Origin of the sequence: Winogradskyella vincentii, assembly GCF_020166345.1 — a bacterium.
In the GTDB taxonomy this organism is placed as follows: Bacteria; Bacteroidota; Bacteroidia; order Flavobacteriales; family Flavobacteriaceae; genus Winogradskyella; species Winogradskyella vincentii.
The window spans coordinates 346,028-461,370 of the sequence record NZ_JAIUJS010000002.1 but is presented as its reverse complement, the minus strand read 5'-3'; the positions used below and the strand labels follow the sequence as shown (position 1 = coordinate 461,370).

Genomic DNA, 115,343 nt, shown 5'->3' with positions numbered 1-115,343 from the left:
GAAGCAAACTAATCTATTGACCTGAAAAGGCAATTAAACAGAAGCACCCTCCCGTACAGTTCGGCATTGGGTGCTTTTTTTATTTCATATATTGTAAATTCAAATCAATGATTTAAACATGAAATATTTAGTTTTTGCCTCAGTATTTTTTTTAACTACACTGGTTTATTCTCAAGAATTAATGGCCAATCAAATATTAGATAATGCTATTAAATATCATGATCCAAATAATAAGTGGAGCACTTTTAAAGGAGATTTTACAGTTGTAATGACAACACCAAATAATTCAGATCGTACAAGTGAGATTAAAATAAATCTACAACAAGAATTTTTTAGTGTAAATGCTCATCGTGATACGGTGACAACATTCTATAGTATTGACAAAGGCATCTGTAAAATGAAGTATAATGGTAAAGTATTAGATAGTATACAAGCAAAAGATAAAAACCTCAGCTGCGAAAGAGCAGAACTTTATAAAAACTACTACACCTATTTATACGGTTTACCCATGAAACTAAAAGATCCTGGAACCAATCTCGACAATACTGTTGAAAAGAAATCTTTTAAGGGTAAGGACTATTTAGTTTTAAAAGTTTCTTATGATGAAAGTGTTGGAAGTGATGTTTGGTATTTCTATTTTAACCCAAGGACCTATGCAATGGAAATATATCAGTTCTATAAAACCGATAAAAATGGAAAAGTAAAATTTGATTCTGGAGAATATATTCTGTTATCTGAAGAAGCTACTGTAAATGATATTAAAATGCCAAAAATTAGAGCTTGGTATTATAATAAAGATGATAAATATTTAGGTACAGATACTTTAATAAATAACTAAAAAAGCACCTCTTTATTAGAGGTGCTTTTTATTATTCAGGTTTATCAATTTTTAATTTACCCTTCACAGCTCGTACATTCTTTCTTTTGCTTAAACTTCTGTGCTGCATTCATACTGTGCTGGTAATACAAGGATTTAACACCTAACTGCCATGCAGTAACATAAATCTTATTGATATCCTTAACAGGCATATCTGGGTGTACCATAATATTTAATGACTGCCCCTGATCAATATGATTTTGTCTGTTTGCCGCCTGATAAATAAGTGTCATTTGGTCTATTTCAGAATAGGTTTTAAAAACATCCTTTTCAAGATCTGTTAGTCCTTCTAAATGTTGAACTGATCCATCATAATCACGGATACTTCTCCAAACATCACTTGTGTTCATCCCTTTTTCTTCTAACAGCGCAACTAGATAAGGGTTTTTAATTGTAGTCTTTATTTTCGCAATATCCTTAACATAGCAATTAGACCAAATTGGCTCAATACCCTGAGATACCTGACCTAAGATAAATGCAGATGATGTTGTAGGTGCAACAGCATTTAAAGTAGCATTACGTCTTCCTTTGCCTTTTAATACTTCTGGTTCGCCAAATAATTTCGCTAACTCTTCTGAAGCCTTAACTGATTTATCTTTAATTGTTTTAAAAATTTCACTGTTAAGATTAAATGCTTCCTGACTGTCAAATGGTAACATTTTTGATTGTAACAATGAATGCCATCCTAAAGCTCCCATTCCTAAAGCTCTATTTTCTCTAGCGAAATTATAGGCCTTCTCCATAAACATGAACGTCTGCTGGTCATCACGATCTGGTGAATCTCTATAAACTTCAAGCTTTGTTACAAATTCTTCTAAAACAGCATCTAAGAAGTAGATCATTGTTTCAACAGCATCTGTATTTTTCCACTTATCGTAATGTAATAAGTTAATAGAAGATAATACGCATACAAAAGACCATCTATCATTTGTTGGTAGCATAATTTCTGAACACAAGTTACTTGCGTAGATTTCATGCTTATTTTCTTGATAAACCTTAGGTGCATTATTGTTTGCATTATCTCTGAAGAAAATGTACGGATAACCTATTTCACCTCTTCTCTGTAATACTTTAGCCCAAATAGCTCTTTTGTCAGTGTCTCCATCGATCATTTCTTGCATCCATTGATTACTAACAGTAACACCATGTGTTAACTCTTGTATAGGATTACCTTCGGTACCGATTTCTAAAAATTCGTGTATATCATTATGTTCAATTGGTAGGTATGGGGAAAAACGACCGCGACGTACAGATCCTTGGCTAACAACATCAACCATTTTTTCAAAAAGTTGCATAATGTGAACCGCACCAGATGACTCTCCGTTGTTTTTTACTGGTGCTCCTCTATGACGAAGTTTACCAAAGTAACCTGAAGTACCTCCTCCTAGCTTAGACATCATACCAACTTCTGATTGCGTGTAGAGAATATCTCCCATGTCATCAGAAATATGAGACCCAAAACAACTGATAGGTAAACCTCGCTTTTTACCAAAATTAGACCACACTGGTGATGCTAGGGAATAAAAGCCTTCAGCCATATAGCCGTAAAACTTATCTGCAAAACCATCAATTTTTAAAATTCTTTCTGCATTATCAGCTATTTCTCTAATTCTTGCTTCAGGTGTAGTACCTTCTGTTAAATATCCCGATGATAAAAATTGACGGCTATGTTCTGTTAACCATTTTATTTCGGGCTCAGATTTAGCCTCTTTTATGGCTTCTTTTCTGGCTTTAATTAATTCATCGTGAGGTGAGGTTGTTGTAGTTTGAGGGTTTGCTACGTTGTTCTCCAGTTCTAAGTTAGTTTTGTCGTTCATGGTTTAAAATAAGTCGTCGCTTGTTATACTTTTAGTTCTTTTGCTATAATTGATAGAGCGTTTCACAAAGAAGTCTCCGTGTTTAGTACCAATGATTTCATCATCAAACCATTCGGTTTGTTCTAGTAAGGTCTCATCGATATCGAACACTTTATCAATTCCTATGCTTTGAAGAGAATTATTAAATCTGTTCTTTATAAATTCATTTATTACATTCTTTGGAAGGAAGTCTAATTCTCCTGCTTCAAATATCCAATCGATGATTCTACTTTCAGAATCAAAAGCTTCTTCGCACATTACCCTTACAATAGTGTTATATTCTTCACCGAACCAAGTTGGATTCTCATCCTTAATAATTTTGATAATATCTATACCAAAATCACCATGAATTTGCTCCTCTTTAGAGGTAGCTTCAACAACATTAGAAATACCTTTTAGCATATTCTTATGTTTATTAAAAGCCATAATGATTAAGAACTGCGAGAATAGAGACACGTGTTCTATAAAGAGTGAAAACAATAAAATTGATTCTGCATATTCTTTATTATCCTCACTTTTAGCATTCTTTAATGCAGTCTCTAAATAATGTACACGACGCATTATTACAGGATTCTTCTTTAATCTTTTAAACTCGTTATTAAGACCGAGTATTTCTAATAAATGAGAATAGGCGTCATGATGGCGTACCTCACTCTCAGCAAATGTTGCTCCCACAGATCCTATTTCTGGTTTAGGCATTTTGTGGTATATATCGCCCCAAAACGATTTAACTGCTACCTCAATTTGAGAAATAGCCAACATTGTGTTTTTAATGGCATTTTGCTCTACTATAGTAAGTCTAGTTTTAAAGTCTTGGATATCGCTAGTGAAATTAAACTCAGAATGAATCCAATATGAATGTCTAATGGCATCAACATAATCGTTTAATGCAGGATACTCATATGGCTTTAAATTTATACGTTTTTCAAAAATATTAGTCTTTCTATTTCTTGCTTGTTCGTCTCTATATAATATGTACGCTTTTGCAACATCATGGAAAGCGCTATCCATTAGTTTGTCTTCAACCAGATCTTGTACTTCTTCAACCGTTGGTACATACTTATAATCGTTTCTCTTTCTTTCTAATAATGCTTGTAACACATTTATAGAAATTTCATTAGCGTCTTGTTTAGTGCCATTACCAACAGACATCATTGCTTTTTCAATAGCATTGGAAATTTTATTTAATACAAACGGACTTGTTTCATAATCTCTTTTGATAATTTCCTTGATTTCCAGTTGTTTGGTTTCCATAGTTTGTTCTTAAATTTTGAGGCTAAAAGACCTGCGGAATAAATTCATAATTATCCCTAATTCAATTAGCAAATGCCGTAAAATGTGTTTAATATTTCCCTAAATGAGGGACAAATGGGGTCTGAAATTTTCAAAAACAGAGATCTTTTGATTTTAGGCTCAAAAAACCGCTATTAAAATCCATTTTTTACTTAACCCTTAACAAAGATTGAGAATTGTCTTTAAAATTAAAAGACAAACTAATAAACGTTGTCAACAAGTTTTTAACAAACTTTAAGAATGCCCATAAACAAAGGAATTTTTAATTTTTTGATATAAATAACTGACTATCAGTAATATATAAAAATTTTGTTCAATTATATATTGTAAGTATTATCCTGTTAAATATTAAGCTAGGGTATATGTTTAAAGGCACTTAAAGATTCGAGAATACCAAAGAAAGATTGAACAAGGTTTAGAGTTAAAAACTTAAACAAAAATCATTTTTCGTTTTTTTCAGAAGCAATTTTTTCCAATTTCTCATACCAATCCTTACCAAATTTTCTAATTAATGCCTCTTTAACAAATTTGTAAATAGGAACCTGCAATTCCTTACCCAATGAACAAGCATCGTCGCAGATTTCCCATCTATCATAATTCACCGCTGTAAATTCTGAATACTCTCTTGTTCTTATGGGATAGAGATGGCAAGACACTGGTTTTTTCCAATCGATTGCACCTTGATTATATGCTACCTCTATACCACACATAGCTGTTTTATTATCATCAAAGACGACATAAGCACAATCTTCACCATCAATCAAAGGTGTTTCATAATCACCAAACTCTGTAATAATTGATTTTCCTTGTGTTTCAATAGCGTCTATACCTTCTTTTCTCAAAAAGGGTTTAACCTTTGGGTAGATATCTTCAAGGATCTTTACTTCATTTTTATCTAACGGAGCACCAGCATCGCCAGCTATACAACAAGCACCTTTGCACGCTGAAAGATTACAGACAAAATCGTTCTCAATTATTTCTTCTGAAACTATTGCTTTTCCCAATTGAAACATAGGGCAAAAATAAATAAACTTTACTGTTATTTCATATTGTAAATCTGTAATTAAATCGCACCTTTGCGGCGAAATTTAAAAACTAAGACATGCAACTTAATTTTAAAGAAATAATCACTGCCTTTATGGTGTTATTTGCTGTAATAGATATTATTGGCAATATTCCTATAATTATTGACTTGCGCAAAAAGGTTGGGCATATTCAAAGTGAAAAAGCTTCGCTAATTGCTGGTGTAATAATGATTGTATTTTTATTCTTAGGGAAAAGCCTTTTAAGTGTAATTGGAGTAGATGTAAATTCTTTTGCAGTAGCTGGTGCTTTGGTAATCTTTTTTATTGCACTAGAAATGGTTTTAGGTATTACGCTATATAAAGATGAAGAGCATAATGCATTGACAGCTTCTGTTTTCCCGTTGGCATTTCCACTTATTGCTGGCCCTGGAAGTCTTACAACCTTATTGTCCTTGCGTGCAGAATTTGAGATTCAAAATATAATTGTTGCCGTAATTTGCAATGTTATATTTATATATATAGTTCTTAAAACCTCAGCTAAAATAGAACGATTAATAGGCACTAACGGAATTAACATAATAAGAAAAGTTTTTGGTGTAATTTTGCTTGCAATTGCCGTGAAGCTATTCGCAACAAATATTAAAGTCTTATTTGTTTAACCTAATTGCATAATTTATGAAGGTATTTACCTTAATACTAACCGTTTTCGCTGTAGCAATAATCATTTTTAATGCTACTAAAATTAATTTAGACGCACCCTTTGAAGGAGACAGTTACATTGCTATATTGACTATTATTGCTGGGTTATGTGCAGTGATATTACTTCAAATTTTACGCATATCAAAAAAAATTGAGGCACTTCAAAAAAAGCGAAAATGAGTTTTGACGTATTGATTGTTGGAGCTGGTGCGGCAGGTATGTCGTGTGCACTGGTATTGGGATCTGCCAAAAACAAACCATTCGCAATTGACAAAAAAATTGGAATTGTTGCACATCAAAAAACTTCTCATTTACAAAATGCGTTATTTAATAATGTACTTGGGTTACAGCAAGGCACTCTGGGAAGTGACATATTAAAACAAGGGAAGGCGCAATTAAAATCTAACTACCCACATGTTATACAAATTGACAATGAAAAGGTGACTTCAATAGAAGAAACTGATCAGGGTTTTAAAATAAATACCAATAAAACTTCATATAATTCAAAGCTTGTGGTGGTTACAGTTGGATACACAAGTTTAATTACTATTAAAGGACTTGAAGATTACATTGAGCCACATCCAAGAGCGAATACAGAGAAAAATAGGATTTGGCTTAATAATAAAGATCATAAAGTCAAGGATAATTTATATGTGGCTGGTACATTAGCTGGTTGGCGTAGCCAGTTTTCAATTGCTTGTGGCAGTGGAGCACAAGTAGCAACAGACATATTAACACTCTGGAATGACGGAAAGCATACCAAAGTACACGATAAGGTTACTGTCTAAAATTAGGATATTCAGTACTTAATAGAATTACTTCCTGCACCATTTTATCATCTCTATTAATCACTTCGTCATAAGCGTTATCATCAAATAATTGACGTGCCAAAGTAGCTTTGATGAGTCGTTTTATTTCGTCTCTATATGCAACAAAAGTAACGTTTGAATCTTCTTTAAAGTTAACATAGTCCTTAAAGCGTAAGGCCATTTCATCGCTTACTTCAAAATTATTAATGAAATCATATTTAGTTAAATCTTGATATTTACTTCGATCCTTATCTAATTCTTCAAAAACAAAAAATCCAAATAAACCTCTACGACGCATATAATTGATCATTTCATTATCAAATGCAGTATCAACAGGGACAAAAATATCTGGAATTATACCTCCACCTCCATAAACAACTTTACCTTTTGGAGTTGTAAATTTTAATGAATCATCAACTTTAATATTATCCGAATCTGCAAGCTCACCAGTTCTTAGTCTTTTAAAATAATCCCTGAAATAGGTTTGGTTTTGTCCATTTTCATATGGGCGCTGTATAGAGCGACCGGTTGGTGTATAATATCTAGAAACTGTTAATCTCACTGCACTACCATCTCCAAGGGCCATTTCTCTCTGAACCAATCCTTTTCCATAAGAACGTCGCCCAACGATTATGCCTTTATCATTATCTTGTAAAGCACCAGCAATAACTTCACTGGCTGAAGCTGAATTCTCATTAATTAAAATATAGATTTCATTGTTTTCAAAATCACCACGTTTTGACGCATAGGTTCTTTCTTCCCTACCTTTTTTATCTCGAGTATAAACTATGAGTTTTTTATCTTCCAAAAACTCATCGGCAATTTGTTCTGCAATGCCCAAAAACCCTCCAGGATTATCTCTTAGGTCTAATACTAACTTGGTTGCACCTTGGTCTTGAAGCTCATCCAATCCTTTTTTAAATTCCTTATAGGTTGACTCAGCAAAACGATTAATTTTTATATAACCTAACTCATCGGTTAGCATATAAGATGCATCAACGCTCTTAATTGGTATATCCTTTCTTTGGATGTCAAACTCTAATAAGTCTTTTTCGCCCTTGCGAAAAACGGTTAGTCTTACATTTGTATCCTTATCTCCTTTAAGTTTATTTGTAATTATTTCATTGGTAATGGTACGACCATATATTGTATCGCCATCTGCCATTAAGATCCTGTCTCCACTAAGTATACCCGCTTTTTCACTTGGACCTCCTTCTGTTGGTTTTACTACGGCTATGGTATCATTGTAGGCATAAAAATTAATTCCTATCCCAACAAAATCACCCTTCATATTTTCAGTAATTCTTTGTAAATCTTTTTCAGGTATATAGGTGGAATGTGGATCTAGATTATCTAAAATTCCATTGACAGTGACATCAACTATACTATCGGTATTAATATCATCAACATACTCGTAGTCAATGTAATCTATCAATCGATTAAGCTTGTCCTTTTTGCTATTGGTAGTAAAAAGTCGGTCTGAAGTATCCGTGAAGTTTAATTTTCCTCCAATGACTACACCTGTTGCTATAGCAACACCAATTATTAACGGTATGTATTTATTCTTTGTTGACATTATGCTTCTAAGTCACCTATAAACTCTAATTCTACTCCTGCTTTTTTCAAGAATTGTAATCCTGAATCATCTTTATAGCCTTGATGATAAACCACTCTAACAATACCAGCTTGATGAATAAGCTTGCTACATTCTTTGCAAGGCGAAAGCGTTATATATAATGTTGCCCCTTTACAAGACTGCGTTGATGAAGCCACTTTTAATATCGCGTTGGCCTCTGCATGCAAAACATACCACTTGGTATATCCTTCATCATCTTCACAATAATTTTCAAAACCAGTTGGTGTACCATTGTACCCATCAGAGATAATCATTCTATCCTTAACTATAATAGCACCAACCTGCTTTCGCTCACAATGGGATAACTTTCCCCATTCCTTTGCAATTCGCAAATAAGCTTTGTCGTACCGTCTCTGTTTTGTTTTTGACATTAATGATTTTTATTGCACAAACGTACAATGTTAATAACGAAGATAAAAGTATACTATTTTAAAAACAATGTGCTAGGAGTTAAAGTTTTACCAAACTTTGAGTGCTAGTTCAATAGATCACTGCCAAGAATCATTGGAATTACCAAACCAACTACAACAGCAGATAATACCATAACCCAGTCTCTTTTTGAAAACCTAAAAATGGTCTGAAACAGGAAACCTAAAAATAAAACGACAAAAACTATTATTATCTGGGCGATTTCAATACCAAGAGCAAATTCTATTAAAAGCTCTAATTTGTTTTCAGACTGACCTGCAAACATTTTAAATTCCCTTGCGAAGCCCAGTCCGTGAATTAGACCAAAAAATAAGGTGGCAAAAAATAACAAACTTAATTTGCTAGACTTTTCTTTTTTTCCAGCAGTGAAGACATTATAAAGAGCAGCAATTAAAATGGTAACTGGTATTAAGAATTCAACCAACTTTCCGTTTACGCTCACTACACCATAAGCCGCCAAAACCAAGGACAAGGTATGGCCTAAAGTAAACATAGAAACGAGAATTAAAACGCGTTTCCAATCTTTAAAAACATAAGGAACAGCTAAAACCATTAAAAAAAGTACATGGTCGTAGCCATTTGGGTCAAGTACATGATTAATGCCATACTGAACATTAAACCAAAAATTTTCTAACATAATTATTTCGTTTGGGATAGGTCAAAGTTACAATATTAATAAAATACTTCATTTATAAAATAAAGTGAATAAAATTTGGTAATTCCTTAATTGTTTTCGAATATTGCTCTTCAAAGTTCAAATAACTTACTGAAATGTTATTAAGAAAGGTGGAGGGATTAGACCCATTGAAGCCTTAGCAACCCTTAGACTTACTAAGAAGGTGCTAAATTCTACTTGGAAACGCAAGTCATTTTTTGCTAATCCGGATAGATAACACAAGCCTAATTACTTAGCTGTAATTACCATATTCTTTATAACATTTTTCGATTAAGTACACTATTAAGTGGCATTTGACCTTGACTTAATTATTTAAAGGATTGAAAAATGAGCGCTAAGCATATAGAAACTGAAGCCATCCGGACTCAAATAGATCGTTCTCAATTTTTAGAACACTCTAATCCATTGTATCTAACATCTAGTTATGTTTTTGAAGATGCAGAAGATATGCGAGCATCTTTTGCTGATGAGAAAGAACGAAATATTTATAGTAGATACTCTAACCCTAACAACTCAGAATTTGTTGAAAAAATATGTAAAATGGAAGGTGCAGAGCAAGGTTATGCATTTGCTTCTGGAATGTCAGCGGTTTTCTCAACATTCGCAGCACTATTAAATTCTGATGATCATATAGTTTCATCACAAAGTATATTTGGTTCAACACAAACATTTTTCGATAATATTCTTCCAAAATGGAATATCTCAACTACCTATTTCAAAATAGATGAAGTAGATAAAATTGAACATCTAATTCAACCAAATACTAAAGTGATATATGCTGAAAGCCCAACAAACCCAGCAGTAGATATATTGGATTTAAAACGTTTGGCTCAGATTGCAAAAAATCACAATCTCATTTTTATCGTCGATAATTGTTTCGCAACACCTTATTTACAGCAGCCAATAAAATATGGTGCTGATTTGGTAATTCATTCAGCAACAAAATTAATAGACGGTCAAGGCAGGGTTTTAGGAGGAGTAACAGTAGGCTCAGCAGAATTAATTCAAAAAATTTATCTCTTCGCAAGAAATACTGGTCCAGCTTTATCTCCATTTAACGCTTGGATTCTGTCCAAAAGTTTAGAGACTTTACCAGTGAGAGTAGAAAAACACTGTGAAAACGCGTTAAAAGTGGCCACATTTTTAGAATCCCACAGTAATGTCAATTTTGTAAAATATCCTTTTTTAAAATCGCATCCACAATTTGAATTAGCCAAACAACAAATGAAGCTTGGAGGCAATGTCGTTGCTTTTGAGGTAAAAGGAGGAGTGGATGCTGGAAGACGATTTCTTAATTCAATAAAGTTATTATCGCTTTCAGCCAATTTAGGTGACACCAGAAGTATAGTAACACATCCTGCATCAACAACACATGCTAAACTATCTGAGGAAGACCGTTTACAAACAGGGATAACAGGTGGTTTGGTTCGAGTTTCTGTAGGATTAGAGCACGTAGAAGATATTATCAACGATTTAAGTCAAGCATTAGAACAATAAATAGATTATGTATAACATCCAAACAGAAATCCAAAAGCGAATTTTAGTCCTTGATGGCGCCATGGGAACCATGCTTCAGCAATATAATTTCTCTGAGAAAGACTTTAGAGGAGAACGTTTCAAGGACTACCCAACGCCTTTAAAAGGTAATAATGATTTACTTTCACTTACACAGCCCAAAGCTATAACAGAAGTTCACGCAAAGTATTTTGAAGCTGGTGCAGATATTGTAGAAACTAACACTTTTTCAGGTACCACCATAGCGATGGCAGACTATGATATGGAAGATCTAGTCTACGAACTGAATTATGAATCTGCTAAAATTGCAAAAGAAGTCGCTGATAAATTTACCAATGATAACCCTGAAAAACCACGATTTGTAGCCGGTAGCATTGGGCCAACAAACAAAACAGCAAGTTTATCACCAGATGTTAACCGCCCAGAATATAGAGCCATTACATTTAATGAATTACGAATTGCTTATAAGCAACAAGTCGAAGCCTTGATTGATGGAGGTGTAGATTTACTTTTAGTAGAAACCATTTTCGATACATTAAACGCCAAAGCTGCTTTGTTTGCTATTGAAGAAGTGAAAGAAGAACGAAATATTAATATCCCAATAATGGTTTCTGGAACAATAACTGATGCTTCAGGCAGAACTTTATCAGGTCAAACCGTAGAAGCATTTTTAACTTCAATATCACATGTTCCATTATTAAGTGTTGGTTTTAACTGCGCATTGGGTGCAGAACAATTAAAGCCTTATTTACAACGCTTATCCAATGAAACAGAGTTTTATACATCTGCTCATCCCAACGCTGGTTTACCGAATGCCTTTGGAGAATATGATGAATCACCTAAACAGATGCAAGGCTATATTGAAGACTACCTCAAAGATGGTCTTGTTAATATCATTGGAGGATGCTGTGGTACAAGTCCTGATCATATTAAAGCAATTGCAGAGGTTGCCAATAACTATAAACCAAGATTAATTGAAGAATTAGTATAATGGCAGATAGTGACTGTAAAAAATATTTAACCTTATCTGGACTAGAACCATTAGTTGTTACTCCAGAAAGCAACTTCATTAACGTCGGAGAAAGAACCAATGTTACTGGATCTCGAAAATTTCTTCGGCTAATAAAAGAGGAAAAATATAATGAAGCGTTAGAGGTGGCAAGACATCAAGTAGAAGGTGGAGCTCAAATTCTAGATGTAAATATGGATGAAGGGATGTTAGATGGTGTCTATGCCATGACTACTTTTTTAAATTTGATCGCATCAGAACCTGATATTTCTCGAATCCCAATTATGATTGATAGCTCTAAGTGGGAAATCATTGAAGCTGGATTACAAGTTGTACAAGGAAAATGTGTTGTAAATTCAATAAGTCTAAAGGAAGGAGAAGACGAATTCAAAAGACAAGCAAAACTCATTAAACGTTACGGAGCAGCAGTCATTGTTATGGCATTCGATGAAACTGGCCAGGCAGACAATTATAATAGACGAATAGAGATTTGTAAACGTTCTTATGATATTCTCGTCAATGAAGTAAATTTCCCTCCACAAGACATAATTTTCGATCCAAATATTTTTCCTGTAGCAACAGGTATGGAGGAGCATCGTAGAAATGCACTCGATTTCTTCGAAGCAACTAAATGGATTAGAGAGAACTTACCTTATGCTAATGTTTCAGGTGGCGTAAGCAATGTTTCGTTTTCTTTTAGAGGAAACAATGTTGTTAGAGAAGCTATGCATTCTTCATTTTTATTTAATGCCATAAAAAATGGAATGAACCTAGGTATCGTTAACCCAACAATGCTTGAAGTTTATGACGAAATTGACAAAGACTTATTAGAGCGAGTTGAAGATGTTTTATTTGATAGACGTAACGATGCCACTGAACGCCTATTAGATTTTGCTGAATCAGTTAAGGGACAAAAAAAAGAACAGGAAAACACTGTGCAAGAATGGAGAAATGACTCCTTGCAGGATAGGATTACACATGCTTTGGTTAAAGGCATTGATACATTTATTATTGAAGACGTTGAAGAAGCCAGATTACAATCTAACAAACCAATTGAAGTTATTGAAGGGCATTTAATGATTGGAATGAATGTAGTAGGAGACCTCTTTGGAAGCGGTAAAATGTTTTTGCCTCAAGTGGTAAAATCAGCAAGAGTAATGAAAAAAGCAGTGGCCTATTTACAACCTTTTATTGAAGCTGAAAAAGATGGAAAACAAGAGTTTGCAGGTCGCATATTAATGGCAACCGTAAAAGGAGATGTACATGATATTGGTAAGAATATAGTAAGTGTGGTTTTGGGTTGTAATAATTATGAGATAATTGATCTTGGGGTTATGGTGCCTCCAGAAAAGATAATAGAAACAGCAAAAAAAGAGAATGTCGACATTATAGGTTTAAGTGGATTAATAACACCTTCGCTAGATGAGATGGTTTATGTTTCTAAGGCCTTAGAAAAAGAACAATTAGACATTCCTCTAATTATAGGCGGAGCAACAACCTCTAGAGCGCATTCAGCAGTAAAAATTGCACCAAATTATAGCAATACTGTTGTGCACATTAATGATGCTTCACGAGCTGTTACTGTAGTAGGAAATCTGCTTCAAAAGGATAATAAAATCTATAAAAATCAAATTCGTGAAGAATATGATTTGTTTAGAGAACAATTCTTAAAACGTGGAAAGAAGAAATCCTATTTATCAATTGAAGAAGCTCGAAATAATAAGTTTAAAGTCAATTGGGAAACTACTGAAATCGTAAAACCAAAGTCCTTGGGAATTCAGGTCATCAAAGATTTCGATATTACAAAACTTAAAGATTTTATCGATTGGTCACCATTTTTTAGAAGTTGGGATTTACATGGAAAATTTCCGGATATTTTAGAAGATAAAATCGTAGGTAAACAAGCCACTGAATTGTTTGCTGATGCCCAAGTATTACTAAAGCGAATCTTTGATGAAAAACTTTTAAAAGCAAAAGCCATATTTGGGTTGTTTGAGGCTAATTCAGTTAATGGCGACGATATAGAAATTAAAGACGCATCGGGAAATGTTTTGGATACGTTTTTAACCCTACGTCAGCAATCAAAAAAATCAGAAGGAAAACCTAACATAGCACTAGCTGATTTTATTGTACCTAAAGCCTCAAATGAAGCAGATTATATAGGTTGCTTTTGCGTTAGTACAGGGTTTGGTACGGACGAACTGGCTACTAAGTTCGAAGCAGAACACGATGATTATAATTCTATAATGATTAAAGCATTGGCAGATCGTTTAGCTGAAGCCTTTGCAGAATATTTGCATAAAGAAGTAAGAACCAATCATTGGAATTACGCAGAGAATGAAAACCTATCAAACGAAGAACTAATTAAAGAAAATTATAAGGGGATTCGTCCGGCGCCAGGATATCCTGCCTGCCCAGATCATTTAGAAAAAAATACCATTTGGAAACTATTAAATGTCGAAGAAAACATTGGTGTAAAACTTACAGATAGTCTTGCGATGTGGCCAGCTGCGAGTGTCAGTGGTTATTACTTTGCTAATCCAGAAGCTAAATATTTTGGGTTAGGAAAAATAACCCATGATCAAGTTGAAGATTATAGTAAGCGTAGAGGGATAACAATAGAAGAAGCCAAAAAATGGTTAAACCCAAACATTGCTAATTAATATGAAAGTAACAGAACATATAAAAAACGCTAACGGTAAAACACAATTTTCATTTGAAATATTACCACCTTTAAAAGGACAACATATACAATCCATCTTTGACAATATTGATCCTTTAATGGAGTTTAAACCACCTTTTATTGATGTCACTTATCATAGAGAGGAATATGTATATAAAGAAGTTGAGAATGGTTTACTTAAAAAGCAAATCGTTAAGAAACGACCTGGTACAGTTGGTATTTGCGCCGCAATTCAAAATAAATATGGTGTTGATGCCATTCCTCATATTTTATGTGGCGGCTTCACAAAAGAGGACACGGAAAACTTTTTGGTCGATTTAGATTTTTTAGATATCGATAATGTCATGGCATTGCGAGGCGATGCCGTTAAAAGTGAAACCTACTTTAAACCCGAAAAGGAAGGGCATGCCTATGCAAGTGAATTAGTTTCTCAAATTTCAAATTTAAATTCTGGAAAGTATTTAGACGACGAACTTCAAAATACTACTTCAACAAACTTTTGCATTGGTGTTGGCGCATATCCTGAAAAGCATATGGAAGCTCCAAGTTTAGATAGTGATATTCATTTCTTAAAAAAGAAGATAAAAAAAGGAGCCACTTATATTGTAACACAAATGTTTTTTGACAACAAAAAGTATTTTGATTTTGTCCAAAAATGTCGCAAAGAAGGCATAACGGTGCCTATAATACCTGGGTTAAAACCAATTTCAACTAAAAAGCAATTAAATTTAATTCCGCATCGTTTCCATGTTGATTTACCTGAAGCACTTATCATAGACATTGTTAGATGTAAAGACAACAAGGAAGTCAGACAAGTTGGTATTGAGTGGTGCATAGAACAATCAAAAGAGCTTCAAAGAGCTGGCATCCCAGTATTACACTATTATTCCATGGGAAAAAGTGACAATATCAAAGCGGTAGCTTCAGCAGTTTTTTAATTAAAAAAGCCTCAAGTAAAACTTGAAGCTTTTATGTACTCAAGGTGGGAATCGAACCCACACTCCCGAAGGAACTGGATTTTGAATCCAGCGCGTCTACCAATTCCGCCACTTGAGCAAAACAGGACAGCAAAAATAGAAAATATTTCTTCGGAGTCAACAAAAAAGCCCTTGTTTTATACTCCAACCAGTAAATTATTTTCCTAAATTTGGGCTTTGCTAAAAAACCCTTATTAATTAACCCTTTTATTACTCTTTTGATATGCCATTCGCAACCGAAGCCAAAATTTTTACATGCTCACAAAGTAGATATCTTGCAGAAGAAATTGCAAAAGCCTACGGTGTTAAATTAGGTAACGTAATTACCTCAACTTATAGCGATGGCGAATTTCAACCTTCTTATGAGGAATCAATTAGGGGAACTCGAATATTTATCATTGGTTCTACACATCCAGGCCCTGAAAATTTAATGGAAATGTTATTGATGATTGATGCAGCGAAACGTGCATCAGCAAGACATATTACTGCAGTTATGCCATATTTCGGTTGGGCAAGACAAGATAGAAAAGATAAACCTAGAGTACCAATTGCAGCCAAATTGGTTGCTAAAATGTTAGAGGCCGCTGGGGCAACTCGAATCATAACCATGGACTTGCATGCAGACCAAATACAAGGGTTTTTTGAAAAACCGGTGGATCACTTATTTGCATCGACTATATTCTTGCCATATCTAAGAAGTTTAAATTTAGATAACTTAACCATCGCATCTCCTGATATGGGAGGTTCAAAACGAGCTTATACCTATTCAAAAGCATTACAAAGTGATGTAGTAATTTGTTATAAACAACGTGCTAAGGCAAACGTTATTTCCCATATGGAATTAATAGGTGACGTTACAGGAAAAAATGTAGTACTGGTAGATGATATGGTTGATACTGCTGGTACATTAACCAAGGCTGCAGATCTTATGATGGAGCGAGGTGCATTGAGTGTAAGAGCAATCTGTACGCATCCTATTTTATCTGGTAGTGCCTATGAAAGGCTAGAAAATTCAGCTCTTGAAGAACTTATTGTTACCGATTCTATACCTTTAAGAAATGAAAGTAAAAAGTTGAGGGTTTTAACTTGTGCTAACCTGTTTGCAGAGGTAATGAATAACGTTCATAATAATCAATCTATCAGTAATAAATTTGTACTCTAAGCAGATTTAAAGATTACCAATTATCATTTGCCTATTAAACACGGCTCAATTATCTCAAAAAAATGAGGTAATCACTAGTATTTCAACAATATATTCTTAAATTTGCACCCCTTTTTTAAGGGAAATTATTAATAATAACAAACAATTTCAAAAAATGAAATCAATTACAATTAATGGATCTCAAAGAGAAAGCGTAGGCAAAAAGTCAACAAAAGCCTTACGTAATGCTGGTCAGGTTCCTTGCGTAGTATACGGAGGAGACAAGCCATTGCATTTCTCTGCACCAGAATTGGCTTTCTCAAAGTTAGTGTATACTCCAGATGCGCATACTGTTGTGATTGCTCTAGATGGCGGTGAATCGTTTAATGCTGTTATGCAAGACATTCAATTTCACCCAGTAACTGACAGAATTCTACACGTAGATTTCTATCAGATCTTCGAAAACAAAGAAATCACTATGGAAATTCCTGTGAAAACAGTGGGGACTTCTAAAGGTGTTTTAAATGGAGGTAACTTAAGAAGACCTTACCGTAAATTAAGGATTAAGGCTATACCTTCTAAATTACCTGATTTTATCGAAATAGACATTACGCCATTAAAAATTGGAAGTAAATTATATATCCACGAACTGAAAAACGACGATTATAAATTATTACACCCAGACAACACAGTTGTTTGTCAGGTTAGACGTAGTAGATTGGCTGTTGTTGATGAGGAAGAGGAAGAAGAAGAAGGAACTGCTGAAGAAGGAGCAACTACAGATGCACCAGCAACTGAAGCTCCTGCAGCTGAAGCTCAAGAGTAGTTTTTACTTTACTAGATATTTAAAAAGCATTCTTTATGAGAATGCTTTTTTATTTTTGCACAAATACAACTACATGTGGGAGAAAATAAAAATTTGGCTTGGTTTTAGTAAGGAAATTGAAAAAAATGAAGTTGAAACAATGAAAAAGTACTTAATCGTTGGTCTCGGTAACATTGGTGATAAATATGCCAATACAAGACACAATATTGGATTTAAAATATTGGACTTTTTTGCAAAAAAAGAAAGTTTGTCTTTCGAAACTGTAAAGCTTGGTGATATAACCACTTTTAAGCTTAAAGGCCGTACAATTTACTTTTTAAAACCAAGTACTTATATGAACCTTAGTGGTAAGGCTGTTAAATATTGGCTAACAAAGGAAAAAATACCCATGCAAAATTTACTTGTCGTTACTGATGATTTAAATCTTCCTTTTGGTACTCTTAGGTTAAAAACCAAAGGAAGCGATGGTGGACATAATGGATTAAAAGATTTACAAGATAAACTACAGACCACCAAATACAATAGATTTAGATTTGGAATAAGTGATAGTTTCAGCAAAGGCCGACAAGTTGATTATGTATTGGGAGAATGGAATGAAGAAGAAGAGTCTAAACTTGACGAACGATTAAACATTTCCGTAGAACTAATAAAATCATTTGTCCTAGCTGGGGTTAATAATACCATGAATGAATATAATGGGAAATAAATTATTCCCTCGATTTAAATTTAAATCTAAGGAATAGCTCATGTATACCGCTGCTATTATCTGTGATTTCACTTCTTGTTGAACTTTCATAAGCATAACCGACATCTAACCAATCTAAGGCATTTACCATCAATAATCCACCAAATGCAGCATCTGTACGGTATGCAACTCCCACTTCAAATCTATCATTAAACCTAAACGCACCAGTCAAGTCTACGGATATAGGTGAGCCACCTACATATCTTATCATGGTTGATGGCCTAAATTCCGTATTATCGCTTATGGTAAAATTGTAACCACCTGACAAATAAATATGGGCTTCTTGAGTTGCCTGAGTTATTCTTCCTTCCTCCTCATCTATGCGTTTACTGGATAAGATTCGAGGCACAGAAAGTGATATATAATACTTGTGATGAACTAAATAAGCACCTGCACCAAAATTTGGTCTAAACCCACTGTCAATATTTCCCAAAACCGGATCATCTTGAACGCCATAATTATCTAGACCTCCTTTATCTACATCATAAGTACTTCCTCCTGCCTTTAATCCAAGATACAAATTCAACCATCGAGAGAGTTGAAGATTATATGAAAAATCTATATTAAAACTTGTCTGGCTTTCAACAAAAACTTTGTCACTTACCAAGGACAAACCAAGACCAATTTTATCATTCATTTTTCTTGAATAAAAGAAACTTTGTGTTTCAGGTGCACCTTCAATATTAACCCATTGTTTTCTATAATTTGTTGTTAGATGATCACTTTCGTCTGCGCCAGCATTAGCTGGGTTTATCACATTCATTGTATACCTATACAACATATAATTTGGTTCTTGCTGGGCTTGAATTAACTTAATTGAAAAAACTGCAAGTATTATTAAAATATATTTGTAAAATTTCATTGTCTTCAAATTAATTGCTCTTAAAATGATAAGTAAATCCATCCTGTTAAAATCACTGTCCCATCTCCATTTTGATCTACCTGATAATAATAAGAACCTGTTGGTAGGGTATTACCACTATACGTTCCATTCCAATCGTTATTATAACCAACGGTGCTAAACACGTCTTTTCCCCATCTGTTAAACACCTTAATAATAGCACTAGGGTATCTATCTGCATTTATGATAGTCCAGGTATCGTTAATTCCATCACCATTTGGTGTAAGTACATCATAGACAATCATACTGTCACAAGCATCTCCTATTCCATTATTATTAACATCTAATTGATCAGGATTAAAGTCGAACGGACAATTATCTTCTGTATCTAACACTGAATCATTATCGTCATCGTCATCACACGCATCACCAATACCATCCATATCATTATCTAATTGATCTACATTAGGTACAAGTGGGCAGTTATCAGCAGTGTTCAAAATACCATCATTATCAGAATCTTCATCGCACTCGTCTCCAATGCCATCGTTATCAGCATCACCTTGACTAGGGTTTGCAACATCTGCACAATTGTCTTCTGTGTTTAAGACTCCATCACCATCAATATCATCATCACAGACATCACCAATTCCATCGTTATCCAAATCTGCCTGATCTGCATTTGCGATTTCTGGACAATTATCTAATGAATTAAGAATACCATCACCATCAATATCATCAACAATTCGAATGGTAAAGTCAGTTGAATTAATTGCATAAAAAATATTATTGTTCCCTTCAACTTTAACTCTGGCATTAGTTACGTCTGCGCCCAAACTTGGTACGACTATGATTTGAGTACCATCATTTGGTGTGTCTGAAGCCAAATTTATTGGGTAGGTAAATCCACCATCTAAAGAGAGCAATATATTTACTGTAGATGTATTTACAGCACCTGAGTCTGTACCAGCAACATCCCAAGTTATATTTTGGTTAGTTCCTACATCCCACATTTCATTGGTAGTCTGCGAGGTCACTGTAAAAGGTCCAGCATTATTATCTACTGTTATCATCATAGTGTCAAAATCACTTTGTGGTGATTGGCCAGTGCCATTAGCTTCACTTCTATCCCTAACAGTTAATGCAAAATTTAAGGTTCTTGACACGTTAGATACAGTTTCCCATGATGTATTATCTACTGTTTCAACTGGAAATTGTTCAGTTAATTGACCAGAAATTACGCGCTCAATAATTGGCATGTAACGATCTGGCGATGTGCTAGGTGGCCTAGACCTCCATAAAGCTCCAGAGAATTTATCAGGTCCAAAATCACTTGTTGTTGTTACGCCATTGTCTATTTGTTCCCATGTGTAGGTAAGAACATCACCTGTATCAGAGTCTGTAGCATCTCCTTTCAAAACAAATGCTGTCCCAATAGGTATTGTAAAGTTATTGCCTGCATTTGCAACTGGAGGATTATTGCCTATTGCAGTTCCGACCCAACATGTTCTAGACTGTAAATTATTGAGTATTTGCAGTATACTAAAATAATGAAAGTATGGGTCTGAATGGTCTTGTATATCATTTGGTCCAGTAATCCCAGCATAACCCATAATGGTGGTTCCACTGCCTGGTTCTGCATTAACACCTGTGCCTTCACTACTGAACGACCATGTATGATTTGCTCCCATTTGATGTCCGATTTCATGCGGTACATAATCAATATCAAAAAAATCTGACATATACGGCCCACCATCATTATCTAAAAACGAATGCGAAGAAAATCCTGATCCTTTTGCACCATCTACACAAACACATCCTATACAACCAGCATTACCATTGTTACCACCAAAATGAAACAAGTGGCCAACATCATAATTGGCCTCTCCAACAACATTGGTTAATGTATTTTGCAATTCGCTATTAAAATTACCATTGTAAGGGTCTGTTGCCGGATTGGTGAAAATAATTTCGGTACCTGTTACTAAATTGAAAGTAACTGCCATATCAACTTCAAATACTTCATTCGTTCGATTTAAGGTAGATACTACTTGCGCCAAGGCATCTTGAGCTGCATCTCCATTGCCTGCATTTCCATCATCCCAAAACCCAGTATATTCTGCAGTTGTTGAAATTGCAATTCTAAAGGTTCTTAAGGTCTGATCATTTGCATCTCTATTGGTTAAATTGCCTATATCAATAGCGAAAAATTCGTCCAGAGTTGTACAATCAAAATCTTTATTTTTTTCCTTTCTTACATCTTGTGTATAATTAACATATTTCGAACTATCCGTACGCGAAAAGGGTACTGTAAAACTGGTTGGCATATCAGGACTAGAAATCATAGTCTGCAACCCTTGAGGTGTAACACTAAATCGTGCTCTTGTACCTGGGTTTTCTATGCTAAAACCCAAATAGGTTCTAATTTCAGGATATAATTGTGATAACTCTTCTGATAATACAGGTGATTCTACAATTGTGAATCGTTCAAGCTTACCGCTTGCAATAGGCAATTGAACAATTGTTGGAGATTGTGTATTATTTGCACTTCGTAAAGGAGCATTTGCCAATTGGCTCTTTAATTCTTCAAGGTTTAAACTAAATGTTTGATAGTTTTCTTGATTGAGTTGGGGCTTGTCGTCATTGATAAATTCTGTTTCTTTGGTTTCTTCCCAATAACTTTGTTGGGCCAAAACTGAAAATACACATAAAAACATGGATAATGACAAAACAAAATGTAGCTTTGTTTTCATAAGTGTTTGTGTAGAAAATTAAATTTTCTCGAATTTATTATTTTTTAAACAAACGATTATTAGAATATCCGAAAAATTCTAAACCTCATAATTTATATAGATTGACTGTAACAACAGGAAAAGTAACAACAATAGGCACTTTTGATGGTATTCATATTGGGCACCAAAAAATCTTAAACAAAGTAGTTAAGCTTGCTGAAAAACGAGGCTTTACACCTATTGTCTTAACCTTGTTCCCACATCCTAGAATGGTGCTTCAAAAAGACGATTCTATCAAATTACTGAATACAATTGATGAACGAATTGATATTTTAAAATCTTATGGTATAGCAGAGGTCATTGTAAAAGAATTTACTAAAGAATTTGCCAACCTTTCTGCCGAAGAATATGTAAAGGACATTTTAATTGATGAATTAAATACAAAATATATAGTTGTAGGGTATGATCATCATTTTGGGAAAAACAGAAGTGCCAATATTGAAGATCTAAAGGAATATGCAAAAACATACAATTTTGAAATTAAAGAAATTTCGGCCCAAGATATTAAGGATGTTACGGTCAGTTCTACTAAAATTAGAAATGCACTAAATGAAGGTAATGTGTCCTTGTCTAATAGTTATTTAGGCTATAATTATTTTGTAACTGGTCTGGTTGTAAAAGGTAAGGGCTTAGGACGCAAATTGGATTTCCCTACCGCAAATATTCAAATCAAAGAATCGTATAAACTTATACCAAAAGATGGCGTATATGTGGTACAATGTCAATTAGATAATAGGATTGTATTTGGGATGATGAATATTGGTACTAACCCAACAATTAGTGATAAAGGAAGATCTATAGAAGTTCATTTCTTTGATTATAACGAGGATTTGTATAATCAGAAATTAAAAATCGAATTTTTAAAACGACTGCGAAACGAACAGAAGTTCAAAAATCTTGAAGCCCTCAAATCTCAATTAAGAGAAGACAGAAAAAGTGCCCTAGAATACATTGAAAAAATGAATGAATAAGTTTTTATTTAAGCATATTGATAATTCTGGACTTGTAGTTTTTCGCATTGTATTTGGATTATTGTGTTTCCTGGAATCTGTAGGTGCCGTTTTTACAGGATGGGTAAAACGCACCTTAATTGAACCCGATTTTACGTTTTCATTTATTGGCTTCGAATGGTTGCAACCACTACCTGGTAATTGGATGTATGCTTATTATATAATAATGGGTCTTTTTGGCCTGTTAATAATGGTTGGTTATAAATATAGATTTAGTATGCTAATGTTTGCTATTATGTGGACGGCAACATATTTAATGCAAAAATCAGCTTACAACAATCACTATTATTTATTATTTATATTGAGTTTTCTCATGGTTTTTTTACCAGCACATCGTTATGCTTCAATAGATGCTAAATTGAAACCATCCATTAAACAAATTTCCATGCCTAGTTGGTGTAAATGGGTCTTTGTAATTCAACTTTTTATACTGTACACTTATGCTTCTATCGCAAAACTTTACCCTGATTGGTTAGACACGTCTGTAATTGAATTACTCATGCGAGGTAAAGCTAATTATCCGGTTATTGGAGTACTGCTTCAACAGAAACCAATACACTACTTCATAGCATATGGAGGTATTTTGTTCGATGGTCTCATAATTCCATTATTATTATTTAAACCAACAAGACGAATTGCTTTTTTCGCTTCTATATTTTTTCATCTGTTCAATTCAATTGTTTTTCAAATTGGCATATTTCCTTATCTGTCCTTAGCCTTTAGTTTATTCTTTTTTAGCCCAGAAACAATTAGAGCTCTGTTTTTAAAGAAAAAACCTCTTTATATAGAAAATGAAGTCCCTGTGCCAAAATACGGTAAGGCAATAATCAGTGTCTTTATAATCTATTTTTTAATCCATCTTGCATTGCCATTAAGACATCATTTTTTTCAGGATGATGTACTTTGGACAGAAGAAGGTCATAGATTATCATGGCGAATGATGTTGCGTGCTAAAAGTGGTAAAGCCAGCTATAAAGTTATTGATTCTGAGACCAAAGAAATATGGCCAATTAAATTAGAAGACTATTTGACTAAAAAACAGATGAATGGAGCTAGCACAAAACCTGATATTATCTGGCAGTTTGCTCAAATTCTCAAGGAAGATTTTGCTAAAAAAGGTAAAACTGTTGAAGTATATGCAAGAACCTATATTAGAGTAAATAATCAACCTTCAAAACTTCTCATAGATCCAAATATAGATTTGGCGAAAGAACAATGGTATCACTTCAAACATCATGATTGGATTATGCCCTCAAAATAGGGTCGGTTTTGTTTTTATCTGGTTAAATTCTTATTACATTTGTCTTTCATTTTTTAGCCTTCCCAATGGCATAATTTCAAAGTTACAGATATGTTACAAGTTGCATTTTTAAGAGCTCATAAAGAAGACATAATAAATCGATTGCAAAAACGAAATATTGATGCTTCAGAGATGGTTAATAATGCCATTTTATTTGATGAAGAACGACGAGCTTTACAAACTAAATTAGATAATGTTAAAGCAGAATCTAATAGCATATCAAAAGAAATAGGAATTTTATTCAAATCTGGTGAGGTACAGAAAGCAAATGTTTTAAAAGAGAAGACAACGCAATTAAAGGAAGATACCAAAGAGCTTGAACAAGAATTAAATGCTAAAGTTGAAGCTCTCAACAACTTACTTTATACTATACCAAATGTTCCTAACATTATTGTTCCTTCTGGTAATACAGATGAAGATAATGAAGAAGTGTATAGAGAAGGTGATATACCTACATTATTTGATGGTGCGTTACCACACTGGGAACTAGCAAAGAAATACGACATTATTGATTTTGAGCTTGGTAATAAAATTACTGGTGCCGGTTTCCCTGTATATAAAGGTAAAGGTGCAAAATTACAGCGTGCACTAATTACTTATTTCTTAGATAGGAATACTGAAGCTGGATATACTGAATACCAAGTGCCACATTTAGTAAATGAAGCTTCAGGATTTGGCACAGGTCAATTACCGGATAAAGAGGGGCAAATGTATCATGTAACTGCAGATAATTTATATTTGATCCCTACGGCTGAAGTTCCTGCAACAAACATCTTCAGAAATACAATATTAACTGAGAGTGACCTACCTATAAGTGTTACTGGTTATACGCCTTGCTTTAGGAGAGAAGCTGGCAGTTATGGTGCACATGTTAGAGGTCTTAACCGTTTGCATCAATTTGATAAAGTAGAGATTCTTAGAGTGGAGCACCCTAATAATTCTTACAATGCACTAGACGGTATGGTAGAACATGTTAAGGGCATTTTGAAAGAATTAAAATTACCTTATAGAATATTACGTCTTTGTGGTGGTGATTTAGGATTTACCTCAGCCCTTACTTATGATTTTGAAGTTTTCTCTACTGCTCAAGATCGCTGGTTAGAAATTTCTTCTGTTTCAAATTTTGAAACTTTCCAGGCCAATCGACTAAAATTACGCTTTAAAAACAATGAAGGTAAAAATGAATTATGCCATACATTAAATGGAAGTTCATTGGCACTACCTAGAGTTTTGGCTGGAATCTTAGAAAATTGTCAGACAGAAAATGGTATTAAAATCCCAGAAGTACTAGTACCCTACACAGGTTTCGATATTATTTCATAGCACGAAAAACATCTTCTGAAAGGCATGTAGTGTTAAAAAAATGTGTTTTTAATCGAATTTTTGTGTATTTCTTCGTTTTTTTTATTTATTTTCGTCAAGTTAGTAATCCAAATCGATAACTGACCTAGAAATGAAAAATATAAAACGACTGGTTTTACTCGCGACTTTAGTTGTTATGGTAAGCAAAGTTTTGTTGTAATACTTAAATTATTAATAAAATAATACTTAAGAAACCAAGACAAAGTAACTGAATCATATTTAATAACGAATAATGATTAATAGCACATTTATTTTGCTGGTCAAAATGCCTAAACGTTAAGTTTAGGCATTTTTTTATCATAACATTTACAATATCTGGTTTAGCCATTTGTTATATTTACAAAAAGATTGGCATGCGCAAAGTCCTTTTAACATTAATATTACTTATAGGAGTTCATTTTGGGAATGCTCAAAACAATGAAATTCTAGCAGACAGCTATTATAAAAAAGGAGAGTTTAAAAAAGCCTTAATCATTTACCAAAACCTACTTAAAGAAAAACCATATAGTTATAATTTTATTTTTAAAGTTGTAGATACGCATCAACAACTAGAGCAATTTGATATTGCGGAAGACATCCTTGTGCAAAGGTTAGCTAAAAGAAGAAATCCAACTCTTATTGTAGAACTAGGTTATAATTATCAACTTAGAGATAGTCTGGACAAAGCACAAATACTTTATGACGAAGCTATTGCTTACATAGACGAAAAACCAAATTACATATATAGTATTGCAAGAAAATTTGAAGAGCACTCTCTCTTAGACGAAGCAATAAAAATTTACAACAAGGCAAAGCAACTAACTCCTGATAAAAACTATAATATTCAACTCGCCAGAATATATGGAGATCAAGGTAACGTAGAAAAGATGTTTGAAAACTATATTGAATATATAGACTACAAACCAAATTATCTTAACAACATAAAACGGTCTGTTAGTGATTTTATATCTGAGAACAAGGACAATGAAAATAATGTTTTTTTAAGACGTCAACTCCTAAAAAAATTACAACAAAACCCTAGTCCATATTGGTATGAAATGCTAAGTTGGCTATATGTACAAGAGAAAGCCTATGCTAAATCCTTTATACAGGAAAAAGCTTTATATAAACGAAATCCTGAAAGTTTAGATCGTATTATAGAACTAGCTATCACTGCACTTAACGATAGTGATAATGACACAGCAAAGGATATTTTTAACTACATATTAAAAACTACTTTAGACCCAAGTACAGCTCTTACAGCACATCAGTACATTCTACAAATAGATTCTAAAAATGCGGATAAAAAATCTCTAGATCGGATTGAAGAAAAGTACAAGGAATTATTTCAAATATTTGGGCTTTCTGAGTTAACATTATCACTTCAATTAGCTTATGGTGAATTTCTGGCATTTTATCAAAAAGATACTGACGCTGCGACAAAATTTCTCAGAAAGAGTATGAAATTGAACATAAGTGACTTCCAGGAAGCTACCGTAAAATTATTGCTTGCTGATATACTCGTTTTACAAGAAAAGTTTAACGAGGCACTGATATTTTATTCTCAAATTCAGGCCAATTTAAAGAACAGTACTATCTCTCAAGAGGCACGATTCAAGGTTGCTAAAACAAGTTATTATAAAGGTGATTTTGACTGGGCAGAATCACAGCTTAAAATACTCAAATCATCTACTTCTCAATTAATTGCTAACGATGCTTTAGATCTTAAACTTCTCATTTCTGACAACAAATATGAAGATAGTACTAGAACAGCTTTGAAACTATATGCAAAGGCAGACCTCTATACATTTCAAAATAAAACAGATAAAGCAATCTCTATTTTAGATAAAATTCTCGCAGAACATAAAGGAGAGAGTATAATTGATCAAGCTTTATATCAACAGGCAAAACTTTTTGAGAAAAAGAAGCTTTTTGATAAAGCCGAAGCCAATTATCTTTTAATAATAAAAGATTATAGAGAAGACATTTTAATGGATGATGCCTTGTACCATTTAGCAGAACTTTACAACACATTTCTTGCAAAACCTGAAGATGCCAAAGCTAACTACGAACGAATAATCTTCGAACACGAGGATAGTATTTACTTCATAGACGCAAGGAAGAAATTTAGAATGTTAAGAGGAGACCCTATAAATTAGGGTTATATCACTTACTTTTGCCAAATACTATACTAGAAAACAATTTCAATGATAATTTATAACGTCACTGTAAATATTGATGATTCCGTGCATTTGGAATGGCTAGAGTGGATTAAAGAACATATTCCACAAGTTTTGGCAACTGGTAAGTTTTCTGAAGCTAAACTTACTAAAGTATTGGTTGAAGAAGAAATGGGTGGGCAAACCTATTCAATACAATATAAAGCACACAACAAGGAGGCATTAAAAAAATACTACCTAGAAGATGCAGAAAGATTAAGAAAAGATGGATCTCAAAGGTTTGCAGATAAAATGTTGGCCTTTAGAACTGAATTAGAAATAATAGACGAATATACAGTCAACTTCAATTAAGTTAAAAGTTGTGGCAAATCAAAACCAGGTTAAGGCAAAAAAACATTTAGGACAGCATTTTTTAAAGGATGAAAATATTGCCAAAAAAATTGCTGATTCACTGACATTAAAAGGTTACAAAGATGTTTTAGAGATTGGTCCTGGTATGGGAGTCCTAACAAAATATCTACTTAAAAAAGATATTACAACACATGTCATTGAAATTGATACAGAATCTGTTGAATATTTAAAGAATCATTATATCAATCTAGCTGATAGAATCTACGAGAGAGACTTTTTAAAATATGATTTAAACGAAATTTTTAAAAACAAACCCTTTGCTATCATTGGTAACTTCCCGTACAATATTTCATCACAGATTGTCTTCAAAACATTAGAAATGCGTGATCAAATACCTGAATTTTCAGGTATGTTTCAAAAGGAAGTTGCTCAGCGTATTTGTTCTAACGAAGGCTCCAAAGTATACGGTATACTTTCGGTTTTAACACAGGCTTTCTACGATGCAGAATATTTATTCACTGTACCTCCTACTGTTTTCAATCCACCACCAAAAGTAGATTCTGGAGTCTTACTATTAAGAAGAAAAGACAACTACCACTTGCCTTGCGACGAAAAATTATTTTTCCGTGTTGTTAAAACAGGCTTTCAACAACGCAGAAAAACACTTCGTAACAGTTTAAAAATTTTTAATCTTTCAGATAATTTAAAAGCAAATGCTATCTTTGGGCAACGACCAGAACAATTAGGTGTTTCAGAATTTATTGAACTAACCACCTTAATTGAAAATGACAACAACTAAAACATAAAGTTTTAGTTTTTTATTGAAAATTCTAGTGGAAGAAATTCAAGATAACATACAATTTCAGCTCACTGATGAGCTTATTGAAAACGTTGAGATCCTAGTTGAAAATAATAACGACAAGGAACTTGTTAAGTTGCTCAATGAGTTTCACTACGCTGATATTGCAGAAATTCTTGATGAATTAGATCTTGATGATTCCATTTATGTAATTAAACTTCTAGACTCAGAAACGACTTCAGATATTCTTACTGAGTTAGATGAGGATACAAGAGAAAAAGTTCTAAAGAATCTTTCGGCAAAAGAAATTGCAGAAGAAGTAGAGGAATTAGACACAGATGATGCCGCAGATATCATCGCAGAACTTCCTGAAGAGCGCCAAGAAGAGGTAATCTCTAAAATAGAAGATGAAGAACATAGAGAAGAAATTACCGAGTTATTAAAATACCAAGATGACACTGCTGGAGGTTTAATGGCCAAAGAACTTGTTAAGGTGTATGAAACATGGACTGTTGCAGGTTGTTTAAGACGGATTAGAGGGCAAGCTAAGGAGGTTACACGTGTACACTCTATTTATGTGGTTAATAAGGAGGAAAAATTGATTGGGCGATTGTCCCTTAAAGATTTAATAGTTGCCAAAAACGATCAGAAAATTGCTGATATCGCCAAGGATAATGTAGACTTTGTCAATGTAATTGATGATGTTGAGGACGTTGCAAAGGTAATGGCCAAATATGATCTTGAGGCAATACCTGTTGTTGATGACTCACAAACACTTTTAGGGAGAATTACAATTGATGATATTGTTGATGTCCTTAAGGAAGAAGCAGAAAAAGATTACCAGTTGGCTGCTGGTATTACCCAAGATGTAGATTCTGATGATAGTATTATTGAGTTAACAAGAGCAAGATTACCTTGGTTATTTCTAGGACTTATTGGTGGTGTAGGAGCCTTTGTAATTATGGAGGGATTTCAAGAAGCCTTTAACCAGTATGCAGTGTTGTTTTTCTTTACTCCTCTAATTGCGGCAATGGCTGGAAATGTTGGTGTACAATCTAGTGCAATCATAGTACAGGGTCTTGCAAATGACGATATAAAAGGAAGTATAAACAGAAGACTTTTAAAAGAAATGTCGTTGGCCACGTTAAATGGTATTATTTTAGCCGCATTTTTATTTTTATTTGTTTGGATTTACATTGGTGAAATTGATAAAGCAATTGCAATATCTACCTCACTTGTAGCTGTTATAATTATTGCAGGTTTAATAGGAACCTTTGTACCTTTATTTTTGGACAAAAGAGGTATAGACCCTGCAATTGCAACTGGTCCATTTATTACTACAAGTAATGATATCCTTGGTATTCTTTTATATTTCTGGATCGCAAAATTAATTCTTGGTATATAATTATCTGCTCTTTGTATTTTTGATGTATGAAAGCTATAAACATTAAAGACAAGTTCACAAAATTCAGTAAAAACTGGCATCCGCATCAAATAGCAGTAGTTGATGATATGCAGGTTATTTTAGCCAAATTAAAGGGTGAATTTGTTTGGCATAGTCATGATGATGAAGATGAATTGTTCCAAGTAATTAAAGGCACACTTTATATGCAATTTAGAGATAGAACAGAAGTTGTAAATGAAGGTGAATTTATTGTAGTGCCTAAAGGCGTTGAACACAATCCTTTCACTAAAAACGATGAAGAAGTCCATGTACTTTTATTCGAAAAAATAAACACAGCACATACAGGAAACGTCGTACACGAACGTACACAATCTGAATATCCAAAGATTTGAAAATACTTCATATAGATAGTAACCATAAACTTCTAATAAATCAGCTCAATGATTTAGGCTTTGAAAACATAGAAGATTACACATCCTCAAAAACAGAAGTTGAAGCAATAATTTCAGAATATGATGGTATTATTATCCGCAGTCGATTTACAATTGACAAACCATTTTTAGATGCCGCTTCAAATTTAAAATTTATAGGTCGTGTCGGAGCCGGTTTAGAAAATATAGACTGTGATTATGCCAAAAAAAAAGGTGTTTATCTTATTTCAGCACCAGAAGGAAACAGAAATGCTGTTGGCGAACATACCTTAGGTATGCTATTATCCCTTTTTAACAAACTAAATAAAGCAGATGATGAAGTTAGACAAGGCAAATGGCTTAGAGAGGACAATCGTGGGTTAGAACTCGATGGTAAGATAGTTGGTTTAATTGGATATGGTAATATGGGTAAAGCTTTTGCTAAAAAGCTTAGAGGATTTGATGTTGAAGTTCTTTGCTATGATATAAAAGAAAATGTTGGTGATGAAAATTGTAAACAAGTAACTTTAATAGAACTTCAGGAAAAAGTTGATGTTTTGAGTTTACATACTCCACAGACTCCTCTAACCTTAAATATGGTAGATAGAGAATTTATCAATAACTTTAAAAAGCCCTTTTGGTTAATTAATACTGCACGTGGTAAAAGTGTTGTTACCAAAGATTTAGTTGAGGCCTTAAAAAAAGGTAAAATATTAGGCGCAGGATTGGATGTATTAGAATTTGAAAAAGCCTCTTTTGAAAATTTATTTTCATCAAACAACATCCCAGACGTGTTTCAAGAACTTATAAGTTCTGACAAAGTTTTACTGACGCCACATGTTGCAGGCTGGACAGTTGAGAGTAAAGTTAAACTCGCACAAACCATTGTAGATAAAATCAAAGCTAAATTTTGCTAAATTAGAGGATTACTAAATCAATCTAATTATGCAATATAATGCAGACTCACCAGAGGACTATATATCACAAGTTCCTGAAGATAGACAGAACGCGCTTAAAAAATTACGGAAAACAATAAATGACAACTTACCTAAAGGATTTGAAGAAGGCATTATTTATAAAATGATAGGCTATTATGTGCCTCATTCTGTTTATCCAGACGGTTATCATTGTGACCCAAAGACACCATTGCCATTCATGAGTTTTGCCTCACAAAAAAATTCGGTTAACTTATATCACAGTGGTATTTATGCCAAGAAAGAACTTCACGATTGGTTTGTAAATGAATATCCAAAGCATTCCTCTAGAAAATTAGATATGGGTAAAAGTTGTATCCGATTTAAAAAGGTAGACGAAATCCCGTTTGAACTGATAGGAGAACTAACAAGGAAAATGACATGTGATGAATGGATTGATATTTATGAATCTGCAATAAAGAAATAATGATATGAAAAAAAGAGTAACAGGAATTGGTGGATTGTTTTTTAAAACAAAAGATCCAAAAGCTTCTAAAGATTGGTACAAAAAACATTTGGGATTTAATACTGACGACTATGGATGTACCTTTTGGTGGAAAGATAAAGAGGGTAAGGACTGCTCCACACAATGGAGTCCTTTTAAGGATGACACAAGTTATTTTAATCCATCTGACAAACCTTATATGTTCAACTATCGCGTTGATGATTTAGAAGCATTATTAAAGGTATTAAAAAAAGAAGGTGTAACAATTGTAGGTGATATGGAGACATATGATTATGGGAAGTTTGCTTGGATTTTAGATAATGACAATAATAAAATAGAATTGTGGGAACCAATTGATTCTGCATTTCAATAAACAAATTTCTTTTTTAGTAATTTTAACGGAACTATTAATCATTAAAACAATACAATAATGTCAGACGATAATAAAGATTTAAAGGACGACCTTGACGATATGATAGGTGACGCAAAAGAAAGTGCCAAAAAAGCGGGAGATAAAATAAGCCAAAAAGCAAGTGAAATTGCAGATGATGCAAAAGAATTGGCAGGAGAAGCTAAAGAGAAAGCCGCTGAATTTGCTGATGACGCTAAGGAAGTTTTAAGTGATGGTAAGAATATTGCAATTATAGCTCACCTAACTATAATAGGTTGGGTTATTGCCTTGGTAATGAATAGTAATAACAAAACAGAGATTGGCTCATTCTATATTAGACAAATGCTAGGTTTTTTAATTATTTTATTTGTATCATCATGGGTGCCAATTCTTAATCTAATAGTAATTATAGTTCTTTTTATTGCTTGGTTAATGAGTCTTATAGGTGCATTTGGGGGTGAAAAGAAAACGACCTTCCTATTAGGGAATCAATTTCAGGATTGGTTTAAATCATTATAAACAAAATGAAACCCAGATATTAAATCTGGGTTTTTTATTTATCTAATCCAAAATCTGAAGGTAACGTGTCACCCAATCTTTGACTTCCTAAATAACCCGTGAGATATACACCAATAATCGGAGAATAGTTGCCATAAACATCTATAAAAATGTAGTCGGTCTTCAGTTCCATTGTAGATTGCGATGATTTTTTATAGAGTATATTTATTTTAGATTTTAATCTCAATTCTTTTATACCAGACGTCTTAACTTCTGAGATCCTTATAAAATCCCACTCTTCAACTTTCTTGTTTCTATTATAAATCTGATAACTTTCCTTTTTTAAATCCTCATTGTACAATGCCCTAATAAAATGCTGTACGGACCCCTTATAAACCTTGTTTCTGTTCTTGTTAACTCTCCGCTTTGAACCATTGGTAAGATCTTTATAAAAGGTGGTTCCTAGATATGTTACCGAGTTTAAAATAAAGGTGTTTTCTTCTATATCTACATTTCTATAACTAGCTTCAAAATCAATTATATCAAACTCTATTTGGTACTGTAGTGCTCTATTTTTTACCCTTAGGGGTTCTTCAGAACTTGCATAAAGTGTGTTGTCTTTGCCATCATAGTAGAGTACCAACTTATCTTCATTTAATAATTTACAGGAATTTGCAAATCTAGACGTTCCAAGAAATTCTTTTTTAAACAGTTTTAGCTTTTGCTCTCTTGTTAATTCATCATCAAAATTAACAAAGACTTCATCAAGAGTATTTGTGGCAGCTTCAAGCTCAATTAAGATATTATCCAATCCCCTATAATCTGCAATCAAAACTTTTTGGTAACCTAAATAAGATATAACCAGGTTTGACCTAACAGCATCTGTGTAGTCAATTGAAAACTCACCATTTTCATTTGTAGTAGTACCAATTGTAGTTTGGTCAAAATATATAGAAGCCGTTTCTACAGGCTCTTGAGTAACTTTGTCAATTACCTTTCCTGTAATTGTTTGAGACAATAGAATACTTGGAATAATTAGAAAAAATAGCGTTAATCTATTTGTCATGGTTATCCATGAATTTCCGTTCTAACTCAGCTTGGAATTCCTCCATAACAGGTCTAACAGTACTTTCCGGAAGGTCTGCAATTTTAATATACATAAGACCATCTACTGCATTATTAAAAAGTGGATCTACGTTAAATGCAACTAATTTGGCGTTTTGCTTAATATACTTTTTTAATAGAACAGGAAGCCTTAGTGCTCCAGGTTCAACTTCATCAATTATTTTATCAAATTTATTTAAATCCGCCTCTGTAGAATCAAAAACAAAATCTTTATCTGCATCTTTAAGTTTTACCTTAAATTCTTTCTTAGGATGAACATATTGTGCTACATATGGGTCGTAATAATGAGACTTCATAAATTCAATCATTAAACTTTTAGAAAAGTTTGAAAACTGATTGCTAATACTAACACCACCAATTAAATATTTATGTTCTGGATAACGCAGGGTTGTATGCACTATGCCTTTCCATAACAAAAACAATGGCATAGGTTTTTGTTGGTATTCTTTTATGATAAATGCCCTACCCATTTCAATAGATTGGCTCATCATTTTGTATAACTCCGGCTCAAACCTAAATAAATCCTGAAGATAAAAACCATCTATCCCAAAGCGTTCAAATATCTTTGAACCAAGTCCCATTCTATAGGCACCAGCAATATTATTCTTATCATTATCCCACAGGAACATGTGGTGGTAATAGGTATCAAAAGTATCCAAATCAATAGCCTCGTTTGTGCCCTCACCAACTTCCCTGAAAGTTATCTCTCGCAGTCGTCCAATTTCACGAAGAATATTGGGTATATCTCTAGCTGAAGCTAAATACACCTCATAATTTTTACTTTGCAATAATCTGCAATCATTCTCCCTTAAGAAATTTACTTCATCCATCATAACTCCTGAATCAATAGGTGTTACAATTCGTTTAGGAGGCTTTGGTACCTTAACCGTAGATTTTATATTATCTAATATCTTTGGCTTGTCTTCAAATGTTTTTGAAAGCATGTAGGTCTTTCGTCGTAAAAACTCTGAAAACTCACTTAAACTTTCATGTTCATTTTGATCTTTAACAGAAATTGCCTTTCCCACTCTAACTTTAATCACTCTGCGTTTTTGAGTAAGTAATTCTGAAGGTAACTTCGCTGTTCTTAATGTGTCACTTATTTTTGAAAGTCTATAGAACAATCTACTGTTCTTGGCATGAAAATATATGGGTACAACAGGGACTTCTGCTTTTTGAATGAGCTTCATTGCAGCTTCTTCCCATGGCTTGTCAACTACCAATTTGCCATCTCTGTAAGTTGAAACTTCACCAGCAGGAAAAACACCAAGTGGGCTACCTTCCCTTAAGTGAAGAATGGCATTTTTAAATCCTGAAACACTACTTTTTACATCCTTCCTATCCTCAAATGGGTTGACAGGCATTATATAGGGCTTTAGTGGTTCTATTCTATGTAACAGAAAATTTGCGATAATTTTAAAATCACTGCGTTGCTCTAACATCAATTTTAATAGCAAAATACCATCAATACCACCCAAGGGATGATTAGATATCGTAATAAATGGCCCTTCCTTTGGAAGTCGTTTCAAATCCTCTTCGGGTATTTCAAATTTAATCTGAAATTCATCTAATATACCATCAAGAAACTCGAGCTCACTGAGGTGCTTATTGCGCTTATAAATTCTATTGAGTGTAGAAATTTTAAGGACTTTCATTAAAATCCAACCGAAAAAAGTACCCAAAAAACCATATTTATCGGCATTAATCGCTTTGGCCACTTCCTTAGCAGTCACTAATCCAATTTCGGTTGATTTACCCATAAAACAAATGTAATAACTATTTATTTAGTGACAATTTGAACTGTCTGCTGCGTTAATTGTTTCAATAATACTGTTTTACCGTTTTCTAATTCACTTATCGCATCATTGTTGTAGTGCCTTATTGTATATAAACTCACATTGTCATAGCTTGTTACTTTAAATTTTGCCTTTAAGTGTTTTAAAAGCTTTTCAAGATTATCATAAATATTGTCTATACAAACGGAAAAACTTATGGCAGAATTTTGTATTACATCAACTTTCATTTTATATAGATGTAATAAATTGAATATATCGCTGATATTTTCTTCGACTATATATGAGAAATCTAAAGATGATAACGAAATAAGTGTCTGGTTTTTCTTTACAATAAAACAAGGAATTTCTGGATCTAATGCTTTGCCTTTGCTAACCTTTGTACCATCATCTTTTGGATGTAGAAAGGACTTTACATACAATGGAATTTCTTTTCTTTGTAAAGGTTGTAATGTCTTAGGATGAATTACAGAGGCTCCGTAAAAAGCCAGCTCAATAGCTTCTCTATATGAAATTTGATGCAACAGTTGAGCATTTTCAAAATACCTTGGATCTGCATTTAAAACACCTGGTACATCTTTCCAAATAGTTACACTATTAGCGTTTAAACAATATGCAAAAATTGCTGCGGTGTAATCACTACCTTCCCTACCTAATGTAGTTGTAAAATTATTAGCATCGCTACCCAAAAACCCTTGTGTTATATTCAGTTTTTTAGCATCAAACTTTGACGAAATATTTGCTTGAGTCGTTTCCCAATTTACATTTGCCCTTCTGTAGTAATTATCTGTTTTTATATATTCCCTTACATCGATCCATTGATTTTTTAAACCAATTTCATTTAAATAATGGCTAATTATTGTAGTAGATACAAGTTCACCAAATCCTATGGTTTGATCATATACAAAATTATAGTCTGGCGACTTATTATTTTTAAAGAAAAATGTAAGCTCATCAAACATAGATTTAACTATTTTAAAAACATTATGTCTGTCATTATCAAATAATTCTAAAAGAATTTCATTGTGGTATTTAATTACATCGTGAATTGCACTCTGTAATTCAGGTTTGTTATCAAAATAATTTCTAACAACCAATTCTAAGGCATTAGTAGTTTTGCCCATTGCAGAAACCACAACAAGTGTATTGTCATAGCCTGTTGTATTCAATACTTTTGCAACGTTTCTTACACCTTCTGCGTCCATAACAGAAGCACCACCAAACTTATAAACTCGCATTATAAATTCTTTAAATAATTATCAATAGCTTCTTCATCTAATTGAACAACATCCCAATCTCGCATTATTTTTGCGCCTTTGCTTTCGTAAAATTTAATTGCCGGTTCATTCCAGTCTAAAACTTCCCAACTTACACGTTTTACGTTTAGGCTTTTTGCATATTTCACTACTTCATCTAACAATATTGTACCAAGCCCGAATCCTCTACAAGACTCACTTACGATGAGGTCCTCTAAATGAATAACTTCACCTTTCCATGTTGAATACCTTGGATATACAAGGGCTATGCCTTCAACTTCATTATTAATTTCTACAACAAAACATGTGAATTTTGGGTGTGCACCAAAACCATCATTCTCTAGATCTTTTAAAGTAACCTCAACTGCATCAGGTTCTTTCTCAAAAATTGCCAATTCATTGATGAGTTCTAAAACTCTTGGCATATCTTTTATTGTTGCTAATCTTGGTTGGTACATGCTCATCTTAAAAGAACTCAAATATAATTCAAAACTAACGTTACATAACAATTAATTTAATTTACGAAAACGTTTTAGTTTGTAAAATAATACGATATTTGTGTCAATTAATCAATATAATGCTTCATGTCTCATACTAATCAAACTCTAGGTGAGTTTATTATTGAAAATCAATCCTCTTTTAAATATACTTCTGGAGAACTCTCTAGATTAATAAATTCTATAAGACTAGCTGCTAAAGTGGTTAACCACGAGGTTAATAAAGCAGGTCTTGTTGATATTATAGGTGCAGTTGGTGACACCAATATACAAGGTGAAGATCAGCAGAAATTAGATGTATATGCTAATGAGAAGTTTATCCAAACTATGACAAAGAGAAACATTGTTTGTGGTATTGCAAGTGAAGAGGAGGATGATTTTGTAGCTATAAACAGTCAAGATGAAAACAACCAAAACAAGTATATTGTTTTAATTGACCCTCTAGATGGTTCATCTAATATTGATGTAAACGTTTCTGTAGGAACTATTTTCTCTGTTTACAGGCGTGTAACACCTGTTGGGACTCCTGTAACTATTGAAGACTTTCTTCAAAAAGGGAGTCAGCAAGTTGCCGCTGGCTATGTTATATACGGAACATCAACAATGTTAGTATATACCACTGGAGATGGTGTTAATGGGTTTACCTTAAATCCGGCCATAGGTTCGTTTTATTTATCTCACCCAAATATGCAATTTCCTGAAGATGGTAAAATCTATTCAGTGAATGAGGGTAACTACATACACTTCCCAAAAGGAATTAAAGACTACATAAAATATTGTCAAAAAGAAGAAGGAGACAGACCTTATACTTCCAGATATATTGGTTCTCTAGTATCAGACTTTCATAGAAACATGATTAAAGGTGGAATTTACATGTATCCTAAGAGTTCAAAAAAAATGAATGGTAAATTACGTTTGTTATACGAATGTAACCCAATGGCATTTTTAGCAGAACAAGCCAATGGTAAAGCCAGTGATGGATTTACAAGGATAATGGATATTGAACCGACAGAATTACACGAACGTGTGCCCTTTATTTGTGGAAGCAAAAATATGGTAGAAAAGGCTGAAGAATTTATGCGCAACGCATAAAAAAAGCGAGCTAATAGCTCGCTTTTTAATTAAGTGTATTGATTATTGATTCATATTTTTAATACCATCAATAAATTCGTCTAAACCATGACCTCGGCTAACTAATTCTAATGCTTTATCCGTTATATACTTTACGTTAACAGCATGAAAACCAAGTGCAACACAGAATTTTCTTAATATTTTCTTTTCTTCTTCTTCATGTATTTTATCTACCGCTACCATTCTAGCAAGATCGAATAAACGCTCTAATCTGTGGTCGTAAGATACTGGTGGATTTATAGGATGAGATTCATAATCCTTCATGATTCTTTTGTAATCATGCTCACTGATATTTAATCTGTCTGCTAATCGATCTAGAAATTCTTTTTCCTCTTCCGAGATAACACCATCACTCATAGCAACTCTTACAATAGCTGCAAAATGGTCTTTATTTCGCTTTCTAAATTCGTTATCATATAAATCTGAAATGGACATAAAAATAGGTTTAATAGTCATTAGTTAATGTGGCTACAAATATAATCCTATTCCGAGAATTTATCATTATATAACAGTTCAAAAATTTTATATTTGCACCTTCAAATAAAGGAACTTGAGCAAAGCATTAATTTCCAAAACATATGCAGAGACTTTGCAAGTGCAAAATCTCAGAAATGCTATTGCCCAAACTGAAAATAATACACACCTCAAAGGGTTGGTAGGATCTTCATTTTCATATGTTTTATCCGAAACATTTAGATCTGCTGACAAACCATTTTTATTGATTTTTGATGATAAAGAAGAAGCTGCTTATTTCCTCAACGATTTAGAACAACTTATTAATGATAAAGATGTACTATTTTATCCTGGTAGTTACAGAAGACCTTATCAGATTGAAGAAACAAATAACGCCAATGTATTATTAAGAGCAGAGGTTCTAAACCGTATTAACTCTAGAAGAAAACCTGCCGTAATAGTTACTTATCCTGATGCACTTTTTGAAAAAGTAGTAACCAAAAAAGAACTTGAGAAAAACACCCTTAAAATTTCCGTCGGAAATGAATTGAGTATAGATTTTGTTAACGAAGTGCTTTTTGAATATAAGTTTAAGCGCGTTGATTTTGTGACAGAACCTGGAGAATTTTCCGTAAGAGGTGGTATTGTCGATGTTTTCTCATTTTCTCATGATGAGCCCTACAGGATTGAGTTTTTTGGGGATGAAGTTGACAGTATTAGGACATTTGATGTAGAAACCCAACTCTCCACAGAACGTATTAAAAAGGTTAGTATAATCCCAAATGTTGCTAATAAATTTATTGAAGAGAAACGTGAAAGCTTTCTAAAATATATTTCTTCTAAAACAGTGGTTTTCTCAAAGAATAGCTCACTTTTATTCTCTAGAATTGACGATTTCTACATAAAAGCTGAAGAAGCATTTAAGGAATTATCAAGTGAAATAAAACACGCCTCTCCCTCCGAATTATTCTGTAATTCTGAATTGCTTAAAAGACAATTCTTGGAATATAATTTAGTGGAGTTTGAGTCTTCATCGATTATGGATGGTAAAGTAATAGACTTTAAAACCAAACCTCAACCCGCTTTTAACAAACATTTCAATCTATTAATTGAAGATTTAAACGAAAATCACTCCAATGGAATAGTAAACTATATTGCTTGTGTTAGTGAGCAACAAGCAAAACGATTTCATGACATTTTTGATGATGTTGAAGAGCAGGTTCATTATAAAACCATTGTGATTTCATTGTACCAGGGTTTTATTGATGAGGAACAAAAAATTGCGGTATATACTGATCATCAAATCTTCGATCGCTATCACAAATTCCATTTAAAAAACGGTTATGCAAAAAAGCAGGCTATAACCTTAAAAGAGTTAACCAATTTAGAGGTTGGAGATTATGTAACTCATATTGATCATGGTATCGGTAAGTTTGGCGGTTTGCAAAAAATTATGGTTGAAGGTAAAAAGCAAGAAGCCATAAAATTGGTTTATGGTGAGCGTGATATTCTTTATTTGAGTATTCACTCACTACATAAAATAACCAAGTTTAACGGTAAGGACGGAAAGCCACCTAAAATCTATAAATTAGGTAGTAAAGCTTGGAAAAACCTTAAACAAAAAACCAAATCTCGTGTAAAAGAGATTGCATTTAACCTCATTAAACTATATGCAAAACGAAAACTAAAAAAAGGGTTTCAGTACGCACAGGATAGTTATATGCAACATGAGCTTGAAGCTTCTTTTGTTTATGAAGACACACCAGATCAGACCTCTTCTACAGCAGACATTAAAGCTGATATGGAAAGTGAAAGACCAATGGACCGTTTAGTCTGTGGTGACGTTGGATTTGGTAAAACCGAAGTTGCCATTAGGGCGGCTTTTAAAGCGGTAGATAATGGAAAACAAGTAGCGGTTTTAGTACCTACGACAATTCTAGCTTATCAACATTTCAGAACGTTTACTGAGCGATTAAAAGATTTCCCAGTAACAGTAGATTATGTTAACCGCTTTAGGACAGCAAAGCAAAAAAGAGAGACTCTAGAAGGGTTAGAAAAGGGTAGTATAGATATTATAATAGGGACTCATCAACTCGCAAATAAATCCGTAAAATTCAAAGATTTAGGATTGCTTATTGTTGATGAAGAACAAAAATTTGGCGTCGCAGTAAAAGAAAAACTAAAGACAATTAAGGAAAATGTTGATGTATTAACCCTAACCGCAACACCAATTCCTAGAACACTTCAATTTAGTTTAATGGCAGCGAGAGACTTGTCTGTAATTACAACACCTCCTCCAAATCGTTACCCTATAGAAAGTCATGTTATAAGATTTAATGAGGATACAATTAGAGACGCCATCAGCTATGAAATACAACGTGGTGGTCAAGTCTTTTTTATTCATAATAGAATTGAAAATATAAAAGAGGTTGCTGGTATGATTCAGCGATTAATTCCCGATGCAAAAATCGGTATTGGCCATGGTCAATTAGATGGTAAAAAATTAGAGGAACTAATGTTGGCCTTTATGAATGGCGAATTTGACGTATTAGTTAGCACAACAATTGTTGAAAGTGGTCTAGATGTTCCTAATGCAAATACAATATTTATCAATAACGCCAATAATTTTGGGTTGAGTGACCTTCATCAGATGAGAGGTCGTGTTGGACGCAGCAATAAAAAAGCATTTTGTTATTTCATTACACCAGAGTATACTGCAATGACAACAGATGCAAGAAAACGTATTACCGCTTTAGAGCAGTTTACAGAACTGGGTAGTGGATTCAATATTGCCATGAAAGATCTTGAAATTAGAGGTGCTGGTGATTTGCTAGGAGGTGAACAAAGTGGTTTTATTAATGATATTGGATTTGATACCTATCAAAAGATTTTAAATGAAGCAATTGAGGAATTAAAAGAATCTGAGTTCGCAGATTTATATAAAGATGATGGTAAACCAAAACAATACGTTAAGGATATAACTATCGATACTGATTTTGAATTGCTTTTCCCAGATGATTACGTTAACAACATTACAGAACGGCTTAATCTGTACACCAAGCTCAATGAAATAAAGACAGAAGAAGAACTGCAAAAATTTGAGTCTGAAATTGTTGATAGATTTGGAGAAGTACCAGTGCAGGTATCCGATTTATTTGATAGTGTTCGTTTAAAGTGGGTGGCTGTTAAGTTGGGAATAGAAAAACTGATAATGAAACAAGGTAGACTAATAGGCTATTTTATACAAGATCAGCAAAGTAAATTCTATCAAAGCGATGCTTTTACCAAGGTATTACAGTTTGTTCAATTAAATGCCGGAAAGTGTAAAATGAAAGAGAAAAAAACCAGAAATGGTTTGCGTTTACTTCTCACTTTTGAAAATGTAAAGTCAATAAAACAAGCTTTAGAAACATTATCTAATGTAAATGAGTGATAAAAGCCACATAAATCACTTATTGTGGCTAACAGTAGCCACAATTTTTATTAGTACCTCAGGTGCCCTAGGAAAATTTATTGACTTACCAACTCCAATAATTATTTGGTGGCGATCTGCCTTAGCAGGTGTATTTTTATTACTATTCTGCTTAGCTAAAAAGATTAGTTTAAAGGTTAATAGTGGTCGAGATCGATGGACTTTTTTTTTAGCTTCCATATTTATGGGAGCACATTGGATTACATATTTCTATGCTTTAAAGCTATCTAATGTAGCAATTGGGATGTTGTCATTATTTACTTTCCCTGTGATTATAGCCTTACTAGAACCAATTTTCACAAGAATAAAATTTGATCCAATGCACATTTTACTGGGTATTACTGTGTTAATTGGCGTATATATTCTTGCGCCAGAATTTGACCTTAAAAGTAATCAGCTTCAAGGTATTCTTTTGGGAATTCTCTCAGCAGTTTGTTACTCATTAAGGATTCTTATCTTAAAAACACATGCAACAAACTACAATGGCACCATGTTAATGTTTTACCAAGTAGGAATCCTTGCTATTGTTTTGATGCCTAGTCTTTATTTTTTCGAGGGTTCAAATATAAAGACACAATATCCATATGTATTGCTTCTTGCATTATTAACAACTGCGATAGGTCATACCCTTTTTATAAATAGTCTTAAATACTTTAAAGCCAGTACAGCAAGTATAATTGGGAGTGCACAACCAGTATTTGGAATTATTATAGCTTACTTTTTCTTGAATGAAATACCAACATTACATACATTTGTTGGTGGCTCATTAATACTTGCAACGGTTTTTATTGAAAGTGTTCGCTCTAAAAAGAATTAAAAAACATTATAATTGGCGTAATTATTGAAGCCTTATCGCAGATAACAAATTCACAACATGAAAAAATTAATCCTTGCTTTTATTGTTCTTCCATTCTTGGGTTATTCCCAAAGTGTTTCTGGTACATTTTCACCTTCAAAAGATTTTACATATGCTTTTTTATACAAGGCTTCACCAGAGGGTGCTGATTATGTAAATAGAGGTAAACTTGATAGCCTAGGTCATTTTGAAATACCACTCAATGAAACTGTAACTCCAGGAATATATAAAATTGTATATGCTATTCCACCGGAAGAAAACAATTTTGATTTTATCTATGATGGTAAGGAGTCTGTTGATTTCAACTTTAGTTATGAAAAAGGGGTAGAATTTAAATCTTCTGAAGAAAATAAGCTTTGGAATTCGTATTTAAAAAGTATGGAAATGGTGAATATCACTATTAGTAATTATTACTCAAAAAATATAAAGGACGAGGAAGGATTCAACGCAATTTTCAAAACTTTAAAAGACACACAAAAAGGGTATGAAGATTTAGCGAGTGATAAACTTGTATCTTCTTTCATTCTTGCGAACAGACCTTACATTCCATCGGAATACCAGGATGTGAGTACCTATTCCAATAATTTAAAAAATCATTATCTAAACCAAATAGATTTCAGTAATTATTTATTGCAAAGTTCTTCATTTTTAGTAGACAGAATTACAGCATATGTCTTTAACATGGAGCAAAACCCAAGCAATGACACCTTTAAATCGCATGTAGATGATGTTGCCAAAGCTATTGGAAGTGATAATTCAGAAATTAAAACAACGCTTCTTAAAATATTATGGCAACGGTTTGTAAGTTTAGAAAATCATGAATTGGCCAATTATATTACAGACATGTACTTATTGGAATTGGCAAATACCACAGGCAACATCGTTTTAGCAGAAACTATTACTTCGTATAAAAACACCTCAATTGGCACAAAGGCACCAAATTTTGAAATTAAATCAAAAGATAGCAAATCAGATCTGCATAGTCTTGAAGGTTCCGAGTATTACCTGCTTGTATTTTGGAGCAGCGGCTGTGGTCATTGTTTAAAGGAATTACCAAAAGTAAAAGAACTTGTAACAAACAAATCTAATATTGAAGTAGTTGCCTTTGGTCTCGAAAACGATTCTATTGACTGGACAAAAGAAATAGAGAAATATCCAGATTTTACACATACCATTGGTTTAGGTAAATGGGAAAACCCTATTGTTAAAACTTATGGGATAGCGGCTACACCAATGTATTTTCTCCTCAGTAAGGATAAAATCATAATGTCTAAACCATATGCAATTGAAGACTTAGAAGTCTTATTGAATAACTTGAAATAAAACAGAAAACGCTCAGTAAAACAAAGTGTTTTATCTGAGCGTTTTGAAACTAAATAACCAACCAAAATTTAGCTTCTTGTATTTTCTCTAGGGTTATCTACCTTAGATGTTTTTTGTTTTCTCTTTTTAGGCTTATCTACCTCTTTTGTTACTCTACCTTGAGTATCAGAACTTCTGTAATAAGGTATGTATCCTTTTCCTTCAAACTCATAAATTGTTCCTGAGCTTGGGTGAAGTAACTCAATAGTTCCATCATTGATAACGCTTAGTTCAAAGAATTCATTGTCAAAGAAATCATAATCTAACGTTAAAGTTTTTAGATACATATTTCCTGATACATCTCCAACTCCATACACTCCAGTATAATCCCAGTAAATATTATTTGGGTCGTAAATATTTACATCTTGAGAGCTTCTAAATGTAGAATCATTGCCACCAGACAAAAACTGAATATAGTTCTCATTATCAAACTCATTTAAAGCGCCATAATCGCTAGTGTAAACCTTTTCCCATGCCTCATACTCCTGTAAAAAATAATGGATGTTATCATAGAATATAAAATCATAGTCAAAATTGTTTCTCTGATATCCTCTTAAAAAATAAGACGTATCGTTAAATGGATTATAAAGTTCAATTGTATTGTTATTGATTTGATACACATCAAAACTATCAAATCCGTCAATTATATGATCTACATCTAATATCATATCATATGCCACATAATTTCCGATTGGGACTCCAAAACCATTGCCTTGAACACCAAAATCTACAAGATTATTATTAGCAAAAAGAGTTCCGTTTCTAAACGAAAGTGTAAAAGCAATTTGTAAAAATGGGATTTCACCATAACCTTGAGTTTGATTAATATCAACATACCACAATTCATAAGAATTCAATAATTGATTTAATGATACTCCTGGATTGTTATCCACTATTACTACCTCGTCTGTATAACAGGAAGTAAATAAAGTTGCACTCAATGCAAAACCTAAAAGTAATTTCAATGTCTTCATAATTCAACGGTTTTAAGGTTATTACATTGTTAAATTCAAAACATGTGCCAAAAACTGAAATCACTCATTTTACAATTTGAAAAATTGATTTTCAAATCCTTTAAATCATCGATATTTATTGACTTCGTCTCACTAATAATAACATTAGACTATCCACCAAACTTTCCTTATTTTTGATGCAATTAACAGATGATAATTATATGAGTGAAACAACTAGATATGCTGTTTTTGGTGCAGGAAGTTGGGCTACCGCTATAGTAAAAATGTTATGTGAAAATTTAGATGAGGTTGGTTGGTATATGCGTAGTGCCTATATAAAAGATCACTTAAATAAAGAACAACATAATCCTAGTTATTTAAGTTCTGTGGAGTTTCAATCAGATCAATTGAAGCTAAGTAACGAAATTAACGAAATTGCTGAGTGGGCAGATATTTTAATTTTTGCTATCCCTTCGGCTTTTATGGATTCTGAACTTAAAAAATTAAAAGTAGACATAGGTCAAAAAACGATCGTTTCTGCGGTAAAAGGTATAATCCCTGAATCGGGCTTATTAGTTGGTGAACATTTCCATGATATTTATAATATACCTTTTGAAAATATTGCGGTGATTGCGGGACCATGTCATGCGGAAGAGGTAGCATTAGAGCGGTTATCTTACCTTACAATATCTTGTGCAGATACTAACAAGGCTCAAGCTATTGCTAATAATCTAACAAGCCATTATATCAAAACAAAAATTAGCGATGACATCATAGGTGTAGAATATGCTGTAATGTTAAAGAATATATATGCAATAGCAGCTGGGATAGCTCATGGATTGGGATATGGAGATAATTTTCAAAGTGTTTTAATGAGCAATGCAATACGCGAAATGAAACGTTTTATAAAGAAAATGCACAAAATGAAACGTAATATCAATAATTCAGCATACTTAGGAGATTTATTGGTGACTGGGTATTCTACATTCTCGAGAAATAGAATGTTTGGCAATATGATTGGTAAAGGTTATACGGTTAAATCTGCAATGATGGAAATGAATATGGTGGCAGAGGGTTATTACGCCACAAAAAGTGCAAAATTATTGAATGACAAAAACACAAATAAAACGAGTTTGCCAATTATAAATGCGGTTTATGCAATTTTGTACGAAAACAAAAATCCTAAAAAAGTCTTTAAGAAACTTACCGACCACCTAGATTAAGAGAATCTACTTTACCAAAACTCCTTTTAAATGCATTAATGGAATAGTTTGTAAGGCATTTTGATTAATGGTATTCTTCCTAAACAAATACGTTTTATCAAACATCTGATTTCCTTTAAAAAACGTCACCTTAAACTCATTATTCAATCCTAAAACTGCTTCTTGTAAATATTCAATCTTAGCGTAACTTCTTGCTGGAAGCATCTTCAAAGTGTGACGCATTGGTGGAGTAATCTTTTTATCCGAGTATCCTTTTGATACTATGAGAACTGTATCTAAATCATCGTCACTATCATTAATGATATAGACATTCCAATCCTTAGTTTTATACTCTAAATGCTCCTCTTGAACTACGGCAACAAATACGTTTTTTACTTCTGGGATTTCAATGTCCTTTCTCACAAATTACAATGCTGATTTAAACTGCTCGAGAAAACGAACATCGTTCTCGCTTAACAGACGAATATCACTGATTTGGTGAAGCAATAAAGCAATACGGTCTATTCCCATCCCAAATGCAAAACCAGAATATTCCTTAGAGTCTATACCACAGTTTTCCAAGACATTTGGATCTACCATACCACATCCCATTATTTCTAACCAACCTGTTCCTTTGGTCATTTTATAATCGGTCTCTGTTTCGAGTCCCCAATAAACATCAACCTCAGCACTCGGTTCAGTAAATGGAAAATATGAAGGACGCAATCTAATTTTGGACTTACCAAACATTTCGGTTGTGAAGTATTGAAGTGTTTGTTTTAAGTCTGCAAAACTAACATCTTTATCAATGTATAATCCTTCTACCTGATGGAAAAAACAGTGCGAACGCGCTGATATAGCTTCATTTCTGTACACTCTTCCCGGAGAAATTGTACGAATTGGAGGTTTATTATTTTCCATGTATCGTACCTGAACAGAACTTGTATGTGTACGTAATAAAATATCCGGATCAGTCTGAATAAAAAACGTATCCTGCATGTCTCTTGCCGGATGATATTCAGGTAAATTAAGTGCTGTGAAATTGTGCCAATCGTCTTCTATTTCAGGACCTTCACTTACATTGAATCCTATACGTGAGAATATGTCTATAATCTGATTTTTAACAATCGAAATTGGATGACGAGCACCTAAAGCTATAGGATCACCAGGACGTGATAAATCACCATAAATACCTTTATCTTCATCTTGTTGCTCTAAAGCATCTTTTAGAGCATTTACCTTATCTTCAGCCGTTTTCTTTAGCTGATTTATAGTTTGGCCAAATTCCTTCTTCTGCTCGTTTGCTACGTTTTTAAACTCAGCAAAATATTGTTTTAAAAGCCCTTTAGAACCAAGGTATTTAATTCTAAACGCTTCAACTTCTTCTTTTGACTGAGCAGAAAATGCTTCAGCTTCTGCAATGAGTTCTTTTAACTTATCTATCATTCTCTCCTAATTTCAGATCGCAAATTTAAAAATTCTTAGTCGATATACTCTGTTTCAACAAAATAGTTCACAATAGCCTCCTTCATAAGCACACTTTGTTCACCTGCTTTGAGATGAGGTAGTTGTTCTTTAACCTTATAGTGTGGCCAGCCTTCATCATCAACAAAATCAAACTCATAAAAACCATATGGTGTCAAAAGTTTGCAAATTGCAATATGCATCAAGTCTAACTTGTGGTCTTTTTTATATTCACGATGAATTTGACCGAGTTCTTGAACACCTATTAAATATATAATTGCATCTAAGTCTAAAGTATCACCATCAGCAAATTGTTTTGATAGTTTTTCTACAACTAAATCCCAGCGTTCTTTTAATTGTTCATCTCGTGCCATAATTTATCTACCACTTCTCTCGTTATAAGATTAGCAAAGTTAATTTATATTTGCTTAAACCGCTATAATTATGAGTATCATTGACATTATTTTAGGAGCCTTAATTTTGTTTGGCTTAATCAGAGGAGCTATGAAAGGTCTGTTTGTAGAAATTGCCTCTTTATTAGCACTTGTACTAGGTATTTACGGTGCAATTCATTTTAGTTATTTCGCTGCTGGATTTCTTGAATCTGAGGTAGACTGGAATGAAAAAACCATCAATATTGTTGCTTTTGCCATAACTTTTGTCATTATTGTTTTGGCTATAAGCTTAGCAGGGAAAGCGCTCACTAAATTGGCAGATTTTGCTGCTTTAGGCCTGTTAAATAAATTGCTCGGTGGCGCTTTTGGTGCCCTAAAAATTGGTCTTATTCTCAGTATTCTATTAATCGTTTTTAATAAACTTAATAAAACACTTCCTTTTGTGGATAAGGAAGATCTTGAGGAAAGTGTACTTTACGAACCTGTAAAATCCTTAGCGCCAATGATTTTCCCTACCCTAATAAAAAGTGAATCAGGACAAGAGGAAGCAAGTGAGACTGATGCTTAAAGCATTTCAACCTTACCTGTATGGAGACTATATACACCACCAACTATAGCTATTTCCCCATTGTCTTCCATCTCAGCTAAAATTTGGCTCTTACTTCTTATTCTATCAATTGTCATTCTAACATTATTTGCAACAGTTTTTGCAACAAATTCTTTGTTCGATGAGTTAGCTTCACCTTCCACTTCATCAGCAGATTTCCTTACAGCAGGCATTATATTTTCTAACATTGCTGTAATATTTCCCAATTCTACACCATCACAAGCCGCTTTTACAGCACCACAACTCTCATGACCTAAAACCAAAATCAGTTTGCTACCTGCTACATTGCACGAGTATTCTAAACTTCCTAAAATATCCGTATTTTCAAAATTCCCAGCTACTCTCGCCACGAAAATATCGCCAATAGCTTGATCTAAAACAGTTTCAACAGGTACTCTAGAATCTATACAAGAAAGGACAACAGCTTTTGGATATTGACCGCTAGTTGTTTGATTAACCAAGGAGCCATTATCTGCACCTTCAGGTTTTCCATCAACAAATCTTTGGTTACCATCTAATAAATCTTGTAATACTCCATTTGGTGTAAATGCACTTTGCACATCTTTTGTTATCGCTATATTTTTCATTTTAATTTATATAGTTAATATTTATCTTCTATGTTTATTATAATCCATTCTAGACAAGATTCAAATTCTTCAAAAATATGCTCTTCTGGAATAAAATCTGGAATAATATCTATACGCTCCATCATATATCTCGGTTGTTCTAATAATCCTACAAATAATACTTCAACATTTCTAATTTTAAGATCTTGAATCATATCCTCCATGGCATATAGACCAGATTGATCCATATATTGCATTCTATCTAAGCGCATTATCACAATTGAAGCAGATTCGGGAATCTGTAAAGCAAGTGCCTGAAATTCGCTAGTAGATCCAAAAAATAATGGGCCTTTCAAATGTTTAATGAATACCTCTTCCTTTAGTGCCTGAGGAAAGTTAGTTTCATCTGGCCAATTTTCTTCTCTCAATGATTTTACATCACTTCGTTTTGCTGTAAGATCTCCTATTTTCTTCATAAACATCAAAGACGCTATGACCAAACCTATGCCAACCGCATAAACCAAATTCCAAAACGTTGATAGTAGTAAAACAACAATCATAATTATAACTTCAGAACTCAACCTTAATGGTCCAATCTTTATATCCTTTGGTAAATTAGGTATTGCTCTGAGACCCTTATAATCCATAACTCCAATACCAACCGTTATAAGAATACCTGCTAGTACTGCAGCTGGAATTCTTGATGCCAGTGGGGCCATTGCTAGTAGAATGAAAAACAATAAAACACCCGCTATCATACCTGATAATCTTGTTTTTCCACCAGCATTTATATTAACAACCGTTCTTATCGTTGCTCCTGCACCTGGAATCCCTCCAAAAATTGAGGCGATTGTATTACCAATTCCTTGGCCAATTAATTCCTTATCAGGCTTGTGTTTAGTCTTAGTCATATTATCTGCCACCACACTGGTAAGTAACGAATCTATAGCCCCTAACAATGATAAGGTCAATGCTGTAAAGATATATGGTGATACACTACTAATATTAAAACTTGTGAAAATCTCTAGTCTTGGTAATGGCAATTCTTGTGGTATCGTTGGGATTGGTTTGTAATCTAAATTTCCAATAATCGCTATCGCAGACACAACAATGAGTGCAACTAAAGTACTTGGTATTTTCTTAGTTATTCGTTTAAAGCCATAGATTACAAAAATAGTTCCCAAGGCTAGTATTAACTCGAGCCAATTAATATTACCGAGCGCTCTAGGTAAAAGCTTTAAAGCACCCATAACACTCTTAGACTCTTTAGTAGCAAGGTTTATGGACTCTTTTACAATATCATCTTCTGTAATTTCTTTTGTTTTTTCAATGGTTTTATTGAATTCCTCTAAAACCAAAATACCATCAACAGCTTCATCCTTAATAATCTTTTCTAAGATAACTTCTTCTGCCTCAGGTCTAAACTTGTATACAAATTCATTATCCTGACTTGCATTATATCCTAAAATTGGCAGTAATTGAGTGACTAAGATCATAACACCAATAGCCGTCATAAATCCAGATACCACTGGATATGGTATATAGCGAATATATTTACCAACGCCAATAATACCCAATCCTATCTGCATTAATCCGGCTAATAAAAACACCGTTAAAATTGCTGGTAATGCCTTCTCAACACTACCTCCATAGGTGCCAATTAGGCCCGCAATCACAACCATGCTTAAGGCGGTCATTGGTGCTGTTGGACCAGATATTTGAGTATTTGTACCTCCAAATAGTGCGGCGAAAAAACTAATGAAAATAGCACCGTATAGTCCAGCACTAGGTCCTAAACCAGATTGAACCCCAAATGCTAGAGCAAGAGGTAATGCAACTATCCCAGCAGTAATTCCACCAAAGGCATCGCCTTTTATATTAGAAAAGAAATTTTTCATATGTATTACCTCACTGAGATTTAAGTTAGTAAAATTAATTCACTGTTTTTATTACTTGTTAAACAAATCCACATTATGTTACAAGTATAGAAACATTTACCTTTTTTATAATCTCTTTTATGTTTTTGCTTTTATTAAATTGTTTATTTCTGTTAACGCATAAGAGATTCACCTTACTTTTTGGAATATAACTTGATATATTAGAAATGACATCAGAAGTGTCTTCAAAAACATATTCAATAGTTTTTTTAGACAGGAACTGATCTTTAGTATTTTGATTATCTGAATTCACTCCAATTTTAAATGATTTTAAAGGTAAAGTTGAATATTCAACTAAATCTTCTATCAAACTATCTTTAAGATTAGATTCTTCCTCATTAAAAATACCAATAGATAAATCATGGTCAGGTGTTAAACTACTATTATGAGATGCTACTAACACAGCTCCCTTATGAGACTTTAGCACAAAATCTATAATATTGTCGCCAATAAAACTTAATGTGTTTGACTGTCGTTTACCTAATACAATTATATCTGGTTCAGTCTTTTTAATATACTTCTCAATTTCGTCCTTCACATTACCAAAACTATACTTATAATTCACCTTGGTATTGTGCTTTTCTGATATCGGATCTAATAATTCCTTTATTTTTTTCTTTGTAACCTTGGTATATTCATTAATTTCTCGAACCGCAGATAATTGGCTAGCAGTTTTCACCAACTCTGTTGGTTTTTTAACGTGTAGAAATTCTAAATCACCGTTCACCATTTTAGATAAAGCAATAGCATTGCTCAATATTTTTGGTGTATTAGATTTTAGATCTGAAAGAATTAAAATTTTAAGTTTTCTAGCCATAATTTAATTTTATGCAGTCTTAGGTTTCAATTTAAAAAACTCAACGAAACTCTCTGGATTTTCTACAATCCCTCTATTTGAAACTATTTTTATATCAATATGCCGTTCCTTCGCCTTAACAGCAAAATCATCTAAGATTTCAATAATATCATTATCTAGATAAGTGGTGTTCCTTACATCTAATTCTAAATAAGTATCTCTTGGAAGACTGTATAGCTCTTTTAATATTGCACCCTTGTTAAAGAATGTAACTTCCTCGGCAAATGTCATTTTAATTTTGTGCTTTCCATTACTCTTATCTTCAATATGTAGGAAGTGTGAATTTTGATAACTTTTTATTAAAATAACCACAATACCTATAGCTAATCCCATACCAATTCCCTTCAGCAAATCTGTAAACACAATACCAAGAACTGTAACCGTAAAAGGAATAAATTGCTTCCAACCTAGTTCGTACATTTTAATGAATAAAGAGGGTTTTGCAAGTTTATAACCTACAATTAATAAAACAGCAGCTAACACTGATAACGGAATCATATTCAGTAATCTCGGTATTAACATAACAGAAATAAGCAAAAGAAAACCATGTATAATAGCAGACATTTTACTTCTACCACCAGACTGGATATTTGCAGAACTTCTTACAATTACTTGTGTAATTGGTAAACCACCGATCATACCTGAAATAATGTTTCCTGTACCTTGAGCTAATAACTCACGATTGGTTGGTGTAACGTTTTTATGAGGGTCTAATTTGTCGGTCGCTTCAACACATAATAGGGTCTCTAAACTCGCTACTAAAGCAATAGTGAAAGCAACAATCCATATCTCTGGATTTGTAATTTGTGAAAAATTTGGAAAACTAAACTGCCCTAAAAAGGAATCGACTCCATCTGGCACAGGGACACTGACCAAATGAGATTCACCAATACTCAATGTTGCATGAGATTGTGTTAAAATATAAAAAATTATACCAACTACAACTGCAACTAGTGGTCCTTGTACTATCTGAAAGAACTTCCCTTTTTTAGATAAAACATTTCCCCATAGTATTAAAATTCCCAACGATACAAGTCCAATCAATGCAGAGCCAAGTTTTATATAATTGATAGAATTGAAAATTTCGGAAAATGTGTTTTCTCCGTCAACCTGGATAAAAGCAAAATCACCTTCAGGATCAGCGTCGTATCCAAAGAAATGAGGTATCTGTTTCAATATTATAATTATACCAATTCCTGTAAGCATTCCTTTAATTACAGAGGAAGGAAAATAATAACCAATAATACCTGCTCTTAAGAAGCCAAATATTAATTGAATTATTCCGCCTAAAACTACTGCAAGTAGAAAGTTTTGATAACTGCCCAATGTTGCAATAGCCGCCAAAACGATTGCGGCTAGTCCTGCTGCTGGTCCACTAACTCCAATTTTTGACCCACTTAGGGCACCCACTACAATACCACCTACTATACCTGCAATTAAACCAGAAAATAATGGTGCGCCACTAGCTAATGCAATACCTAAACAAAGAGGTAAAGCGACAAAGAATACGACAATACTCGCAGGTATGTCATTTTTTAAAGTTTTAAACATATTAAAATGCATTATATAACTGCTTTCTGATTTAAACAGTTATGAGATTATTGATAAATAAATAAAGTTGAGACTAAGAATTAAATGATTATTTCGGGAGGTGGTGAAATAATATTAATCAAAGGTTTACTATATAAACCATTTGTAAAATCAATTCTGTCTTTTTCTAAAAGAGAATAATCAGTTTGTTCCACGTTAGTAGACATCGTTTCAATGAGAATTTTAAAGTTTTCACTTTCCTCTTCTTCACCGAGACCATCAAACATGGAAATATCAATAGAATTATCTATTGAAGTAATAATGGTTGGTGCACTTATTATCGAAAGAAATAAAACAACGATAAATAGTGCTGTTAGTTTTTTAAAAATCATAGGTTGCTTACCAACAAATATAATATTTCGTAAGTAGTGAATTGTTAAATAAAGTTAAAATTCATTTAACATTTTAATATCCTGAGACTGTATCCAACCAATTGAGTTATCAGACAGTTGAATTTTTTTCCAATCTTCGTATGTATCTAAGACTTGGATTTTAGTTCCTTCATGAAGTCTAAAAACTTCTTCACTCATTTTATTTGGATCTGCTTTTACCCTAGATTCTTGAGCAAAAACTATAGCAGGATTGTCCTTTTTATCTAATTGTACTTTCTGAAACGCCATGGCAACCGACAAACACGCCACAAATAAACTTGCAACACTAATAATAAACGCCAATCGTTTTCTCGAAGTCGCTTGGGCAAAATGATATAACAAAAATAGTAACACAAACACAAATACACCTATTACAGCAATTATGGCCCAAGTGTCTGCATTTAATGTGGTAACAAAATTCTTTAATATTTTGGCAAAACCAACATCTGGAACCGTATCAATTGCGTCTATTGTCATGTTCCTTGCAAAAGCCAAGTTATTCTTTATTTCTTCATCGTTAGGACTAAGTAATAACGCTTTCTCATAATAATAAACACTTGGTGCAATGTTATTGAGCTTATAGTTTGCATTGGCAAGATTAAAATAAAGCTCTGAAGAATGAACTTCTGATTCTAATATACTCTCATACTTTTCTATTGACTCAGCATATTTACCATCATAATAAAGTGCGTTAGCTTCCTCAAATAGCTGATTGTTTTGGCTGTAACCAAAAAATGAAAAACAAAATATTAATAGTGCAATTGCTCTCATCCTATCTTATTTGTTTGTCTATCGTGGATATTGTTTTAGCGGCTCTATTATAATCACTTTGCATCGTGTCTTGAGTGATAGGTGTATATCTGGCCAACTCACAATTTTCTAATATTGAAATAAATTCCGAAATATTGGTAGAATCAATATTTCGTTGAGATAAAAGAGATTCTATTTTCTCTTTATTAAAATCACTCGTTTCAATATTCAATTTTGCTTTCAAGTAATTATGCAGTGCTTTCTCTAGTGCCACATAAAAGGCCTCTTTGTTATTAAGTGCTTTTTTAGCTTCACTTAAATATTTTCTAGATAATTTATCTGCTTTTCTTATTCTATTACCTTGAATATCTGCATCACGTTTATCCTTATTCCTTCTAATAAAAATTGCAATTGGTATGGCAAAAAACGGTGTGAGTAACAAGGACCAAAAGGCTGTAGATTGAAAAAATGGTGTACGTGTTTTACCAACCCAATTAGACTTTGTTTTTATAAAGGCGAACGTATTTGAATTTGGCCTAACAGGTTGTTTTGTCGCCACAGTTTCAGAACTTTCAGTATTACTAATTGATGCAGTAGGACCCTCTAATACATCTACAACCAATTCATCAGAATTAACCCTTTTATAGCTTTCCGTTTGTAAATCAAAATAGGAAAATGAAATGGTTGGTATAGGATATTTGCCTTTGTATTGCGGAACGATAGTATAGGTGTCTGAAATTGTTCCTTGCATTCCACTTAATCTGGTTCGCACATTCTCTTTATGCTCTGGCTCATATACCTCCAATGAGCTTGGAACAGAAAGTTTTGGTAACTCAAATAACTTTAAGTTTCCTTTACCCGAAACCTCAATTTTAGCCTGCAAAGATTCAGTTGCATTAAGTTGACTTTTAGTTGTGGTTACTTTAAAATTAAAATCCCCAACTGCTCCTTTAAAATCAGCAGGCTTACCTACTTCTGGCAAAGGTTTAACATTAACTGTTCTACTACCCGCAGTAACTGTCTTAGGCACCTTTGTCATTATTGGCCTACCAAAAATATCAGCTCGCCCTGTAGGTACTTCTACTGTTATATCTAAAACAAGTGGTTCTAATTTTAATTTACCTGTTTTCTGAGGATAAAGTACTGTTTTGCGTAATACGACAAATCTATAATCTTCACCCTTATATTGCCCTTTTTGAATATTTAAGCCTTTTATTTCAATATTCTGACTCCAAAAATCATTATATCTTGGATTGTCTTTTTCTCTCCAATTACTAACGCCTGTTTCTGGTGAAACATATAATTTATAAACTACTGTTATGGCTTCATTTAGGTAAGGATCTGTTTTTGAAACTTCCGCTACTAAGTGAATGTTTTGCGCAGCAATGTCAGAAGCACCTGAATTTCCATTAGGAGCATCAACTGCAGCAGTTACATTAATTGTTATGGGAAATGTTTTATAGATTTCTCCTTCAATTTCAATTGTAGCTTGTTTTATAGTAAACTTACCTCGCTTTTTAGGTGCCAAAAAATAACTATATGTTTTGGTATAAGAACGTTTCCCATTTAACCAAGAATTACTCACTGAGGTATTTGGCCCACCAACTACATCAAAATCATTGAAACTAGGTGGGACAAAGTTGTCGCCATCTTTATTCATTTCAAAATCAATCCTAAGACGTTCGTTTACACCAAGTTTCTTCTTACTAACCTTAGCTTCAAACTTAACTTGAGCTGAGACTAATCCAGTGAGAAGGCAAATAAATAATATGGATATGTAATGTTTAACTTTCATAAAGCTTTAAACTCGCTTCTTTTACCAGTCTTTTTCGGTTTTTACTTTTGCTCCTTTTTGCTTTTCTGCATTTATTTTTTGTTGCACTTTTTGCTCTTGGTTTTGCATCGCCTCTAAAATATTTTTTATCTGCTGAGGTGACATTTGTCCAGGCTTTGGTTTTGGTTTTTGGTTTTTGTCCTTATCATCTTTTCCATCATCTTGCTTATCATCTTTCGGTTTTCCGTTTTCATCTTCTTCTTTATCACCATCCTTTTTATCCTTATCGCCTTCGTCCTTATTGTCTTGATTTTCTTTATTCTCGTCTTGCTTCTTTTCTTCCTCTTCTTTATCCTTTTCTTGTTCCTTGTCCTTATCTTCTTTATTATCTTCTCCACCACCAACTTTTTGTTGCTCTGCGCATTCCTTGGCTAAAGCGAAGTTGTATCTGGTTTCTTCATCTGTAGGATTATTACGTAGTGCATTTTTAAAAGCTTCAACAGCCTCTTTGCACTGTTCATTTTGCATTAAAATATTCCCAATATTATGAAATGCTCTATGTTTTTCGTCTTTTGTCTTTGCATTATTAGCCGCTTCTTGGCTTCTAAATAATGCTTCATTAAAGCTTCCTTTTTTATAATAAGAATGTGCCAAATTATATGCACCAGCCGCCTTATTTGGCGATTCAGATATTGCTTTTCTATACTCCATTTCTGCTTCAACATAATTGTCCTCACCAAGCAACTCGTTTCCTTTATAAACTAAATTAGTAGCATTTTTTTCTGCCTCTATTTGCGCTTTTGTCTTTTCCTGACAAAAACCCATAAAGGTTATTAATGATACTATAATTGTTAAACTAAACTTCATTTTTACTGATTCTTATTTTAAATTTAGCAAACCCTTTTAATTGTGTGCGTTAAAGAATAATTAAAAATTTTCATTGAAAAGGTTTAATTTCTTTAACCATTCTGTTTTCCTTTCTAAAAGGAATATGTCAATAAAAAACAAAAGGATACCAAGACCTAAGAACCATTGAAACTGGTCTTTAAAATCTGCAATTTGTTTTGATTCAAATTCCTTCTTATCCATTTTGTCTAATAGATCCTTTATAGAATCTACAACTTCCGAAGTATTACTTCCATTAATATATAAACCGTTGGTTTCTTCGGCAATTTCCCTTAGCGTCGTTTCATCTAATCTGGTAATCACCGTTTCACCATTTTGATCTTTTTTATAATTTAATACTACACCATTTCTTTTAATAGGGATTGGACCTCCTTTTGCATCACCCACACCTATTGTAAGAATTCTAATCCCTTCATCATTAGCTTCTTCAGCAATATCTACGGCCTCTCCTTCATGATCTTCACCATCTGATATTATTATTAATATCCTATTGGTTTGTTCTTCATCATCGTAATACGTTTTTGCTAACTGAATTGCTTCATGAATTGCCGTTCCTTGAGAGGAAAGCATATCTGTATTCATGTTTTGGAGAAACATTTTTGCCGATGCATAATCCGTTGTGATTGGCAATTGTGGAAAGGCTTTACCGGCGTAAGCAATAATTCCAACACGATCACTTGCCAAGCTATTAATAATCTGAGTTACTAATTGTTTAGATTTCTCTAAACGGTTTGGTGCAATATCTTCTGCTAGCATACTTTTTGAAACGTCAACTGCAAATACAATATCAACACCTTGGCTTCTTACCGTCTCTAGTTTTGTACCAATCTTAGGATTAACCAACGCTAATGATAAACACCCAAATGCACCGCTCAATACCAATACTTTTAAAATTCCCTTGAACAAAGATTGGTTTGGACTTAGCCTTTTGAGCAGGTGGCTGTCTGCGAATCTTTTTTGAGCTGATCGTCTCCAGATCTGCAACATTGCAAACAACAAAATGATCACTGGAATTACCAGTAATGTCCAAAACCATATTTTCTCATCTAGTCTAAACAAAGCTTCTAAATATTGTGTTTCTAAGAATTAGTTCTAATAACAATAATAATCCGGCAAGAAGTACTAAAGGCCTATATTTTTCCTCATAATTATAATACTTCTTTTCTTCTATTTCGGTTTTTTCTAGCTTATTGATTTCATTATAAATTTCAGCCAGTTTTTTATTATTTGTTGCCCTAAAATATTTTCCACCTGTAACATCCGCGATTTCCCTTAGCAAGTCTTCATCAATTTCTACTTGTTGTCTTCCATACCTAAAAGAACCATTAGGGTTAATGGATATTGGTGATAATGCCATCCCGTTTGTTCCTAAACCAATAGTGTATACCTTAATACCATATTCAACAGCTAATTCACTTGCTATTTTGGGATCTATAAAACCAGAGTTGTTGACACCATCTGTCAATAAAATAATAACCTTGCTTTTTGCTCTACTGTCCTTAAGTCTATTTACAGAAGTTGCCAAACCCATACCAATCGCTGTTCCACCCTCTATTATAGTGTTATACTTAATATCTCGCAATGATCTTTGAACAATGGACTTGTCGCTTGTAATAGGTGTTTTTGTATATGCTTCTCCAGCATATTCGACTAAACCAATTCTATCATTTGGTCTACCATCAATAAAATCCGATGCTACTTGTTTTAAGGCTTCTAATCTATTAGGTCTTAAATCTTTTGCCAACATACTTGCAGATACATCTATTGCCATAACAATATCAATACCTCTTGTAGTTTTAGTTCTCGTTGAGACATCAACAGTTCTAGGTCTAGCTAAAGCAGTGATTAATAAACCAAGTGCTATCAAACGAAATACAAAAAGTAAATGTTTAAATTTTGGCCAAAAAGATGATACCGTTTTAAATCCACTTGTACTAGATATTTTTAATTCAGCCGTCTGTTTATTGTACATAAAGGCATACCAAACTATTGCTATTGGGATAAGCAACAGCATCCAGAAAAGTTCTTTATTTAAAAATTCAATGTTCTCAAACATTAGTTGTCTTCTTCTTCAGGTTCATCCGGTTTTAGCTCAATAGAATCGATAATTCGTTGTACCATTTCATCTGCATACTCATCATTATCAGGCCATGTTATAATTATTTGTTGTAAGACATTTTCATTTGAAAAACTAAAAAGTGCATATTCTGCATTAACAACCTTGTTAGTATTAGGAATAACAATGTTAAATGTCCCAAATGTTTTTAGTCCTTCTGCTGCGTTTGGAGTAATAAACTGATCTCGCTTAACTAAAATATCTCTTGCCCCTTTTGATTCGAATCCTTTAATACTTTCTTCCGATACTTTAAATAAATCAAATGTTGGGTTTTCTGTTTCTTTTGTTTGAGGTGTTTGCTTTGGAACGTTTAATGTTGTCGTATTAATTGCGACGCTGAAAATATCTAACATTGTTCCATAGACAAATGTGGTCATACTCATTTGCTCTTTGGCTTCCTCTGGTAATGGAGAATCAACACGTTTTAAAACTCTAGGTGTTTCAATCCAAACCGGTGGAAAACCATAAGCACTTTCTACCCAATTACCTTCTAAAAGCTCTTTACTTTCGTGTCCGATAATCGTGTCTTTTACATATCCAAATCCATATTTAATTCCAAAACCAACAATCGTTGCAATTATTAAAAACAAGGATATGGCAACTGTAATTATAACTTTTCTGCGTTTCTTTTTACGTTCCTGAGCTTCTTTGTATTGTTTGTCTAAAAGTTTTTCTTCCTCAGATGGTTCTGGTAAGCTTGCTTTAACATTGTCTATTTCCTTATCGATAATATCTCTATCCATTTCTGCTAATGCAGTATCTGGTTTAGACTTCGCAAATTTTACTAAATCTGCTCGTTTAAGAATAGATTGAAGGTTATTAATCGTGTCCTTCTTTAAAGGGATTTGATTACCATCTTTTAATAATTGAAGCCTCAATATAAGCTCGTCTGTTGTGCTTTCCATCGCACGATCGTAAACTTTTTCATCTAAATATTTACGTATAATGAGGGTTAGCTCAGAATAATATTTTTTGATTTCTGACTTTAATAAAAACTGGCTTTGGTCCAACTTTCTTATTGCAATTTTAGCACGATCATAGGGTGGCAAAAGTGCTATTTCTTCCTCTTCAGTTAATGGCTTTTTACGCCAAATAAACCAATATAATAAGAAGGCAACTAGTCCGATTAGGAGTAAAGTGATTAACAAATATTTCCACCAATTACCTCCAGTCTTTTCTACTTCAATTATGGGTTTAATATCATACAAACCTTGTTTGGTGGTGTCAACTTCAATAGAATTAACCATTACTTTCAGTGAATCGGTGAAGAATGGTTTGTCTCCTATAATTATTTTTTGACGTGGGATTGTGTATGCGCCAGAATCAAACTGAGTGAGTTTATATATTCTGGATAACAAAACCTTGGCATTGTTTTTTGTTGTATCAATATCTGATGCTTCAACGGCCTCCAAGGGTAAAAATGTCTGCCCTTCTGGAAAAACAACTAAAGCAGAAGAATCTGCTTCTACATTAATTTTGTAATTAATCTGTTCACCAATTCTTATCTGGGTTGTATCAACTTTAGAAGAAACTTGTCCGAATGAAAACGAAGTGAATAGAATCATTAATACAGACAAAACCAATTGCCTTGCCTTGTAATTAGAAAAATTCAATATGTAAACCTTGTATTTCATTGCTTACTTATCCTCTTCTTTTAAAATATCCCAAGAGTTTCTTTACATAACTCTCATCTACTCTACAGTCAATTGTACCTGCTCCAGATTTTGTAAAACTATCTTTAAAGTAATTGACTTTTTCTAAATAAAACTTCTCGTAATTTGATCTCACTTTTTTAGAGGCTGTATTAACTAATAGAAATTCTCCGGTTTCTTCGTCCTCCATCTGTACCATACCTATATTAGGAATTGTTTCCTCATGTTTATCGTATATTCTTATACCAGTAATATCGTGTTTACCTGCTGATATTTTAAGATTGTGCTTGTATTCGTCAGCAATAAAATCAGACAAAACAAATACGATAGCTTTCTTTTTCATCACATTAGATAAAAACTTAAATGCCTGACTAATATTGGTGTTTTTACTTTTTGGATGAAACTCAATTAACTCACGAATAATTCTTAAAACATGTGACCTTCCTTTTTTTGGTGGTATATACAATTCTATGTCATCCGAAAATAAGATGAGGCCAATCTTGTCATTATTTTGAGTCGCTGAAAATGCAAGAGTAGCTGCTATTTCCGTAACGATTTCGTCCTTGAATTGATTTTTAGTTCCGAAAAATTTACTGGCTGAAACATCTGCCATAAGCATCATGGTAAGCTCACGCTCTTCTTCAAATACTTTTACAAAAGGCTCATTATATCGTGCTGTGACATTCCAATCAATATTTCTAACATCATCCCCAAATTGATACTGTCGTACTTCAGAGAAAGTCATACCTCTTCCTTTAAAGGTCGAATGATATTCCCCTCCAAATATATGATCAGACAAACGACGTGTCTTAATCTCTATTTTTCGTACTTTTTTAAGAAGTTCTTTAGTATCCATTTCTCAGTTTACAGTTTACAGACTCAGTTTTCAGTAAGTTTAATTCAGTTTATAATTTGCAATATCAATGCATTTTTACTGAATACTGTGAACTCATTTATGGCACTTCGATTTCATTTACAATTTTATTGATGATATCTTCTGAAGTAACATTTTCTGCCTCAGCTTCATACGTAATACCAATTCTATGACGTAAAACATCATGAACCACAGCACGAACATCTTCAGGAATCACATAACCTCTACGCTTTATAAATGCGTAACATTTAGCTGCAGTTGCTAAATTAATACTACCACGCGGTGATGCTCCAAAAGAAATTAGAGGTTTTAAATCTTCTAGGTTATATTTTTCTGGATAACGTGTCGCAAAAATTATATCAAGTATATATTTTTCAATCTTCTCATCCATATATACCTCTCTTACTGCTTCTTGTGCACTTAAAATTTGTTTTGTTGAAACCACTGGATTCACTTTGTCATAAGTGCCTTTTAAATTAGCTCTAACAATTAATTGTTCTTCATCCAATTTTGGATAGTCAATTACCGTTTTAAGCATAAAACGGTCAACTTGAGCTTCTGGTAAAGGATATGTTCCTTCTTGCTCAACAGGGTTTTGAGTTGCCATTACTAAAAACGGTTTCTCCAAAATAAAAGTTTCATCGCCAATGGTAACCTGCTTCTCCTGCATTGCTTCTAATAATGCCGATTGTACTTTTGCAGGTGCTCTATTGATCTCATCTGCTAGAACAAAATTTGCGAAAATTGGACCTTTCTTTATTGAAAAGTCGTTTTCCTTTATGTTGTATATAAGTGTTCCTATAACATCGGCAGGTAACAAGTCTGGGGTAAACTGAATTCTACTAAAGCTTGCATCTATTGCCTTAGATAGAGTGTTAATTGCCAATGTTTTTGCCAATCCAGGTACACCTTCAAGTAGAATATGTCCTTGACCAAGTAGCCCAATTAACAAACGTTCTATCATATGTTTTTGACCTACAATTACCTTATTCATTTCAAAGGTTAATAGATCTACAAATGCACTCTCTTTTTCAATCTTCTCGTTAATTGATTTTATATCAATTGTACTCGTTTCTTCCATGTTTTAAGGGTTTAAAATCGAAACTATTTAACAATAAATTTTTCGAAGATGCAAAGTGTTAAAATAATTTGTTAGTTGCTGTTAACATTTGGTTAAAAATATTAGTAAAACAAAGGCTTAACACAGATTTAAGGATTATAAAGTTTTCGTTATTTTTATGCTTCAATAAATTGTTTCACTAACACATCTTATATCCATTGAAATATTCTAAAATAATTGCAGGTACAATGACTTGGGGAAATTGGGGCAAGAAAATGTCTAAAAAAGAAATGGGAGCACTAATGCAACATTGCATTTCTCAAGGCATCACAACCTTTGACCATGCCGACATTTACGGTGCCTATACTACAGAAACCGACTTCGGTAATGCACTAAAAAGTTCAGGAATTGTCCGTGAAGATATTCAGTTAATTTCTAAATGTGGAATTCAATACGTATGTGAAAACCGCGACAATAAGGTTAAGCATTACAACTACAGTAAGGATTATATTATTTGGTCTGTTGAAGAATCCTTAAAAAATTTGAATACGGAATATTTGGATTTGTTGTTATTGCATAGACCAAGTCCATTAATGGTTGCCGAAGAAATTGCTGAAGCAATTACCATTCTTAAAAAAAATGGGAAAATTAAAGAATTTGGTGTTTCAAACTTTACGGCATCTCAAATGGATATGGTTGGCCTAAGAATGGATATTGATGTTAACCAAATAGAGTTTTCATTAACTGAGCATTCTGCAATGCATGACGGAACATTAGATTATATGAAAACTTGCGGAATTCTACCTATGGCCTGGTCACCTCTAGGTTCGGTGTTTAGAGAGGATAATGAACAAACCAGACGCATACATAAACAACTTGGTCAATTACTAGATAAATATAACGCTACTGAAGACCAACTTTTATTGGCATGGACCTTAAAACATCCTGCCGGGATTATTCCAGTTGTTGGTACAACCAATAAAGACAGACTTAGACAAGCAATGGAAGCAACGAAAATAAACTTAGAGTTAGAAGATTGGTTTTTAATATTAGTTGCCTGTCAAGGGCATAAAGTTCCATAAAAAATATGAAAAAGACAGCATTAATTACAGGCGCAACCAGTGGAATTGGACGTGCGACAGCACATGTCTTCGCAAAACATGGCATAAATTTAATACTCTGTGGTAGGCGCCAGCACAGACTTGATAGCGTTCAAAAGGCGCTTTCAAGAGAAACTGATGTACACACATTAAATTTCGATGTACGAAGTAGAGAAAAAACGCTTGAAGCTATTTCTTCTTTACCTGACGATTTTAAAACCGTTGACATCTTAATAAATAATGCAGGAAATGCGCATGGTCTTGATCCAATACAAACTGGGAATCTTGACGATTGGGATGCCATGATGGATATAAATGTTAAAGGATTACTATATGTAAGTAAGGCAATAATACCTGGTATGACTGAGCGCCAATCTGGCCACATTATTAATATTGGATCCTCAGCTGGGAAAGAAGTCTATCCTAAAGGTAATGTGTACTGTGCCAGTAAACATGCAGTGTTAGCAATAACTGAGGGTATGAGAATAGATCTTAATCCATTTGGAATTAAAGTAAGTGCCGTTAATCCAGGTTTGGTTGAAACAGAGTTTTCACAAGTTAGATTTAAAGGCGGATCTCAAGCTGATAATGTTTACAAAGGATACAAAGCTTTACAAGCAGATGATATTGCAGAAATAATTCATTTTGCTGTTACTAGGCCGGCTCATGTAAATCTTGCTGATGTACTAGTTTTCCCGACAGCTCAGGCAAATTCTGTTACGTTGAAAAAAACTCAATAATTGCCATGCAATAAACCCTTATGATTAATAAACGCCTTTTAATAAAAAACCTTCTCGCTCATAACGATGAGAATAGTTTTTACGACAAAAAAAGAAAGGTTGATATTAGTTATAAAGAGGGTAAGGCAAAATTTTTAAAACATATCTGTGCACTCTCCAATAGCAACCCAAGAAACAACTCTTACATTGTAATTGGGGTACAAGATGAAGACAATAAAATTATTGGTACTGATTTTTTTGACGACAGTAAAATTCAGAACTTAATTAATGCCTATCTTGATAATCCACCTATTGTTCAATACGAAAATATTCCTTTTCCACATTTACCAGATGATAAGGTAGTTGGGTTAGTTACAATCCGGCCAATTGACCAAATTACGTCGCTTAGAAAAAATATCTGGAAGTATTATGGTGGTTCAGTATTTTTTAGAGATGGAAGTATGAGCATGCCTAAAGTATTTGATATCGAAATAAAGGATGTAAACTCAAAGATTGTTTCTGCTATTGAAAATCATGCCCAAAATAATATTGAATTAACTTTAGATGGTGTTTTTGATTTTTTGAATAAAAGAAAAGATTTTGAACCGCAGTACAAAGTTTTTAAAGAGTACTTTGTTTTGTGTTGGTCTGGCGATAAAAAACAAGTTAAAGAAGAAGTGTTTTTTTCTAGAGTAGATATTGAATTGATTAATGAACAAGTGCGTTTATTTTATTCAGCACTTGATGAAGTCTCAATAACTTTTGACAACCATTCATTCACTATCGTAGAATATGTTAGGCTTGGTCTTCAAAATTCGTTTAAATATTATCAGTTAGAAGAAACAACTATTAGTTTTGATAACAATGCCAATTACACTATAAATGCCAACCTCATTTTTGAACCACCTCAATTCAATAGGAAAGTTCTTCATCATATATATAATACCAACAATACAATTTTAGAAAAACTAGAAAAGGGATTGGTTCTGGGAAATCATGAGATTATAGATCTTGAAAACTTAGCGGCAAGTTATCTTATTTGCTACTTAAACCGTTTTGAAGATGCATTGCCTAAGTTGGAGTATGCAAAACCATATATTAAAAAGTATAGTGACACACTCTATAAATCCTATAAAGAGACCATTAGAATTTTAAGAAAAGTAAGGTATAGTTGATTTAATCGGTGAAAGCTGTGGTTTTAACTATCTTTTCTGCATCTTGTCGATTGTCCGAACATTAAAATTACACGTTATACATTTTTTTTAGCCATTCATCATAATTTTTATTGAGACATAAAATTTATGTGCATCTTTGACTTGCTATTAATCAATTTATATAAACCTTGCAGCAATAGGATGTTATCCTTTTTGAGGCAAGGTTTTTACTTTTTACCTAAATAAAGTTTAATTTGCTAAATGATTTATTGAGTATTCTTCTATCATCAACTTCCAACCAATTATTCAAAATTGTAGCATAAACTTCTCTAAAATCAATTTCATATTTTAGATCTCCATTATCATCTAGATCTTTTAAATTGGCTAATTGATTATAAAAACCCGCACGTTTTAGATTTTCACCAATTACAAAAATATTGTTTGCTGCACCATGGTCTGTACCATCACTGTAATTTTGTTCTACACGTCTTCCAAATTCAGAAAATGTAAGGATAAGGGTATCTTTAAAAGTGTTGTTCCGCTTTAAGTCCTTAACAAAAGCATCGACAGCTTCTGCGTACACCTTGAGTAAATTCTCATGCTTATTGTTCTGAAAAGCATGTGTATCAAAGCCGTTTAATGTGGTGTAATATACGCTAGTATCAATGCCAGAATTTATAAATTGTCCAACTACTTTTAACTGAGATGCCAGACTTGATTTTTTAGGGTAACTCTCAGAAAGTTTTGAATCTAATGTCTTTTCATATAAGTATCTCGCAGATGATTTTGCATCAATCATTGTTTGATACAAATATCCAAGATTATGTTCTGTTAAATGGCTATTGTCATAATGAGATAAAATAGAATTGAAGTCAGATTCTTGCAATGATCTATAAAGTTGCTTGGCTTGCTTTGTCGCAATACCGTTTAATCTTTCTCCTCTTAAGGCTAATGCTAAATCATCGTCAATTTGAATAGCATTATAAGGCTTTCTTCCATAATTATCTAAATATCTGCCTATCCAACCAGACTCCAATATATTTTCGTGATCACTTGCAGTATGCCAAATATCAGTTGAAGTAAAATGAGAACGGCTCGGATTTGGATATCCAACATTGTTAATAATACTCAAATATCCGTCGTCATATAATCTTTTTAAAGGGGCTAAACTCTCATGAAAGCCTATTTCATAATTTAATTTAATGGTATCACTTTTTTTTATTGCGATTTTTGGACGAGCATTATAGTAAATATCATTGTTTATAGGAACAATAGTGTTTAAACCATCATTTCCACCCATAAGATGTATTATAACCAAATTTTTATGACCAAACTTATTTGGAAACGCACCTTCAAAAGCTTTTAAAAAGCTAGGTACAAAAGCCATGGTCGTTGCTAATGCACTGTTTTTAATAAATTTTCTTCTCTTCATCTTAATCTCGTTTATGCCTAGCACATTTGATACTCAGGCAGTGACATTAATTTTACTAAGTTTTTTTTGCTTGGTCGTTTACCGAAACTGGAAATATAGCGTTCTGTACCTCGATTTATATCGCATAATATTAATGTCTCTTTAAGAGTGTTCAATGATAATTTTTTTACACTCTTTCTATAGCTCTTCCAATCAACATATACCGTTAATTTTTCTTGATATTTATTCTTAACAGAAACTATTCTCAAGTTTTTAAGATTGCCTCTATATTGGTAGGTATAACTTTCTTTTTCTAAAATCATAGAAGGTAATTTAATACGCAACATTAAACTATTTGTTGTTATCCAATACTTACCACCTTTCCATCCTGCAACATTTGGCGGAAATAATAAAAACTGATCTAATAAATTCTGTAGTCTAAAGAGTTCGTTGGTTTTAGTAAAATAGACAGGAACCGTGCGCTGAATACCAACAATGAGGTCAATTGGTGACTTTATCTTTGTCCCAATATTTACATCATCATAAAACCAATCTGACATAAAAACGAAACGCATAAGTTTTTCGATATTATAGTTGCCATAAAAAACATCAACCATTTTATCAACATGATTCTGGTTAATATCAGAATTAACAAAGTAACCATAGATTTTTTCGCATACATGTCTTGCACATTGCTTTTGACTCAATATAATATCAATAATATCATCCCCATTAAATCTACCTTCTTCTCCAAAAAATTTCTTTATCCCATTGTCATGCCTCACCTTTATATATCTGAAACTCCCATCATATTTGTAATGGTAACCTGTAAATGCTCTAGCACTCTCTTTAATATCCTTTTCAGTATAATTCCCTTCACCTAGAGTGAATAGCTCTAATAGTTCACGTGCGAAATTTTCATTTGGACTATCTTTTTTGTTTTGATTTAAGTTTAAATACTTAATCATTGATACCTCCTTGGAAATTGCTTTTACGAAATCCCCAAAATTACCCAATGCATGTGTCCTTAATGTGGTATTATATTTTAAAATGTGATTAGTTGCTACGTCCTTGCATACAAAATGATTGGCCCAAAACAGTGTCATACGCTCCCTTAATACCCTAGGTGTTGTTTCTAATCGCTTAAGCCAAATTGTATTTAATATTTTCGTTTCTTCTCTATTTCTAGTTGCAAATTCTCTGCGCTTACTCTTATTATTTTTTAAAAGACTTTGCGGATAAGATTTTAAATATGAAAGGTCTTTTTCTAATGGGACTACGGATTGTGATTCTTTAAACAAATTACCAACCACCTTTTCCTTACTTAGCTCAGACAGTTCAAGCAGTTCTTTAGGTTTTAATCCAAAACCTGCTCGCCAATATAAATGAAGTACGTGTCTTTGTTTCATATTAATATGACCAATTTATGTATCAATAGTTTAAAATACAAAAATTAACAGAACTCTCTGTTACCTTTATATTTAAGAGGCAATATCAATAAAAAAGTCACATCCTTGGATGTGACTTTGTAACTTAATTTTTAATAGAAATACTATAAATCAAACTTAATACCTTGAGCAAGTGGTAGCTCTGTGGTATAGTTTATTGTATTAGTCTGTCTTCTCATGTAGATCTTCCAAGCGTCAGAGCCAGACTCTCGGCCACCACCAGTTTCCTTTTCTCCTCCAAAAGCTCCGCCAATTTCAGCGCCAGAAGTACCAATATTTACATTGGCTATACCACAGTCAGAACCAGCATGTGACAAGAAACGCTCAGCCTCTCTCAAATTATTAGTCATAATTGCGGATGATAATCCCTGAGCAACACCATTTTGAATATCAATAGCGTTTTCAACATCACCAGTATATTTTAATAGATATAAAACAGGTGCAAATGTTTCATGTTGAACAATTTCAAAATCATTTTGAGCTTCTGCAATTGCAGGTTTTACATAACATCCAGATTCATAACCTTCACCCGATAAAACGCCACCTTCAACAACAACTTTTCCACCTTCGTCAATCACCTTTTCTAAAGCGTGTTTATACATTTCTACCGCATCAGTGTCAATCAAAGGTCCAACATGATTATTTTCATCTAATGGATTGCCAATTCGTAATTGTTTATATGCATCTGCAACTGCATTCTTTACCTGTTCATATATAGATTCATGAATAATTAAGCGACGAGTACTAGTACAGCGTTGACCACAAGTACCAACAGCTCCAAAAACAGCACCAATAACAGTCATCTTAATATCTGCATCTGGAGTTACAATGATAGCATTATTCCCTCCTAATTCTAATAATGATTTCCCTAATCTACCAGCAACTTTCTTTGCAACAATTTTACCCATTCGAGTTGAACCGGTTGCAGAAACTAAAGGTACACGTGTATCTTTAGTCATCATTTCACCTACCTTATAGTCTCCATTGATTAAACAAGAAATACCTTCAGGCAAATCATTGTCCTTTAAAACTTCAGCTATTATATTTTGGCAGGCTATACCACAAATTGGTGTTTTTTCGCTTGGTTTCCAAATACAAACATCGCCACAGATCCATGCTAGTGCTGTATTCCATGACCATACAGCAACTGGGAAATTAAACGCAGAAATTATCCCAACAATACCTAATGGATGATATTGCTCATACATTCTATGACCAGGTCTTTCTGAATGCATTGTCAGCCCATGCAACTGTCTAGACAATCCAACGGCAAAATCACAGATGTCAATCATCTCCTGCACCTCACCTAATCCTTCTTGGTAAGATTTACCCATTTCATAAGATACAAGCTTTCCTAAAGCCTCCTTTTTTTCTCTAAGTTTTTCACCAAACTGCCGTACAATTTCACCACGCTGTGGTGCAGGCATTAATCGCCAAGATTTAAAAGCCTTTGTGGCTGAAGTCATGGCCTTCTCATAATCCTCTTTTGTTGTTGATTTTACAGAAGCAATTAATGCTCCATCCACTGGAGAATAGGACTCTATTAATGGCCCATTTGAGAAATTGTTAGACCCTGTTGAAGTTCCTTCATTTATGGCTTTAACACCTAATTGTTTTAAAGCATCATTTATTCCGAAATTGGTAGCAACTGCTTCCATATTGACTTAGTTTTTGTGAATTATTAAATTTTAACGCGAAGTTACTAATAAATTGTCAGTTTTACTTGAAGCAAACCACTTAAAAATGTAACTTTATTGCACTAGAAAAACCAATTCAAAACATGAAAAAATATATTCTTTATTTCCTTACATTAATTGTCTTTTTTAATTGTAAAAACGAACCAATAAATAATAGTAATCTTTCACTTGCAAACAATAGTGAAAAGGCAGGATTTGCCATAATAATTCATGGAGGTGCTGGCACTATTTTGAAAAAGAATATGACACCTGAACGTGAAGCTGAATATAGGGCCATACTAGAGAAGGCTATTAGAGTTGGTCACGATATTCTACAAAATGGAGGTAGTAGTTTAGATGCTGTAGAAAAAACAATCAATGTCATGGAAGATTCTCCTTTATTTAATGCAGGTAAAGGTGCTGTTTTTACAAATGCCGAAACCAACGAATTGGATGCTTCTATTATGGATGGTAGCAACTTAAACGCAGGCGCATCAGCCGGTACAAAAACCGTTAGGAATCCTATTAACCTAGCAAGAGCTGTAATGGAAAAATCAGATCATGTAATGCTTTCAGGGGAAGGCGCAGAAATATTTGCCAAAGAACAAGGATTAACTATTGTTGAACCTGAATATTTCTATACAGAAAGACGATTTAAAGGGCTTAATAGAGTGAAAGAAAAGCAAGCCAAAAAAGAAGAAAATATAGATATGGAATCTGCGTTTATTAATTTTTATGATGAGGACATAAAGAATTCTAAATTTGGTACAGTTGGATGTGTGGCACTAGACAAAAATGGAAATATTGCTGCAGGCACTTCAACTGGAGGAATGACAAACAAACGCTATGGTAGAATTGGAGATGCGCCTATTATAGGTTCTGGAACTTACGCTAATAATGCAACCTGTGGTGTATCTAGTACTGGTTGGGGAGAATACTTTATTCGAGCACAGGTCGCACACGATATTTCTGCATTAATGGAATATAAAAGTCTTAGTCTCCAAGAAGCGGCGAAAATTGTATTAGATAAAGTTAAAAATCTTGGAGGTGATGGAGGAATTGTTGCTCTTGACAAAAACGGTAATATGGTGGCAGAGTTTAATACTGCAGGTATGTACCGAGCTCAAATGAATGATAAAGGTGAACTTTCTATTGGTATTTATGAAAATGAATAGTCATTTATTTTTATTTTACTCAATAAAACTCCTTTGATTAAGGTAAAGGGTTAATTAACTTTAAGAACAATTTAACAACGGCTTAAAATCTAAAAGCTCAAAACAAGGCGTACTTAATTAACAAGAAAGTACCTACCTCTCTTTTTAAGTCGAAGTTTCATTCTAAATCCATCAACCCTATGCAGATCAAAAAGTATTTCGCTTTTGTAGTCCTCTTGACTCTAGCAATTTCGTGCAAAAAAAAGCCCGTAGAAACCGATAATATATTTAAGTTTAGGGATTATATAAGTTATACTACATCAGGTTTGGTTAGTGTTATTGAACCGGTTAAAATAAGCCTAACCGAAGCTGTTGATGGATGGAAAACTAATGAAGAGATAGACACTGATTTAATTGAGCTTCAACCTTATGTACAAGGAAAACTTCAAGCTTTAAATAATCATACAATAATATTTACACCAGATGAACCATTAGAACCATCTACAGAGTATACAGTCAAGGTAAAACTTGCCAAGATTTATAATACTATTCCAAAAGAGTTTGAAGACTATACCTTTCAATTCAAAACCATAACACCAAGTTTCAATATAATTACCAATAACCTTCAATCTTATAGTAAAGAATGGCAATACATTCTTGGTCAAATAAGGTCTGCCGATGTTATTTCATTAAATGATGCTAAAACTTTGGTAAAGGTTTCTCAAAGTAAAAATGAGTTAAAACTTATTTGGAATGAAATTGATGAGTACTCAAAATATTTTGAATTTAGGATTGACAGCATTAAGCGTAACATTGAAGACAGTGAGCTTTCAGTTTCATGGAATGGTAAAGCAATTAAAGCTGAGAACAAAGGGGGAAACACTATTCTCATTCCGGGTAAAAACAATTTTACGGTAGTTGAAACCGAAGTTGTTCAAAATCCTGAACAATATTTGTCAATTAACTTTTCTGATCCTTTAAAACGACAACAAAATTTTGCTGGATTAGTAAACATTCAAGGTGTTCAAAACCCGAAGTATGTTGTAAATGGTAACGTTTTAAAAGTATATCCCAACACAAAATTAGTTGGCGACATTCAAGTTGATGTATTTACTGGTATAAAAAATACAGATGATTTTAAATTAAAGAATCCATTTTCAAGGCAATTAACTTTTGAAGAACTCAAACCACAAGTAAGGCTTATTAGCAATGGTTCCATTTTACCTAATTCCAAAGATTTAAAAATAAATTTTGAAGCTGTTAATCTAAGTAAAATTGATGTAAGGGTTATAAAGATTTTTGAAGATAATGTACTGCAATTTCTTCAAGAAAATAATATGAACAGCAACTATGAAAACTCTATAAAACAAGTTGGTCGTAGAATTGCCAAAGAAACAATCACACTTATTCAAGATGAAGCACAAAGCACTGGAAAATGGAAGGCTTATAGCCTAGATCTAGCAAACTATTTTCAAACAGATCCTGGTGCTATTTATAGAGTTGAGCTCAGCTTTAAACGTAGTTATTCTTTATACGATTGTACTTCAAGTTCAGAAACAACAGAAATTGATGAGGACGATTATTATGACGACTATTATGAAGAGGACGTTTATACCTCACAAGAGTTAACACCAGAAGAAGAGGAATTGCTTGAAGAGCAATACTGGGATAACCTAAACTATAATTACAGAAATTCTAATTATAGATGGCGAGACAGGGAAAATCCTTGTACGGATTCTTACTTTAATTATCAAAATCGTTCTATTGCCTTAAACCTTATTGGGTCTGACTTAGGTGTAATTGCCAAACAAGGGAATGATAATAATTACTTCTTTGCTGTAACCAATATTTTAAATACAAACCCTGTTTCAAATGCAAATATTACCCTTTATAACTATCAACAGCAAAAATTGGTTGAGGGCCAGACTAACAGTGAAGGTATTACGAAAATAGAAGCAAAAAAACGTGCCTCATTTGCTGTAATATCAAAAGGAAATAGCACAAGTTATATCAAACTTTTTGATGGTAATTCACTATCACTAAGCAAATTTGATGTCTCTGGAAATAAATTACAGCGTGGCTTAAAAGGATACATATATGGAGAGCGTGGTGTTTGGAGGCCAGGAGATAGTCTTTTCCTAACATTTATATTAAATGATAAGGCTAATAAATTACCTAAAAGGCATCCTATAAAATTGGAGATAACTGACCCTGTTGGTAAACTCGTTTACAGAAAAGTGTCAAAAGATAATCTCAATAATTTCTACGATTTCAAGGTGCCAACCTCATCAGATTATAAAACCGGTAACTACAATGCAAAAATTTCAGTTGGAGGCGCATCATTTTCTAAAGTATTAAAAATTGAAACTGTTAAACCTAATCGATTAAAAATAAAGGTTGACTTTGAGAATGACATTTTATCAAAAGAAGACCCATTAAACGGTACGTTGAATGTAACGTGGTTACATGGCGCACCAGCAAAAAATATAAAAGCTGAAATTAATGGCAAGTTCACCAGTACCAACACTGCTTTTAAAGGATTCAATAATTATATATTCAATGACCCAACACGAAATTTCAATACTGAAGAGTCTAACATTTTTGAAGGTAATTTGGATAGTGAAGGAAATGCTTCTATTGATACAGAATTGAATCTTGGCAATAATGCTCCCGGCATGTTAAATGCACAATTTTTGGTTAGAGCATTTGAAAATGGTGGTGATTTTTCTCTTGATGCATTTACTATGCCATATGCACCTTATGAAACATTTGTTGGTTTAAAATCTCCAAAAGGTAATTATTATGGCTCCTATTTTACTGATGAAAACCACACCTTTGACGTTGCAACAGTAAGTGCTGACGGAAAGGGAATATCTAGAAACAATCTTGAAGTTAAGGTTTATAAAATAGAATGGCGATGGTGGTGGAATTCTTCTTATGATAATTTATCAAGTTATGCTTCAAGTAGTTACCATAGACCTGTTCAAGAGTTTAAAATTAGTACTGATGAAAAAGGTAAGGGCAGTTTCAAACTTAAAATCCCTGAAAATGAAAGAGGGAGATATCTTATAAGGATATTAGATCCTGCAAGTGGTCATGCAACTGGTAGAACAGCATATTTTTATAAAAACTGGTGGTCTAATTCTACTTCAACAGATAAAGAAGCCGCCAAAATGTTGGTCTTCTCAACAGACAAAAAGAACTACAATGTTGGTGAAATTGCAAAGCTTACTTTTCCTTCTGGTTCAGAGGGTAGAGCACTTATAAGTATTGAAAATGGAACTAAAGTTATTAGTCATCAATGGGTAGAAACAAAACCAGGTGAAACCACAATTGATATTCCGGTAACATCTGAAATGGCACCAAATATTTTTGTGAATATTTCTTTATTACAACCACATGCTATTACTTCTAACGACTTACCTATTAGGCTATACGGTGTAATCCCGATGATGGTTGAAAATCCTGAAACAAGATTGGAACCTCAAATCAACATGCCAAATGTTATTAAACCTGAACAAAATTATGAGATAAAGGTTTCTGAAAAAAACAACAAGGCCATGACATATACTATTGCTGTGGTAGAAGATGGCTTACTTGATTTAACTAGATTTAAAACACCTAATGCTTGGAATAGGTTTTATTCTAGAGAGGCATTAGGGGTGAAAACTTGGGATATTTTTGATGATGTTATTGGAGCATATTCTGGGAGTATTGATCAAGTGTTTGCCATAGGAGGTGATGGTAGTGCTACAAAAGGCAAAAACAAAAAAGCAAATCGTTTTAAGCCTGTAGTTACTTATTTAGGTCCTTTTTTATTGGATGCAGGAAAAACCAAAATACATAAACTCGAAATGCCAAATTATGTAGGTTCGGTACGTGCAATGGTAATTGCTGGTAATAATAATTCAGAAGCTTATGGTAGTGCAGAAAAATCTGTGAAAGTTAAAAAGCCATTAATGGTATTGGCAACCCTTCCTCGTAAATTAAGTCCTGGCGAAAAAGTTACCCTTCCAGTTACTGTTTTTGCAATGGAAAGTAAAGTTAAAACTGTAAACCTTCAGCTAAAATTAAGTGATGGCATTACTATAAAAGGTAATAAAACCCAAACTCTAAATTTCGCTAAGCCTGATGAAAAGATGGCCTATTTTGAGCTAGATGTTACTCAAGCCAAAGGGATTAATATTATAGAAGTTATTGCTTCGGGTAATGGTGAAAAATCAACTTATAAAGTAGAAATTGATGTAGAAAACCCTAATCCATATACATCCCGTTTAGTAGATAGAGAATTAAAAGGAATTGGCACAACTGAAATTAAATTTGAAACTTTTGGTGTTCCCAGAACAAATTCAGCTACAGTAGAATTCTCTACACTACCACCAATGGATTTTACCAAGCGTCTTAATTATCTCATTAGGTATCCTCATGGCTGTGTAGAACAGACGACATCTAGTGTTTTTCCTCAATTATACCTAACAGATATTTTTGACTTAACGGACCAAAAGAGAAGACAAGTTCAAAATAATATAGAAAACGGTATAAAAAGATTAGGTCAATTTCAACAACCAAGTGGTGGAATGAGCTACTGGATTGGTGAAAATTCTGCTAATGATTGGGGCACAAGTTATGCAGGTCATTTTATGATTGAGGCAGAAAACAAAGGATTCATTTTGCCCTTAACTTTTAAAAGTAATTGGATCGCCTATCAAAAACAAGCATCTAGAAATTGGAGGCCAAGTTACAGGTATAATAATGATTTAGCTCAAGCATACCGACTATATACCTTAGCATTAGCGGGTAGTCCAGACTTAGCATCGATGAATCGACTGAGAGAATTTGAAGACCTATCTAATGATGCTAAATGGCGTTTAGCTGCTGCATATGCATTAGCTGGCCAAAAGGAAGCTAGTGAAAGTATTTCTAATGAAGCAAACATAGACTTTGAAAGTAGTAAAGACAATTATTACACTTATGGTTCTGTACACAGAAATAGAGCAATGGCATTAGAAGCCATGTTATTGACAGACAATTCTAAAAAAAATGATATAGCCAAACAAATTGCAAAATCACTTTCTAGTAAAGATTGGATGAGTACCCAAACAACGTCATATAGTTTATTAGCCATGGGTAAAATGATAAAGGAAAATGGTGGTAAAGAATTTAATCTTTCCTATACAATCAATGGTAAATCAGAAACTATATCTGCCAAAAGTGGTGTTGCACAACGAAATATACCAATTGTAGATGGCGAAAACCGTATTAGCATAAATAACACTAAGGAAAATGTCATATATGCAAGGATTATTAACTCTGGCAAATTAAAACTTGGAGAAGAAATTGCTGAACAACGTGGTTTTTCAATTTCAACGGTTTATAAAGATTTAAATGGAAATAAAATTGATGTTAGAAAACTTCAGCAAGGTCAAGACTTTGTTGCTACAATTAGCATAACAAATCAAACAAGTAGCAAAGTAAAGGATGTTGCATTAACACAAATATTTCCTTCTGGTTGGGATATCGTTAATACAAGATTTACAGACTTTGGCGATACAACGCTTAGTCAGGCAAGATACACAGACATAAAAGATGATAGAGTGAATTTTTACTTTGACATGGATCGGAAAGGTAAATATGGCACCATGACATTTAATATAATGTTAAACGCCTCTTATCTCGGTCGCTACTACTTACCAGGAACGCAAGCTGAAGCCATGTATGATAATGATTATCTCGTTAGAAATAAAGGCCAATGGGTTACAATTGATAAATAAACAAATTTCATAAACTAAATAAATCCAGAACAAAACCGCTAATAATGTTCAACACAAAAATTAGAAATTATGAACTTTTTTAAACAAATTTTAGCGCTTGTATTACTTGTTAATGTTTCACTTTTAAATGCACAAGAGCAAGCTTATGTTATTGCGGACAATGGATTATCAATTAGAGAAAAACCAGATGTAAACTCAGAAAAAATTGGTCGACTTAAGTACGGAGAATCCATTGAAATTTCCGAAAATACAGGTGAAAAACTAGTTATTCTAGACAACGGCAAAACTGTATCAGGAAATTGGGTGAAAATTAAAACTAGGACTAAATATGGATATGTCTTTGATGGTTATTTAGCTAAAGAATTGACTAAAAGCATTGAAGCAGATTTTAAAGGATTAAATATTAAAATAAAAGACTTGAAAAGCACGGATGAGTTTAAAGTAAAGTCTTTTTTTGACTCAGATACGGTGTCAGTAGATGTAGAACTTGGAGATTCTCCTGAAGGTAAAACCCTGTTGCTTAAGAATAAAAATTACAAAAGAGTAAGTATCTTTCAGCAATTTGAAAACAGTATTTCAATTACCAATGAAGGACCACATTGCGATCTTACCGAATGGAAACATTATTATTCTAACTGGGAACCAATTGAACAAATTAATCGAGGCACATATAAAACCTTGAAATACAATGAAGAAGACTGGACAAAGTTTATTAATGTTTCTATGGAAGAGTTAAAACAAGAAATTTTGGACTATTGTGGTTCAGACTGGGTTAAACATTTAAAAGATGCTAAATCAATTAAAGATTATCCAATTTCTGTTTCTACAAGTAGAATATTTTTAAAGATATTAATTACGGATTCTGATGATAATATAATAGAAAAAGTCATTGAATTTAGAATCCCAATGGGTTGTTAACAATGAACAAATTTAAACCATATTTTGCTGTAATATTTACTTCTACGAACAACGACAGCATCGAAGGCTATTATGAAATGGCCAAAAAAATGGAATCCTTAGCAAAATCACAAAAGGGATTTCTTGGAATTGATAGTGCAAGAAACGAATTAGGTATTACAGTAAGTTATTGGGAGAGTTTAGACGATATTAAAAATTGGAAGCTAAATTCAGAACACCAATTTGCCCAAAAATTTGGAAAGGAGAAGTGGTACAGCTGGTATAATGTTAGGATATGTAGAGTTGAAAGGGAATATGATTTTAACAAATAAAGTTCTTACCTCTTTAATGTAAAATGCCCTTTAAATTCTTGGTTGTCTATCACTATTCTATACCAATAATCAGAGCTTGGCAATTTATTACCAATGAAAGTTCCATCCCAATTAACATTATTATTCTTTGCGGAGAATAGTAATTTACCAAACCTATTAAAGATATATACTTCCGTAGAATTATAGTAAGGTGCGAGGTTAAAATTAAAAGTGTCATTTTTGCCATCGCCATTAGGTGTAATGAATTTCTGAATGTAAAAATGAATATGTTCAGCAGTAACAACTACTTCACATATGTTTGATTTCACATAAACCGTATATAATCCACTTTCAACAGCACTAAATACATTGCTAATCTGATAATCTTCACCATCTAATGAGTACACGTATTGCCCAGGATTTTGAAGATTAATAATTAGTGAGCTTCCATCTGAAACAACACTTTCTATTATTGGTGTTTCAATTTCAGCAACGTTAAATGTGATTATTTCTGTGAAACAGTTATCAGTCACCTCAACAACATAAGTACCACCACTGTTCACGGTAATAGAAAAAGTGTCTTCTCCACTATCCCATTCATAAGATGGGTTGTCGATTTCTGAGATTGCCTCTAAATCAATTGTTTCTCCTTCACACAGAAATAGAAATTCCTCTCTCAGTACTAAAGGTTGATCCCCAATAATTTCCCATTCGCAAAGATCTTCATTAAAAAATGTACTTTGCCAACAAAGTAGATCCGATGGTTCAACTGGTTCATTCCCAAAAACTTCCCAAGCACATGTTGTATCATTAAATATAGCTACCTCCCAACACTCTAAATTTGTTGGTGCATCTGGTTGATTACCAGAAACCTCCCAAGAACAATCAGCAAAATTAAACGATGCCGTTTCCCAACACTCCAACACAGGTTGATTAGGTTGGTTACCTGTAACTTCCCAGTCACATATTACAGTGTTAAAAGTTGCAGTTTCCCAGCATTCTAAGTTGCTTGGTGATGCTGGTTGTGTCCCTGTAACTTCCCAAGAGCATGTTATATCATTAAATGAGGCTGTTTCCCAACATTGAAGATTTGGTTGAGGAGGTTGTGCCCCTGTGACTTCCCAAGAACAAGTATTATCATTAAATGTTGCGGTTTCCCAACATTCTAAATTAGTCGGTGGTGCTGGCTGCGTGCCTGTGACATCCCAAGAACATGTTGTGTTATTAAACGATGCTGTTTCCCAACATTCAATTGCTGGTTGTGGAGGTTGAGTACCTGTGACATCCCAAGAACATGTAATATTATTGAATGATGCTGTCTCCCAGCATTCTAGACTAGGCTGTACAGGTTGTGTCCCACTTACATCCCAAGAACAAGTTAAGTTATTGAAAGTTGCGGTCTCCCAACATTCAATACTAGGCTGAACTGGTTGAGACCCAGTAATTACCCAATCACATATATTGTCATCAAAAGTTGCCGTTTCCCAACACGCAATAGAAGGTTGAGCTGGTGCTTGAGTAACATTAATCTCATAAACATCTGAAAAAGTAATACAATCAGAATTTGATAAATTGGCTGCGAATTCTGCCACCTTAGCTCTATAAAATGTTGTCGTTGTTAAACCGGTAATGTTTAGAACAGCTGAAGTTTCTCCTACTAAATCTATCCAATTAACTCCATCAGTACTTGATTGCCACTGATAAAAATGAGAACTAAACACAACATTGTCTGGTATGGCAGTAATCGATTGAGAAAATGGAGTCTGTGTGCTACAAATTGAAATAGAATTATCTGTTGTGGTGTCCTCAACGATTATTGAATCACCACAACTCTTAAAAACAATGTCATCAATAGCCAAGTCATTACCACATCCACCTACACCGTTATTTATCATTTTTAATATCACAGCTGTTTGACCAGGTAAAGTTTGAAAAACTAGTCCATATTGCTCCCATGTTGGAGTTACTTGACTAAAAATATTTCCAGTATCTCCACTAGCTAATAAACTTGTATCGGTATCATCCCAAATCTCAAACCTAACATTAACAGGAATACCAGATCCACCACAGCCCGACAATGGTAGGATATTTATTAACCATGAAGAAAATTCATAAGTTGTGTTTTCGCAAAGACCAGCAATAGGAGTTTTGTAAAATTCTCCTGCTGTAAAACTAGCATTAACTATTAGTGCTTTTCCATTGGTGTCACCTGGAGTGTGATCACTAGGTAAATTCCACCCAAATAAAAAGGTACTATTCGCAATTGTATATTGTCCATCTTGCGGGTTACTTTGTCCCCAATAACCATATGTGGTCGTGCCAGCTGGTAATGGAGGTCCATTTGTAACTCCCGTACCAAAAGTTTCTTCAAATATTGGGTCACCAGAATTACCTTGGCAAAAACTTAATTGCGCAAATGCTTCTCTTGTTAGAAAAGAAAAACAAAAAATTATAAGTACTTTAAGATCTAGACTGGACTTTTGCACGTTTAAATATAAAAGAGAATTTAGCTATTGCAAGAAACTTATCGTTAAGATGATCCTAATTCCTTCGTTTGTATAGTATATGTATAGGTTTTTGAGATATATAAGACAAAATAAAGTGAAATCTACAGTCATTTTACTCATGCTTATTGCCTATTATTTCTGTTTGCCTCAACAATTATTTAAAGACCCAACAGCTACCGTTTTAACTAGTAGAACTAATGAACTTTTAGGAGCACGAATTGCAGATGATGGCCAATGGAGATTTCCATCAAATGATAGTATTCCACTAAAATTTAAAACTTGTATTCTACTTTTTGAAGATGAATACTTTTATAAGCACCCGGGTTTTAATCCTATTTCAATTTTAAAAGCGCTTAAACAAAATTTAAGCTCTGGGTCAGTTAAACGAGGTGGAAGTACAATAACACAACAAGTTATTAGACTTTCTCGAAAAGGACAACCAAGAAGTTATTTTGAGAAATTAAAAGAGTTGATTCTGGCAACACGTTTGGAGTTTAGATATTCCAAGGATTACATATTAAATCTTTATGCCAGTAATGCGCCATTTGGAGGTAATGTGGTTGGTATTGAAGCCGCATCATGGCGATATTTTAATCGTGATGTATCAAATTTATCTTGGGCTGAAAGCTCAACTTTAGCCGTGTTACCAAATGCTCCAAGTTTAATCTATCCTGGCAAAAACCAGAAAAGATTATTTGAAAAAAGAAATCGCTTGCTAAAGAAACTATTTGAAAATGGTACAATTGATAAACTTACCTATGAGCTTTCTATTGAAGAAGAGTTGCCTATAAAGCCTTATCCATTACCACAAATAACACCTCATCTCTTGCAAAAAACAGTTAATGAACATAAAGGTAAACGTGCAAAAAGCACAATTAATTTGGGCTTTCAGTCTCAAACTAATGGTATTGTAAGGCAACACTACAATAGATTAAGACAAAATGAAATCCATAATATTTCTGTTTTAATTTTAGATGTAAATTCTCGTGAAGTATTGACTTATGTAGGTAACTCGCCAACAGATAAAGCACATCAAAACTATGTTGACATTATAAATAAACCTAGAAGTACTGGTAGTATTTTAAAACCATTTCTATATGCCTCTATGTTAGATGCTGGTGATTTATTACCTCATACATTAGTTGCTGACGTTCCTACTCAATTTGGTAGTTATCAGCCAGAAAATTTCAATAAATCGTATGATGGTGCAGTACCAGCAAACGAAGCTTTATCGAGGTCCTTGAACGTTCCAGCAGTTAGAATGTTACAAGATTTTGGTCTAGATAGGTTTTATCATTATCTCAAACAACTTAATCTAAAAGACTTAAAATATAATACTAATCATTATGGGTTATCCTTGATTCTAGGAGGAGCTGAAAGCAACCTATGGGATTTATGTAGCAAATACGCATCTATGTCTTCAACCCTAAACCATTTTAATAATAATTCTAGCCAGTATTTCTCAAACGAATTTTGCGAACCTATTTATGTAAAAAACAAAGCTGTTGATTTTGGTCAGTTGCAAAATGAAAAATCAATTTTTGATGCTGCTTCTATATATCTGACTTATGAAAGCATGAAACAGGTTAACCGTCCCGAGGAAGATGAAAGTTGGGAGATTTATGACTCATCACAAGAAATAGCATGGAAAACAGGCACAAGTTTTGGATTTAGGGATGCGTGGGCAATTGGCACCACAAAAGACTATGTCGTAGGTGTTTGGGTTGGTAATGCAGATGGTGAAGGTAGACCAGGATTAGTAGGTGTACAAACTGCGGCTCCAATATTATTTGATGTATTTGATATTCTGCCTAAAAGTGAGTGGTTCACTAAACCGTTTGATGAAATGTTGGAAGTGAAAATTTGTAATAAAAGTGGTTACAGAGCATCGTCAATTTGCGAAGAAACCGAGTTAAGATACATCCAAATAAGTGGTAAAAAAACCAAACCTTGCCCGCATCACAGGTTAGTTCATGTTGATACAAAAGAAAAATACCAGGTTAATTCTTCATGTGAGCCTATAGAAAATATTAAAAACAAACCTTGGTTTGTATTACCGCCATTGCAGGCTTTTTATTACAAGAATAAGAATCCGTTTTATAAACCAATTCCACCCTTTAGAGAAGGTTGTCTTAGCGACTCTGATATTTCAATGGAGTTTATTTATCCTAACCAGCAGTCCACCGTTTTTCTACCAAAAGACTTTAATGGCAAGACGAATGACCTTGTTTTAAAAGTAGCTCATTCAAAACCAGAACTAGAACTCTTTTGGTATGTAGATAATGTTTATGTTGGTAGCACAAAGGAAATTCATTATATGGCAATTTTACCAAATCCAGGTGAGCATACCTTAACTGTTGTAGATGAATTAGGTAATGAGTTAAAGCATAAAATAACGGTTGCAGATTAAAACGATTACTTCTCAAATCCTTATTTTTGTAGTCAATCGAACTAAAAAAATTTATGGAAACCGTTCAGTTTATACATTCATATTGGGCCTATTTAGTATTATTTGTGCTAATAATTGCAACTTTTAATGCATTGTTCAAGTTTTTTGGCAATAAAGAATTTGATGCCAAAGACTTTAGGATTTCGCTTTTTACTTTAATTACAATGCACATACAATTGTTGATTGGCATTGTACTATTTTTCATGAAGGATTACTTTTCAACTATTGAACAAGTTGGTGGCATGGGTGAAGTAATGAAAAATTCAGATTTAAGAAATCTAATAGTTGAGCACCCAACTACTATGATTATTGCAGTGGCTCTTGTTACAATTGGTTATTCAAAACACAAGAAGAAATTAGTGTCTAAACCAAAATTTAAAATGCTAGCTATATTTTACACATTAGCATTAATACTGGTGCTAGCTAAAATACCATGGAACCTTTGGTTCAGTTAAACAAAAAAGCATCTCTAGTTGAGATGCTTTTTTGTTCATATAAATAATGTTATTCCGCTTCTTTAATGAGATAAACATAAACCGGAAAGTGATCACTAAATCCATCGGTGAAACCTCCGTCGGCAAAACTTCTAAAAGGATATCCTTCCCATCGGCCTCTTTTATTAGATAAATAAGATTTATTATAAATACCTGCTTTCCAAAAACGATAAGAGGTATAATCAGTTTCAATAAGAGGTTTTGTAACCATTATTTGATCAAATAAACTCCAAGCATCTCTGTATGCTGTAGTACCATATCCCTTTTCAGTAAACATTTTCTCAAATGGATTATAGATACCTTTTAATGGTACCTTTTTCTTGTCTTTTTTTGCTTTTAAAACTTTTTTTACGCTTTCATTAGTTGGGTCGTCATTAAGATCACCCATAGTTAAAATTTTAGCATAAGGATCTATGGACTGTAACGAATCAATAATTCGTTTGTTCAGTTTGGCTGCACCAACTCTTTTAGACCTACTTCTTGCCTCACCACCACTTCTTGATGGCCAGTGATTTACGATGATGTGAATTAAGTCACCATCTAACTTGCCACTCACTAAAAGCTGATCTCTTGTAAATACACGTTTTCTAGTTAAGTCATCATAAATTAATAATTCATGAGAACTTGATTCTACCGGTTGAAATAATGCCTTCTGGTACAATAATGCAACATCTATACTTCTCCTATCTGGTCCATCAAAATGGATTATACCGTAATCTTTAGAAAGTAAAAGTGGGTCATTAACTAAATCTTCTAAAACCTTACGGTTTTCAATCTCGCATACTCCAATTACAGCTGGAGAGTTGTTTGCCATATCAGTTCCAATATTAGAAATAACGCGAGCCATGTTCTTAACTTTCTTCTTGTAAATTTCAGAACGATTGGCCTTAAGTTCCATTATAGGACTGGCTTCATCATACTTTAGTGGATCATTAATTGTATCAAACAAGTTTTCTAAATTGTAAAAAGCGACAGTATGAATTTTAAAGCGTTTTTCATCTTGTGCATTTACATTAAAAAAGCTTGAGAAAACAATTAAAAGTAGAAGCGTTTTTAGTAATTTCATAGGGTTGTATTAACTTATTGTTATATCGTATACAAATTGCCTGCCAAAATTATATAATAATTATAAATATAGTACATTTGGACGCCTTAAATAGCTATAATTTAATCTAACATAACAATCAATTTAAAATTAGGCATGAAAAAAAGTTTTTTACTATTTCTGTTTGGAATTGCCTTTACATTTTCAAGTTTTTCGCAACAAACTATTGTAAAGGGAAGTGTTCTAGATGGAACTACAGGAGAACCTATTCCTGATGTAACGATTTCTATTGAAGAGACCGGACAAACAACTAAAACAGATGCTAAAGGTGAATTCAGTTTTACTGAAAATGTTCCCCTTGGCGAACAAGTTTTAAAGGTTGAAAAAATAGGCTACCTTACAAAACGTTACCCGATCATTGTAAATGAAGGGCAAACCGTAGACATTAGCGGTATGACTTTAGATTTTGATGCGAGTGACAAAAAGGATCTATTCATTATTTCAATTTCAGATGATAATTTAAATAGTGAAGATGATGGATTAACCGACAACATCTCAGGTTTATTACAAGCCTCTAGGGATGTGTTTCTAAATGCGGCTGCTTTTGATTTCAGTGCAACATTTTTTAGACCACGTGGTTTAGATAATGCCAATGGTAAAGTACTTATCAATGGTGTTGAAATGAACAAGCAGTTTAACGGAAGACCACAATGGGGAAATTGGGGAGGATTAAATGATGTACAGCGTAACCAAGAATTCTCAATGGGTATTTCTGCAAACGACTATACTTTTGGAGATTTAGCAGGTACAAATAATATTATTATGCGTGCTTCTAAATACAGAAGAGGCGGTCGTATTTCTTATGCTTCAGCAAATAGAAGTTATCAGGGAAGAGTAATGGCAAGTTATAGCTCTGGTTTATTAGAAGGCGGATGGTCATACTCAGTTCTTGGATCTAGAAGATTTGGAGAGAATGGTTATATAGATGGCACATTGTATGATGCCAATTCATTCTTTGTTGCAGTAGAAAAACAAATTAATGACAAGCATAGTTTAAACTTTACAGGTATTTATGCAAAAAATAGACGTGGACGTTCAACTGCAATAACTGAAGAAGTTTACAATTTAAAAGGACGCCAATACAATCCATTTTGGGGAGATTTAAACGGTGAGCAACGCAATTCTCGAATGAGAGAAATTAACGAGCCAATATTGATGCTAAATCACTTTTGGGATGTATCGTCCAAGGTTAAGTTAAACACCAATATTGCATACCAATTTGGACGAATTGGAAACACGAGGATAGACAATGGTGGAACAAGGCTTGTTGAGTTTAATGGTGAAGATACTTACATTGGTGGTGCACGAAATACTGATCCAACATATTATCAGAGACTACCAAGTTACTTCCTAAACACAGATGATGCTCCTACGGCTTATGATTATGAACAGGCCTATTTAGCACAACAAGAATTTATTAATAATGGTCAGTTTAATTGGTTAGATGTCTATTCCGCGAACGTTAGCTCTACCGCCAACGGTTATAATGCAATTTATGCATTGCAAGAGGACAGAATTGACGATCAACAATTCACGGCAAATATATTATTAGATGCTGAATTAGCGGAAAACATAAAACTTAATGGTGCTGTAAATTATAGAAGCTTAAAAAGTGAAAACTTTGCTTCTATAAAAGACTTATTTGGTGCAAACGGATATTTAGATGTAGACTTCTTTGCTGAGGAAACAGATCCAAATCAAAACCTAAGTAATTTAGCACAGTCCGATATTAGAAATCCAAACCGAATTGCCGGAGAAGGTGATAGATATAAATATAATTATGAAATAGACGCTAACGTAATAAGTGCTTTTGCACAAGCTCAGTTTAAATACAATAAAATTGACTTTTATGTTGCGGCTAATGTTTCTAGGACAGATTACCAAAGAAACGGATTGTATCAAAACGGATACTTCGCAGATAATTCATTTGGTAAAAGTGAAAAAGCCGAATTTTCAAACTTCGGTTTAAAGGCAGGTGGTACTTATAAATTAAGTGGTAAACATTTAATAGATTTTAATGCTGCATATTTAACAAAAGCACCTTCAATAAGAAACACTTTTGAAAATGCAAGACAAAACAATGAGTTAATTAACGAATTGAATAGTGAGGTAATAACTACCATTGATGCAAGTTATATTTTTAGATCACCAATAGTTAAAGCTCGTATTACAGGTTTCTATTCCACATTTGAAGACGGAACAGATATTGGATTCTACTTTACTGAAGGAAGTTCTGGTGCATTTGTTCAAGAGGTACTGACCAATGTAGATCGCAGACATGTAGGCGGTGAACTTGGTATAGAAGCACAAGTAACACCAACTATTAAATTAAAAGGTGCGGCTTCTGTTGGTCAATACGTTTTTACCAACAATCCTAATATGTACTTGTCTGGTGATGATTTTGAAAATGATCTTTCTTATGGAGATGGTACTGTTGCTTTAGAAAATTATCATGTTGCAGGCGGACCAGAAAGAGCATTCCAAATTGGATTTGAATATAGAGATCCTGATTTTTGGAATATTGGCATTACAGCAAATCATTTTTCAAATGCATATGTGGATGTAAATAACCTTAAAAGATCTGGTAGATTTAATACAAATTTAGATCTTATCACAGAAGATAGATATAGAGAAGGAGGCAATATTTCAGGTTATGGATTTAATGATTATGACCCAATTGTTGCCCGTGAGTTGTTGAAGCAAGAACAATTTGACGATTATATGCTTGTGAACATAATTGGAGGTAAATCATGGAAAGTAGGTGACTATTTCCTAGGATTCTTTGCTACAATAAACAATGTATTTGATCAAGAATATAGAACAGGTGGTTTTGAGCAAGCAAGACGTGTTGATTACAGAAGTCAGATACAAGAACAAACTAATGAAAATGGTCCTGTATTTGGTAATCGCTATTTCTATGGCAACGGAACTACTTATTATTTAAACGTATACGTAAGATTCTAAAAAAATATTAAAACACAATCTTTAACTTTACAAAGACAAAAAAAATGAAAACATTGAAAATAAATAAACTAACGCTTTTACTAATAGGTCTATTAGTGTTTACAGCCTGTGTAGAAGATGATGAATATAACTTGCCTAATTTAACGGTAAATGAGGTAGAGTTTGGGCCTGATGACCAAATGATTGATATTGATGCGGTTCTAGGTTTCTTTAATCAATCTGGCGAAGCATATACCTTTGAAGATAATCCAAATTTTGATGTATATACGTCAGGATATGTTATTTCTAGTGATGAAGGTGGTAACTTTTTCGAAGAATTAGTGCTCCAAGATAAAGCCGAAAATCCAACAGCAGGTGTTGTTGTGCAAATAGATGTTAATCCATTATATACCATTTATGAATTTGGTAGAAAGGTGTACATTAAATTAGACGGCCTAACAATTGCTGAGGACAATGGCGTATTGCAATTAGGAAGAGCTGCTGGAAATGGAATTGACAAAATTGCAGCCGCTCAAAGAGCAGAACATATTATCTTAGATCCTGAGGTTGCTACTATTGTTCCTTTAGATGTAGAAATTAGTGATTTTTCTAATGACCTTGAAAATCTATTTATAAGATTAAATGACATGCAATTTAATCGTAATGATGTATTGGGTGATAATCCACTAACCTTTGCCGCGGAAGACTCAGATGAATTTGATGGTGAGCGTACGATTGAAAGTTGTGCTAATGGAACAACTGTTATTATGAGCACAAGTACATTTTCAGATTTTAAAGGCTTAACATTACCTGCAAATCGTGGTTCTATATCTGCTGTACTAACTAGAGATTTCTTTGATGATTTCTATACCATCGTTGTAAATTCTCCTGAGGATATTGTTTTTGATAATGAAAACCGATGCGATCCAGATTTCTTAGAATGTACTGGTCCTTCTGGTGGAGGTGCCGTTATTTTTGAGGAAGATTTTGAAGGCTTTGGAACTTACGATTCTGAAGGCTGGGATAATATTAATATTAATGGAACTAGTACAGATTGGTTTATCAGTAGCTTTAGTGGTAACTTCTACTCTCGTATTTCAGCATTTAGTTCGGGCAATACCGAAGCTAATGTTTGGTTGGTAACACCAGCTATTGACATGGATTCCACTACAGGTGAAGAAATTTCATTTGATGTTCAATCTAATTTTGATAATGGTACTAACCTTTCGGTTTGGGTTTCTACAGATTATGCAGGTGACCCTACAACCGCAACATGGTCGCTTTTAGATGCAACTATTCCTGTTGGGCCATCAAGTACATTTGGAGATTTTGAATCTGTTGGGCCAGTTAATATTTCATGTGTTGAAGGTACTGCAGTATTTGGTTTCTTTTATGAAGGATCAGATCCAAGTGCTACAACCAGATATCATTTAGATAACATCGTTGTTACCGGTAATTAAAATAAACCATTATAAAATGGATTTAAAACCACATCTTTGTAATTAAAGATGTGGTTTTTAGTTTAATGAGAAATGCTTGATAATTATTACATATCGATCCTACGACATTACAAAGAAAGATTGGGAAGGCGAAGTCTCTCTTTGGCCCTGTTTTATATTAATCTTTTAGAACTTTCTATACTTTTATTATTAGGCACCTTCTTTATGGCCTTTGCTCGTCAAATGAAGTTAATAACCATGTCTTCTTTTAAATTCTGGACCTTATTTCTTTTAGTGAGTATTTTTGTGCTTTTTAAGAATTGGATGCGCTTTAATGGCAAAAAACGGAATGTGCTTAATGCAAAATTTAAGTCTAAGCCAATGTCTATATATTTAATCTGGACATTACCATTTGCTTGCTTAATCTTGGCCTTTGTTCTTTATCAAGTAAAATAAAAATGCCCTCCTAAAAAAAGGAAGGCATTTCAATTATAATGTTAAGGGTTATATTACTTACCCTGTTTTTCTTTGGCACAACATGCTTTGTTGCAATCTTCTTTACAAGCTTTCTTTTCAGCTTCCGTTTTATTGGCACAACATGCTTTGTCGCAGTCTTCTTTACAAGCTTTCTTTTCACCTGCAAAGTTGTCCACCTTTTTCATGTCTTTAACTTTGTAAATATCAGCTACACTTGTAACTGTTTCTTCTAATGACTCTGGTGAAACTTTAGCCTCATCATACTCTACCATAGCTAAACGCTTATCAAAATCTACTTTTGCAGACTTTACGCCTTCCATTTTAGCCATTTTCTTTTCTATGGTCTTTGCACATCCCATAGCGCAGGTCATACCATCAATACCAAACTCTACCTTGGCATAAGTGGCATTTGGATCCAATGTCTCTGAAACCTCTTTTTTGGTAACTTCAACATCAACAGTTTTAACTTCTGGCTGGGCATCGTTCTTACAAGCTGTAATAATAAAAGCCAGAATTAAAACGACAGAAAGATTCTTTAATGTGTTCATAAATTGTAAATCTTAAATTTGCGCTAAATCTAATAAATCTTGTGCTTACTTGGTAAAGAATTAACGATTTTTGTGATTCATTTACCTTGTTTTTGTATGAAAAACCCTAATACCAAGTGGATTTACCTTCTCATCCTGTCAATTATTTGGGGTAGCTCATTTATTTTAATAAAAAAAGCGCTGTTGGGTTTAACAGCATATCAGCTTGGAGCCTTACGAACAATAATCACAGGTCTAATTTTACTTTCTGTGGGTTTCTACAAATTAAAAGAAATACCTAAGGACAAATGGAAATGGCTTTTGATTTCTGGTTTACTAGGCTCGTTTATACCTGCCTTTTTCTTTGCAATTGCAGAGACTGAAATAGATAGTGCAGTAACATCTATTCTCAATTCGCTTGTACCTCTTAATACAATACTATTAGGTTTTGCGGTTTTTAAAATCGCATCAACCAAAAGACAAATTCTTGGAGTAATAATTGGTTTTATTGGTACTGCAATATTGATTTCAAAAGGAGCTGAACTCAATCCCAATCAAAATTACTTGTATGCATTTTTTGTAATAGCATCAACATTGATGTATGCTGCAAATACCAATATTATTAAGCGCTATCTTCAAGATGTAAAACCACTTGCAATAGCTGCTGGAAATTATGTTTTTATAATTATTCCTGCTTTTGTGATTTTGTTATTTACAGATTTCTTTGCTGAAAAAACTTTTAATCACCCTGAGTTTGTACCGTCTTTAATATATGTAACAATACTTTCTCTTTTTGGTACTGCAATAGCAAAGGTGGTGTATAATAAACTAGTACAAATATCAACACCTGTTTTTGCATCTTCAGTCACTTATATTATGCCAATTGTAGCATTAATTTGGGGCATCTTAGATGGGGAAGCCTTTAGCTTTATACAAGGTATGGCTGCAATTTTAATATTAGTTGGGGTTTACTTAGCCCATAAACGAAATAAAGCAAAAGAAAAGCCGAAGTAAAACTTCGGCTTTTCCTTATAATTTAATTAAAGAATTAATCAAAATCCTGGTCTGATACACCTTCGTTAATTTTAACTTCAATAAGTTTAAATTCTATAACCTGACCCATTTGACTTCCAGCTCTAACATTTGGAAATTTCAATCCTTCGTAAGTCTGGTAATCTTTTAACATCGTTTCTTGACTTTGAGTACGACCTTGCATATTAGTTGTTTGAACTTCCTTGACTTTTAAACCACTTTCTACATCGTAATAAAAAGACAGTGAAATTACATCTCCAGAAACATCAACTTTATAAGCATCTTTTCCGTCTACGGCTTCAATACCTGCAAGTTTAACTTTATCTGATGATAGCATGTTAAGTTCTGGGAATAATCCGGCTAAAACGCTCATGTCAGTCGCCATATTTTCTGGCAAAGGATTTTTGTTCATTGTTGCCTTATCCTTTGTCATAATAACTGTCATCATTGGGTTTCCTCCCATTGATAAAACTTGAGACGCCTTTCCATCCAATTTCTTTTCTTCACTGACAATAGTATTACCCATTGCTGATGCTTCATACTTTAGAATTAAAGATGTTGTTTTATCAATAGCCTCTTTTCCTCCAATAGCAGTTAAATAATTATTTAATACAGTTTCTGCTGTTAACCCTTCAGGTAAAACAACTGTTTCTGGTCTATCTGTAGGATTTGCTTCCTTGTCGAAATATTTAACCGGAAGTTTCTTACCGTTCCATTCTATCTTCTCAACGTTTTCTAAAACATCTGCTGCCTTACCAACTAGAACAATTCTAGCTTTATCATCCGCTAAATACTTATCTGCCACACGTTGAACATCTTCTATTGTAACTTTGTCAATATTCGCAATGTAATTTTTGTAAAAATCTTCAGGAAGATTGTTAGTTCTTATTCTAAGAGCACGTCTTGCTGCTACAGCCTTATCTTCTGACTCAAGAATAAAACTACCTAAAAACTTAGCCTTAGCATTTGCTAAAATTTCAGCGTCTACAGGCTCAGTTCTAATACGCTTGATTTCTTTTAAAGTTTCTACTACAGCACTATCTGTAATCTCATTTCTAACTTTCGTTGTTGCTCTGAACGAAGAATTGTAATATCTACCTGTACCTAATGAAGATCTTGCTCCATAGGTATAACCTTTATCTTCCCTAAGATTCATATTTAAATACGAACCAAAAGCACCACCTAAAATATAATTAGTAACCAATGCTGCATGGTAATCCTCATCACTCATTTTTAAGGGTGATACGCTCATAACTGCCAATTCTGTTTGTACTGCATTTGGTACATCTACAAAATTGATTTCTGTAGTTGGTACATCCTCAAATGAAGGATACTCTGGTGTTTCTACACTTCCTTTATCCCAATCCCTAAAATATTTCTTAAGTAATGATTTTGCTTGTTTTTCAGTGATGTCTCCTGAGAATAAGATATAGCCGTTTGATGGCTTAAATCTTTCTTTGTAAAAATTGTTTACATCTTCTAATGTTACATTATTTACGGTTTCTTCGGTAATTATCTCACCTGCCGCATGGTTTTTACCATATAATAATGCGCTTCTTACATTACCAGCAATTGCCGCAGCACTATTCTCTCCAGACTTAATACCTTCTATTAGCTGCTCTTTTTCAAAATCTAATTCCTCTTGTGTGAATTTTGGCTGTAAAGCCGCCTCAGCAAATAAACTGAAAACTTGATCTGTATATTTAGACAGACAAAATCCAAATCCACCATTTGGACTAACGTTCATGCTTGCACCAAGGAAATCAATTTTTTCACTAAAATCATCTTTAGAAGTCAATTGAGTTTCCTTACCCATTAATGCGCTAGTTAGTGACTGAACACCAGCTTTATCACCTTCATAAACAGGTGGATTGTTAAGGTTTAAATTCCAATTTAATGATGGTAGTTTTGAATCTGTAACTACCAATACGGTTAAGCCATTCTTTAATTTAAATTCTTTAGCCTCACCAAGATTAACCTCTGGCATTGGTCCGGATTCAGGAATTTTAGTTCTGTCAATTTGAGCAGTTACGGTAGCTCCCATAAAAACTGCTAAAAGTGTAAATATTATATATTTTTTCATGTTTATAATCTTATTATTTTATTTATCGCTTTCTGGTTCTGAACCTGCTAAATATTTTATTTCAACACGTTGATTAGGATTTAAATATTTGTTGGCAACAGCCATTATGTCCTCACGAGTAATGCTGTTGTAGATATCTAACTCCTTATTGATGCGACTAGCATCGCCTTGTAACATTTGGTATGTTGCAAGCGAGGAAGCGACACCTTCAATACGCGAATTTGCATTAACAAATCTAGTTTCAAATTGATTTTTTAATTTCTGATACTCTTTCTCTGAAATTAATTCGGTTTGAAGTTTTTTAATTTCTTCGTCCATAGTTGCTTTAAGGCTATCCCAGTCTGGCTCACCTTTAATTAAGGCTCCCATAGTATAAGTTCCGTAGTCTTGACTTGCTTGATTAAAAGCTAAAACTTGTAACGCAACTTTATCTTGATCTACCATTCTCTTGTACATTCTAGAACTGTTTCCACCAGTTAATATCGAAGAAATATAGTCTAATACATAAGCATCCTTATCTACAGATTTTGGTGTAATGTATGAGAATATGTACGCTGGTATTTGAATATTAGCATCATACTCCGTTGCATAACGTGTCTCCGTAATTGGATCTTCGACAACAGGCTTTCTAACATTAGCTTCAGCTTTATTTTCTATTGGACCAAAATAGTCCTGGATCATTTTTTTTGTTTCCTCAACATCAATATCACCAGCTACAACCAATGTCGCATTATTTGGATTATAAAATTGTTCGTTAAATGAAATAAACTCATCAAGTTTAGCTGCATTTAAATCATCCATTGAGCCAATTACAGACCTTCCGTACGGATGTTTCTTAAATAAGTGATTGTTTATACCTGTTCTGTAGATAATTTTACCATATGGTGCATTATCTATACGCTGTCTTTTTTCTTCCTTTACAACCTCGTTTTGAGTATCTACGCCAATTTGTTCAATAATTGGGTGAAGCATGCGCTCACTTTCCATCCAAAGACCAATCTCTAATTTATTTGACGGGAAGGTTTCGTAATAGTATGTACGATCTTGAGTAGTGTTTGCATTATTTCTTCCACCATTTGCAGAAACGATATTAAACCATTCTCCTCTTTCGATATTCTCAGTACCTTCAAATAAAAGGTGTTCGAAAAAATGAGCGAATCCTGTTCTTCCCTCTACCTCGTCTTTTGCACCTACTTGATACATCACACCTACAGTTACAATTGGTGCCGCATTTTCCTGATGTAAGATAACATGCAAGCCATTATCTAATTTGTACTCTTCAAATTCGACTTTCTGAGCTGTAGAATATAATCCTACAAACATAAAAAGCGCTAGAGTAAATAAGCTTTTTTTCATTATTTAATGATTTTTAAAATTAAATTGTTTTAGTGTTTGTCTTCGTTTGAGTTGCTTTGTTACACAAAGCCCAACAAAAATAAGGAATCATTTCGCTGCAAATACTAAATAAAATGTGAAAAGTGTAAGAATTAATTGACTTATTTTACGGGAATTAAACACCATCACTTAAAATCCTTCTGAAATCCCCTAAAACGTTTGTAGATTAAGAATTTAGGAGTATATTTGCATCCGCTTTCTGAAAAAGAAAGCTATTTAATTTTTAAACAAAATAATAAAAACGTTACGCTATGTACGCAATTGTAGAGATAGCAGGGCATCAATTCAAAGTTGAAAAAGACCAAAAAGTTTTTGTTAACCGTTTATCTGCTGAAGAAGGAAAGAAAGTATCTTTCGATAATGTTCTTCTAATAGGAAATGGTAACGATGTTACTTTAGGCGCCCCAGCTATAGACGGTGCACAAGTCAGTGCAAAAGTCTTAAAGCACCTTAAAGGTGATAAGGTAATCGTTTTCAAGAAGAAAAGACGTAAAGGTTACCGAGTTAAAAATGGCCACAGACAGTCATTAACAGAAATTGTAATTGAAGGTATTACAGCTTCAGGTGCAAAGAAAGCAGCTCCGAAAAAGGAAACTAAGAAAGCTGAAGTGAAAAAACCTGAACCAAAAGCTAAGGCTGCAGCACCAAAGGCAAAACCTGCTACAAAAAAGGCAACTGGAAAAGCAGATGACTTAAAGAAAATTGAAGGTATTGGACCTAAAATTGCTTCAACACTAGTTGAAGGAGGTATTTCAACTTTCGCTGAATTGGCAAAAGCTAAGCCAGAAGCAATTTCTGAAATCATTGCAGGTGTACGCGGAAACCACGTAACAGACACTTGGCCAGCTCAAGCTAAATTAGCTGCTGACGGAAAGTGGGATGAATTAAAAGCGTTACAAGATAAATTAGATGGTGGTAAGGCTTAATTGCGTTACAACTTAAGTTTAACAATATAAAACCTAAAGACAATGGCTCATAAAAAAGGAGTTGGTAGTTCTAAAAACGGTAGAGAATCAGAATCGAAACGATTAGGTGTTAAGATTTTTGGTGGACAAGCTGCCGTTGCAGGAAATATTCTAGTAAGACAAAGAGGTAACACGCACCATCCAGGTGAAAACGTATACCAAGGAAAAGACCATACTTTACATGCTAAAGTTAATGGTATAGTACAGTTTACTAAAAAGAAAGACAATAAGTCTTATGTTTCAATAGAGCCTTTTCAGGCTTAAGAAACAACTATAAATTATTGAAGACCCTTACTTTTTTTAGTGAGGGTTTTTTATTTACAATATTTCCATTTTTTTAAGCAAAAAGCTTGCATTCATGTTTTGACAAACGCCTTTTTTAAGTTTGTAATCAAAGTGTAATTCGTCATCTATAATCTGAGCATCAAAGAAGTAATTTTTTATTGGTTCTATCTCTGTTTCTATTTCTGTTAGACTTAAATCGTGTGTAGCAATTATTCCGGTAGCTTTAAGTTTAACCAAACGTTCAACAAACTTTTTTGATCCAAGTGCCTTGTCCGTGCTATTGGTTCCTTTTAAAATTTCATCTAAGATTACAAAATAATCGGATTCGTTCTCAATTGTATCTACAATAAACTTTAACCGTGTTAATTCACTAAAAAAGTACGAGCTGTCGTCTTTTAATGAATCCGTTGTGCGCATACTAGTCACTAACTTTATAGGTTTATAGTTAGACTTTTCCGCACATACAGGTAAGCCCACATTTGCCATTACAATATGAAGACCTACTGTTCTTAAAAATGTGCTTTTACCAGCCATATTGGCTCCTGTAACAATAAAGAACTGTTCCTTTAATAGTTCTAAATCACTATCTATCCTTTTCTCAGGGTGTAGTAAAGGATGTCCCAAAGACTTTGAAGAAATGGTGGTTGAATTATTAGTTATAGTTGGATATACAAATTCCTGGTGATTAAAAGCATATGTGCCTAAACTGTTATATTCATCAAAAAAGATAACAACATCAAACCAATCCTCAACCTTACTTGAGTATGTAGTTATCCATTGTTCTATATGATAACTTTGCTTAACATCCCAAAGCAAATAACCATTACCGAAAATCGCAGAAATGAAATTATTTCTATTGTCTAATAAATCCAAGGATTTGGTAAACTTTGTAAAGATTGCAGAAGCTTTAAGTTCATCAACCTTAATTCTTTCTTGTTGTTTTTTAAGTAATACAGATTGAAAATTTTGATTTTCAATTTGATCTAACAATAGTGCATATTGTTTAAAGGTATTCTTTGTTCGTTCAGTATTTTGAGCAAGATTGTTAATTTTCTTTAGGTAACGACCAGTTATTCCTAATCCAATTAGCAACCAGTAACCTGCAAATTCAATAGGTGCTATTTCCAGAACAACTAAACATAAAACTAGCACTGACAGAATACTAAATGATATCGGCAACCAAAAATGAACCCTATTTAAAAAAGGCCTGTAATTTTTTAACCATTTAATAATATCGCCTGCAGAATATTCAACTGAAACACCTTGTGCAATACCTGTATAGTGTTGTCTCCATTCTGGAAGTTTAGCCAATTCTTTAATTGCCTCTTGGCGCAATTGGATGTTATTAATGTCATTGGCCAATAAATTCTGAACAAGTCTATCCTTTGCTTCCGGAATTGTAGTTCTATTAATGTATTGAAAAAACGAACCATTCCCAAACATATCTATATCAAGGCTAAAATGATGTTTAGGATTTTGGTATTTGATTCCGTTTGGTCTATGATAAAAATCTCCAGAGGCAATTCTTAATTCATCTTCATTAATTTTTACCAGTCGATTATATAGTGCTCTTTTATTTTTTAAATCAGTATATTTTGATAATAAGAATAAAAAAATACCTGTCCCTAAAACGCCTATTCCTAGAGCTGACTGCCAATGGTTTTTTAGCAAGTAAATACCTGTAACAGTTAATAAGAATGTTACGACTCTCAAAGTACTAAAAAGACTTAATTTCTTGAATAACTGTTTTGACAAAGTCTTATACTTCCTAATTTGATTTTTATAAAACTCTAGTGCATTCTCCATTTGAAAATTGATAAAAATAAAAATCCCAAGATAAGACATTACCTTGGGATAAAATGTTTAATATACCTGCAACAGCAGGTACTTGTTACCCTTTAAAACTTGCAGCTAGGTATTCTCTATTCATCCTAGCAATATTTTCTAATGATATTCCTTTAGGACACTCTACCTCACACGCACCTGTATTTGTACAGTTTCCAAATCCTTCGTCATCCATTTGCTTAACCATATTCAAAACACGATCTGTTGCCTCAACCTGTCCTTGTGGTAATAATGCAAATTGAGAAACTTTAGCAGATACAAATAACATTGCAGAAGAATTTTTACAGCTTGCAACACAGGCACCACAACCAATACAAGTTGCCGCATCAAATGCTTTATCCGCATTCTCCTTCTCAATTGGAATGGCATTGGCATCTTGGGTATTACCTGAAGTATTAACTGATATAAAACCACCTGCTTGTTGGATACGATCAAAAGAGGTGCGATCAACAATTAAATCTTTAATAACAGGAAAGGCTTTTGCCCTCCAAGGCTCTATATAAATTGTGTCCCCATCCTTAAAGCTTCTCATGTGAAGCTGACAAGCAGTAATTTTAGTCTCAGGACCATGAGCTCTTCCATTGATATAAAGGGAACATGTTCCGCAAATTCCTTCTCTACAATCGTGATCAAATGCAACTGGTTGTTCTCCCTTTTCAATTAACTCCTGATTTAAAACATCTAACATTTCTAAAAAAGACATGTCAGGAGAAATATTACTTATTGGATAATCAACGATTTTTCCTTTATCATTCGCGTCTTTTTGACGCCATATTTTTAATGTTAAATTCATCATAGCTCTTTATTTGTAACTTCTCTCTTTCACTTCTATATTTTCGTATTCTAAGGTTTCTTTATGGTGAACTGCTTCACTAGGTTGCCCTTTATATTCCCAAGCCGAAACATACTGGAATTCTTTTCGTCTCATGGCTTCGCCAGTTTCTGTCTGATATTCATCTCTAAAGTGACCACCAGCAGATTCTTCGCGTTCTAAGGCATCCTTAGCAAATAACTCGCCTAATTCAAGGAAGTCAGCAACACGACCAGCTTTAGCTAATTCTTCATTGTATTCATTCTCTGTTCCAGGAACAAATACATCTTTGTAAAATTCTTCTCTTAGTTCTGCTATTTCCTTAATGGCCTCTTTTAAATCTTTTTCATTTCTTGCCATACCACATTTATTCCACATTATCTTACCAAGACGCTTATGGAAATGGTCTACAGATTTTGTTCCTTCATTATTGATTAATTTATCAATATCTCCTTTAACCTTTTCTTCTGCATCATCAAATTCTTTAGAGTCTGTAGGTATTGGACCAGTTCTAATATCATCAGCTAAGTAATCTCCAATTGTATAAGGTAATACAAAATAACCATCCGCTAGACCTTGCATTAAGGCAGATGCCCCAAGTCTGTTAGCACCATGATCTGAGAAATTTGCTTCACCAATAGCATAAAGACCAGGTACGTTTGTCATTAGGTTGTAATCTACCCATAATCCACCCATTGTGTAATGCACAGCAGGATAAATCATCATAGGTGTTTCATATGGATTTTGATCTACAATTTTCTCATACATCTGGAAAAGGTTACCATATTTATTCTCAACTACCTCTTTTCCAAGTTTTGTAACAACGGCTTTGTCCTCAACATTTAATCCTTTTACAAATGCTTGCTCTTTCCCGTAGCGTTCAATTGCAGATGCAAAATCTAAGTATACAGCTTCACCTGTTTGATTAACTCCATAACCAGCATCACATCGTTCTTTTGCCGCTCGCGAAGCAACATCTCTAGGTACTAAGTTACCAAATGCAGGATAACGTCTTTCTAGGTAGTAATCTCTATCTTCTTCAGCAAGATCAGTTGGTTTTAAACTACCATTTCTTATTGCCTCAACGTCTTTTTTATGTTTTGGTACCCAGATACGTCCATCGTTACGTAAAGATTCTGACATTAAAGTCAATTTAGATTGATGATCACCAGAAACTGGAATACATGTTGGGTGAATTTGAGTATAACAAGGGTTTGCAAAGAAGGCTCCTCGTTTATGTGCTTTCCATGCGGCAGTAACATTACTACCCATAGCATATGTTGAAAGATAGAATGCATTTCCATAACCACCTGTGCCAAGCACAACAGCGTGTGCACTATGTCTCTCTATTTCACCTGTTACAAGGTTACGTGCAATGATACCTCTTGCTTTACCATCTACAATCACAACGTCTAGCATTTCGTGACGCGTATACATCTTTATTTTACCACGACCTATTTGACGGTTCATTGCAGCATAAGCCCCTAAAAGCAATTGCTGTCCCGTTTGCCCTTTTGCATAAAACGTACGCGATACCAATACACCACCAAAAGAGCGATTGTCTAGTAAACCACCATACTCTCTTGCAAATGGTACACCTTGAGCAACACATTGATCAATGATATTCGTAGATACCTCAGCCAATCTATAAACATTAGCTTCACGAGATCTATAATCTCCACCTTTTACAGTGTCATAAAATAATCTGTATGTAGAATCACCATCTCCTTGGTAATTTTTTGCTGCATTAATACCACCTTGTGCCGCAATTGAGTGCGCACGTCTTGGTGAATCTTGAAAACAAAATGCCTTAACGTTATAACCTAATTCTGCAAGGGTTGCCGCTGCTGAACCACCAGCTAATCCAGTCCCTACAATTATCACATCTATTAAACGCTTGTTTGCAGGATTAACCAGGTTGATATCATTTTTATGTTTTGTCCACTTGTCCGCTAATGGACCTTCTGGAATTTTAGAATCTAATTTTGACATAGTGATTTTTTTTAGTGTGTAAAGTGATGGTAAACTGCGATGAAAATAAATAAAGCAGGAATACCAATAGAATAAACCTTACTAAAACCATTTAAACTCTTAACATACTTGTTATTGGCTCCAATTGATTGAAATGCTGAGTTAAATCCGTGCAATAGGTGCAATGCTAATAACACAAATGCTACAACGTAAATACCAACTCTCACTGGGCTTACAAATTTTTCTCTTAACTCTTCATAATATCTGAAACCTGACTCAGCGTTGTTTGGGTCAATTAACCCACTCATGTCGCCTTCAACATACTTTACCGTCATTTCATGTACCCAAAAATCGTACATGTGCAATCCTAAAAAGGCAAGGACTACTACTCCCGTTAGTAGCATGTTTCTTGATACCCAAGTAGAATTGTCTGATGCCGAATTACTGGCATATTTTATACTTCGGGATGACTTGTTTTTTGCTTCTAATATAAAACCCATAACGAAGTGAAAAATCACTCCAATTATTAATATAGGTTGCATCAGTCCTTGTACTAAAGGGTTTGTTCCCATAAAATGGGACATTTCATTAAACAGCTCTTCGCTAAAAACCGAAGTGAAGTTGATGGAAACATGCATTACTAGAAAAATCATGAGGAAGAGTGCCGAAAGTGCCATGGCAAACTTTCTTCCAATCGACGAATTTAGAATTCCGCTCATTGTAGATCTAATCTTTTTGTTAGTTGCACAAAAATACAGTAGAATCCACGTATTAGCAACTGACGTATGTCATAATTATTTATTTAGAATGATTTTAATCTAAAAATCAAAACGAGGATTTACAATTGTATTATATATAGATCCAAAAGAATAACTGAATCCAACATTTACAAAATAATTGTAGCCTGATTGAAGTTGTTGCTGTTGCAAGAGAAGTTCTTCTAGTGAAAGATCGCCACCAGGCAAATTTATCTGGTTTCGAGTAATTGAATAACTACCACTAACATTAAAATTAAATCCCTTGAAAAGTCTTATTCGTGTTCCAACAAAAAAGTTAAGCGCGTATAAACTAGTATCGTTTAAAAATTGATTAAAGGATACTTCTGCATTAAAATTTCCCCATTCTTGATTTATTCGCCCACCAACTTGAACGCCATGTTCCCACAGATATTCTTCTGTCTCATTAAAGAGTGTTCGTTCTATATAGTCATTATATCTTATACCATTTCTGTAAGAAATAGTTAGTTGCTTTTTTGCAGATTCTACATAATTAAAAAAGCTATACTCTAGTGCTGGCCTAAAGGTCCACTGTAGGTCAGTATTATTAAAGGTTGAAGATCCGATAAAACCAAAAAAGCCATAGGACCAATGGTCATTTATACTTAAAATATCACTGACATTAATAGATTTTCTGTCATTGATACCTATAATCTCATCGCCTTCAAATTCAAAAACATTTCGACTTTCGCTAAAACGTGCTCTAAACGAGAATTTATTTTTTTCGGTTACCCTTCTTGCAGATGCATTAAAATTTATATTGCTAAATCTACTTTGCTCTTGTCCATCAAAAAAACCTCCTGCACCTATCTGAAACAACCAATAATTCCATGGATCATCTTCTTTTACTTCTTCTTCATCCTCTGGAGCTGGTACACTCACAGTAACCTCGTCGGTGGTTCCCTTAGCAATCCAAAAACGTACAAGTCCTAATTTTAGGTTTTCAAGGACACGTTGTCTAGTCTCATCTCTGGTCATATTTGCATCAGTAGAAAAAGTAAGTTTATAATTAATAGCTTCAAACTCCTTCTTCCCTATAAACTCAACTTCGTAGCTTCGACCACCACTACCATTTCTTTGTGTGACAAAAAAGACGTGAACATCTCCAAGAAACTGATCTCTTACAAATTGAACATTTCCTAAGTTTTGTCTTAAATATTCATTATCACAAACACGACAATCTAGAAATATACTTAGTTGTTCTGTAATGTTTGTTTGTGCTTTTATATTCTGAAAAGAAATTAAAAAAATAAGTACTACTATAAAACGCTGTAGCATAGATTGATTGATGAATTGATTAGTGATTTTTAAATATCACCATAATACTAAAGGTGAGAAAAGTATTATACTAACTTTAACACCTTTAGAACTATGACTCTAGCTCTTTTGAAGTACTTGTAGAGCCTATTTTATTTCTAAATTGGTTTTTGCATCACCAATTTTTAGTATATACTTTCCTTTTGGCAAGTAGTATTTTCCGTTGCTGGCCTTATTGATATCTATACTGGTGTTTTCTTTCATTAAAGCTTTCCTGCCTTTTTCAGTAATGGCTAAATTATAATGAACGTAGTTGAAGCCTTTATCTGAATTGATTGACAAAATATTTAATTCAGCACCTTTCTCAGATAATACCTTAAGGGTCTTACTACCGGAAGTATTACTATAAAACTGAATCGTTTTTTCAGGCTCAAAAGCGTCTAACCACTTACTCCAAGAGCTTCCCCAACGATTAGATTTACGTACAGGGCTTAAATCGAAAATTGTTATAGAATTGGATTTTAATGTTCCATTCATTTTTTGGAGAGGCGCAATATTTGCCTTATAAATACTACGACCATGCGTACCCAATAATAAATCTTTGGCTTCAGGTTGAACGACAATGTCATGAAAAGCTACATTAGGTAATCCATGAGAAAATATTTCCCAAGAATTCTCCATATCAAAAGATATATATGCTCCATTATCAGTTCCAACATAAAGTAGTTTTTCGTTTTCAGGATCTTCCTTTATCACATTTACTGGTGAAGCAGGAATATTATTGCTAATATCTTTCCAGTTCTGACCATAATCATCACTCATATAAACATATACCTTAAAATCATCCCAACGGTAACCATTTAATGTTACATAAACACGTTCTTTCTTATGCTGAGACGCAACAACTCGACTTACCCAAAGATCCTTTGGAAATGAACTCGAAATATTTGTCCAGCTACTACCTGCATTCTTGGTTACTTGCACTAGACCATCATCTGATCCTGTATATATCAATCCAAATTGATATGGACTCTCACTAATAGAAGTTATAGTACCATAGGCAACATTTCCTTTTTTACCTCCGTTTGTTAAATCATCGCTTATGGCCTCCCAATCGTTACCTTGATTCATAGAACGCATTAATTTATTGCCTCCCAAATACAAAATATCTTGATTGTGCGGAGAAAGCAAAATTGGCGTTTGCCAATTAAATCGGTATGGGTTTTCTCCCAAAGTATGCTTAGGTTGAATATAAGCTCTATCACCTGTCTCTAAATTGAGTCTGAAATAATTTCCAAACTGATAACCTGTATATACAATGTTTGAATTTCTGTTGTCAATTTGCACCTGCATACCATCACCTCCCATAATAGATTCCCATGGATACTGACCACGCTGATGCCAACCTTTATCCTCACGCGCATTATTGGCACCCTTCCAAACCCCATTATCTTGTAAGCCACCATAGACATTATAAGGTTTTTCATTATCAACATTGATGGCATAAAACTGTCCAACTGAAGGCGAGTTGTTTTTTATCCAATTTTCACCATCGTCATATGTAATATTAACACCGCCATCATTTCCATCTATTAAGTGATTTGGATTTTTAGGATTTATCCATAATGCATGGTGGTCTGCATGAACATTTTCTGCACTAATAGAAGACCAAGATTTTCCGCCATCCTTTGATTTAACAATCGGAACTCCGTAAATGTAAATATCATTCTCATTTGTTGGAGAGACATGTATATGACCAAAATAATACCCATAACTAAAGTAAATACCATCTAAATAATCCTCATGAGTTTTCTTCCATGTTTTACCTCCATCTGTGCTTTTATAAACCTCCGCTCCTACAACAGGTGTGTCAAATAACATAGAATTTGCATCTTCAAGATACTTGGCTATATCTATAGGTTTTACATTACCTGAGCGTACCATCTGTTTTACATTTTCTGCTCTATACTTTTCTTGAAAACCATTTGTTTTAAGAAATGTGTTAAGCTTTTTATCATCTAAGGCTAAAAAATCTTCATTTGACATGGTTTTAAAATCTTCTTTGGTTAAACCACGCTTATCAGATTTCTTCTTTTCGTCCGGCCTTCTAAATTGACTATCATGTACAGCGTAAATAATATTATCATTAAAGACAGCAACACCTATTCTACCAACACCTTCACCTGTTGGGAAACCACTATTCTCAGTTGATACTTTAGTCCAAGTTGCTCCAGCATCTGTACTTTTGTAAATGCTAGAATTTGAACCATTTCCTGTAAAATTCCAGGCTTTCCTGTCTTTTGTCCAAGAGGTAGCAAACATAACATTGTAGTTGTTTGGGCTATGTTGTAAATCAATGATTCCACTCATTTCATCCACAAATAATGTTTGTTCCCATGTTTTTCCACCATCTGTAGTTTTATAAACTCCTCTTTGTTTATTAGGAGAATATAAGTGGCCTGTTACTCCTACAGTAACAATATTTGGATCGTCTGGATGAATAAGAATTGGTGCAAAATGGTGCCCATCCATTAAACCTACATTTTCCCATGATTCGCCATTATTAGTTGATTTTAAAAGTCCTATCCCAGCATAAGAAGATCTCGACGCATTATTCTCACCTGTCCCAACATATATGGTTCTTGACGGCCAGTGCACTGCTATATCACCAACGTTTTGAGTATCAGAACTATCGAGGATTGGTGTAAATGTTGTTCCATTATTTGTAGTATGCCAAACACCACCAGAGGCATACCCAACGTAAAATTCTGAGGGCATGTTCGGGTTAACATCCAAATCTACTACACGACCACTCATAATGGTTGGACCAATATTTTTAAATGGCACATTTTTAACTAGTGAGGTGTTTACCATAGCTCTTTTTTGCTTCAGAGCATTTTCTACAATTTCTGCAGAAGTTGCTGGTTGTTGTGCTGTTAAAAAAAGTGTACAAAATATATAGGCGAATGAGAGAAATTTTGAATATGACATGATGATTGGTTTTTAGAGGATGAAAATTAACTAATCTAATATCCTGAACAAAATTTGCTAACAAAGTTTAACAGATTCTTGTACCTTTAGAGTTCTAAATTTTTTGAAAATGAAATACGATTCAATAGACTCTAAACTCTTTATAAAAAACCGCAAAAACTTCGTGGCACAAATGAAGCCAAGTAGTTTAGCGGTGTTCAATTCTAATGATATTTATCCGGTAAGTGCTGACAGTACCTTACCCTTTGCACAACATAGGGATATTTTCTATTTAAGTGGTGTTGACCAAGAGGAAAGTATCTTGGTTTTATTCCCTGATTGTCCTAAAAAAAAGCATCGAGAAATTTTATTCTTAAAAGAAACCAATGACCATATTGCAGTTTGGGAAGGAGAAAAGTTGACTAAAGAAAAGGCATTTGAAACTTCTGGTGTAAAAACGGTGTACTGGCTACAGGACATGGAAAAAATAATGTTTGAATTAATGACGCAATGTGATACAGTATACATTAATACCAATGAACATTATAGAGCCAATGTTGAAACCGAAACCCGTGAGGACCGTTTTACAAATTGGTTAAAAGAGAAATATCCTGCACATTCAGTAGCAAAAAGCAATCCTATTTTACAGCGCTTACGCTCGGTAAAAGATCAGATTGAACTAGACTTAATGCAAAAAGCCTGTGATATTACCGAAAAAGGTTTTAAACGAATTTTAAATTTTGTAAAACCTGGAGTTTGGGAGTATAATATTGAGGCGGAGTATATGCATGAATTTTTGAATAATCGTTCTAAAGGATTTGCTTATACACCAATTATTGCATCTGGGAACAATGCTAACGTTTTGCATTATATAGAAAACAATCAACAGTGTAAAGCAGGCGATTTAATCCTTATGGACGTTGGAGCAGAATATGCCAATTATTCTAGTGATATGACAAGGACAATCCCTGTATCAGGTAAATTCACTGATAGACAAAGAGCCGTGTATAATGCAGTCAATAGAGTTAAAGACAATGCCACAAAAATGTTGGTCCCAGGAACATTATGGGAAGAATACCATATTGAGGTTGGGAAACTTATGACTTCTGAACTTTTGGATTTGGGCTTAATTGATAAGGCAGATGTGCAAAATGAAAATCCCGATTGGCCTGCCTATAAAAAGTATTTTATGCACGGAACGTCTCATCATATTGGTTTAGACACACATGACTATGGGTTATTACATGAACCAATGAAAGCAAATATGGTATTTACCGTTGAACCTGGAATATACATACCAGATGAAGGTTTTGGTATAAGGCTAGAGGATGATGTTGTGATTCAAGATTCGGGCGAACCATTCAATTTAATGCGCAATATCCCAATTGAAGCAGATGAGATTGAAGATTTAATGAACAGTTAGTAAGGATAACTTCATTATCTTAGCGTTCGATCTAAAAAAAATAGTTTGATTACAGAGTTTTTAAAACATACAGGTGAATATCTTAGGCAATACCCACAAATCAGATTGTCAATGAAAGAAGAGTTCGCTGTTAGAGATTCTGTTTTAAATTCCCTTGGATTAAAAAACCTAAATCAACTTAGAGACCGTTACGAAGGTCAAACATTTCTTGATAAGACATTGAAAAATTATGGGGGTTTAGTTTCGTGCCAAAAACATTTAAAACTTGAGATCACCACAATTGAAGAACTTAATATAAAGAATTTCAAGCCGCAACTTCTTGGCAAAGATGGTGTTTACGACATCAAGGTCTTTGATTTTGGCTCATTACCAGTTCTAGAGTTTAAAACTATACTAAACCCAATAGTCTTTGTGATTCAAAAAGACAAATCTACTTTTAGCATTTGTGGCTATGGTGATAAAGAAATGATTTTAAACAATTTGGTAGATTCTAGTAATGAAACTGTAAATTCTGTTAACCTAAAAAACTTTATTGGGTTCAGTGATCTAAAACCAATTGAGGAAATTATTTAACTGATGAGTACGTCTTATACGGTAGGGAGTTTATATGCTGGTGTTGGAGGTATCTGCATGGGATTTAAAAACAACGGATTCATACTCTCTTGGGCCAATGAATTTGACAAAAATGCCTGCAAAACTTATCGCAATAATTTTAAACATCAACTAATTGAAGGTGATGTAATGGAATTAGATATTTCTACTTTAGATGAGATTGATGTTTTAACAGCAGGTTTTCCTTGTCAACCATTTTCCGTTGCTGGCTACAGACAGGGCTTTGATGATAAGCGTGGTAATCATTTCTTTAAAATCTTAGATTTTGTAGATGAAATGCGACCAAAAGTGTTGTTTCTAGAAAACGTTAAGAATCTTGTTGGGCACGATAAGGGAAGAACTTTTAAAATTATAAAGGAACTTATTGAAAAACGCAATTACACCTTTGATGCAAAAGTTTTAAACACTAAAGATTATGGTAATGTACCACATAATAGAGAGCGTATATTCATCATAGCATTTGACAAGAACATGGATTCTTCATTTTTTGAAAATTTTGAATTTAACTTCCCAGAAAAAGAAGAGCTTACTCAAACCATCCAAGATGTCATTACCAACGAAAAAGTAAACGACAGATATTATTATGGTGAGGATAAGTATATGTACCCAATGCTTAAGGAAACCATAAGACGTGATGATACTGTGTACCAATTTAGAAGACAGTATGTTCGTGAAAATAAATCTAACGTGTGCCCAACATTAACCGCTAATATGGGTACTGGAGGTCACAACGTCCCTTTGATAAAAACGCCTTATGGTTTTAGGAAATTAACACCACGTGAATGCTTTAATTTTCAAGGGTTTGATGACAGTTACAAGTTACCAGATATAGCCATTTCTCATTTATACAAACAAGCAGGAAATTCCGTGAGTGTTCCTGTGATTAGTCGACTATCGAAGTGTATTCTAGAAGTTCTTAATTCAGTAGAGAAAAAAACTGTAGATGACCTATTAGAGACTATTTAGTTGAGTGTCTCCTTTAGATTAGAAATTAATCGGTCAATGCTTTTCAAACTGCCTGTTTGAATATAATAGTTGGCAGCATCCATTTTAGTTTTACCATTTAACATGGCATTTTGAGGCAAAACATAATCATTGACAATTATATGCTTTAGTGTCTTAAGACTGCAACAGCCAGGAATATCGTACATCCAATTTTGGTTATTTATTTCAGTCTTTAAAGACTCGTTATCCATTTTGTCATTGAACAATACATTAGTACTAGGGTTAATTCTAACCAATACGAAATAATCATATAGCGCTGATGCTTCAGAATTATCATTATTTGGTTTGTAGATACCATCTTTATTCCAGTCTTCAGCTTCGAGCAACAATAAATTTGAAAAATGGGCTGCAGATTTAATACTGATTTTTATGCCACTATAGTCTAAATCTGAATCATCCCAAACCCCTTCACCATAAACACCATAATCTACGGGTTCGCATAAAATGCCATTTGTTGCTAGTTTCTCATGTACAACAGCTTCCGCTATTTTTCCTTGTAAAGTGTTTCTAAAAATATCTAAGGTACTTCGTTGTTCTGTACCGCCAGTTCTGTGAACTCTATGGTGGCCTTCTCCAAAAGCCATCTCGTATGCAAATTGAAAAGATTTATTAATTATTGAAGGCTTTACCGGTTTAGGATTAAATATTACTTTAGAATTAATAAAGTAAATGTTGCCGTACTGCGTAAGTTTCATCGGTTAGACTTAAAGCCAAAAATTAATAAAGTTTAAATCTAGTTATATTTTTGAAATATAAAATCTTAACACGTCATCAATTGTATCTCAAATCAATTTTAAGTAAATTTAGATTTGATTATGTTCCCATTCAATGAACACGCGTTTTAAAACCTTTAAACTATTACTCATTTTTTGTTTACTTCAATTTTCTTGTGACAAGAATGATGATGGTGATTCTTCATCTAGTTTAGGTAATATTCCCGACCCGGCTTTTGAACAAGCTTTAATCGACCTGGGTTATGATGATGTTTTAGATGGAAAATTATTAAAAACTAATGTCGCCAATGTAACAGAATTGGATATCCCAGATTACAACTTTGACGATACAAGCAACGATATTACCAACTTGAAAGGGATTGAATATTTTACAAATTTAGAAGTACTTAACTGCAGTGGCCAAAGTCTTTCTACATTAGATCTTAGCAACAATTTGAATCTTAAAGAACTAGATTGCAGTTACAGCAGATTTAATAGTCTTTCGAGTTTAAATGTAAGTGAGAATTTAGAATTGGAAATATTAAGGTGTCATGCAAACAACCTTACCTCCATTGATGTAAGTAAAAACACAAAATTAAAGGAGCTTTATACTTATGATAATGGATCATTATCTGGTTTAGATGTAAGTAATAATCCTTTACTAGAAATATTATGGTGCTATAATAATGACATAACTAGTATTGATGTTTCCAACAATCCTGAGCTTGAGAACTTAGATTGTCGGTTTGTAAACCTTTCAAGTATAGATGTCTCAAGCAATCCAAAGCTTAAAAAATTAATGCTTTGGGATACACAGATTTCAAATTTAGATGTGAGTAACAATCCATTGCTCGAACATCTTTTGTGTTTAGGATGTCAATTAACCAATATAGATGTAAATAACAACTTAGCTTTAAAGAGTCTTGGATTGGGTGGTAACCTTTTAAGTTCTTTGGATGTGAGCAACAATACCGCGCTTGAAGGCTTAGCATTTAACAACAATCAAATTAGTACTATTGATATTAGTAACAATCAAAATTTAAACAACTTGTCTGTTGATAATAATCCATTATCAAATCTAGACATTAGCAATAATACCTTATTGACTATTTTACGCTGTGATAATACGTTGATTTCAAATTTAGATTTAAGTAATAACGTGAATTTAGAATTGATGTATTGCAATAATAACACGCAACTATCTAACCTTGATGTGAGTAATAACAACGATTTAATTTGGCTTGAATGTAGCAGTAATAATATGACAAATCTAGAGCTAGGCGACATTAATTCACTGGTTTTCTTAGAAATTGCAAACAATGCATTAACTGTCCTAGATGTCAGCAATCAACCCAATTTAAGCACTCTAGATTGTACATTTAACAATATCACATGTATTCAGGTTAATGAAAATCAATTGGATGCTATCCCAAACAATTGGAATAAAGACGTTTCTGCTGCATATGCCTTAGACTGTAACTAATTAGTTACCCTACCAAATGACGATCATTCTCAAAAATATAGCGTTGTAATTTTTGTAATGTCTCCAATTTATCACTTGTATTCACTAACAAAGAGATGTTGTTGTTGCTTCCACCATAGGCAATCATACGAACGTTTACATCTTGTAATACTTGAAACAATTCTGGTGTGTCAGGATGATAAATTATCTGATTTCCAACTAGGCAAACAATACTCATATAATCATCAACCTCAACAGTTGCAAATTTTTGAAGTTCTTCAACTATTTGCCCTAAATGTGTAATATCATCAATGGTTAGTGATACCGCTATTTCTGAAGTTGTTACCATATCGATTGGCGTCTCATACTTCTCAAATACCTCAAAAACCTTCTTTAAAAAACCATGAGCTAATAGCATCCTTACCGACTTAATTTTTATCGCTGTAATATTATCCTTGGCGGCAATTGCTTTTATCCCTTCACCATGGATTTCATTTGTAATTAAAGTACCATGAGCGTCTGGTGCCATCGTGTTTTTTAATCGTAATGGAATATCAAGATTTCTTACTGGTAAGACAGTAAGAGGATGTAATATTTTTGCTCCAAAATAGGCTAATTCTGCAGCTTCATCATAGGATAGATTTGATAAGGCAGATGTTTCGTTAACATATCTAGGGTCATTGTTATGAAATCCATCAATATCAGTCCAGATTTGAACTTCATTAGCTTCAATTGCTGCTCCGATAATCGTAGCGGTATAATCACTGCCTCCACGTTGTAAATTGGTAATTGCTCCATAAGCATCTAAGCAGATAAACCCTTGTGTAATATATACATCAGCTTTATCTGAAGATTCTATCAAGCGATTTAGATTTTGTTTTATATAAAATAGATCAGGTTCATTATTTCTATCTATTCTCATAAAATCTAATGCTGGTAATAATTGAGCATTTTTCCCTTCCTGCCTTAAAAACCTAGTGAACATATATGTTGAAAGCAATTCGCCATTAGCAAGGATAGTATTATGAAGTTGCAAACAATAGTTTTGATCTACAGCATCTCTCAAGCCTTTGAAAATATGATTAACATATGTTGCAACTTCATTTCGTAATTCAACATTAATTAATAAATCATATACCGTTTCATTATATTTTTCATTTAATAAATCAATCTTTTCTTTAGCTCTTGAGCGTTGCTCATTTTTGATAAGCTCCGAAATTTCGACCAGTGCATTTGTGGTACCAGACATTGCCGAAAGAACCACTATTTTAGTCTGTTCTGAATCTATAATTTTCTTAACATGATTCATGTTAATAACAGATCCTACTGAAGTACCACCAAACTTATAAACCAACATAATTCTAAATTTTATGAAGCAAAAGTATAATGCCCTTCAAAGACAACTAAAAAAATAAAAGAAATAGTTTACTTTTACACAAATTGTTAATTAAATAACAAAATGAAAACAATAGCGTCTTGCGTAGAGGAAATTTTAATCACACAACCCTTTTTAGAAGAAGCTTTATTTAGAGAGATCATTAATTTCTCAGCATTGTCAGAAGAATTGCAGGAACCAATAAGCAAAATGCTAAGGAAACCTGTAAAGACAGGTGCTATTATGATGGCATTAAGACGCTATAATCCACCCAGACATTTGAGACAATCGCAACAACTTAAATTAGTTTTAAAGGAACTTGGAGATATTACTGTTCGTTCTAATTTATTGGATTTTACTTTTCAAAATTCTGCTACTTTAATAGAAAGCCATGCTAAGGTATTGGAAAACCTAAATCCAAAAGCTTTCTATGGTTTTTCTAGAGGAATATATGAGAGCAATATTGTGGTTTCAGAATCGGAAAAACAAATAGTAATTGACAGCTTTAAACAAGAAAATATGATAGGATCTCAAAGCAATCTTTCTGCAATAAGCATCAGATTACCCGAAAATAATTCAAAAATTTCAGGTTTATACTATCAGATTTTTAAGAGATTCGCATGGGAAAATATTTCACTTTATGAAGTAATTTCTACCACAAACGAATTTACCGTCTTGGTAGAAAATCATTTGGTAGATAAAGCATTTTCTGCTATTAAGAGTTTGAATTCTTTTTAAGATTAACTAATACATTTCCAATTATAAATGCAATAATTGCTGGCAATATCCATCCAAGGCTTTGTTCTGCTATAGGTAATTGTTCTGTTATTGGTCTAAGCGAATCCTCAGGCAGGAAATACTTCAGGAAATCTGGAATACTAAAAATAAAAGTTACAATAACTACGATTCTAAATATGGTAGTACCTGCATATCTATCTGGTAAAATATTGAGTAGTATTAGTACAATTGAAATAGGATAAATGAACATTAGTGCTGGCAAAGCAATATCAATGATAAACCCAACTTCATAGCTACCAACAATTATTCCAGTAACACAACATATAATAGCCGTTATTACATATACTTTGCGATTGTTGTTAAACAAGTCCTCAAAAAAATCAGCAATAGATACAGTGATAGCAACGGCAGTTGTAAAACAGGCAAGTCCCACCAAAACACTTACAAATGTTGCACCAATGTTACCTAAAGTCTTCACTGCAAGTCCAAGTAATAAATCCGTTCTACTGACATCACTAGGAAACTCACCATTATAAATTGCACCAATAGATATAAGACCTGCATAAATAATAAATAGACCCAACATTGCTATAAAACCTGATTTAGCAATGATTTTTTTCTTTTCTGAATATGAAAATGTGTTGTTTTTATTCAGGGAAATAATAATCACACCACCCATTACCATACCTGCAAGTGCATCATAAGTTTGGTAGCCCTCTAACAAACCATCTACAAATGGTGTTTCAAATATTGGAGGATTCATACCTGAAGTAGGTGAAACTAAACCTAAAATAATGATTAATAAAACCATTATTACAATTATTGGAGTCAAGTACTTACCCAAAATATTCAGTGCCTTAGAGCGATTAATTACAAAAAGAAAAACTAAGGAGAAATAAACCAGGCTCGTCCAAATTGCAGGTGTGCCCAAAATTGGTGCAATGGCCATTTCGTGGGTTACAGCAGCTGTTCTTGGTGCAGGTAGCGCAACAATAATGAGATACATAACAATACAATAAATCAGACTGAAAAGCGGCGAAACCTTATTGCCAAATGCCAACATGGTACCCTGTAGTTTTGCATGCCCAAAGA

96 protein-coding genes, 1 tRNA gene and 1 riboswitch (2 of these 98 running past the window's edge) are annotated in these 115,343 nt (G+C 33.5%); of the genes, 49 read left to right on the top strand and 48 right to left on the bottom strand.

Going from position 1 to position 115,343, the window contains the following annotated elements; translation table 11 throughout:
* Together LBV24_RS05255 and LBV24_RS05250 are read left to right on the top strand one after the other, a co-directional pair.
* Positions 1–12 carry the end of an OmpA/MotB family protein gene (locus LBV24_RS05255; RefSeq protein WP_224477538.1) on the top strand. 840 nt of this gene lie to the left of the window's left edge, so 12 of the gene's 852 nt are visible here — the last part of the coding sequence; the start codon falls outside the window, past its left edge; the stop codon is at positions 10–12.
* 106 nt (positions 13–118) lie between these two features.
* Entirely contained in the window at positions 119–838 is a 720-nt protein-coding gene (locus LBV24_RS05250) for a DUF6503 family protein (RefSeq protein WP_224477537.1), read from the top strand.
* 56 nt (positions 839–894) lie between these two features.
* Here LBV24_RS05250 and LBV24_RS05245 read toward each other — a convergent pair whose 3' ends face one another.
* From LBV24_RS05245 to LBV24_RS05235, 3 genes are all read right to left on the bottom strand, one after another.
* Positions 895–2,694, bottom strand: a complete 1,800-nt coding sequence (locus tag LBV24_RS05245) for a ribonucleoside-diphosphate reductase subunit alpha (RefSeq protein WP_224477536.1) — start codon at positions 2,692–2,694, stop codon at positions 895–897.
* A 3-nt stretch (positions 2,695–2,697) separates the two neighbouring features.
* On the bottom strand, positions 2,698–3,987 hold the full coding sequence (locus LBV24_RS05240; RefSeq protein WP_394371113.1) for a ribonucleotide-diphosphate reductase subunit beta: 1,290 nt from the start codon (positions 3,985–3,987) through the stop codon (positions 2,698–2,700).
* A 479-nt stretch (positions 3,988–4,466) separates the two neighbouring features.
* The gene (locus tag LBV24_RS05235) at positions 4,467–5,039 is read right to left on the bottom strand and encodes a DUF3109 family protein (protein WP_224477535.1); all 573 of its coding nucleotides are present in this window, start codon (positions 5,037–5,039) and stop codon (positions 4,467–4,469) included.
* Between the two features lie 89 nt (positions 5,040–5,128).
* On the opposite strand from LBV24_RS05235, the gene LBV24_RS05230 reads away from it, so the two are divergent.
* The 3 genes from LBV24_RS05230 to LBV24_RS05220 are packed head-to-tail and all read left to right on the top strand — an operon-like array spanning position 5,129 to position 6,538.
* Complete coding sequence (locus LBV24_RS05230) at positions 5,129–5,710, top strand: MarC family protein (RefSeq protein WP_224477534.1); 582 nt, start codon at positions 5,129–5,131, stop codon at positions 5,708–5,710.
* Between the two features lie 16 nt (positions 5,711–5,726).
* Positions 5,727–5,930, top strand: coding sequence for a hypothetical protein (locus LBV24_RS05225; RefSeq protein WP_224477533.1), 204 nt, complete (start codon positions 5,727–5,729; stop codon positions 5,928–5,930).
* Positions 5,927–6,538: an FAD-dependent oxidoreductase gene (locus LBV24_RS05220; RefSeq protein WP_224477532.1), complete on the top strand. Its 612-nt coding sequence runs from the start codon at positions 5,927–5,929 to the stop codon at positions 6,536–6,538. The genes LBV24_RS05225 and LBV24_RS05220 overlap by 4 nt, the downstream gene beginning before the upstream one ends.
* Here the strand turns inward: LBV24_RS05220 and LBV24_RS05215 are convergent.
* The 3 genes from LBV24_RS05215 to LBV24_RS05205 form a co-directional block, all read right to left on the bottom strand.
* Positions 6,528–8,135, bottom strand: a complete 1,608-nt coding sequence (locus LBV24_RS05215; RefSeq protein WP_224477531.1) for a S41 family peptidase — start codon at positions 8,133–8,135, stop codon at positions 6,528–6,530. The genes LBV24_RS05220 and LBV24_RS05215 overlap by 11 nt on opposite strands.
* The gene (locus LBV24_RS05210; protein WP_224477530.1) at positions 8,135–8,566 is read right to left on the bottom strand and encodes a deoxycytidylate deaminase; all 432 of its coding nucleotides are present in this window, start codon (positions 8,564–8,566) and stop codon (positions 8,135–8,137) included. The genes LBV24_RS05215 and LBV24_RS05210 overlap by 1 nt, the downstream gene beginning before the upstream one ends.
* 104 nt (positions 8,567–8,670) lie before the next feature.
* Positions 8,671–9,261, bottom strand: coding sequence for a HupE/UreJ family protein (locus LBV24_RS05205; protein WP_224477529.1), 591 nt, complete (start codon positions 9,259–9,261; stop codon positions 8,671–8,673).
* A 134-nt stretch (positions 9,262–9,395) separates the two neighbouring features.
* Positions 9,396–9,520: riboswitch (SAM riboswitch) on the top strand.
* A gap of 107 nt (positions 9,521–9,627) precedes the next feature.
* Between LBV24_RS05205 and LBV24_RS05200 the strand changes: the two genes are divergently transcribed.
* From LBV24_RS05200 to metF, 4 genes are read left to right on the top strand one after another with little or no spacing between them, the layout of a single operon-like run.
* On the top strand, positions 9,628–10,797 hold the full coding sequence (locus LBV24_RS05200; RefSeq protein WP_224477528.1) for a trans-sulfuration enzyme family protein: 1,170 nt from the start codon (positions 9,628–9,630) through the stop codon (positions 10,795–10,797).
* A gap of 7 nt (positions 10,798–10,804) precedes the next feature.
* Positions 10,805–11,806 carry a homocysteine S-methyltransferase family protein gene (locus LBV24_RS05195; RefSeq protein WP_224477527.1) on the top strand — a complete coding sequence of 334 codons (1,002 nt, stop codon included), beginning with the start codon at positions 10,805–10,807 and terminating at the stop codon, positions 11,804–11,806.
* Complete coding sequence (gene metH, locus LBV24_RS05190; protein WP_224477526.1) at positions 11,806–14,487, top strand: methionine synthase; 2,682 nt, start codon at positions 11,806–11,808, stop codon at positions 14,485–14,487. The genes LBV24_RS05195 and metH overlap by 1 nt, the downstream gene beginning before the upstream one ends.
* A 1-nt stretch (position 14,488) precedes the next feature.
* On the top strand, positions 14,489–15,445 hold the full coding sequence (gene metF, locus LBV24_RS05185; protein ID WP_224477525.1) for a methylenetetrahydrofolate reductase [NAD(P)H]: 957 nt from the start codon (positions 14,489–14,491) through the stop codon (positions 15,443–15,445).
* 36 nt (positions 15,446–15,481) lie between these two features.
* Here the strand turns inward: metF and LBV24_RS05180 are convergent.
* A tRNA-Leu gene (locus LBV24_RS05180) sits at positions 15,482–15,563 on the bottom strand.
* Positions 15,564–15,707: 144 nt separating this feature from the next.
* On the opposite strand from LBV24_RS05180, the gene LBV24_RS05175 reads away from it, so the two are divergent.
* From LBV24_RS05175 to pth, 3 genes are all read left to right on the top strand, one after another.
* Positions 15,708–16,646 (top strand): ribose-phosphate pyrophosphokinase, encoded by a 939-nt coding sequence (locus LBV24_RS05175; RefSeq protein ID WP_224477524.1) that lies wholly within the window; start codon positions 15,708–15,710, stop codon positions 16,644–16,646.
* A gap of 154 nt (positions 16,647–16,800) precedes the next feature.
* A complete protein-coding gene (locus tag LBV24_RS05170; RefSeq protein WP_224477523.1) occupies positions 16,801–17,451 on the top strand; it encodes a 50S ribosomal protein L25/general stress protein Ctc in 651 nt (216 codons plus the stop codon).
* 73 nt (positions 17,452–17,524) lie between these two features.
* Entirely contained in the window at positions 17,525–18,157 is a 633-nt protein-coding gene (gene pth / locus LBV24_RS05165) for an aminoacyl-tRNA hydrolase (protein WP_224477522.1), read from the top strand.
* A 1-nt stretch (position 18,158) separates the two neighbouring features.
* Here pth and LBV24_RS05160 read toward each other — a convergent pair whose 3' ends face one another.
* Positions 18,159–19,058 (bottom strand): PorP/SprF family type IX secretion system membrane protein, encoded by a 900-nt coding sequence (locus LBV24_RS05160; RefSeq protein WP_224477521.1) that lies wholly within the window; start codon positions 19,056–19,058, stop codon positions 18,159–18,161.
* A gap of 20 nt (positions 19,059–19,078) precedes the next feature.
* Positions 19,079–21,790, bottom strand: coding sequence for a thrombospondin type 3 repeat-containing protein (locus tag LBV24_RS05155; RefSeq protein WP_224477520.1), 2,712 nt, complete (start codon positions 21,788–21,790; stop codon positions 19,079–19,081).
* A 101-nt stretch (positions 21,791–21,891) separates the two neighbouring features.
* Here LBV24_RS05155 and LBV24_RS05150 point away from each other — a divergent pair, with 101 nt between their 5' ends.
* The 12 genes from LBV24_RS05150 to LBV24_RS05095 all read left to right on the top strand — a co-directional run bounded on the left by LBV24_RS05150 (position 21,892) and on the right by LBV24_RS05095 (position 32,954).
* A complete protein-coding gene (locus LBV24_RS05150) occupies positions 21,892–22,800 on the top strand; it encodes a bifunctional riboflavin kinase/FAD synthetase (RefSeq protein WP_224477519.1) in 909 nt (302 codons plus the stop codon).
* Positions 22,793–24,100, top strand: coding sequence for an HTTM domain-containing protein (locus tag LBV24_RS05145; protein ID WP_224477518.1), 1,308 nt, complete (start codon positions 22,793–22,795; stop codon positions 24,098–24,100). Before LBV24_RS05150 ends, LBV24_RS05145 begins: the two co-directional genes overlap by 8 nt.
* Before the next feature lie 90 nt (positions 24,101–24,190).
* Positions 24,191–25,462: a serine--tRNA ligase gene (gene serS / locus LBV24_RS05140; protein WP_224477517.1), complete on the top strand. Its 1,272-nt coding sequence runs from the start codon at positions 24,191–24,193 to the stop codon at positions 25,460–25,462.
* Positions 25,463–25,854: 392 nt separating this feature from the next.
* Positions 25,855–27,639, top strand: a complete 1,785-nt coding sequence (locus tag LBV24_RS05135; RefSeq protein ID WP_224477516.1) for a tetratricopeptide repeat protein — start codon at positions 25,855–25,857, stop codon at positions 27,637–27,639.
* Positions 27,640–27,687: 48 nt separating this feature from the next.
* Complete coding sequence (locus LBV24_RS05130) at positions 27,688–28,011, top strand: DUF4286 family protein (protein ID WP_224477515.1); 324 nt, start codon at positions 27,688–27,690, stop codon at positions 28,009–28,011.
* Between the two features lie 10 nt (positions 28,012–28,021).
* Positions 28,022–28,810 (top strand): 16S rRNA (adenine(1518)-N(6)/adenine(1519)-N(6))-dimethyltransferase RsmA, encoded by a 789-nt coding sequence (gene rsmA / locus LBV24_RS05125; RefSeq protein WP_224477514.1) that lies wholly within the window; start codon positions 28,022–28,024, stop codon positions 28,808–28,810.
* A 22-nt stretch (positions 28,811–28,832) separates the two neighbouring features.
* Entirely contained in the window at positions 28,833–30,215 is a 1,383-nt protein-coding gene (gene mgtE / locus LBV24_RS05120; protein WP_262901998.1) for a magnesium transporter, read from the top strand.
* A 26-nt stretch (positions 30,216–30,241) separates the two neighbouring features.
* A complete protein-coding gene (locus LBV24_RS05115; protein WP_224477513.1) occupies positions 30,242–30,607 on the top strand; it encodes a cupin domain-containing protein in 366 nt (121 codons plus the stop codon).
* Positions 30,604–31,542, top strand: a complete 939-nt coding sequence (locus LBV24_RS05110) for a 2-hydroxyacid dehydrogenase (protein ID WP_224477512.1) — start codon at positions 30,604–30,606, stop codon at positions 31,540–31,542. The genes LBV24_RS05115 and LBV24_RS05110 overlap by 4 nt, the downstream gene beginning before the upstream one ends.
* Positions 31,543–31,570: 28 nt before the next feature.
* Complete coding sequence (locus tag LBV24_RS05105) at positions 31,571–32,026, top strand: DUF1801 domain-containing protein (protein ID WP_224477511.1); 456 nt, start codon at positions 31,571–31,573, stop codon at positions 32,024–32,026.
* 4 nt (positions 32,027–32,030) lie between these two features.
* Positions 32,031–32,417, top strand: coding sequence for a VOC family protein (locus LBV24_RS05100; RefSeq protein WP_224477510.1), 387 nt, complete (start codon positions 32,031–32,033; stop codon positions 32,415–32,417).
* 57 nt (positions 32,418–32,474) lie between these two features.
* On the top strand, positions 32,475–32,954 hold the full coding sequence (locus tag LBV24_RS05095) for a YtxH domain-containing protein (RefSeq protein WP_224477509.1): 480 nt from the start codon (positions 32,475–32,477) through the stop codon (positions 32,952–32,954).
* Positions 32,955–32,988: 34 nt separating this feature from the next.
* Here the strand turns inward: LBV24_RS05095 and LBV24_RS05090 are convergent, their stop codons facing one another.
* Genes LBV24_RS05090 through LBV24_RS05075 form a run of 4 tightly spaced genes read right to left on the bottom strand, consistent with a single transcriptional unit; the run spans position 32,989 to position 37,565 of the window.
* Positions 32,989–33,999, bottom strand: coding sequence for a carboxypeptidase-like regulatory domain-containing protein (locus LBV24_RS05090; protein ID WP_224477508.1), 1,011 nt, complete (start codon positions 33,997–33,999; stop codon positions 32,989–32,991).
* Positions 33,989–35,818 (bottom strand): GNAT family N-acyltransferase, encoded by a 1,830-nt coding sequence (locus LBV24_RS05085; protein WP_224477507.1) that lies wholly within the window; start codon positions 35,816–35,818, stop codon positions 33,989–33,991. The genes LBV24_RS05090 and LBV24_RS05085 overlap by 11 nt, the downstream gene beginning before the upstream one ends.
* Positions 35,819–35,838: 20 nt before the next feature.
* A complete protein-coding gene (locus LBV24_RS05080) occupies positions 35,839–37,089 on the bottom strand; it encodes an aspartate kinase (RefSeq protein WP_224477506.1) in 1,251 nt (416 codons plus the stop codon).
* Positions 37,089–37,565 (bottom strand): GNAT family N-acetyltransferase, encoded by a 477-nt coding sequence (locus LBV24_RS05075; RefSeq protein WP_224477660.1) that lies wholly within the window; start codon positions 37,563–37,565, stop codon positions 37,089–37,091. Before LBV24_RS05075 ends, LBV24_RS05080 begins: the two co-directional genes overlap by 1 nt.
* A gap of 126 nt (positions 37,566–37,691) precedes the next feature.
* Here LBV24_RS05075 and fbp point away from each other — a divergent pair, with 126 nt between their 5' ends.
* The gene (gene fbp, locus LBV24_RS05070) at positions 37,692–38,696 is read left to right on the top strand and encodes a class 1 fructose-bisphosphatase (RefSeq protein ID WP_224477505.1); all 1,005 of its coding nucleotides are present in this window, start codon (positions 37,692–37,694) and stop codon (positions 38,694–38,696) included.
* Between the two features lie 42 nt (positions 38,697–38,738).
* Here fbp and LBV24_RS05065 read toward each other — a convergent pair whose 3' ends face one another.
* The gene (locus tag LBV24_RS05065) at positions 38,739–39,170 is read right to left on the bottom strand and encodes a TerB family tellurite resistance protein (RefSeq protein ID WP_224477504.1); all 432 of its coding nucleotides are present in this window, start codon (positions 39,168–39,170) and stop codon (positions 38,739–38,741) included.
* A gap of 115 nt (positions 39,171–39,285) precedes the next feature.
* Between LBV24_RS05065 and mfd the strand changes: the two genes are divergently transcribed.
* The 3 genes from mfd to LBV24_RS05050 are packed head-to-tail and all read left to right on the top strand — an operon-like array spanning position 39,286 to position 44,839.
* Positions 39,286–42,621, top strand: a complete 3,336-nt coding sequence (gene mfd, locus LBV24_RS05060; protein ID WP_224477503.1) for a transcription-repair coupling factor — start codon at positions 39,286–39,288, stop codon at positions 42,619–42,621.
* A complete protein-coding gene (locus LBV24_RS05055) occupies positions 42,614–43,477 on the top strand; it encodes a DMT family transporter (protein ID WP_224477502.1) in 864 nt (287 codons plus the stop codon). Before mfd ends, LBV24_RS05055 begins: the two co-directional genes overlap by 8 nt.
* Positions 43,478–43,534: 57 nt before the next feature.
* The gene (locus LBV24_RS05050) at positions 43,535–44,839 is read left to right on the top strand and encodes a TlpA family protein disulfide reductase (protein WP_224477501.1); all 1,305 of its coding nucleotides are present in this window, start codon (positions 43,535–43,537) and stop codon (positions 44,837–44,839) included.
* Between the two features lie 68 nt (positions 44,840–44,907).
* Here the strand turns inward: LBV24_RS05050 and LBV24_RS05045 are convergent, their stop codons facing one another.
* Positions 44,908–45,852: a nicotinic acid mononucleotide adenyltransferase gene (locus LBV24_RS05045; RefSeq protein WP_224477500.1), complete on the bottom strand. Its 945-nt coding sequence runs from the start codon at positions 45,850–45,852 to the stop codon at positions 44,908–44,910.
* Between the two features lie 200 nt (positions 45,853–46,052).
* On the opposite strand from LBV24_RS05045, the gene LBV24_RS05040 reads away from it, so the two are divergent.
* Positions 46,053–47,054, top strand: a complete 1,002-nt coding sequence (locus tag LBV24_RS05040) for an NAD(P)H-dependent glycerol-3-phosphate dehydrogenase (RefSeq protein WP_224477659.1) — start codon at positions 46,053–46,055, stop codon at positions 47,052–47,054.
* A 6-nt stretch (positions 47,055–47,060) separates the two neighbouring features.
* Here LBV24_RS05040 and LBV24_RS05035 read toward each other — a convergent pair whose 3' ends face one another.
* From LBV24_RS05035 to LBV24_RS05025, 3 genes are read right to left on the bottom strand one after another with little or no spacing between them, the layout of a single operon-like run.
* On the bottom strand, positions 47,061–47,456 hold the full coding sequence (locus LBV24_RS05035) for a hypothetical protein (protein WP_224477499.1): 396 nt from the start codon (positions 47,454–47,456) through the stop codon (positions 47,061–47,063).
* 3 nt (positions 47,457–47,459) lie between these two features.
* The gene (gene pheS / locus LBV24_RS05030; RefSeq protein WP_224477498.1) at positions 47,460–48,479 is read right to left on the bottom strand and encodes a phenylalanine--tRNA ligase subunit alpha; all 1,020 of its coding nucleotides are present in this window, start codon (positions 48,477–48,479) and stop codon (positions 47,460–47,462) included.
* A gap of 35 nt (positions 48,480–48,514) precedes the next feature.
* Positions 48,515–48,871, bottom strand: coding sequence for a hypothetical protein (locus LBV24_RS05025; protein WP_224477497.1), 357 nt, complete (start codon positions 48,869–48,871; stop codon positions 48,515–48,517).
* Between the two features lie 70 nt (positions 48,872–48,941).
* On the opposite strand from LBV24_RS05025, the gene LBV24_RS05020 reads away from it, so the two are divergent.
* Entirely contained in the window at positions 48,942–49,460 is a 519-nt protein-coding gene (locus LBV24_RS05020; RefSeq protein WP_224477496.1) for a CvpA family protein, read from the top strand.
* Here LBV24_RS05020 and LBV24_RS05015 read toward each other — a convergent pair.
* The 13 genes from LBV24_RS05015 to LBV24_RS04955 form a co-directional block, all read right to left on the bottom strand.
* Positions 49,457–50,086 carry a carbonic anhydrase family protein gene (locus LBV24_RS05015; RefSeq protein WP_224477495.1) on the bottom strand — a complete coding sequence of 210 codons (630 nt, stop codon included), beginning with the start codon at positions 50,084–50,086 and terminating at the stop codon, positions 49,457–49,459. The two genes, LBV24_RS05020 and LBV24_RS05015, sit on opposite strands and share 4 nt — an antisense overlap.
* A 14-nt stretch (positions 50,087–50,100) precedes the next feature.
* The gene (locus LBV24_RS05010; RefSeq protein ID WP_224477494.1) at positions 50,101–51,963 is read right to left on the bottom strand and encodes a SulP family inorganic anion transporter; all 1,863 of its coding nucleotides are present in this window, start codon (positions 51,961–51,963) and stop codon (positions 50,101–50,103) included.
* A gap of 73 nt (positions 51,964–52,036) precedes the next feature.
* Positions 52,037–52,819, bottom strand: a complete 783-nt coding sequence (locus LBV24_RS05005) for a universal stress protein (RefSeq protein WP_224477493.1) — start codon at positions 52,817–52,819, stop codon at positions 52,037–52,039.
* A 9-nt stretch (positions 52,820–52,828) separates the two neighbouring features.
* Entirely contained in the window at positions 52,829–54,409 is a 1,581-nt protein-coding gene (locus LBV24_RS05000) for a SulP family inorganic anion transporter (protein ID WP_224477492.1), read from the bottom strand.
* A gap of 80 nt (positions 54,410–54,489) precedes the next feature.
* Positions 54,490–54,780, bottom strand: a complete 291-nt coding sequence (locus LBV24_RS04995) for a hypothetical protein (protein WP_224477491.1) — start codon at positions 54,778–54,780, stop codon at positions 54,490–54,492.
* Between the two features lie 54 nt (positions 54,781–54,834).
* Positions 54,835–55,590: a tetratricopeptide repeat protein gene (locus tag LBV24_RS04990; RefSeq protein ID WP_224477490.1), complete on the bottom strand. Its 756-nt coding sequence runs from the start codon at positions 55,588–55,590 to the stop codon at positions 54,835–54,837.
* A 1-nt stretch (position 55,591) separates the two neighbouring features.
* Complete coding sequence (locus LBV24_RS04985) at positions 55,592–57,364, bottom strand: BatD family protein (protein WP_224477489.1); 1,773 nt, start codon at positions 57,362–57,364, stop codon at positions 55,592–55,594.
* Positions 57,365–57,385: 21 nt separating this feature from the next.
* A complete protein-coding gene (locus LBV24_RS04980) occupies positions 57,386–58,210 on the bottom strand; it encodes an aerotolerance regulator BatC (RefSeq protein ID WP_224477488.1) in 825 nt (274 codons plus the stop codon).
* A 60-nt stretch (positions 58,211–58,270) separates the two neighbouring features.
* A complete protein-coding gene (locus LBV24_RS04975) occupies positions 58,271–59,308 on the bottom strand; it encodes a VWA domain-containing protein (protein ID WP_224477487.1) in 1,038 nt (345 codons plus the stop codon).
* Positions 59,301–60,305 carry a vWA domain-containing protein gene (locus LBV24_RS04970; RefSeq protein WP_224477486.1) on the bottom strand — a complete coding sequence of 335 codons (1,005 nt, stop codon included), beginning with the start codon at positions 60,303–60,305 and terminating at the stop codon, positions 59,301–59,303. Before LBV24_RS04970 ends, LBV24_RS04975 begins: the two co-directional genes overlap by 8 nt.
* Entirely contained in the window at positions 60,305–61,999 is a 1,695-nt protein-coding gene (locus LBV24_RS04965; RefSeq protein ID WP_224477485.1) for a hypothetical protein, read from the bottom strand. Before LBV24_RS04965 ends, LBV24_RS04970 begins: the two co-directional genes overlap by 1 nt.
* Positions 62,000–62,006: 7 nt before the next feature.
* The gene (locus LBV24_RS04960) at positions 62,007–62,873 is read right to left on the bottom strand and encodes a DUF58 domain-containing protein (protein WP_114300536.1); all 867 of its coding nucleotides are present in this window, start codon (positions 62,871–62,873) and stop codon (positions 62,007–62,009) included.
* Positions 62,874–62,970: 97 nt separating this feature from the next.
* On the bottom strand, positions 62,971–63,972 hold the full coding sequence (locus LBV24_RS04955) for an AAA family ATPase (protein WP_224477484.1): 1,002 nt from the start codon (positions 63,970–63,972) through the stop codon (positions 62,971–62,973).
* Between the two features lie 197 nt (positions 63,973–64,169).
* Between LBV24_RS04955 and LBV24_RS04950 the strand changes: the two genes are divergently transcribed.
* Genes LBV24_RS04950 through LBV24_RS04940 form a run of 3 tightly spaced genes read left to right on the top strand, consistent with a single transcriptional unit; the run spans position 64,170 to position 66,945 of the window.
* Positions 64,170–65,033 carry an aldo/keto reductase gene (locus tag LBV24_RS04950; protein WP_224477483.1) on the top strand — a complete coding sequence of 288 codons (864 nt, stop codon included), beginning with the start codon at positions 64,170–64,172 and terminating at the stop codon, positions 65,031–65,033.
* A gap of 5 nt (positions 65,034–65,038) precedes the next feature.
* Complete coding sequence (locus tag LBV24_RS04945) at positions 65,039–65,791, top strand: SDR family NAD(P)-dependent oxidoreductase (protein ID WP_224477482.1); 753 nt, start codon at positions 65,039–65,041, stop codon at positions 65,789–65,791.
* A gap of 20 nt (positions 65,792–65,811) precedes the next feature.
* Complete coding sequence (locus LBV24_RS04940) at positions 65,812–66,945, top strand: ATP-binding protein (RefSeq protein ID WP_224477481.1); 1,134 nt, start codon at positions 65,812–65,814, stop codon at positions 66,943–66,945.
* 217 nt (positions 66,946–67,162) lie between these two features.
* Here LBV24_RS04940 and LBV24_RS04935 read toward each other — a convergent pair whose 3' ends face one another.
* From LBV24_RS04935 to amaB, 3 genes are all read right to left on the bottom strand, one after another.
* Positions 67,163–68,356 (bottom strand): DUF1501 domain-containing protein, encoded by a 1,194-nt coding sequence (locus LBV24_RS04935; RefSeq protein ID WP_224477480.1) that lies wholly within the window; start codon positions 68,354–68,356, stop codon positions 67,163–67,165.
* Between the two features lie 17 nt (positions 68,357–68,373).
* Positions 68,374–69,744 (bottom strand): DUF1800 domain-containing protein, encoded by a 1,371-nt coding sequence (locus tag LBV24_RS04930; protein WP_224477479.1) that lies wholly within the window; start codon positions 69,742–69,744, stop codon positions 68,374–68,376.
* A 143-nt stretch (positions 69,745–69,887) separates the two neighbouring features.
* A complete protein-coding gene (amaB, locus tag LBV24_RS04925; protein WP_224477478.1) occupies positions 69,888–71,441 on the bottom strand; it encodes an L-piperidine-6-carboxylate dehydrogenase in 1,554 nt (517 codons plus the stop codon).
* 122 nt (positions 71,442–71,563) lie between these two features.
* Here amaB and LBV24_RS04920 point away from each other — a divergent pair, with 122 nt between their 5' ends.
* The 4 genes from LBV24_RS04920 (at position 71,564) to LBV24_RS04905 (ending at position 79,613) form a co-directional block, all read left to right on the top strand.
* On the top strand, positions 71,564–72,634 hold the full coding sequence (locus LBV24_RS04920; RefSeq protein ID WP_224477476.1) for an isoaspartyl peptidase/L-asparaginase family protein: 1,071 nt from the start codon (positions 71,564–71,566) through the stop codon (positions 72,632–72,634).
* 179 nt (positions 72,635–72,813) lie between these two features.
* The gene (locus tag LBV24_RS04915; RefSeq protein WP_224477475.1) at positions 72,814–78,384 is read left to right on the top strand and encodes an Ig-like domain-containing alpha-2-macroglobulin family protein; all 5,571 of its coding nucleotides are present in this window, start codon (positions 72,814–72,816) and stop codon (positions 78,382–78,384) included.
* 69 nt (positions 78,385–78,453) lie between these two features.
* Entirely contained in the window at positions 78,454–79,302 is an 849-nt protein-coding gene (locus LBV24_RS04910; RefSeq protein ID WP_224477474.1) for an SH3 domain-containing protein, read from the top strand.
* Between the two features lie 2 nt (positions 79,303–79,304).
* Positions 79,305–79,613, top strand: a complete 309-nt coding sequence (locus LBV24_RS04905) for an antibiotic biosynthesis monooxygenase family protein (protein ID WP_224477473.1) — start codon at positions 79,305–79,307, stop codon at positions 79,611–79,613.
* Positions 79,614–79,618: 5 nt separating this feature from the next.
* Here LBV24_RS04905 and LBV24_RS04900 read toward each other — a convergent pair whose 3' ends face one another.
* Positions 79,619–82,078: a T9SS type B sorting domain-containing protein gene (locus LBV24_RS04900; RefSeq protein ID WP_224477471.1), complete on the bottom strand. Its 2,460-nt coding sequence runs from the start codon at positions 82,076–82,078 to the stop codon at positions 79,619–79,621.
* 79 nt (positions 82,079–82,157) lie between these two features.
* Between LBV24_RS04900 and pbpC the strand changes: the two genes are divergently transcribed.
* Both pbpC and LBV24_RS04890 read left to right on the top strand, forming a co-directional pair.
* Positions 82,158–84,509, top strand: a complete 2,352-nt coding sequence (gene pbpC, locus LBV24_RS04895; RefSeq protein ID WP_224477470.1) for a penicillin-binding protein 1C — start codon at positions 82,158–82,160, stop codon at positions 84,507–84,509.
* A 53-nt stretch (positions 84,510–84,562) separates the two neighbouring features.
* On the top strand, positions 84,563–85,003 hold the full coding sequence (locus LBV24_RS04890) for a hypothetical protein (protein ID WP_224477469.1): 441 nt from the start codon (positions 84,563–84,565) through the stop codon (positions 85,001–85,003).
* 49 nt (positions 85,004–85,052) lie between these two features.
* Here the strand turns inward: LBV24_RS04890 and LBV24_RS04885 are convergent, their stop codons facing one another.
* A complete protein-coding gene (locus LBV24_RS04885; protein ID WP_224477468.1) occupies positions 85,053–86,108 on the bottom strand; it encodes an endonuclease/exonuclease/phosphatase family protein in 1,056 nt (351 codons plus the stop codon).
* A gap of 135 nt (positions 86,109–86,243) precedes the next feature.
* Here LBV24_RS04885 and LBV24_RS04880 point away from each other — a divergent pair, with 135 nt between their 5' ends.
* Together LBV24_RS04880 and LBV24_RS04875 are read left to right on the top strand one after the other, a co-directional pair.
* The gene (locus LBV24_RS04880) at positions 86,244–89,111 is read left to right on the top strand and encodes a TonB-dependent receptor (protein ID WP_224477467.1); all 2,868 of its coding nucleotides are present in this window, start codon (positions 86,244–86,246) and stop codon (positions 89,109–89,111) included.
* A 44-nt stretch (positions 89,112–89,155) separates the two neighbouring features.
* Positions 89,156–90,550 carry a DUF5689 domain-containing protein gene (locus tag LBV24_RS04875; protein WP_224477466.1) on the top strand — a complete coding sequence of 465 codons (1,395 nt, stop codon included), beginning with the start codon at positions 89,156–89,158 and terminating at the stop codon, positions 90,548–90,550.
* 488 nt (positions 90,551–91,038) lie between these two features.
* Here the strand turns inward: LBV24_RS04875 and LBV24_RS04870 are convergent, their stop codons facing one another.
* Positions 91,039–91,554, bottom strand: coding sequence for a cation transporter (locus LBV24_RS04870; RefSeq protein WP_224477465.1), 516 nt, complete (start codon positions 91,552–91,554; stop codon positions 91,039–91,041).
* A 96-nt stretch (positions 91,555–91,650) separates the two neighbouring features.
* Here LBV24_RS04870 and LBV24_RS04865 point away from each other — a divergent pair, with 96 nt between their 5' ends.
* Positions 91,651–92,547 (top strand): DMT family transporter, encoded by an 897-nt coding sequence (locus LBV24_RS04865; RefSeq protein ID WP_224477464.1) that lies wholly within the window; start codon positions 91,651–91,653, stop codon positions 92,545–92,547.
* Positions 92,548–92,581: 34 nt separating this feature from the next.
* Here the strand turns inward: LBV24_RS04865 and LBV24_RS04860 are convergent, their stop codons facing one another.
* Positions 92,582–94,648: a M16 family metallopeptidase gene (locus LBV24_RS04860; RefSeq protein ID WP_224477463.1), complete on the bottom strand. Its 2,067-nt coding sequence runs from the start codon at positions 94,646–94,648 to the stop codon at positions 92,582–92,584.
* Between the two features lie 18 nt (positions 94,649–94,666).
* Complete coding sequence (locus LBV24_RS04855; protein ID WP_224477462.1) at positions 94,667–96,004, bottom strand: M16 family metallopeptidase; 1,338 nt, start codon at positions 96,002–96,004, stop codon at positions 94,667–94,669.
* A 290-nt stretch (positions 96,005–96,294) separates the two neighbouring features.
* On the opposite strand from LBV24_RS04855, the gene rplU reads away from it, so the two are divergent.
* The gene (rplU, locus tag LBV24_RS04850) at positions 96,295–96,969 is read left to right on the top strand and encodes a 50S ribosomal protein L21 (protein WP_224477461.1); all 675 of its coding nucleotides are present in this window, start codon (positions 96,295–96,297) and stop codon (positions 96,967–96,969) included.
* 42 nt (positions 96,970–97,011) lie between these two features.
* Positions 97,012–97,272 carry a 50S ribosomal protein L27 gene (rpmA, locus tag LBV24_RS04845; RefSeq protein WP_224477460.1) on the top strand — a complete coding sequence of 87 codons (261 nt, stop codon included), beginning with the start codon at positions 97,012–97,014 and terminating at the stop codon, positions 97,270–97,272.
* A 54-nt stretch (positions 97,273–97,326) separates the two neighbouring features.
* On the opposite strand, the gene LBV24_RS04840 is transcribed toward rpmA, so the two are convergent.
* From LBV24_RS04840 to LBV24_RS04815, 6 genes are all read right to left on the bottom strand, one after another.
* Positions 97,327–99,099 (bottom strand): MutS-related protein, encoded by a 1,773-nt coding sequence (locus LBV24_RS04840; protein ID WP_224477459.1) that lies wholly within the window; start codon positions 99,097–99,099, stop codon positions 97,327–97,329.
* Between the two features lie 85 nt (positions 99,100–99,184).
* Positions 99,185–99,931 (bottom strand): succinate dehydrogenase/fumarate reductase iron-sulfur subunit, encoded by a 747-nt coding sequence (locus LBV24_RS04835; protein WP_224477658.1) that lies wholly within the window; start codon positions 99,929–99,931, stop codon positions 99,185–99,187.
* A 9-nt stretch (positions 99,932–99,940) separates the two neighbouring features.
* Positions 99,941–101,941, bottom strand: coding sequence for a fumarate reductase/succinate dehydrogenase flavoprotein subunit (locus LBV24_RS04830; protein ID WP_224477458.1), 2,001 nt, complete (start codon positions 101,939–101,941; stop codon positions 99,941–99,943).
* An 11-nt stretch (positions 101,942–101,952) separates the two neighbouring features.
* The gene (locus LBV24_RS04825; protein ID WP_224477457.1) at positions 101,953–102,639 is read right to left on the bottom strand and encodes a succinate dehydrogenase cytochrome b subunit; all 687 of its coding nucleotides are present in this window, start codon (positions 102,637–102,639) and stop codon (positions 101,953–101,955) included.
* Between the two features lie 99 nt (positions 102,640–102,738).
* On the bottom strand, positions 102,739–103,974 hold the full coding sequence (locus LBV24_RS04820) for a hypothetical protein (protein WP_224477456.1): 1,236 nt from the start codon (positions 103,972–103,974) through the stop codon (positions 102,739–102,741).
* Between the two features lie 126 nt (positions 103,975–104,100).
* Positions 104,101–106,944, bottom strand: coding sequence for a WD40/YVTN/BNR-like repeat-containing protein (locus LBV24_RS04815; protein WP_224477455.1), 2,844 nt, complete (start codon positions 106,942–106,944; stop codon positions 104,101–104,103).
* Between the two features lie 109 nt (positions 106,945–107,053).
* Here LBV24_RS04815 and LBV24_RS04810 point away from each other — a divergent pair, with 109 nt between their 5' ends.
* The 3 genes from LBV24_RS04810 (at position 107,054) to dcm (ending at position 109,924) form a co-directional block, all read left to right on the top strand.
* Positions 107,054–108,346 (top strand): aminopeptidase P family protein, encoded by a 1,293-nt coding sequence (locus LBV24_RS04810; RefSeq protein WP_224477454.1) that lies wholly within the window; start codon positions 107,054–107,056, stop codon positions 108,344–108,346.
* Between the two features lie 111 nt (positions 108,347–108,457).
* A complete protein-coding gene (locus tag LBV24_RS04805) occupies positions 108,458–108,919 on the top strand; it encodes a hypothetical protein (protein WP_224477453.1) in 462 nt (153 codons plus the stop codon).
* Positions 108,920–108,922: 3 nt separating this feature from the next.
* Positions 108,923–109,924, top strand: a complete 1,002-nt coding sequence (dcm, locus tag LBV24_RS04800) for a DNA (cytosine-5-)-methyltransferase (RefSeq protein ID WP_224477452.1) — start codon at positions 108,923–108,925, stop codon at positions 109,922–109,924.
* Here the strand turns inward: dcm and LBV24_RS04795 are convergent.
* The gene (locus tag LBV24_RS04795) at positions 109,921–110,658 is read right to left on the bottom strand and encodes a hypothetical protein (protein ID WP_224477451.1); all 738 of its coding nucleotides are present in this window, start codon (positions 110,656–110,658) and stop codon (positions 109,921–109,923) included. The two genes, dcm and LBV24_RS04795, sit on opposite strands and share 4 nt — an antisense overlap.
* Before the next feature lie 133 nt (positions 110,659–110,791).
* On the opposite strand from LBV24_RS04795, the gene LBV24_RS04790 reads away from it, so the two are divergent.
* Positions 110,792–112,159 (top strand): leucine-rich repeat domain-containing protein, encoded by a 1,368-nt coding sequence (locus LBV24_RS04790; protein WP_224477450.1) that lies wholly within the window; start codon positions 110,792–110,794, stop codon positions 112,157–112,159.
* A 4-nt stretch (positions 112,160–112,163) separates the two neighbouring features.
* Here the strand turns inward: LBV24_RS04790 and LBV24_RS04785 are convergent, their stop codons facing one another.
* Entirely contained in the window at positions 112,164–113,495 is a 1,332-nt protein-coding gene (locus LBV24_RS04785; protein WP_224477449.1) for an aspartate kinase, read from the bottom strand.
* Positions 113,496–113,597: 102 nt separating this feature from the next.
* Here LBV24_RS04785 and LBV24_RS04780 point away from each other — a divergent pair, with 102 nt between their 5' ends.
* Positions 113,598–114,251, top strand: coding sequence for a hypothetical protein (locus LBV24_RS04780; RefSeq protein WP_224477448.1), 654 nt, complete (start codon positions 113,598–113,600; stop codon positions 114,249–114,251).
* Here LBV24_RS04780 and brnQ read toward each other — a convergent pair.
* A protein-coding gene (gene brnQ / locus LBV24_RS04775) for a branched-chain amino acid transport system II carrier protein (protein ID WP_224477447.1) crosses the window boundary here: on the bottom strand, positions 114,229–115,343 show its 3' portion. Its footprint extends 169 nt past the window's final position; 1,115 of the gene's 1,284 nt are visible here — the last part of the coding sequence; its start codon lies off the right edge, out of view; it ends in the stop codon at positions 114,229–114,231. The two genes, LBV24_RS04780 and brnQ, sit on opposite strands and share 23 nt — an antisense overlap.

Bases quoted from the DNA above. Each gene is read 5' to 3' on its own strand.
- LBV24_RS05250 (WP_224477537.1), top strand. From the start codon at position 119: ATGAAATATTTAGTTTTTGCCTCAGTATTTTTTTTAACTACACTGGTT.
- LBV24_RS05245 (WP_224477536.1), bottom strand. From the start codon at position 2,694: ATGAACGACAAAACTAACTTAGAACTGGAGAACAACGTAGCAAACCCT.
- LBV24_RS05240 (WP_394371113.1), bottom strand. From the start codon at position 3,987: ATGGAAACCAAACAACTGGAAATCAAGGAAATTATCAAAAGAGATTAT.
- LBV24_RS05235 (WP_224477535.1), bottom strand. From the start codon at position 5,039: ATGTTTCAATTGGGAAAAGCAATAGTTTCAGAAGAAATAATTGAGAAC.
- LBV24_RS05230 (WP_224477534.1), top strand. From the start codon at position 5,129: ATGCAACTTAATTTTAAAGAAATAATCACTGCCTTTATGGTGTTATTT.
- LBV24_RS05225 (WP_224477533.1), top strand. From the start codon at position 5,727: ATGAAGGTATTTACCTTAATACTAACCGTTTTCGCTGTAGCAATAATC.
- LBV24_RS05220 (WP_224477532.1), top strand. From the start codon at position 5,927: ATGAGTTTTGACGTATTGATTGTTGGAGCTGGTGCGGCAGGTATGTCG.
- LBV24_RS05215 (WP_224477531.1), bottom strand. From the start codon at position 8,135: ATGTCAACAAAGAATAAATACATACCGTTAATAATTGGTGTTGCTATA.
- LBV24_RS05210 (WP_224477530.1), bottom strand. From the start codon at position 8,566: ATGTCAAAAACAAAACAGAGACGGTACGACAAAGCTTATTTGCGAATT.
- LBV24_RS05205 (WP_224477529.1), bottom strand. From the start codon at position 9,261: ATGTTAGAAAATTTTTGGTTTAATGTTCAGTATGGCATTAATCATGTA.
- LBV24_RS05200 (WP_224477528.1), top strand. From the start codon at position 9,628: ATGAGCGCTAAGCATATAGAAACTGAAGCCATCCGGACTCAAATAGAT.
- LBV24_RS05195 (WP_224477527.1), top strand. From the start codon at position 10,805: ATGTATAACATCCAAACAGAAATCCAAAAGCGAATTTTAGTCCTTGAT.
- metH (WP_224477526.1), top strand. From the start codon at position 11,806: ATGGCAGATAGTGACTGTAAAAAATATTTAACCTTATCTGGACTAGAA.
- metF (WP_224477525.1), top strand. From the start codon at position 14,489: ATGAAAGTAACAGAACATATAAAAAACGCTAACGGTAAAACACAATTT.
- LBV24_RS05175 (WP_224477524.1), top strand. From the start codon at position 15,708: ATGCCATTCGCAACCGAAGCCAAAATTTTTACATGCTCACAAAGTAGA.
- LBV24_RS05170 (WP_224477523.1), top strand. From the start codon at position 16,801: ATGAAATCAATTACAATTAATGGATCTCAAAGAGAAAGCGTAGGCAAA.
- pth (WP_224477522.1), top strand. From the start codon at position 17,525: ATGTGGGAGAAAATAAAAATTTGGCTTGGTTTTAGTAAGGAAATTGAA.
- LBV24_RS05160 (WP_224477521.1), bottom strand. From the start codon at position 19,058: ATGAAATTTTACAAATATATTTTAATAATACTTGCAGTTTTTTCAATT.
- LBV24_RS05155 (WP_224477520.1), bottom strand. From the start codon at position 21,790: ATGAAAACAAAGCTACATTTTGTTTTGTCATTATCCATGTTTTTATGT.
- LBV24_RS05145 (WP_224477518.1), top strand. From the start codon at position 22,793: ATGAATAAGTTTTTATTTAAGCATATTGATAATTCTGGACTTGTAGTT.
- serS (WP_224477517.1), top strand. From the start codon at position 24,191: ATGTTACAAGTTGCATTTTTAAGAGCTCATAAAGAAGACATAATAAAT.
- LBV24_RS05135 (WP_224477516.1), top strand. From the start codon at position 25,855: ATGCGCAAAGTCCTTTTAACATTAATATTACTTATAGGAGTTCATTTT.
- LBV24_RS05130 (WP_224477515.1), top strand. From the start codon at position 27,688: ATGATAATTTATAACGTCACTGTAAATATTGATGATTCCGTGCATTTG.
- LBV24_RS05115 (WP_224477513.1), top strand. From the start codon at position 30,242: ATGAAAGCTATAAACATTAAAGACAAGTTCACAAAATTCAGTAAAAAC.
- LBV24_RS05105 (WP_224477511.1), top strand. From the start codon at position 31,571: ATGCAATATAATGCAGACTCACCAGAGGACTATATATCACAAGTTCCT.
- LBV24_RS05100 (WP_224477510.1), top strand. From the start codon at position 32,031: ATGAAAAAAAGAGTAACAGGAATTGGTGGATTGTTTTTTAAAACAAAA.
- LBV24_RS05095 (WP_224477509.1), top strand. From the start codon at position 32,475: ATGTCAGACGATAATAAAGATTTAAAGGACGACCTTGACGATATGATA.
- LBV24_RS05090 (WP_224477508.1), bottom strand. From the start codon at position 33,999: ATGACAAATAGATTAACGCTATTTTTTCTAATTATTCCAAGTATTCTA.
- LBV24_RS05085 (WP_224477507.1), bottom strand. From the start codon at position 35,818: ATGGGTAAATCAACCGAAATTGGATTAGTGACTGCTAAGGAAGTGGCC.
- LBV24_RS05080 (WP_224477506.1), bottom strand. From the start codon at position 37,089: ATGCGAGTTTATAAGTTTGGTGGTGCTTCTGTTATGGACGCAGAAGGT.
- LBV24_RS05075 (WP_224477660.1), bottom strand. From the start codon at position 37,565: ATGTACCAACCAAGATTAGCAACAATAAAAGATATGCCAAGAGTTTTA.
- fbp (WP_224477505.1), top strand. From the start codon at position 37,692: ATGTCTCATACTAATCAAACTCTAGGTGAGTTTATTATTGAAAATCAA.
- LBV24_RS05065 (WP_224477504.1), bottom strand. From the start codon at position 39,170: ATGTCCATTTCAGATTTATATGATAACGAATTTAGAAAGCGAAATAAA.
- LBV24_RS05055 (WP_224477502.1), top strand. From the start codon at position 42,614: ATGAGTGATAAAAGCCACATAAATCACTTATTGTGGCTAACAGTAGCC.
- LBV24_RS05050 (WP_224477501.1), top strand. From the start codon at position 43,535: ATGAAAAAATTAATCCTTGCTTTTATTGTTCTTCCATTCTTGGGTTAT.
- LBV24_RS05045 (WP_224477500.1), bottom strand. From the start codon at position 45,852: ATGAAGACATTGAAATTACTTTTAGGTTTTGCATTGAGTGCAACTTTA.
- LBV24_RS05040 (WP_224477659.1), top strand. From the start codon at position 46,053: ATGAGTGAAACAACTAGATATGCTGTTTTTGGTGCAGGAAGTTGGGCT.
- pheS (WP_224477498.1), bottom strand. From the start codon at position 48,479: ATGATAGATAAGTTAAAAGAACTCATTGCAGAAGCTGAAGCATTTTCT.
- LBV24_RS05025 (WP_224477497.1), bottom strand. From the start codon at position 48,871: ATGGCACGAGATGAACAATTAAAAGAACGCTGGGATTTAGTTGTAGAA.
- LBV24_RS05020 (WP_224477496.1), top strand. From the start codon at position 48,942: ATGAGTATCATTGACATTATTTTAGGAGCCTTAATTTTGTTTGGCTTA.
- LBV24_RS05015 (WP_224477495.1), bottom strand. From the start codon at position 50,086: ATGAAAAATATAGCGATAACAAAAGATGTGCAAAGTGCATTTACACCA.
- LBV24_RS05010 (WP_224477494.1), bottom strand. From the start codon at position 51,963: ATGAAAAATTTCTTTTCTAATATAAAAGGCGATGCCTTTGGTGGAATT.
- LBV24_RS05005 (WP_224477493.1), bottom strand. From the start codon at position 52,819: ATGGCTAGAAAACTTAAAATTTTAATTCTTTCAGATCTAAAATCTAAT.
- LBV24_RS05000 (WP_224477492.1), bottom strand. From the start codon at position 54,409: ATGTTTAAAACTTTAAAAAATGACATACCTGCGAGTATTGTCGTATTC.
- LBV24_RS04995 (WP_224477491.1), bottom strand. From the start codon at position 54,780: ATGATTTTTAAAAAACTAACAGCACTATTTATCGTTGTTTTATTTCTT.
- LBV24_RS04990 (WP_224477490.1), bottom strand. From the start codon at position 55,590: ATGAGAGCAATTGCACTATTAATATTTTGTTTTTCATTTTTTGGTTAC.
- LBV24_RS04985 (WP_224477489.1), bottom strand. From the start codon at position 57,364: ATGAAAGTTAAACATTACATATCCATATTATTTATTTGCCTTCTCACT.
- LBV24_RS04980 (WP_224477488.1), bottom strand. From the start codon at position 58,210: ATGAAGTTTAGTTTAACAATTATAGTATCATTAATAACCTTTATGGGT.
- LBV24_RS04970 (WP_224477486.1), bottom strand. From the start codon at position 60,305: ATGTTTGAGAACATTGAATTTTTAAATAAAGAACTTTTCTGGATGCTG.
- LBV24_RS04965 (WP_224477485.1), bottom strand. From the start codon at position 61,999: ATGAAATACAAGGTTTACATATTGAATTTTTCTAATTACAAGGCAAGG.
- LBV24_RS04960 (WP_114300536.1), bottom strand. From the start codon at position 62,873: ATGGATACTAAAGAACTTCTTAAAAAAGTACGAAAAATAGAGATTAAG.
- LBV24_RS04955 (WP_224477484.1), bottom strand. From the start codon at position 63,972: ATGGAAGAAACGAGTACAATTGATATAAAATCAATTAACGAGAAGATT.
- LBV24_RS04945 (WP_224477482.1), top strand. From the start codon at position 65,039: ATGAAAAAGACAGCATTAATTACAGGCGCAACCAGTGGAATTGGACGT.
- LBV24_RS04940 (WP_224477481.1), top strand. From the start codon at position 65,812: ATGATTAATAAACGCCTTTTAATAAAAAACCTTCTCGCTCATAACGAT.
- LBV24_RS04935 (WP_224477480.1), bottom strand. From the start codon at position 68,356: ATGAAGAGAAGAAAATTTATTAAAAACAGTGCATTAGCAACGACCATG.
- LBV24_RS04930 (WP_224477479.1), bottom strand. From the start codon at position 69,744: ATGAAACAAAGACACGTACTTCATTTATATTGGCGAGCAGGTTTTGGA.
- amaB (WP_224477478.1), bottom strand. From the start codon at position 71,441: ATGGAAGCAGTTGCTACCAATTTCGGAATAAATGATGCTTTAAAACAA.
- LBV24_RS04920 (WP_224477476.1), top strand. From the start codon at position 71,564: ATGAAAAAATATATTCTTTATTTCCTTACATTAATTGTCTTTTTTAAT.
- LBV24_RS04915 (WP_224477475.1), top strand. From the start codon at position 72,814: ATGCAGATCAAAAAGTATTTCGCTTTTGTAGTCCTCTTGACTCTAGCA.
- LBV24_RS04910 (WP_224477474.1), top strand. From the start codon at position 78,454: ATGAACTTTTTTAAACAAATTTTAGCGCTTGTATTACTTGTTAATGTT.
- LBV24_RS04905 (WP_224477473.1), top strand. From the start codon at position 79,305: ATGAACAAATTTAAACCATATTTTGCTGTAATATTTACTTCTACGAAC.
- pbpC (WP_224477470.1), top strand. From the start codon at position 82,158: ATGTATAGGTTTTTGAGATATATAAGACAAAATAAAGTGAAATCTACA.
- LBV24_RS04890 (WP_224477469.1), top strand. From the start codon at position 84,563: ATGGAAACCGTTCAGTTTATACATTCATATTGGGCCTATTTAGTATTA.
- LBV24_RS04885 (WP_224477468.1), bottom strand. From the start codon at position 86,108: ATGAAATTACTAAAAACGCTTCTACTTTTAATTGTTTTCTCAAGCTTT.
- LBV24_RS04880 (WP_224477467.1), top strand. From the start codon at position 86,244: ATGAAAAAAAGTTTTTTACTATTTCTGTTTGGAATTGCCTTTACATTT.
- LBV24_RS04875 (WP_224477466.1), top strand. From the start codon at position 89,156: ATGAAAACATTGAAAATAAATAAACTAACGCTTTTACTAATAGGTCTA.
- LBV24_RS04870 (WP_224477465.1), bottom strand. From the start codon at position 91,554: ATGAACACATTAAAGAATCTTTCTGTCGTTTTAATTCTGGCTTTTATT.
- LBV24_RS04865 (WP_224477464.1), top strand. From the start codon at position 91,651: ATGAAAAACCCTAATACCAAGTGGATTTACCTTCTCATCCTGTCAATT.
- LBV24_RS04860 (WP_224477463.1), bottom strand. From the start codon at position 94,648: ATGAAAAAATATATAATATTTACACTTTTAGCAGTTTTTATGGGAGCT.
- LBV24_RS04855 (WP_224477462.1), bottom strand. From the start codon at position 96,004: ATGAAAAAAAGCTTATTTACTCTAGCGCTTTTTATGTTTGTAGGATTA.
- rplU (WP_224477461.1), top strand. From the start codon at position 96,295: ATGTACGCAATTGTAGAGATAGCAGGGCATCAATTCAAAGTTGAAAAA.
- rpmA (WP_224477460.1), top strand. From the start codon at position 97,012: ATGGCTCATAAAAAAGGAGTTGGTAGTTCTAAAAACGGTAGAGAATCA.
- LBV24_RS04840 (WP_224477459.1), bottom strand. From the start codon at position 99,099: ATGGAGAATGCACTAGAGTTTTATAAAAATCAAATTAGGAAGTATAAG.
- LBV24_RS04835 (WP_224477658.1), bottom strand. From the start codon at position 99,931: ATGAATTTAACATTAAAAATATGGCGTCAAAAAGACGCGAATGATAAA.
- LBV24_RS04830 (WP_224477458.1), bottom strand. From the start codon at position 101,941: ATGTCAAAATTAGATTCTAAAATTCCAGAAGGTCCATTAGCGGACAAG.
- LBV24_RS04825 (WP_224477457.1), bottom strand. From the start codon at position 102,639: ATGAGCGGAATTCTAAATTCGTCGATTGGAAGAAAGTTTGCCATGGCA.
- LBV24_RS04820 (WP_224477456.1), bottom strand. From the start codon at position 103,974: ATGCTACAGCGTTTTATAGTAGTACTTATTTTTTTAATTTCTTTTCAG.
- LBV24_RS04815 (WP_224477455.1), bottom strand. From the start codon at position 106,944: ATGTCATATTCAAAATTTCTCTCATTCGCCTATATATTTTGTACACTT.
- LBV24_RS04810 (WP_224477454.1), top strand. From the start codon at position 107,054: ATGAAATACGATTCAATAGACTCTAAACTCTTTATAAAAAACCGCAAA.
- LBV24_RS04805 (WP_224477453.1), top strand. From the start codon at position 108,458: ATGAAAGAAGAGTTCGCTGTTAGAGATTCTGTTTTAAATTCCCTTGGA.
- dcm (WP_224477452.1), top strand. From the start codon at position 108,923: ATGAGTACGTCTTATACGGTAGGGAGTTTATATGCTGGTGTTGGAGGT.
- LBV24_RS04795 (WP_224477451.1), bottom strand. From the start codon at position 110,658: ATGAAACTTACGCAGTACGGCAACATTTACTTTATTAATTCTAAAGTA.
- LBV24_RS04790 (WP_224477450.1), top strand. From the start codon at position 110,792: ATGAACACGCGTTTTAAAACCTTTAAACTATTACTCATTTTTTGTTTA.
- LBV24_RS04785 (WP_224477449.1), bottom strand. From the start codon at position 113,495: ATGTTGGTTTATAAGTTTGGTGGTACTTCAGTAGGATCTGTTATTAAC.
- LBV24_RS04780 (WP_224477448.1), top strand. From the start codon at position 113,598: ATGAAAACAATAGCGTCTTGCGTAGAGGAAATTTTAATCACACAACCC.